Annotated in this window: 105 protein-coding genes, 1 tRNA gene and 2 pseudogenes; 59 read left to right on the top strand and 49 right to left on the bottom strand. The window is 54.5% G+C overall.

Features of this window, described 5'->3' with window-relative positions; genetic code table 11:
- Positions 1–85 precede the first annotated feature (85 nt).
- From ACNKH6_RS07550 to ACNKH6_RS07535, 4 genes are read right to left on the bottom strand one after another with little or no spacing between them, the layout of a single operon-like run.
- Entirely contained in the window at positions 86–694 is a 609-nt protein-coding gene (locus ACNKH6_RS07550; RefSeq protein ID WP_417914939.1) for a zonular occludens toxin domain-containing protein, read from the bottom strand.
- Positions 695–752: 58 nt separating this feature from the next.
- A complete protein-coding gene (locus ACNKH6_RS07545) occupies positions 753–1022 on the bottom strand; it encodes a hypothetical protein (RefSeq protein WP_417914938.1) in 270 nt (89 codons plus the stop codon).
- Positions 1023–1038: 16 nt separating this feature from the next.
- A complete protein-coding gene (locus ACNKH6_RS07540; RefSeq protein WP_417914937.1) occupies positions 1039–1422 on the bottom strand; it encodes a hypothetical protein in 384 nt (127 codons plus the stop codon).
- A gap of 2 nt (positions 1423–1424) precedes the next feature.
- Positions 1425–1616 carry a hypothetical protein gene (locus tag ACNKH6_RS07535; protein WP_417914936.1) on the bottom strand — a complete coding sequence of 64 codons (192 nt, stop codon included), beginning with the start codon at positions 1614–1616 and terminating at the stop codon, positions 1425–1427.
- A gap of 17 nt (positions 1617–1633) precedes the next feature.
- Between ACNKH6_RS07535 and ACNKH6_RS07530 the strand changes: the two genes are divergently transcribed.
- A complete protein-coding gene (locus tag ACNKH6_RS07530; RefSeq protein WP_417914935.1) occupies positions 1634–1855 on the top strand; it encodes a hypothetical protein in 222 nt (73 codons plus the stop codon).
- On the opposite strand, the gene ACNKH6_RS07525 is transcribed toward ACNKH6_RS07530, so the two are convergent.
- Both ACNKH6_RS07525 and ACNKH6_RS07520 read right to left on the bottom strand, forming a co-directional pair.
- Positions 1826–2200: a hypothetical protein gene (locus ACNKH6_RS07525; RefSeq protein ID WP_417914934.1), complete on the bottom strand. Its 375-nt coding sequence runs from the start codon at positions 2198–2200 to the stop codon at positions 1826–1828. The genes ACNKH6_RS07530 and ACNKH6_RS07525 overlap by 30 nt on opposite strands.
- Before the next feature lie 2 nt (positions 2201–2202).
- Complete coding sequence (locus ACNKH6_RS07520) at positions 2203–2532, bottom strand: hypothetical protein (protein ID WP_417914933.1); 330 nt, start codon at positions 2530–2532, stop codon at positions 2203–2205.
- Positions 2533–2670: 138 nt separating this feature from the next.
- On the opposite strand from ACNKH6_RS07520, the gene ACNKH6_RS07515 reads away from it, so the two are divergent.
- The 4 genes from ACNKH6_RS07515 to ACNKH6_RS07500 are packed head-to-tail and all read left to right on the top strand — an operon-like array spanning position 2671 to position 4616.
- Positions 2671–3075, top strand: a complete 405-nt coding sequence (locus tag ACNKH6_RS07515) for a helix-turn-helix domain-containing protein (RefSeq protein WP_417914932.1) — start codon at positions 2671–2673, stop codon at positions 3073–3075.
- Positions 3076–3087: 12 nt separating this feature from the next.
- Positions 3088–4002 (top strand): hypothetical protein, encoded by a 915-nt coding sequence (locus tag ACNKH6_RS07510; RefSeq protein WP_417914931.1) that lies wholly within the window; start codon positions 3088–3090, stop codon positions 4000–4002.
- A 13-nt stretch (positions 4003–4015) separates the two neighbouring features.
- Complete coding sequence (locus tag ACNKH6_RS07505; protein WP_417914930.1) at positions 4016–4192, top strand: hypothetical protein; 177 nt, start codon at positions 4016–4018, stop codon at positions 4190–4192.
- Positions 4185–4616 (top strand): type II toxin-antitoxin system VapC family toxin, encoded by a 432-nt coding sequence (locus tag ACNKH6_RS07500; protein WP_417914929.1) that lies wholly within the window; start codon positions 4185–4187, stop codon positions 4614–4616. Before ACNKH6_RS07505 ends, ACNKH6_RS07500 begins: the two co-directional genes overlap by 8 nt.
- Positions 4617–5223: 607 nt before the next feature.
- On the opposite strand, the gene alr is transcribed toward ACNKH6_RS07500, so the two are convergent.
- Both alr and ACNKH6_RS07490 read right to left on the bottom strand, forming a co-directional pair.
- The gene (gene alr / locus ACNKH6_RS07495; RefSeq protein ID WP_417914928.1) at positions 5224–6384 is read right to left on the bottom strand and encodes an alanine racemase; all 1161 of its coding nucleotides are present in this window, start codon (positions 6382–6384) and stop codon (positions 5224–5226) included.
- A gap of 22 nt (positions 6385–6406) precedes the next feature.
- Positions 6407–6853 carry a hypothetical protein gene (locus tag ACNKH6_RS07490; RefSeq protein WP_417914927.1) on the bottom strand — a complete coding sequence of 149 codons (447 nt, stop codon included), beginning with the start codon at positions 6851–6853 and terminating at the stop codon, positions 6407–6409.
- A 157-nt stretch (positions 6854–7010) separates the two neighbouring features.
- On the opposite strand from ACNKH6_RS07490, the gene ACNKH6_RS07485 reads away from it, so the two are divergent.
- Positions 7011–7352, top strand: a complete 342-nt coding sequence (locus ACNKH6_RS07485; RefSeq protein WP_417914926.1) for a hypothetical protein — start codon at positions 7011–7013, stop codon at positions 7350–7352.
- Between the two features lie 90 nt (positions 7353–7442).
- Here ACNKH6_RS07485 and ACNKH6_RS07480 read toward each other — a convergent pair whose 3' ends face one another.
- From ACNKH6_RS07480 to ACNKH6_RS07445, 8 genes are all read right to left on the bottom strand, one after another.
- Positions 7443–8000, bottom strand: coding sequence for a DUF1566 domain-containing protein (locus ACNKH6_RS07480; protein WP_417914925.1), 558 nt, complete (start codon positions 7998–8000; stop codon positions 7443–7445).
- A 46-nt stretch (positions 8001–8046) separates the two neighbouring features.
- Positions 8047–9135: a DUF1566 domain-containing protein gene (locus ACNKH6_RS07475; protein WP_417914924.1), complete on the bottom strand. Its 1089-nt coding sequence runs from the start codon at positions 9133–9135 to the stop codon at positions 8047–8049.
- A gap of 98 nt (positions 9136–9233) precedes the next feature.
- Positions 9234–10580 (bottom strand): 3-dehydroquinate synthase, encoded by a 1347-nt coding sequence (gene aroB / locus ACNKH6_RS07470; RefSeq protein ID WP_417914923.1) that lies wholly within the window; start codon positions 10578–10580, stop codon positions 9234–9236.
- Positions 10580–10834 (bottom strand): DUF4160 domain-containing protein, encoded by a 255-nt coding sequence (locus tag ACNKH6_RS07465; RefSeq protein WP_417914922.1) that lies wholly within the window; start codon positions 10832–10834, stop codon positions 10580–10582. The genes aroB and ACNKH6_RS07465 overlap by 1 nt, the downstream gene beginning before the upstream one ends.
- A 2-nt stretch (positions 10835–10836) precedes the next feature.
- On the bottom strand, positions 10837–11496 hold the full coding sequence (locus tag ACNKH6_RS07460; protein WP_417914921.1) for a hypothetical protein: 660 nt from the start codon (positions 11494–11496) through the stop codon (positions 10837–10839).
- Complete coding sequence (locus ACNKH6_RS07455) at positions 11497–11709, bottom strand: hypothetical protein (RefSeq protein ID WP_417914920.1); 213 nt, start codon at positions 11707–11709, stop codon at positions 11497–11499.
- On the bottom strand, positions 11696–11968 hold the full coding sequence (locus ACNKH6_RS07450) for a BrnT family toxin (protein ID WP_417914919.1): 273 nt from the start codon (positions 11966–11968) through the stop codon (positions 11696–11698). The genes ACNKH6_RS07455 and ACNKH6_RS07450 overlap by 14 nt, the downstream gene beginning before the upstream one ends.
- 98 nt (positions 11969–12066) lie before the next feature.
- Positions 12067–12993 (bottom strand): manganese-dependent inorganic pyrophosphatase, encoded by a 927-nt coding sequence (locus tag ACNKH6_RS07445; protein ID WP_417914944.1) that lies wholly within the window; start codon positions 12991–12993, stop codon positions 12067–12069.
- A 247-nt stretch (positions 12994–13240) separates the two neighbouring features.
- Between ACNKH6_RS07445 and ACNKH6_RS07440 the strand changes: the two genes are divergently transcribed.
- The 11 genes from ACNKH6_RS07440 to coaE all read left to right on the top strand — a co-directional run bounded on the left by ACNKH6_RS07440 (position 13241) and on the right by coaE (position 21992).
- Positions 13241–14224 (top strand): hypothetical protein, encoded by a 984-nt coding sequence (locus ACNKH6_RS07440; protein ID WP_417914918.1) that lies wholly within the window; start codon positions 13241–13243, stop codon positions 14222–14224.
- Between the two features lie 88 nt (positions 14225–14312).
- Positions 14313–14636 (top strand): two-CW domain-containing protein, encoded by a 324-nt coding sequence (locus ACNKH6_RS07435; RefSeq protein ID WP_417914917.1) that lies wholly within the window; start codon positions 14313–14315, stop codon positions 14634–14636.
- Positions 14636–16519, top strand: coding sequence for a protein-disulfide reductase DsbD family protein (locus ACNKH6_RS07430; protein ID WP_417914916.1), 1884 nt, complete (start codon positions 14636–14638; stop codon positions 16517–16519). The genes ACNKH6_RS07435 and ACNKH6_RS07430 overlap by 1 nt, the downstream gene beginning before the upstream one ends.
- Positions 16516–17409: a 4-(cytidine 5'-diphospho)-2-C-methyl-D-erythritol kinase gene (gene ispE, locus ACNKH6_RS07425; protein WP_417914915.1), complete on the top strand. Its 894-nt coding sequence runs from the start codon at positions 16516–16518 to the stop codon at positions 17407–17409. The genes ACNKH6_RS07430 and ispE overlap by 4 nt, the downstream gene beginning before the upstream one ends.
- A gap of 51 nt (positions 17410–17460) precedes the next feature.
- Positions 17461–17535 (top strand) — tRNA-Gln (locus ACNKH6_RS07420).
- A gap of 30 nt (positions 17536–17565) precedes the next feature.
- Entirely contained in the window at positions 17566–18507 is a 942-nt protein-coding gene (locus tag ACNKH6_RS07415; protein WP_417914914.1) for a ribose-phosphate pyrophosphokinase, read from the top strand.
- Between the two features lie 94 nt (positions 18508–18601).
- Positions 18602–19159 carry a 50S ribosomal protein L25 gene (locus tag ACNKH6_RS07410; RefSeq protein ID WP_417914913.1) on the top strand — a complete coding sequence of 186 codons (558 nt, stop codon included), beginning with the start codon at positions 18602–18604 and terminating at the stop codon, positions 19157–19159.
- Between the two features lie 88 nt (positions 19160–19247).
- Complete coding sequence (pth, locus tag ACNKH6_RS07405; protein ID WP_417914912.1) at positions 19248–19856, top strand: aminoacyl-tRNA hydrolase; 609 nt, start codon at positions 19248–19250, stop codon at positions 19854–19856.
- Positions 19857–19961: 105 nt separating this feature from the next.
- Complete coding sequence (locus ACNKH6_RS07400) at positions 19962–20465, top strand: CarD family transcriptional regulator (protein ID WP_417914911.1); 504 nt, start codon at positions 19962–19964, stop codon at positions 20463–20465.
- Positions 20466–20470: 5 nt separating this feature from the next.
- A complete protein-coding gene (locus ACNKH6_RS07395) occupies positions 20471–21406 on the top strand; it encodes an RluA family pseudouridine synthase (RefSeq protein ID WP_417914910.1) in 936 nt (311 codons plus the stop codon).
- Positions 21399–21992, top strand: coding sequence for a dephospho-CoA kinase (coaE, locus tag ACNKH6_RS07390; RefSeq protein WP_417914909.1), 594 nt, complete (start codon positions 21399–21401; stop codon positions 21990–21992). Before ACNKH6_RS07395 ends, coaE begins: the two co-directional genes overlap by 8 nt.
- A gap of 22 nt (positions 21993–22014) precedes the next feature.
- On the opposite strand, the gene ACNKH6_RS07385 is transcribed toward coaE, so the two are convergent.
- The 3 genes from ACNKH6_RS07385 to ACNKH6_RS07375 are packed head-to-tail and all read right to left on the bottom strand — an operon-like array spanning position 22015 to position 24489.
- The gene (locus tag ACNKH6_RS07385; protein WP_417914908.1) at positions 22015–22860 is read right to left on the bottom strand and encodes a metal ABC transporter permease; all 846 of its coding nucleotides are present in this window, start codon (positions 22858–22860) and stop codon (positions 22015–22017) included.
- A complete protein-coding gene (locus ACNKH6_RS07380) occupies positions 22853–23611 on the bottom strand; it encodes a metal ABC transporter ATP-binding protein (RefSeq protein WP_417914907.1) in 759 nt (252 codons plus the stop codon). Before ACNKH6_RS07380 ends, ACNKH6_RS07385 begins: the two co-directional genes overlap by 8 nt.
- Positions 23608–24489, bottom strand: a complete 882-nt coding sequence (locus ACNKH6_RS07375; RefSeq protein WP_417914906.1) for a metal ABC transporter solute-binding protein, Zn/Mn family — start codon at positions 24487–24489, stop codon at positions 23608–23610. The genes ACNKH6_RS07380 and ACNKH6_RS07375 overlap by 4 nt, the downstream gene beginning before the upstream one ends.
- A 390-nt stretch (positions 24490–24879) precedes the next feature.
- On the opposite strand from ACNKH6_RS07375, the gene ACNKH6_RS07370 reads away from it, so the two are divergent.
- Both ACNKH6_RS07370 and ACNKH6_RS07365 read left to right on the top strand, forming a co-directional pair.
- Complete coding sequence (locus ACNKH6_RS07370; RefSeq protein ID WP_417914905.1) at positions 24880–25041, top strand: hypothetical protein; 162 nt, start codon at positions 24880–24882, stop codon at positions 25039–25041.
- Positions 25035–28388, top strand: coding sequence for a response regulator (locus ACNKH6_RS07365; protein ID WP_417914904.1), 3354 nt, complete (start codon positions 25035–25037; stop codon positions 28386–28388). The genes ACNKH6_RS07370 and ACNKH6_RS07365 overlap by 7 nt, the downstream gene beginning before the upstream one ends.
- A gap of 9 nt (positions 28389–28397) precedes the next feature.
- Here the strand turns inward: ACNKH6_RS07365 and ACNKH6_RS07360 are convergent, their stop codons facing one another.
- The gene (locus ACNKH6_RS07360) at positions 28398–28637 is read right to left on the bottom strand and encodes a two-CW domain-containing protein (protein ID WP_417914903.1); all 240 of its coding nucleotides are present in this window, start codon (positions 28635–28637) and stop codon (positions 28398–28400) included.
- A 316-nt stretch (positions 28638–28953) separates the two neighbouring features.
- Here ACNKH6_RS07360 and ACNKH6_RS07355 point away from each other — a divergent pair, with 316 nt between their 5' ends.
- The 22 genes and pseudogenes from ACNKH6_RS07355 (at position 28954) to rimO (ending at position 48134) form a co-directional block, all read left to right on the top strand.
- Entirely contained in the window at positions 28954–29790 is an 837-nt protein-coding gene (locus ACNKH6_RS07355) for an LpxI family protein (protein ID WP_417914902.1), read from the top strand.
- Between the two features lie 359 nt (positions 29791–30149).
- Positions 30150–31490, top strand: a complete 1341-nt coding sequence (gene dnaA / locus ACNKH6_RS07350) for a chromosomal replication initiator protein DnaA (protein ID WP_417914901.1) — start codon at positions 30150–30152, stop codon at positions 31488–31490.
- Positions 31491–31806: 316 nt separating this feature from the next.
- Positions 31807–32190: an NADH-quinone oxidoreductase subunit A gene (locus ACNKH6_RS07345; protein WP_417914900.1), complete on the top strand. Its 384-nt coding sequence runs from the start codon at positions 31807–31809 to the stop codon at positions 32188–32190.
- Positions 32181–33437, top strand: coding sequence for an NADH-quinone oxidoreductase subunit NuoB (nuoB, locus tag ACNKH6_RS07340; RefSeq protein ID WP_417914899.1), 1257 nt, complete (start codon positions 32181–32183; stop codon positions 33435–33437). The genes ACNKH6_RS07345 and nuoB overlap by 10 nt, the downstream gene beginning before the upstream one ends.
- A 16-nt stretch (positions 33438–33453) precedes the next feature.
- Entirely contained in the window at positions 33454–33870 is a 417-nt protein-coding gene (arfB, locus tag ACNKH6_RS07335) for an alternative ribosome rescue aminoacyl-tRNA hydrolase ArfB (RefSeq protein WP_417914898.1), read from the top strand.
- A 66-nt stretch (positions 33871–33936) separates the two neighbouring features.
- Positions 33937–35106: an NADH-quinone oxidoreductase subunit D gene (locus tag ACNKH6_RS07330; protein WP_417914897.1), complete on the top strand. Its 1170-nt coding sequence runs from the start codon at positions 33937–33939 to the stop codon at positions 35104–35106.
- 18 nt (positions 35107–35124) lie between these two features.
- The gene (gene nuoH / locus ACNKH6_RS07325; protein ID WP_417914896.1) at positions 35125–36216 is read left to right on the top strand and encodes an NADH-quinone oxidoreductase subunit NuoH; all 1092 of its coding nucleotides are present in this window, start codon (positions 35125–35127) and stop codon (positions 36214–36216) included.
- A gap of 3 nt (positions 36217–36219) precedes the next feature.
- Positions 36220–36825, top strand: a complete 606-nt coding sequence (locus ACNKH6_RS07320; protein ID WP_417914895.1) for a hypothetical protein — start codon at positions 36220–36222, stop codon at positions 36823–36825.
- 3 nt (positions 36826–36828) lie between these two features.
- Positions 36829–37653 carry a PD-(D/E)XK nuclease family transposase gene (locus ACNKH6_RS07315; protein ID WP_417914894.1) on the top strand — a complete coding sequence of 275 codons (825 nt, stop codon included), beginning with the start codon at positions 36829–36831 and terminating at the stop codon, positions 37651–37653.
- The gene (locus ACNKH6_RS07310; protein WP_417914893.1) at positions 37650–38144 is read left to right on the top strand and encodes a 4Fe-4S binding protein; all 495 of its coding nucleotides are present in this window, start codon (positions 37650–37652) and stop codon (positions 38142–38144) included. Before ACNKH6_RS07315 ends, ACNKH6_RS07310 begins: the two co-directional genes overlap by 4 nt.
- Positions 38144–38677, top strand: a complete 534-nt coding sequence (locus ACNKH6_RS07305) for an NADH-quinone oxidoreductase subunit J (RefSeq protein WP_417914892.1) — start codon at positions 38144–38146, stop codon at positions 38675–38677. The genes ACNKH6_RS07310 and ACNKH6_RS07305 overlap by 1 nt, the downstream gene beginning before the upstream one ends.
- Positions 38674–38979, top strand: coding sequence for an NADH-quinone oxidoreductase subunit NuoK (gene nuoK, locus ACNKH6_RS07300; protein WP_417914891.1), 306 nt, complete (start codon positions 38674–38676; stop codon positions 38977–38979). The genes ACNKH6_RS07305 and nuoK overlap by 4 nt, the downstream gene beginning before the upstream one ends.
- Entirely contained in the window at positions 38972–40882 is a 1911-nt protein-coding gene (gene nuoL / locus ACNKH6_RS07295) for an NADH-quinone oxidoreductase subunit L (protein WP_417914890.1), read from the top strand. The genes nuoK and nuoL overlap by 8 nt, the downstream gene beginning before the upstream one ends.
- 142 nt (positions 40883–41024) lie before the next feature.
- Positions 41025–42083 carry a hypothetical protein gene (locus tag ACNKH6_RS07290; RefSeq protein WP_417914889.1) on the top strand — a complete coding sequence of 353 codons (1059 nt, stop codon included), beginning with the start codon at positions 41025–41027 and terminating at the stop codon, positions 42081–42083.
- Positions 42073–42362, top strand: a pseudogene (locus ACNKH6_RS07285) (DUF2442 domain-containing protein). Before ACNKH6_RS07290 ends, ACNKH6_RS07285 begins: the two are co-directional and overlap by 11 nt.
- A 16-nt stretch (positions 42363–42378) precedes the next feature.
- Positions 42379–42681: a type II toxin-antitoxin system HicB family antitoxin gene (locus tag ACNKH6_RS07280; RefSeq protein WP_417914943.1), complete on the top strand. Its 303-nt coding sequence runs from the start codon at positions 42379–42381 to the stop codon at positions 42679–42681.
- 27 nt (positions 42682–42708) lie between these two features.
- Positions 42709–43182 (top strand): type II toxin-antitoxin system VapC family toxin, encoded by a 474-nt coding sequence (locus ACNKH6_RS07275; protein WP_417914888.1) that lies wholly within the window; start codon positions 42709–42711, stop codon positions 43180–43182.
- Positions 43183–43189: 7 nt separating this feature from the next.
- A complete protein-coding gene (locus ACNKH6_RS07270) occupies positions 43190–43339 on the top strand; it encodes a hypothetical protein (protein WP_417914887.1) in 150 nt (49 codons plus the stop codon).
- Between the two features lie 66 nt (positions 43340–43405).
- Positions 43406–44917: a complex I subunit 4 family protein gene (locus ACNKH6_RS07265; RefSeq protein ID WP_417914886.1), complete on the top strand. Its 1512-nt coding sequence runs from the start codon at positions 43406–43408 to the stop codon at positions 44915–44917.
- Positions 44918–44920: 3 nt separating this feature from the next.
- Positions 44921–46348 carry an NADH-quinone oxidoreductase subunit N gene (locus ACNKH6_RS07260; protein WP_417914885.1) on the top strand — a complete coding sequence of 476 codons (1428 nt, stop codon included), beginning with the start codon at positions 44921–44923 and terminating at the stop codon, positions 46346–46348.
- Position 46349: 1 nt separating this feature from the next.
- Positions 46350–46793 carry a cupin domain-containing protein gene (locus ACNKH6_RS07255; RefSeq protein ID WP_417914884.1) on the top strand — a complete coding sequence of 148 codons (444 nt, stop codon included), beginning with the start codon at positions 46350–46352 and terminating at the stop codon, positions 46791–46793.
- A gap of 18 nt (positions 46794–46811) precedes the next feature.
- Positions 46812–48134 carry a 30S ribosomal protein S12 methylthiotransferase RimO gene (rimO, locus tag ACNKH6_RS07250; RefSeq protein WP_417914883.1) on the top strand — a complete coding sequence of 441 codons (1323 nt, stop codon included), beginning with the start codon at positions 46812–46814 and terminating at the stop codon, positions 48132–48134.
- Positions 48135–48155: 21 nt separating this feature from the next.
- Here rimO and ACNKH6_RS07245 read toward each other — a convergent pair whose 3' ends face one another.
- The 8 genes from ACNKH6_RS07245 to ACNKH6_RS07210 form a co-directional block, all read right to left on the bottom strand.
- On the bottom strand, positions 48156–48455 hold the full coding sequence (locus tag ACNKH6_RS07245) for an HU family DNA-binding protein (RefSeq protein ID WP_417914882.1): 300 nt from the start codon (positions 48453–48455) through the stop codon (positions 48156–48158).
- A gap of 144 nt (positions 48456–48599) precedes the next feature.
- Entirely contained in the window at positions 48600–49313 is a 714-nt protein-coding gene (locus tag ACNKH6_RS07240; RefSeq protein WP_417914881.1) for a pseudouridine synthase, read from the bottom strand.
- Positions 49314–49394: 81 nt separating this feature from the next.
- Positions 49395–50438, bottom strand: coding sequence for a hypothetical protein (locus tag ACNKH6_RS07235; RefSeq protein ID WP_417914880.1), 1044 nt, complete (start codon positions 50436–50438; stop codon positions 49395–49397).
- Positions 50439–50812: 374 nt separating this feature from the next.
- Positions 50813–51301 (bottom strand): deoxycytidylate deaminase, encoded by a 489-nt coding sequence (locus ACNKH6_RS07230; RefSeq protein ID WP_417914879.1) that lies wholly within the window; start codon positions 51299–51301, stop codon positions 50813–50815.
- Between the two features lie 39 nt (positions 51302–51340).
- Positions 51341–52627 (bottom strand): MFS transporter, encoded by a 1287-nt coding sequence (locus tag ACNKH6_RS07225; protein ID WP_417914878.1) that lies wholly within the window; start codon positions 52625–52627, stop codon positions 51341–51343.
- A 68-nt stretch (positions 52628–52695) separates the two neighbouring features.
- Positions 52696–53631: an FAD-dependent thymidylate synthase gene (locus ACNKH6_RS07220; RefSeq protein WP_417914877.1), complete on the bottom strand. Its 936-nt coding sequence runs from the start codon at positions 53629–53631 to the stop codon at positions 52696–52698.
- Between the two features lie 48 nt (positions 53632–53679).
- Positions 53680–54840 carry an efflux RND transporter periplasmic adaptor subunit gene (locus ACNKH6_RS07215; RefSeq protein WP_417914876.1) on the bottom strand — a complete coding sequence of 387 codons (1161 nt, stop codon included), beginning with the start codon at positions 54838–54840 and terminating at the stop codon, positions 53680–53682.
- Positions 54837–55463, bottom strand: coding sequence for a TetR/AcrR family transcriptional regulator (locus tag ACNKH6_RS07210; RefSeq protein ID WP_417914875.1), 627 nt, complete (start codon positions 55461–55463; stop codon positions 54837–54839). Before ACNKH6_RS07210 ends, ACNKH6_RS07215 begins: the two co-directional genes overlap by 4 nt.
- A 193-nt stretch (positions 55464–55656) precedes the next feature.
- On the opposite strand from ACNKH6_RS07210, the gene ACNKH6_RS07205 reads away from it, so the two are divergent.
- Positions 55657–56124 (top strand): Uma2 family endonuclease, encoded by a 468-nt coding sequence (locus tag ACNKH6_RS07205; RefSeq protein ID WP_417914874.1) that lies wholly within the window; start codon positions 55657–55659, stop codon positions 56122–56124.
- Positions 56125–56130: 6 nt separating this feature from the next.
- On the opposite strand, the gene mqnC is transcribed toward ACNKH6_RS07205, so the two are convergent.
- From mqnC to ACNKH6_RS07180, 5 genes are all read right to left on the bottom strand, one after another.
- Positions 56131–57192, bottom strand: coding sequence for a cyclic dehypoxanthinyl futalosine synthase (gene mqnC / locus ACNKH6_RS07200; RefSeq protein WP_417914873.1), 1062 nt, complete (start codon positions 57190–57192; stop codon positions 56131–56133).
- A gap of 143 nt (positions 57193–57335) precedes the next feature.
- Positions 57336–57641, bottom strand: a complete 306-nt coding sequence (locus tag ACNKH6_RS07195; RefSeq protein ID WP_417914942.1) for a CHAT domain-containing protein — start codon at positions 57639–57641, stop codon at positions 57336–57338.
- Between the two features lie 26 nt (positions 57642–57667).
- Positions 57668–58687 (bottom strand): hypothetical protein, encoded by a 1020-nt coding sequence (locus ACNKH6_RS07190; protein WP_417914872.1) that lies wholly within the window; start codon positions 58685–58687, stop codon positions 57668–57670.
- Between the two features lie 370 nt (positions 58688–59057).
- Positions 59058–59192, bottom strand: coding sequence for a hypothetical protein (locus ACNKH6_RS07185; RefSeq protein ID WP_417914871.1), 135 nt, complete (start codon positions 59190–59192; stop codon positions 59058–59060).
- Positions 59193–59296: 104 nt separating this feature from the next.
- Positions 59297–59704, bottom strand: a complete 408-nt coding sequence (locus tag ACNKH6_RS07180; protein WP_417914870.1) for a hypothetical protein — start codon at positions 59702–59704, stop codon at positions 59297–59299.
- 337 nt (positions 59705–60041) lie between these two features.
- On the opposite strand from ACNKH6_RS07180, the gene ACNKH6_RS07175 reads away from it, so the two are divergent.
- From ACNKH6_RS07175 to ACNKH6_RS07095, 17 genes and pseudogenes are all read left to right on the top strand, one after another.
- A complete protein-coding gene (locus ACNKH6_RS07175) occupies positions 60042–60992 on the top strand; it encodes an HlyD family secretion protein (protein WP_417914869.1) in 951 nt (316 codons plus the stop codon).
- Entirely contained in the window at positions 60989–61918 is a 930-nt protein-coding gene (locus ACNKH6_RS07170; protein WP_417914868.1) for an ATP-binding cassette domain-containing protein, read from the top strand. The genes ACNKH6_RS07175 and ACNKH6_RS07170 overlap by 4 nt, the downstream gene beginning before the upstream one ends.
- 122 nt (positions 61919–62040) lie before the next feature.
- Entirely contained in the window at positions 62041–62721 is a 681-nt protein-coding gene (modB, locus tag ACNKH6_RS07165; protein WP_417914867.1) for a molybdate ABC transporter permease subunit, read from the top strand.
- 107 nt (positions 62722–62828) lie between these two features.
- Complete coding sequence (locus ACNKH6_RS07160) at positions 62829–63335, top strand: TPM domain-containing protein (RefSeq protein ID WP_417914866.1); 507 nt, start codon at positions 62829–62831, stop codon at positions 63333–63335.
- An 80-nt stretch (positions 63336–63415) separates the two neighbouring features.
- A complete protein-coding gene (locus ACNKH6_RS07155) occupies positions 63416–64099 on the top strand; it encodes a LemA family protein (RefSeq protein WP_417914865.1) in 684 nt (227 codons plus the stop codon).
- Positions 64100–64193: 94 nt separating this feature from the next.
- Entirely contained in the window at positions 64194–64583 is a 390-nt protein-coding gene (locus ACNKH6_RS07150; protein ID WP_417914864.1) for a hypothetical protein, read from the top strand.
- A gap of 37 nt (positions 64584–64620) precedes the next feature.
- The gene (modC, locus tag ACNKH6_RS07145; RefSeq protein ID WP_417914863.1) at positions 64621–65679 is read left to right on the top strand and encodes a molybdenum ABC transporter ATP-binding protein; all 1059 of its coding nucleotides are present in this window, start codon (positions 64621–64623) and stop codon (positions 65677–65679) included.
- A gap of 85 nt (positions 65680–65764) precedes the next feature.
- Positions 65765–66559, top strand: a complete 795-nt coding sequence (locus ACNKH6_RS07140) for a glycosyltransferase family 2 protein (RefSeq protein WP_417914862.1) — start codon at positions 65765–65767, stop codon at positions 66557–66559.
- A gap of 218 nt (positions 66560–66777) precedes the next feature.
- Positions 66778–67002, top strand: a complete 225-nt coding sequence (locus ACNKH6_RS07135; RefSeq protein WP_417914861.1) for a hypothetical protein — start codon at positions 66778–66780, stop codon at positions 67000–67002.
- A 236-nt stretch (positions 67003–67238) separates the two neighbouring features.
- Entirely contained in the window at positions 67239–68498 is a 1260-nt protein-coding gene (cbiE, locus tag ACNKH6_RS07130; RefSeq protein WP_417914860.1) for a precorrin-6y C5,15-methyltransferase (decarboxylating) subunit CbiE, read from the top strand.
- Positions 68495–69250, top strand: a pseudogene (locus tag ACNKH6_RS07125) (right-handed parallel beta-helix repeat-containing protein); the annotation flags it as partial. The gene cbiE and the pseudogene ACNKH6_RS07125, both read left to right, overlap by 4 nt.
- 189 nt (positions 69251–69439) lie before the next feature.
- Positions 69440–70420 (top strand): lectin-like protein, encoded by a 981-nt coding sequence (locus ACNKH6_RS07120; protein WP_417914941.1) that lies wholly within the window; start codon positions 69440–69442, stop codon positions 70418–70420.
- Positions 70421–70537: 117 nt separating this feature from the next.
- Positions 70538–70765: a hypothetical protein gene (locus ACNKH6_RS07115; protein WP_417914859.1), complete on the top strand. Its 228-nt coding sequence runs from the start codon at positions 70538–70540 to the stop codon at positions 70763–70765.
- Positions 70762–71148 (top strand): toxin-antitoxin system TumE family protein, encoded by a 387-nt coding sequence (locus tag ACNKH6_RS07110; protein ID WP_417914858.1) that lies wholly within the window; start codon positions 70762–70764, stop codon positions 71146–71148. Before ACNKH6_RS07115 ends, ACNKH6_RS07110 begins: the two co-directional genes overlap by 4 nt.
- A complete protein-coding gene (cobI, locus tag ACNKH6_RS07105) occupies positions 71145–71903 on the top strand; it encodes a precorrin-2 C(20)-methyltransferase (protein WP_417914857.1) in 759 nt (252 codons plus the stop codon). The genes ACNKH6_RS07110 and cobI overlap by 4 nt, the downstream gene beginning before the upstream one ends.
- Positions 71900–72658 (top strand): precorrin-4 C(11)-methyltransferase, encoded by a 759-nt coding sequence (gene cobM, locus ACNKH6_RS07100; protein WP_417914856.1) that lies wholly within the window; start codon positions 71900–71902, stop codon positions 72656–72658. The genes cobI and cobM overlap by 4 nt, the downstream gene beginning before the upstream one ends.
- Complete coding sequence (locus tag ACNKH6_RS07095; RefSeq protein WP_417914855.1) at positions 72636–72782, top strand: hypothetical protein; 147 nt, start codon at positions 72636–72638, stop codon at positions 72780–72782. Before cobM ends, ACNKH6_RS07095 begins: the two co-directional genes overlap by 23 nt.
- Here the strand turns inward: ACNKH6_RS07095 and ACNKH6_RS07090 are convergent.
- The 16 genes from ACNKH6_RS07090 to ACNKH6_RS07015 form a co-directional block, all read right to left on the bottom strand.
- Positions 72769–73674 carry a sirohydrochlorin cobaltochelatase gene (locus tag ACNKH6_RS07090; protein ID WP_417914854.1) on the bottom strand — a complete coding sequence of 302 codons (906 nt, stop codon included), beginning with the start codon at positions 73672–73674 and terminating at the stop codon, positions 72769–72771. The two genes, ACNKH6_RS07095 and ACNKH6_RS07090, sit on opposite strands and share 14 nt — an antisense overlap.
- Positions 73675–73762: 88 nt before the next feature.
- The gene (locus ACNKH6_RS07085; protein ID WP_417914853.1) at positions 73763–74764 is read right to left on the bottom strand and encodes a hypothetical protein; all 1002 of its coding nucleotides are present in this window, start codon (positions 74762–74764) and stop codon (positions 73763–73765) included.
- A gap of 231 nt (positions 74765–74995) precedes the next feature.
- The gene (locus ACNKH6_RS07080) at positions 74996–75691 is read right to left on the bottom strand and encodes a hypothetical protein (protein WP_417914852.1); all 696 of its coding nucleotides are present in this window, start codon (positions 75689–75691) and stop codon (positions 74996–74998) included.
- 233 nt (positions 75692–75924) lie between these two features.
- Entirely contained in the window at positions 75925–76401 is a 477-nt protein-coding gene (locus ACNKH6_RS07075; RefSeq protein ID WP_417914851.1) for a hypothetical protein, read from the bottom strand.
- A 158-nt stretch (positions 76402–76559) separates the two neighbouring features.
- The gene (locus ACNKH6_RS07070) at positions 76560–76895 is read right to left on the bottom strand and encodes a hypothetical protein (RefSeq protein ID WP_417914850.1); all 336 of its coding nucleotides are present in this window, start codon (positions 76893–76895) and stop codon (positions 76560–76562) included.
- A gap of 17 nt (positions 76896–76912) precedes the next feature.
- Positions 76913–77263 carry a hypothetical protein gene (locus ACNKH6_RS07065; RefSeq protein ID WP_417914849.1) on the bottom strand — a complete coding sequence of 117 codons (351 nt, stop codon included), beginning with the start codon at positions 77261–77263 and terminating at the stop codon, positions 76913–76915.
- A 204-nt stretch (positions 77264–77467) separates the two neighbouring features.
- Positions 77468–80284, bottom strand: a complete 2817-nt coding sequence (locus ACNKH6_RS07060; protein ID WP_417914848.1) for a right-handed parallel beta-helix repeat-containing protein — start codon at positions 80282–80284, stop codon at positions 77468–77470.
- Between the two features lie 20 nt (positions 80285–80304).
- Positions 80305–80436, bottom strand: coding sequence for a hypothetical protein (locus ACNKH6_RS07055; RefSeq protein ID WP_417914847.1), 132 nt, complete (start codon positions 80434–80436; stop codon positions 80305–80307).
- 129 nt (positions 80437–80565) lie between these two features.
- Complete coding sequence (locus ACNKH6_RS07050) at positions 80566–80982, bottom strand: secondary thiamine-phosphate synthase enzyme YjbQ (protein ID WP_417914846.1); 417 nt, start codon at positions 80980–80982, stop codon at positions 80566–80568.
- Between the two features lie 82 nt (positions 80983–81064).
- A complete protein-coding gene (locus ACNKH6_RS07045; RefSeq protein ID WP_417914845.1) occupies positions 81065–82504 on the bottom strand; it encodes an MSCRAMM family protein in 1440 nt (479 codons plus the stop codon).
- An 84-nt stretch (positions 82505–82588) separates the two neighbouring features.
- Complete coding sequence (locus ACNKH6_RS07040) at positions 82589–82978, bottom strand: hypothetical protein (protein ID WP_417914844.1); 390 nt, start codon at positions 82976–82978, stop codon at positions 82589–82591.
- A 123-nt stretch (positions 82979–83101) separates the two neighbouring features.
- On the bottom strand, positions 83102–83992 hold the full coding sequence (locus ACNKH6_RS07035; RefSeq protein ID WP_417914843.1) for a hypothetical protein: 891 nt from the start codon (positions 83990–83992) through the stop codon (positions 83102–83104).
- A gap of 12 nt (positions 83993–84004) precedes the next feature.
- Entirely contained in the window at positions 84005–84172 is a 168-nt protein-coding gene (locus tag ACNKH6_RS07030) for a hypothetical protein (protein ID WP_417914842.1), read from the bottom strand.
- Positions 84173–84181: 9 nt separating this feature from the next.
- Positions 84182–85198 carry a radical SAM protein gene (locus ACNKH6_RS07025; protein ID WP_417914940.1) on the bottom strand — a complete coding sequence of 339 codons (1017 nt, stop codon included), beginning with the start codon at positions 85196–85198 and terminating at the stop codon, positions 84182–84184.
- Between the two features lie 299 nt (positions 85199–85497).
- On the bottom strand, positions 85498–85830 hold the full coding sequence (locus ACNKH6_RS07020) for a PqqD family protein (RefSeq protein WP_417914841.1): 333 nt from the start codon (positions 85828–85830) through the stop codon (positions 85498–85500).
- A gap of 32 nt (positions 85831–85862) precedes the next feature.
- A partial coding sequence (locus ACNKH6_RS07015; protein ID WP_417914840.1) for a C25 family cysteine peptidase occupies positions 85863–88552 on the bottom strand: 2690 nt, incomplete at its 5' end.

Here is an 88552-nt window from a genome sequence, read left to right as displayed (position 1 = left end):
TCTTCTGCATTGGAGATCAGCGCGGCGCAGAGTACAATGCCGATTCAGGCAGAGGATGTCAGGGAGCAATTGAGATTATGTTATTTCATGATTTATTCTGTAAAAAGGAACTGATTTGTTTTATCGTCCGATAAATGGAGTATATGGAAACATCAAGAGAATCTAATCTGAAGTTGCGACTTTGAGATTCAAGACCAAACTCGAGATAAACTGTATCAACAGCATATTTTCTTATTCTGTAAACCTTTCCAATGAATGGAAATGAAAAAAGTGAAAACCGAAAAAGAAAAATCGGATTCACTGACTTATGAATTGCGCTATCAACGGCGGAGTGATGGAAGAAACTGGCTATGCGAGTTTGACTTTGTCCGATCAGGATCAATTCTGTCCCGGAAAAAAGATGCTGGTGAAACCAGATATCAAAAAAAGCATCTCTGTCTATTTCGCTGACAAGGTGGTCAAACTCATCTATCACAACGAAAGAGCCTGGCTTTATATGACGATAGAATTCGGAAAGATTCGGCAGGCTATTTGCTTCTGGAGATGATTCACCAGGAACAAATGAAAACACATCGTTAGAAGTGTCGCGGATATTGGTGAAAGTTTCTCTGCCTTTTTGATGTTTGCTAATAAGGAGAGAATACGCATGAAGTGTTTTGCCAGTACCGGCGCGACCGGTGAAGATTGTGATCATTTACCTGTCTCCTTTGTCTCTTGCATGGCGGCGTTGGGCTGGTGTTGGGTTGGCATGGTCATTTTCCTTCTTTAGGAGAAACCACACATTCAGTCTGAAACGATCCAGACGAGAGTACAGAACGCAAATTAACATCAACACTGACTTTGAAAGAGCCACCGTTTCTAAGACATTCAGCCCGTGCTCTATCAATAGAACGTGAAAGTTCTAATCTTTTTTGCTCACGTACATGTTCATCATATTCTGGATCGCAACCAGCAAGCAGCAGGACGGCGAGAGCAGCGACGGCGATTTTCATGGCGGCGTTGGGATGGTGTTGGGTTGGCATGGTCATTTCTTATTTATTAAAAAAAATCTATTATTCCTAATATTCCACAAGTCATACAAATAAACGCAAGAGTCAAATGAAATATTAAAATACGATTAAAAAATTCTTTATATTTTCTTTGAAATCCTGAAACTTTCCAGCACCAAGCCTTTTTCGCGTCTTCAAAAGTAGAAAACACGTCAGAGCGAAGTTCAAAATTACAGAAACTACATGGCTTATGAAGACCAACTGATATATCGCCCTGAACGAGCCAACCATTTAATTGACCATCGAAAACCCGAGAAACCGTTGGATTTGTTCCACAGATCGGACACCGCCCAAAATAGCGGCATTCAGGGGCGGTGCTGGGCGCAGGCGTTGTCTCTTGCATGGCGGCGTTGGGCTGGTGTTGGGTTGGCATGGTCATTTTCCTGAAATGCAAGGCCGATGATTCCATGCTAATATACCGACATCATCAAAATTATTATCCTTGCAGGAAAAGCCAATTTCGCATTCAGGGCATCCAACAAACTCACCACTGATAACAGCAGGAGAGGCACAGAAGGGGCAAGGCTCCAAATGCACAACGGCAGTGCGCTTGCCATAATCAAGCATACGGCGTTGAGCTGGCGTTGGATATGGCGCAGGCGTTGTCTCTTTCATCGCAATATTTGGATTCTAAAGACCAAGATGCCGAAGTTTGCAATAACTCTGGTCATCAACCGTTGACCAGCCACAGCGCGGGCAATAATGATCAGGGGCGGCACTGGGCGCAGGCGTTGTCTCTTTCATGGCGGCGTTGGGATGGTGTTGAGTTGGCATGGTCATTTCTTCTCAAGGAGCAGATACGATGAAGGAAATTCAGCAGGATTTTTGGTGTAAGGCTCCTCAGCGTGGACTGGAGTAAAAGAAACAACACGCCATCCAAGGGAAAGCAGTGCTGGAAGAACCCGAGGCTTTCCTTTTAATTGCCCAAATTCATCCTTCTCGGTTCTCGTTTCCGGGCATTCGTCGCCGAGAAGGCAAGATGAAGAAATCCTCTCAAGCAAAATCACTTTCTGCTGAGGCTGGGCAGCCTCTTTTGGCTGAATAGCTCTTGCGAATATCTCTGAGCTATGGCCGGGAGAGGCGGTGAGCAGGACGGCGAGAACGGCGACGGCGATTTTCATGGCGGCGTTGGGCTGGTGTTGGGTTGGCATGGTCATTTTCCACCATCAAACTGATCGTATTTATTGCAGCGGTCAACAGGGACGAACTTGGTGTCCTTTGTGTAATCAGGATGAACAGAATCCGGGCCTTTCTGGCGGAAGCAAAGTTCACCGTCCTCTTTGTTGCAATAATCGGCAGGAGCGATGGCTGGCTGACCTGCTTTCTGTTCTTCCTCTGTGGTGATGTGGAAGCAGTTGCCAGTGGTCTGACTATGGCCGGGAGAGGCGGTGAGCAGGACGGCGAGAGCGGTGACGGCGATTTTCATGGCGGCGTTGGGCTGGGTGTTGGGTTGGCATGGTCGGCAGCTCAGGTGGCAATCCATTTGATTCTTTGACCTATGTCTGGTATGCTGGTCGGTTGGGAATGAAAATATTTAAGGTCCATATGTTTTTCATATATTATGTATATAAACTATATGAAAAACATATGTCAAGAGGAAAAGTATACAATTATAGTATAGATGATTTTTGAAGAAATACTCAGCCGCGTGAAACGTGAAACGGGTATAAAAAATATTAGCGAGCTTGCAAATTTCTTAGGAACAACACAACCTTACGTGTCCAAGAAGAAAAGCCAAGATGATTTTTCCGTCAAATGGGCTTACCAGATAGCCATCGAATACGGCCTTTCGACCGAATGGATTATGACCGGGAAAGGCCCGAAGAAGCTGGGAGCGACGATTTCTCTAAGCAACGAATATCTGCTGCTGCTGGAGGAATGGCTGAATGAGCTGAAGCTAAATGATCCGAGAAAGGAATACTGGTTTCAATGCACGATTGAAGAGGCTTTTCCAGTATTTAAGGAGTGGATGCGGCGCAAAAAATCCGCCGATCAATATCGAAGAATACCTGAAACAGTTGCGTGAAAGAAACGGACTATGAAGAAAATAATTGGTATTATTTCTGTAACAATTCTTACTTTCAATACGTCTTTGGCAAACGCTTTCAAGTTTGATATCTGGGAATCCGGCATGGATATAAAACAAATAATAATGATAGCAGAAAATAATAATATAAAAATTTCAGGTGGAGAAACTTTGTATAGCTATAATGATAATCTTTTAAATAAAAAGGCAAGTATATCGCTGGAACTAACAAGAGGTGACTACAAATTAATGAGAATTAAAATAAAATGGCAAAATGATTATGAAAACTTTAATGAATTCTATAAAATTTTGATAAAAATTATAGAAGATAAAAATCCTGTCTCAAAAATAAAAAATATAATGCCTATTTTTACACTTATGAATTACAACTGTTTGTATATGCTTGATAAAAACAATTCTGTAGAAATACGTGATCCCGCAACACACCCGTATGTAGAAATGATATACACAGATATACCCCTTGAAAATACAGATAAAAAAAGGAAAGAATGGGACAAAAAGGAATCGCAGAGAAAAGCTGTGCTGCAAGATATCAATAAATTCAACCCTGAAAAAGAAAGCTCTTACAGAGAGCAAGATGCTGATAGCGGAAAAATTCGCAAATGGACTGATGATAGAGGCGTAAATCATTACAGCAACATAGAAAGTGGCGAAAATTCCACTGTGGTGACTATGAAACCTGTCGAGACAGTTCCGCTCAAAGAAATTTTGTGGTATGAAGTGCGTCTAAAAAATGGCAGCAAAATAAAGGCTAAGAAAATAGATCGTGTTTCTAAAGGCGTACTCGCTATTGTGGAAAGAGGAATTAAAACAGAAGTCGCGGATAACAAAATCAGCCAAGTGGAAGAGACCAGCAAAGTTGGAGGTAAAATCCATACTGAGCTGCGTTCACTTGATTCTTTTTAAAGAGGAACGGGCTATGACAGTGAAAGAGAGAATAATGAGCGAGATTGACTCGCTCCCGGATGAGTTGCTGGAACAGGTGCGGAAATACATCGAAGCGGTCAAAGCTGAGGCGGCAGGAAGGCGGCACCGCACGATGCGCCTGCGGGGTCAGTTCGACAAGATGGACATGAGGCAGACCGCCTATGAATAGGATACTGGTTGATACGAACATCCTCGTCTATGCCGTGGACGAGGACTCCATCTTTCATTCTGCGGCGGAGCAGGTGGTGCGGAATTCGGAATATTCCCTCTTCACGACCTCAAAGAATCTTTCTGAATTCCTTGTGGTGCTGACACGCGGCGCGGTTGCGCCTGTGCCTGTTGAGGATGCGCTGCTGCTTCTTGAAGACCTGCTGGAAAACTTCACGGTGCTGTATCCGAGCGGCAGTTCAAGAAAGGTGCTGGAGCAGCTGCTGAAAAAATACAGGCCGAGGGGGCTGAAGATTCATGACTTTGAAATCATGAGCATTGGCTTGGATAATGGTATCCGTAGAGTGGCTACAGTCAATAAGGATGATTTCAAGGCGGTAAAGGAAATTGAGCTGATTGAACTGCCGAAGCGTAATGATTCGTGATCTGAGCAGGCATGGGGCTGCCGCCCCAAACCCTGCTTTCTTTTTTTACAAAAAAAAGAAACAAAAAAAATGGCTCTGGTCTGCGGCAGTCATCCAAAGAAGTCTCAGGTGACGAGGGGAGCAAGACAAGTGCGCTACGCTGTACCATGACGCTGCGGTCAACTGTAAAGACAGCCCCAAAAAAAATGACAAACAGCCGTCATTTTTTTGAGGCACCCAGTCTTGACAGTCGCCCTTGGTCATGGTGGAAAGAGCCTGTGAGAAAAAGGAAGAAAAAGCTCTTCCTTTTTCTCACTTTGAATTAAAACAGGCGGTTGTGCTGTTGGGTTTTCCGTTGGGTCAGCAGCCCAACAACACCCCTCAAAAACAACGGAAAATCAATAGGGTTGTCGGCCTTTCACGCCGACAACACCGGTTCGAATCCGGTTGGGGACGCGATGCAATATCAGGGAGTTAGCTCAAGCGAGCTGACTCCCTTTCTGTTTTTTGCCGCGTTGGGCTTTTTACGCAAAACCCGTCATTACACGTTCTGAGAAAATGAAACCATTCACATAGCTTATCGGTGACCCCAAATTCAAGTTCTTCACGGAACTTACACCTTACGAATTCACGGCCAGATTCGCTCATCCAGCCGCTCATTAATGTAAATCCTCGGCACCCGCTGACTGATGCTGGTCAGCACCTCGTAGCTGATGGTGCCGAGCTGCGCGGCGAGATCGTCCGCAGTGATGATTTCATCGCCCTGCTTGCCGATCAGCACCGCCTCATCACCGTTGTAGGCCTCGCCGCCGCCGATATTGACCACCAGTTGATCCATGCAGATCGTGCCGACCACCGGATATTTTCTGCCGCGCAGCAGCACCTGCCCTTTGTTCGACAGGCCACGTGAATAGCCGTCGGCGTAACCCACCGGCAATGTGACCGCCCGGCAGTTTTCCGGTGCAGTCCACGTTCTGCTGTAGCCGACCGTGCTTCCTTTCAAAATCACCTTGAAATACATCACCTTGGCCCGCAACGACAGGGCGGGCCGCAGCTGCGCCTCTGCCGCAGTGTGCGGTGAAGGATGACATCCGTACAGCATGATGCCCGGCCTGACCATGTCCAATTGACTGTCAGGCAGGCGCAGGATGGCGGCGGAATTGGCGATTTGCAGCAGCGGCTTGGGCGCGTTGTGCCGTTCATAAAACCGAACCGCTTCTGCAAAGCGTTCGAGCTGAAGGCGGGCGAAGCTGAGGTCGTCGCTGTCGGCATTGGCGAAGTGCGAGAACACAGACACCACATTGACTAATTTCTCCGCCTGCAAGGCTGCCAGAAAGAGCTTGTCGGCATTAGAATGCCTGATGCCGATTCGCATCATGCCGGTGTCAATCTTCAGATGAAGATTGACCCGTTTTTTATAAAACGCTGCGGACTCAATGATGAGCTGGAGCGCGTCAACTGAGCCAACTGTGAAATCAATCTGGTTTTCAATGAAGAGGCCGATCTGGAATTTGGAGAACGGCCCGGAGGTGATGATGGGCGTGGTGATGCCCGCCTTGCGCAGCTCCAAGGCTTCTTCAACAAAGGCGGTGCCGAGATAGTCAACGCCTTCTGCCGCCAGATGCGCTCCAATCCGCGTCAATCCGTGACCGTAGGCATTGGCCTTGATCATGGCGATAATCTTGCGGCCCGGAGCTTTTTCCCGCACCACATGCAGGTTGTGGCTGATGCAGGCGAGGTCAACCACTGCGGCGGCGCGGTGGTACAATTCGGCGACAGACAGGGACATTGCGCGGAGAAAAAAGGAAAAATCAGCGGCGGCGCAGCCAGTTCAGCCACTGCGCCCAGCCGTGGCGGCTGGACAGCAGCAAGGCCCAGCCGATGGCGAAATAGACCGCGCCGAGGAGCGGGCCGGGCTTGAAAAAAACGCGCAGCAGGATGCCGCAGCTCATCATCAGGACGACGAGCAGCCACGTTTTCCACGGATAAACCGCGCCAAGGCAGGTGTTGTCGCTGAAGCCCATGATACGGCGCAACGTTTTTTTTGCAGTTTTATCCAGCACCGTCAGCGACTTGGCCGTGCCGATCAGCAGCGCGATGAGCAGCAGGCGCAAGGTCACATGCAGCCCCATCCAGCCGAGGCCGCGTTCCATCAGCATGATGCCAACCGCCGTCCAGATCAACGGCGCGGCAAAAAAATGAATGGAGCGGCTCACCCCCGGCTTCAATTTGTCAGTGATGTTCGGCATGGCGGCCATGAAATTTTTTCGTCAACGTTCTATTTGCCGAAGCAAACTTGCTTTGTCAAGGCTTCATAGTAGCGGCAAATTTTCTTTTGCAAAGATATCAGCTTGCTAGTATAATAAAAAAGGCAGGAAATTTTTTCCAAACAATCAGCCGCAGGAGGATGAAGAAATGGTTCGCAATATACTAATTGTGGTGGTTCTGGCCATAATCTGTGTGCCGTCATGGCAGATCGGCTCGATTATGATTCAGAAAAAATCAATCAGGCAGACACTGCACGAGCACGCCAATAAAATCAAGAAGTACGAAGTTGACATGGTCAAGGATCAGCTCAAGAAAAAGCTGACCGAAATGCAGGTGCCTGCTGAATTCAAGCTGGAGCAAAAAGAACAGTGGAAGATCAAACTCACCTATGTTTACAAGGCATCAGCTGCTGTTTTCGGCCACACCTATTATCAGGTGAATGAGCAGATAGTGGAAGAAACTGAAGACAGCAATTTCTCAAGGGAATAGAAGCCGCAGTTTCCCTTTGTTGGTGTCCGGCATAAAAAAAGCAGCCTCCGAATGGACAGGCTGCTTTTTCTTTCTCATGCTCCAGAAAACTCAGTTACACTCAGGACAGTCGCGGACAAGACGCACACCAGATTTGTTCAGTCGTCCATTGACCATTGTGTTACCATACTGTGTACTAAAATCTATATACCATGAAGAATTAGCTAGAAGCGCATCAACTGCCGGAGAATTAGACCATGCAGTTGCAATTGCGGCTGGAAATGCTGACAGATTGAGAGCTGGAAGCTGGCATTTCTCTTCCACAATGGACTGCAACTCCTTGATATTCGGCAGCCGCCAGCCAGTTTTGTTTGCAAATCCAGAACCGTTGTTTAATGCGTTTTGCGCCGGCGGCAGAGTCAGTGCATCACTCCACGCATAAGAAGTTGTTCCTGACGCTGTACAGGCACCATTGGAATAGGTGAATCCTTCCGGGCAGGATTTCCACATCAGCTTGGTTTTATTATCAGAAACAGTGCCATTTGTTGTATCAACCGTCTTCAGATGACCAGTTGTTGCCGTTATGTTTGCATTACACTGTTGTTGGGCGAAAGAAGGAGCTGCCGCCGCAAACGTGATCATAGCCAGAAACAATACTCGGATATACATTATATTCCTCCAGAATAAGGAAGCATCATGCAACGATTGACGGAGATCAGTTAGCCTTGCGAACCAGCATCACGCTGTTAATATTCACTTTGCCGTACCGGACAGTGCTGCCACTAAGAAAGTTTACCGCCCAAGCATCTAAAGAATTTGAAGCAGCTGGGGTTGAACTCCAGAAAACGGCATTGTTTGTTTTGTCTGAGTTCGCGTTGGTCAGGTTAATATTTGGGAAATAATTCCCTTCAGTCGCAGTATTACTTTTACTGCTGTTGACAAGCCCGGCCAGCTCCTTGATCGTCGGCAGCCGCCAGTCTGCCTTGCCGCACCATGCTGGAGGTGGAGTAGGATTGTTTTCCTCTTGGCCTCTGGCGATCTTAACATAAGCTTGCGTGTTGCTTCCACCATTGTATTCGCCAATATTGCCGCCGTTATTCATTGTTTCTATATCATTATACCACGGACGTTCTTTCGGGTCTGGTATTACTGATGAATTAGGCGGAGTCAGTGGATCAGGGTTGACTTGCCAAATCAGACCAGTGACATTGTCTTTAACAAAAGACCACGGCAATTGAGAATACGGCAAACTTTGATTAGCCAGAGGAGTGCAGTTGTTATCCAGCTTAATGAAGCTGAAGCCTTTATAGCCATCGCTGTCGCTGTTGGTGGCAGCATTAGCATCTCTGCCGAAATCTGCATCCTCCTGACCAGAACTGCCTACTTTGCTGATGATGCCAGTATCATTCAATGTGCCTGAAGCTGAAGGGCACGACATGTTGCTACAGGTGCCAGTGCAGCAATAATTGCCATAACTGCTGCCAGTGCAATTTGCATCTGTAGTACAGGTGTTGACGCACGGATGATTGCTGGTGCATAATCCGCCGCAGCAGTAATTGCCATAGCTGCTGCCAGTGCAATTTGCATCTGTAGTACACGTGTTGACGCACGGGTGATTTGCAGTGCATATCCCGCTACAGCAGTACGCGCCATAGACGCTGCTTGCGCAGTCCGCATTTTGAGAACATTTATCCCTTTTCGCCGCCAGAATCGGTGGCATCTCCAAAGCCAAATTTGCAGCAAAGCTCGCTGACGGCTCGGCGGCAACCACCGCCAGTCCCAGCAGGAACAATACCTTTTTCATAACACATCCTCCTTGATGAAATTTATTTTCATTCATTATAGCACAGAATGAAGGGCTGCTTCAATTTTTTCTTTACCCAAAAAACAGCCGCGTGGCGTTCAGCCAGCTCTCAGCACCGCCGCCACATCCTCTTCCCGCACCTGATCGGTGATTTTCACCGCGCCGACGCGCTCCGGCAGGACATAGAAGACCCTGCCGCCCACCGTTTTTTTGTCGGTGAGCAGATATTTTTTGATCGCCTCGCGGTCAAGATCGGCAGGCATTGCGGTTGGCAGGCCGTAGGCGGCGATCAGGCGGCGGATGCGCTCCGCCTCCGCTGCGGCCAAGCAGCCCGTGCGCACCGCCAAATCCGCTGCCGCGCACATGCCAATTGCCACCGCATAGCCGTGAATCAGCTGGAAGCCGGAAGCCGCCTCCACCGCATGGCCGATGGTGTGGCCGAAATTGAGTATCCGGCGCAGGCCGCCTTCGCGTTCGTCCTGCTCGACCACCCACGCTTTGATTTCGCAGCAGCGGGCGATGAGCTTGGTCAGCACGTCCTGCTGGAGAGCAAAGACAGCTCCTCGGTTTTGCTCCAAAAAAGAAAAAAACTCAGCGTCGTTGATTACGCCATACTTGATGACTTCAGCTAAACCGCCGCGCAGCTCTGCAACGGGCAAGGTCTTGAGCACGTCAGTGTCAATATAGACGGCCTTGGGCTGATAGAAGGTGCCGACGAGATTTTTGCCTTCCGGGATGTCCACGCCAGTTTTGCCGCCGACGGAGCTGTCCACTTGCGAAAGCAAGGTGGTCGGCACTTGGACAAACGGAATACCGCGCAGATAGATTGAGGCGAGAAAGCCGGTGATGTCGCCGGTCACGCCGCCGCCAAGGGCAATGAGGGCGGTTTTGCGGTCAAAGCCGCGCTGGGCCAGTTCGCTGGAGAGCGCGGCGACCGTCTGAAGATGCTTGCTCGCCTCACCTGCCGGAAAGGTGAGCAGCTCGGCTTGCAGGCCCGCTGCGGCCAGTGATTGCATGAAGCGGCTGCCGTACAAGGCCGCCACCCGGTCGTCGCTGATCACGCCGTATTTGCTGCCGATTTTGCGCGTGCGCAAATCAGTGCCGATTTTGTCCAGCAGGCCGGAGCTGATCCGAATCGGATAGCTGCGCTCGCCAAGGCCGACGGTCACTAAGGTTTCTGTCATATTTTGCCCTTCATGCACAAAGTGTCCGTGCTCCCACAGCTCATTGCAGGACAGGTCTATCTCATCATTCCAAGAAACACCGAAGCCGCCTGGATCAACACGCACTTGCTGAAACAGCACCTCGTCGGTCAAAGCACGGAATACTTCGTGCCGTTCTATCATCGGGTTAAGATCATACCGCTTCATCTCGCCGCTCATGAAACGCGCCAGCAGCCGCAGACCGGGCAGAGGAATGATTTCCGCAACTTTGTGGAACAGCATTATTCTAGCGGCGGCAATGCGCTGAACTGCTGAGAATTCCACATTTTCAGCAACGTGCCCTGATGCGTTTTTGTCCACTCCTGCACCAATGCCAGAGCCTTGGGCGGAAGATCGCCTTCCAGCATAGTCAGCGTTTTGATGTCCACTGCCCCCATATATTCACCGTAAACAGCATGGATATGCGGCGGGCTATGCTCTCTTTGCTGAAAATACATCTTAATGACCATTCCATAAAATTTTGCTATCACTGGCATGATTATTTTTCGCAATGTTTAAAATCAGAGAGAACACCTGCAAAGCTGCTGATAATCGCTTTAAGAACTTTCAATATCCTGAAAATATCCTGCAAATCAGCCTGCCGGGTTGCCAAATATCCTTCGCTGATTGAATAGGCGCGTTGCTGAAGTGTCATGAAATGCCAGACCTCGCCTTTCACGTAACAGCCATAAACCGGCAGGCGATGTTGATTGATTTCCTGCGCAACCAGCATGGCCGCAAGCACTTGTCCCGCAGGATCACCTTCCGGGTCTTTTTCTTTTTTATATTCCTGAAGGCAGAAATACGGCTGCTGCGGCTCACGGAAACCAGAAGCAATGATGCCGTCCGGCCTGCCGCCCATTTCAATGCCGTCAACTGTGCCGCTTAAAGGACGTTCCGCAAAAAAATTAAATTCTTTGGTGCTGAATCTGACAAGCGCCATCACCGGGCCGATAAAATTATAAGCCAGCTCGGTTTCATTCCAGTCATACACATGCGCTGCAAGCAGGCTGCGGAATGAATGCAATGCCTCTTGCTCAAAAGGAGAAATTCCAGCCTGACCAGCCAGCCAGCTTTTGAGAACAGGATTGTCATCCGTGAAAGTAAGACTGAAGGTGCGGTCTAATTCAGCTAACGTCCATTCTTTGAAGCTGCGCATTTATGATGCAGAAAAAGATGAACGTCTTGCTATTGCAATCAAAGCATGCAGTGCCTCATTTACTGCCTTTGCATCAGGGAAAACCTGCATGACATCAGGGTCAAGACGGACTAAATCACCAAAGCCATTACGTTCATAGCCAACCCTTCTAACTCTCAATGTTTTCAGATCATATTCCGGCCTCAGCTCATCTTTTTCTTCAACCTTTTTCATAGCCTCTCCTCTCTGCTGGTGTCGCCTCTCTTGCACTGATCAAGCGAATGGAATTGCTGCGTTCCGCATATGAGACAAACAGCAAACGTTTTCGGCAAGATTCTCCGATTATGATATAACGGTTTTCATCATACGAATGATCTGGATCGTAGAAATCCACATATAACGGATCGTTAAAAACCGTTTTAGCTTCTTCAAAACTGACTCCGTGCTTCTCGATATTCGAAACTGCTTTTATCTCATCCCACTCGTAATCCACTTTTTTCTCGTCGCCTGTCGAAGAAACACAAAAGGATCGACGCAGCCGCCGATCCCTTTCATATCACTGCCGGAATGCAGCCCCCGGTTCAGCCTGCATCAGCAGCCGAATGCCTTTTGGAGGTTGGGGATGGTCTGCTTCTTGCGGCTCATCATGCCGGGAATCCACATGGAGTTGCCGCTCATCTTGGTGTTGAATGCGCCCTCGATGATGGAAGCGTCATCAGACAGCACCATCAGCTCGGTGCCCTCTTTGACAACATCGGTCAGCATCAGCAGCACGGTGTGCTGTCCGCCTGCGGCCTTCTTCTCTTTCATCGCATTGTATAGAGCCTCGCGGATGGCCGGGGTGGCCTGATCCAAGGCAGCAAGCTCCAGCTGACCGCAGCCAACAGTCTTGCCCTTCATGTCGAAGTCTTTGTAATCGCGGTTCAGCAAATCCATGGCCGGAACGCCCTCGATGGAGCTTTTCGCCTTCAGCATCTCCATGAACAGCGCGTCAGTGTCCTGCACAGCAGCAATGGTCTTCAGCTCGGCAACGGCCTTCTTGTCCTCGTCGGTGCAGGTCGGGGACTTGAAGTTGACAGTGTCGCTGAGGATGGCGGACATCATCAGACCGGCGATCTTCGGCTGAATAGCCACGCCTTCAACATCATAGAGCTGCTTCAGCACAGTGCCGGTGCAGCCAACTGGCTTGACGTAGCAGAAAATCGGGCTGTTGGTGGTCACATCGCCGATTTTGTGATGGTCAACAATGGCGACGACGTTGTCTGCGCTCAGATTGTCCGGGGCCTGCTTCAGGTCGCTGTGATCAACCAAAGCAACGGTCTTGCCGGTTGCATCTTTCATGATCTCCGGCGCAGGCACGTTGAAGCGGCGCAGCACTGCCTGGGTCTCCGGGTTCAGCTCGCCCTGCATGGATGCAATCGCGTCAGTGCCCTTGGCCTTCAGCAGCTCGGCGTAAGCAATCGCGGCGGTGACGGAATCGGTGTCCGGGTTTTTGTGACCAGTTACATAAACAGCCATCATGTTTTCCTCCTTGAAGGAATGAAAGTATGCAGCAATGTATTGAGGGTGCAGGCACCGCTGAAAACGGCCCCGGTGTGGACTGAAGCAAAATGTTTCTGTACTATTTAGCCCTTTCGGCAGGCAGCGTCAAGGGGAATTCTCCCGCCCCTGTGGCGACCGACGAGTTTTTCTTTGCCGACTTCCGCAGCAATCTGATAGAGTAGAGTTGACCATTCAAAAAAATCCATAAAACAGCAGGAAAGCCATGGCAAGCAGGAAACGCGGGAAGGCGGAGAAAACGGAAAAGAAGCTGACGTTCCAGTCTGTCGCTTTGGGCTGCACCGTGCTGGCGGCGGTGCTGGCCGGAGCCTGGGTTCTTTTTCCTCAAGAAATGAAAGAGGCGGTCAAGCTGGCGGGCAAGGCCGCCGGTCTTCAGCCGCCGGATGAGCCGAAAAAGCCGGAAGCCTCGCCGTTTCCCATTTTGAAGCCGGAGCAAGGCGGAGCCGTGACGGCGCAGACAACGCAAGCGGAGCCGCCGCCGGTGAGCGTCAAGCTGCCTTCAACACAGCCGGAGCTGCCTGCGCTTGTCCCGGCTGGCACCGGACAGCCCGCGCCTTCCTCTCCGCCGATGAGCTGCTCACAGGCGGCAGAAAAGCTGCGCGGTTTTATAGATGGACTGGAGAAAAAGGAATATCTCAAGCAGTTCAATCTCAAGCAGCCGCTGCGCAAACAGTTGGACAGTCTGAAGGACAAGCTGGCCGCCAAACCGCCTGCGGTGGTGCGCGAGACCGATGACCTCTACACGGTGATTTCCAACACTGCCCATTTCTTCCGCGTCATTGGCAAGGACAACATCCAGCTGTTGAAAACGCTGCTGGAGCAGGAGCAGGGAAAAATCGAAGAAATGGTCGCCGCGCTTCATGCCGCCAGCATCGGCCCGGACTGCCCGGCGGACACCATTCAGGTTCCCTTCAGCACGGCCTACGAGTATTCCGTCTTCTTTCTCAACACCATCGGCGGGCGTTCCTATCTCTTCCGGCGCGAGGCTAAGGTGCGTCTGCTGATCAACTATTATGCCCTGCTGCTGATTGACGAGGCGGACAGCAAAAATCTCAATACCCACGGGACCGATATCAGCAGCCTGATTCAGCCGCTGATTCGAGAAATTGAGGCTACTAATCAGCTCGCCCGCAAAGAGGAATATTTGGCCAAGCTGCGCGGTTTGGCGGAACGGCATCCGCTGCGCTGATGCTTGATCTTTGCCCTGACTCCGTTTAGAATGACATCTTCGGAACCAAGCCTGCTTGCCAAACTTCACTTAACCAAAAGAACGGGACATGGACGAGAAAAAGAAACTGAACTGCTGGGAGTTCAAGAAGTGCGGTCGGGAGCCGGGAGGCGCGAAAGTCCATGAGCTGGGAGTTTGTCCAGTGGCTGTCGAGCAGGGAGCGGACGGCGTTCACGACGGCAGCAACGGCGGACGCTGCTGCTGGGTGGTGGCAGGTTCGCTCTGCAAAGGAGAACGGCAGGGCTGCTATGTGGAAAAATTCGGCGACTGCCACAAATGTGATTTCTACGAAGCGGTACGGCGGGAAGAAATGCCGAATTTCAAGTTGGGCATCACCATCCTGAATGAAATCAAGCAGCGGAAGAAAGGCTGATGACCTGTCTTTTTTTCGTTGCGCGGTTCAGGCGGCGCAGCAGTTCGGCATATTTTTTCATAGCGGCTGTTCTGTTTTTAGCGGCGTTCTTCGGCAGGCTGCCGTCCGCCGCCGCTGCGGATGCGGTCAAGACAGCAGTTTATTGGGCTGCTGACCATGCCCGGCCCGGCGAGACAGTCCCGCTGGCCGTTGTGGTTGAGATTGGCGAAGGTTTTCATATCAATGCCGATGCCAGCCAAATCAAACCGTCTGGCTCCTTCCGTCCCTATCCCACCGCGCTGACGGTAAGCCGGGCGGACGAAGGGCTGCGCCCCGAAGCTCCAATTTATCCATCTGCGCAGCCGATGAAAGCCCAATATGCCAAAGACGGGCTGCTGTCCTTCGTCGGGCAGGCGATACTTTATCTGCCGGTGCATTTTACCCAGCAGCTGCAGCCCGATTCGCAGTCCAGCCTGACGCTGGAGTTGAAATACCAAGCCTGCACCGAGAGCCAGTGCCTGCTGCCGCAGACAGCCGTTTTGACGGCTTCTCTCCCTGTTGCCGCTGCCGGGACGGATGTGGCCGCCCGCAATCAGCAGTTTTTCGCGGCCTACGGGCAACAGCGGAAAACTGCGGGCGATGCTGTGCGCTTCAATTTTTTCGGCTGGCATTTTTTCGTCAACGGCTCCTCATGGGCAGGAATACTCGTGCTGCTCGGCACAGCGGCCTTTGGCGGAATGCTGCTCAATTTCACGCCCTGCGTTTTGCCGCTGATTCCGATCAAAATTATCAGCCTGTCCTATGCCGCAAAAAACCGGCGGCAATGCTTCTTTCTCGGCTCGGCCATGTCCTTGGGCGTGCTGACCTTCTGGCTGGCCTTGGGCGGAATGATCGCACTGGCAAGCGGTTTCAGCACCACGAATCAGCTCTTTCAGTATCCGGCCTTCACCATCGGCATCGGGCTGATTATCGGCATCATGTCCTTGGGCATGTTTGATTTTTTTTCTGTCCGCCTGCCGGAATGGCTGTATCTGCTCCATCCTGAGCAGGACACCCTGCACGGCTCTTTCGGACTGGGCATCTTGGCTGCCGTGCTTTCCACTCCTTGCACCGCTCCGTTCATGGGCGCAGCGGCAGCATGGGCCGCAACCCAGCCGCCTGCGGCCACGCTGAGTGTTTTCGCCGCCATCGGCAGCGGCATGGCCTTTCCGTACTTGGCCCTTTCCGCCGCGCCGCATCTGGTGCGCAAAATGCCCCGCAGCGGCCCGGCCAGTGTGCTGATCAAGCAGGTGATGGGCCTGCTGATGCTGTCTGCCGCCGTATATTTTATCGGAGTCGGCGCGGCGACACTGCTTGCCTCGCCGCCGGAGCCGACCAGCAGGCTGTACTGGTGGCCGGTGATGGCATTGTCGTTGACTGCGGGCGGCTGGCTGGCATGGCGTACCTTTCATATTTCCCCCGGACGGCCCTTGAAAGTTTTCTTCATGGCTGTCGGTGTGTTGCTGATAGTGCTTTCCGGGTATGGCGCGATTCATCTCACGGACAGAGGGCCTGTCAGCTGGGTCTATTACACCCCGGAACGGTTCAAAAAAAGCCTTGATGAGGGCAAGGCGGTGCTGCTGCTTTTCACCGCTGAATGGTGCCTGAACTGCAAAGCTTTAGAGCAGGGCGTGCTGGACAGCCCGAAGATTGTCCGCCTGCTGGGCCGCGACGAGATCGTGCCGATGAAGGTGGACATCACTGGCAGCAATCCGCCGGGCAGGGACATGCTGCGGCAGGCAGGCAGCCTGAGCATTCCGCTGCTGGTGGTTTTTTCCCGCAGCGGCCAGCAGATATACAAAAGCGATTTTTACACGACAGAGGAGCTGCACGGTGTGATAACTCGTGCGCTGCGCAAGCAATGACGCTTACTTTCCGCGCTCCGGCCAAGATCAATCTCTATCTGAAGATACTTGGCAGGCGGCCTGACGGCTACCATGAGTTAGACACGCTCATGCAGAAAATCGCGCTGTATGACGAGCTGGAGCTGTCGCTGCCCGACACACCCGGCATCCAGCTCATCTGCCAACATGCTGATTTGCCGGAAGATGAGGGCAACATAGTTTTCCGGGCCGCACGGCTTTTTTTAGAACAAACCGGCAAAGCAGACTTCGGCGTGCGGATCGTTCTGCGCAAGCGCATTCCGCTGGCCGCAGGCTTGGGCGGCGGCTCCAGCGACGCGGCGGCGGTGCTGCGCGGGCTGAATCAGCTCACTGGCGCAGGCTGCACGACCGAAGAGCTGGCGGTGATGGGCCTGCGGCTCGGCGCGGATGTGCCCTTTTTCGTGCAGGAGCATCCTGCGGCGTGGGCGGGCGGCATTGGCGAGCGGCTGGAGCCTGCCGAACCGCTGCGCGGCTGCACCGTGCTCTTGGTCAATCCCGGCATCGCGGTCTCGACCAAATGGGCCTACGAAACTTTTTCGCAAACCGCCGGGAGAATTGCATTGACAGCGGCGGGGAAAAAGTTTAATCTCTCCAATTTTTCAAACGAATCCGGCCTCCCTCTGCGGCGGCGGGCTTTTTTGCCGTCCGACCTGCTGAACGACCTTGAACGGGTCACAGCAGAAAAGCACAGGGTGATCGGCAGGCTGAAGGCGCGGCTTTTAGCTGCGGGCGCGGCAGGAGCGATGATGTCCGGCTCTGGCTCGACCGTCTTCGGTCTCTTCATCGCCGGAACAGAAGCGCAGGCGGAATCCTGCCTGCGGGAATTGCAACAAGAATACGGACAGGCGTACTTGGTCGCTCCGCTGACCTGAAAGCCAACGGCTGTCCACAGCAAATTTGCTGCGCAGGAATTGATGCAGGACTGGGGTGTCGTCAAGCGGTAAGACACAAGGTTTTGATCCTTGCATTCGGGGGTTCGAATCCTCCCGCCCCAGCCATTCTCTGCCAGAACTATGTGAGATTCTGAAATGCCCAACGTAATGAAGATTTTCACCGGCAACGCCAACCCGGAAATCGCGCGGGAAATCTGCAACTATCTCGACATTCCGCTCTCCAGCGCGGAAGTGAAGAAGTTCAGCGACGGCGAGATTTCGGTGGAGATCGGCGAGAACGTGCGCGGCACAGATGTTTTTGTCATTCAGCCGACCTGCACGCCGGTCAACGACAACCTGATGGAGCTGCTGATCATGGTTGACGCGCTGCGCCGGGCCTCGGCGCGGCGGATCACGGCGGTCATGCCCTATTACGGCTACGCCCGGCAGGACCGCAAGACCAAGCCGCGTGTGCCGATCACGGCCAAGGCGGTGGCGGAAATGCTGATGGCCGTGGGCACGCGGCGCGCCCTGTGCATGGACCTTCATGCGGGTCAGATTCAGGGATTCTTCAACATCCCGGTGGATCATCTGTATTCCGCGCCGGTGATGCTGGAGTACATCCGCAAGAATATTGACGACGACGTGGTCATGGTCTCGCCGGACGCAGGCGGCGTGGAGCGCACCCGCGCCTTTGCTAAGCGTCTCAACGCGGATTTAGCCATCATTGACAAGCGGCGCGAGCGGGCCAACGAGTGCGAGGCGATGAACGTCATCGGCAACGTGCAGGGCAGAACCGCCATTCTGCTTGACGACATGGTGGACACTGCCGGCACGCTCTGCGGCGCGGCGGCGAAGCTGAAGGAATGCGGGGCAAAAGAAGTGCACGCCTGCTGCTCGCACGCCGTGCTCTCCGGCCCGGCCATCGACCGGCTCAACGCTTCGGAAATCAAGTCGCTGGTGGTGACGAACTCCATCCCCATGCGCGACAAGGCCGAACGCTGCGACCGCATTGTGGTGCTGTCTGTCGGCGAGCTGCTGGGCGAGGCGATCAGCCGCATCCATTCCGAAGATTCGGTCAGCTACCTTTTTGTGTGATATTTCTGAATTCTGCTGAAAAACGTCGGCAGGAGCTGATTACCCGCTCTGCCGCCTTTTTTCTTGATACTTTCTGGATGAAAGGGAGAACATTATGCTGCAAGTGAACATGTCAGCCGCCAAACGGACGGCTTTTGGCAAAGGCGAATGCGGGCGGATGCGGGCAGCCAAGAAGACTCCGGCAGTGGTCTATGGCAAGGGTCAGGCGGCCATGCCGCTGGAATTTGACGCAGCGGCTCTGTATAAAGATCTGCTCTTCATTCATAGCCGCAACGCTGTGGTCACCTTGAAAATTGAGGGCGACGAGAAGGCCGAGCGTCATGCTGTGGTGCAGGAAATCCAGAAAGCACCGAATGTCGAGCAGGTGCTGCATGTCGATTTTCTGGAGATCGAACTGGATAAGCCGGTGAACCGCCCTGTGCCGCTGCGCCTGACCGGTGTGGCCAAAGGCGTGGAGTTCGGCGGCGAGCTGTCGGTGCTGAAACAAAGCGTGGTGCTGCGCGGCTGCCCGTTGGACATTCCCGACGAGATCGTTGCTGACATCACTGAGCTGGATAAAGGCGGCAAAGGCCTGACCTGCGCTGACCTCAGCCTGCCTGCCAAGGTGGAGCTGATGGATGCGCCGTCGCAGGTCTACGCACTGGTGCTGTAAGCCAAGTTTTGTAGGGGCGGTTCGCGAACCGCCCCTACCTCGTTATTGAACCGGAAGATTTTCTTCCGGTTTTTTTATTTATGGACAAATGACAGACGGATATCTGATCGTCGGCTTAGGCAATCCCGGCCCGGAATACGAACTGACCCGGCACAACGCAGGCTTTCTCGCCTTGGATTATCTTGCCGATCAGCGCGGCTGGCCGCTGAACAGCGAGAAATGGCAGGGTATCTGCGGCAGCGGGCGGCTGGGCGCGGCGCGGATATTTTTGGTCAAGCCGCAGACCTACATGAACCGTTCCGGCGACTGCGTGGCCCGCTTTGCTGACTTCCACCGCATTGAAGCCGGACGCATTTTGGTCATTCACGATGACCTTGATCTGCCCGCCGGAAAAATCAAAGTCGCGGCCAAAGGCGGCGCAGGCGGCCACAACGGCATCCGCTCGCTCATCCAGCAGCTTGGCAGCCCGGATTTCGTCCGCCTGAAAATTGGCATAGGCCGTCCGCCGCGCAATGAAGACGGCCAAGGAATCCCGATTGAACGCTACGTGCTCTCCGCCTTCAGCGGCGATGAGCTGGAGCTGTTCAACAGCCGTCTGCCGCTGATTCAAGAGGCGGCGGAGCTGTTCATCAGCCAAGGCGTGGAACGCTGCATGAGCCAGATCAACGGTCGGACTGCCGAGCAGCAGCGGCCTTGAACATACATTTCAAATTCCTTGATTTGCCAGAACCGCAAAAATATGTTACTCTTGTGACCCTGAGCAGTTCAATGTGTCTGCACAATGCGGTCAGCCGGAGGAATCATGAGCGAAGTCAAGGAACAAGTCCGATTCGCAGCAGGCGACATGGCCGTGTACCCCACCCACGGGGTCGGCCAGATTGAAACCATCAAAGTGCAGAAGGTCGGCGGCATAGATCAGACCTTCTACGTCCTGAAATTGCTGGAAAGCGGCACAACCATCATGGTGCCGACCTCCAGCAGCCGCACCGCCGGTCTGAGGCCGGTGATCTCGCAGAACGAGGTCAGGCAGGTCGAGGATATCCTCAAAGACCGGGACAGCAAGATCAGCACCCAGACATGGAACCGACGTTACCGTGATTACATGGATAAAATCAAGACCGGCTCGGCCTTTGAGGTGGCGACCGTGGTGCGCGACCTCTTGGTGCTCAAGGGCGACAAGGAGCTGTCCTACGGCGAACGGAAGATGATGGACACCGCCAAGGGTCTGCTGATCCGCGAGCTGTCTGTAGCCCGGCAAATGGATGAGGAGCAGGTCGAGCAGCAGTTGGAGGAGATTTTCGCCTGACCAGCATGGACGAGGCCCGGTCTTTTTTGGTGCAGCCGCAGGAGGCCGGGCTGCGGCTGGATCATTATTTAGTCCGGCAGCTGCCGGAGCAGAGCCGCTCCAGTCTTGACCGGCTGATCCGCACTGGTTCTGTGCTGGTCAACGGCGCAGCGGTCAAACCGGGCTGCAAGCTGCGGGCTGGCGACAGTGTCAGTCTTGTCTTGCCGCCGCCGTCCGCTGCGGACAGCCGCCCGCAGCCGCAGCAGGTTGATTTTCACGTCATTTACGAGGACGAGTATCTGGCGGTGATCAGCAAGCCGCCCGGTTTGGTCGTCCATCCTGCCGCCGGGCACAGCGGCGGCACCTTGGTCAACGGCCTGCTCCACCGCTACAGCGAGCTGGAGCTGCTTGACGGCGAGCGGCCTGGCCTTGTCCACCGTCTCGACAAGGACACATCTGGCATCATGCTCGCCGCCCGCACCGAGACCATGCACCGCCTGCTCTCCGCCGCTTTCAAGGAGCGGCATATCCGCAAAACCTACCACGCCCTCTTGCTGCGCAGCCCTGCTGCCGACGCTGGCCGCATTGACGCGCCTATCGCCAGGCATCCAGTCAACCGGCAGAAAATGGCGGTGCGGCAGCGCGATGGCCGTCATGCAGTGACTAACTGGCGCATTCTCGAACGCTTCCGCAACGGCTGCTGCTTCGCTGAAATTGCCATTGAAACCGGGCGCACGCATCAAATCCGGGTGCACATGTCATCCATCGGCGCGCCGGTGCTCGGCGACACGCTCTACGGCGGCAAAAGTCAAACTATTCAGGCCGAACGCCAGCTGCTCCATGCCTCCGAGCTGGCCTTCATCCATCCAGCGACCGACCAAGCCTGTCGCTTCACCGCCCCGCTCTGGCCGGACATGCAGGCTGTGCTCGATCAACTGCGGGAGCAATTCCACCTTGCCTGAGCTGATCGGCATCACTGGCGGGATTGGTTCTGGGAAAAGCCGTGTCTGCCGTTTTCTCGCTGATCTATGCGGCTGGCCGCTGCTCAATCTTGATCAAATCTGCCGCGAGCTGCTCCTGCCGGAGATGCTAGGCTGGCTGGCTTTGCGGCAGGCACTTGGGCGCGGTTTCTTCACTGCTGCTGGCGAGCTGAACCGGCCCAAGCTGCGCGAGGCCATCTTTGCCGATGCCGCCTTGCGCCAGCAGGTGGACAGTCTGCTGCATCCCTTGGCCAAGCAGGCAATGCTCCAGCAGGCCGCGCAGCAAATCACACCGCTGGTGCTGGCGGAAATTCCCCTGCTCTTCGAGGCGGGCTGGCAGGACAGCGTCAGTCGGATCGTGGTTGTTTATGCTGATGAAGCCGTGCGCTTGCGGCGGATTATGGAGCGCGATCAGGTCAGCGAAGAGCAGGCCCGGCGAGCCATTGCCGCGCAGATGCCGCTGGAGGATAAAGCGCAGCTCGCTGATTATCTTGTGGATAATTCAGGGGATTGGGAGGAAACTTGTGGGCAGCTAAGACAAGTGGCAGAAAGCATGACACCCTGCTGAACTGTAGTTTTCCTCACAAGCCTTATTCTTTCGCCGCGCGGCGGTCCAAAAATAAACTGAGCAGATACGCCCCGGTCGCAATGAGGATAATCACCGAGCCGCTGGGCAGGTTAAGATAGAAGCTCGCGCTCAGTCCGGCGGTGATGAAGACCGCGCAGACAGCGGTGGCGATGAGCATCATCTGGCGGATGCTGGCCGCGAAGCCGCCCGCAATGGCCGCTGGCAGGGTGAGCAGGGCAATGACCATGATGATGCCGACTATGCGGATCAGCAGGACGATGGTCAGGGCGGTAAGACAGAGCAGAAGCAGGTGCAGCCACTGCGTCCGCACGCCCCGGAGCTGGGCGTATTCCTCGTCAAAGCAGAGGGCGAGCAGCTTGTTGTAGAAGATGCCGACCACAGCGAGGATGACGATGTCTAATCCGGCGACAAAAAAGATGTCCTGCTTGGTGATCAAGAGGATGTTGCCGAACAGATAGGAGTTCGGATCAAAATAGCCCGGCGTTTTGGCGATGAAGAGATAGCCGATGGACATGCCGCCTGACCAGAGCGCGCCGATGATGGAGTCTTCGCGCTGTCCGGCGTGGCGGCTGACTTGGGCGAGAATCACGGCGGACAGCAAAGCGACGATCACCGCGCCCTGCATCGGCGTGATCCATGGAATGCCCGCCACAGTCTGGAGATACAGCCCGCCGCCGATGCCTGCTAAAATGCAGTGCGAGATCGCTCCGGCCAAATAGCTGATCCGCCGCACCACGACAAAGGTGCCGATAATACCGAAGGAAATCGAGGCTAAAAGGCCGGTGAGCAGGCCGTAGCGGAGGAAGGGCAGGTCGGGATCGGTCAGGGCGGCTAACAGCTCAGTCATGCTCATGCCCTCCGGGGCAGCAGCGGTGGTCGTGGCGGATCATGCGCAGGTCGCCGCCGTACATCTCGCGGATCAGCTCGCCGGTCAGTGCGCTGGTCGGGTGGACGTAAACCCGGTTGTTGACGCAAATAATCCGCTTGAAAAAGGTCGAGGAAAAGCCCACTTCGTGCGTCACCATCAGGACGATGCGCTCCTTGTTCAGCTCGGCCAGCAGGGCGAGCAGATGCTGCTCCGACTCACGGTCAAGGCTGGCTGTGGGTTCATCAAGAATGAGGATGTCGCCGCCGGAAGCCAAGGCGCGGGCGATCAGCACCCGCTGCCGCTGCCCGCCGGAGAGGGCGGAAAAAGGCCGCCGCGCCAAGTCGGCAAGTTGCACTGCGGCCAGCGCGTCCAAGGCAAGCTGCTTGTCTTGCTTTGTGTAGCTGCCGCTGAAATTGCCGCCGAGCCGGGCCATGCAAACCACCTCGATGGCGGAGATGGGAAAGCAGGCATCGTAGCGGGCGTATTGCGGCACATAGCCGATCCGCGTCCGCGCTTCAGCCGGAGGCAGGCCGCCGATGCGGATGCTGCCGCTGTCCGGCTCCAGCAGTCCGAGAATCAGCTTGACCAAGGTGGTCTTGCCGCCGCCGTTCGGCCCGACGATGCAGGCCGAGTCCTGCGGCCAGATGTCCAAGCTCACGCCGGACAGCACTGGAATATCGTGGCTGTAGGCAAAGCTCAGTTCCCGAATTTCGATGGCGGCTGCGGTCATTCTTTTCCGCCAAGTGCCGCGCTGATTTCCTTGGCCATGAAGTGCAGGTTTTCCGGCACATTTTCAGCCATCGGGTCAAGAACAGCAACTCGCCCGCCAATGGCCTTGGCCACGGTTTCCCCGTTCTTGCGGTCAAATTGCGGCTGGACAAAAATCACCTTGGCTTTTTCGTTCTTGGCCCTGCTGATCAAATCATAAAGTTGTTTAGGCGCAGGCGACTTTCCTTCAATTTCCACCGCCGCTTGGCGCAGACCGTAGGCTTTGGCAAAATAGCCGAAGGCCGGATGATACACAAGAAATGTTTGGCCCTTGAACGGCGCGAGCACTGTCTTCAAGTCCGCATCTAAAGTGGTCAGTGCAGCAGTCACGGTCTGCAAATTTTTTTCGTAGGCAGCCGCATTGGCCGCATCAGCCTCTTTCAAGGCGGCGGCTATTGTTGCCGCCATGCGTTGCAAATTCTGCGGATTAAGCCAGATGTGCGGATCAAGGCCGCCGAAATGCGCCTCTTCCTGCTCAAAATGACCGTGCTCGTGCTCGGTCATGGCAATCTTCTGCACACCGGCAGAGATGTCCGCCACCCGCACCTTGGCCTCGGATTGCTTGATTTTAGCCAGCAGCTCGCGCTCGAACTCTAGGCCAACGGAAAAATACACCTTGGAGCGGAAGAGAGTTGTCACCTGCTCCGGGGTTGGCTGCATCCCGTGCGGGTCCTGCCCTTTGTCGAGCAGCACGCTGACCTTGACCAGCTCGCCGCCGACCTGCTCGGCCAGCCATTTCTGAGGCATGATTGAAACCAGCACCGGCAGAGGTTCAGCCAAGGCGGAAGAAACAAAGAATAAAAGACAGCAGCACAGCGCGGAACACAGATTTTTGAGCATTTTTCGTTCAAATCTTCAAATTGGAGTTGCGGCAAGACTGCCTTCATCCTAAGAAGCCTTGAACTGTTTGTCAAGAACAGCCGCGTTCAGGCCAATTTCAAGCCGCTAGCCGCGCCGAGCTGCTCCACCAGCCTGCATGTGCTGAAATTACAGCTTCGCTTCTTATATTCATCAAACTATTCCAAGAAGTTGCGCTCACATTCCTCGCTGTGCAGGAGTTTGACCCCATGACCGCGCATAAGCCGCGCCCGAAAGAAACCCTGCTTGCTACAGAACTGGGCATATAGCTGGTCGCAACGGAATTCGTGCAGCATCGCCGCCGCTTCTGGGGAAATCGGGTCAAAACTCCAGCCCAAGACTATAGGCTTGCAAATTTCTATTAGAAATAATATGATGTTGTGCAAACCATCAGGCCTTATTTTTTTGCCAATGCCTGAAGCTAAATTTGAAATTATGCAGCGAGCAAGTTATTTTTATAACTGTGTCGGCAAAACAGCACTTATGCAAAATATCTCTTGGGGTGCAGAGGCGGCGATGAAGGCATTATGCTGAAAAAAAAGATCGGCGCGGCCAAAAAACATCTGTTCTGCTGCCTGCTGGCCGGAATGCTGGTGCTTGGGGCCGCTTATGTTCTTTCTGTGCTTTGGATGTATCAGCAGCAGGACGCAGTGCGCCAGAATGACTGGCGGGCTATGCTGACGGATGTGCATCAGCAGCGTCTGGCTGAGGGCGAAGAGCTGCTCCGCTCCCTCCTGTTAACCCTCAGCGGCAACAAAGAGCTGGCGAAATTCTTCGCCGACCGCGACCGCCCCGGCCTGCTTTTGGCGGCCCTCGCTTTTGAGCAGCCTTTGCGCCAGCACTCCACTATCACGCATTTTTATTTTCATCTCCCGGACAAAAGCTGCTTTCTCCGGGTGCATCAGCCAGAACAATTCGGCGATCAGATCAGCCGCATCACGCTGGAGCAGGCTGCCGCGCATGACGAGCTGGCGACCGGACTGGAGCTGGGGCCGCTGGGCACCATAACCCTGAGGGCGGTCATGCCGTGGCATGACGAAAACGGCACGTTGATCGGCTATTTGGAGCTGGGGCGGGAGCTGGCGACCTTTCTGCACGTTTTCGAGGAGCTGAAAGCTGTTGACGGCTATCTGCTCACCGTCGGCAAAGCGCATCTTGACCGGCAAGGCTGGGAGCAGGGCATGGCCATGCTTGGCCGCCCGGCGAATTGGGACCTTTTTCCCGACCGGGTGGTGCTTGTTGACCGTCTGCCGAAAGGTAGCACAAATTGCGGGCCGCCTGACCGCAACCAAGGTCTGCTGCGGAAAATTCTGCCCAGCAGCATGTTCTGCATGACCTGCCAACTCCCGTTGCGTGACGCAGCAGGCCGCGAGATCGGCAGCCTGCTCTTTGTCCGCGACGAGCTGGACAAGTTGCTGACAGTGCGCCGGATCAACACCTTTTTTCTGCTCACCCTGCTGACGCTGGCTTCAGGACTGCTGCTGTTTTATTATATTTTTCTGCACAAGCTGACCGACCGGCTGGCCGAGTCTGATGCCGTGCTGGAAGAAAGCCGCCGCCAGCTCGCCTTGGCCTTGGAAGTGGCCGGATTGGGCATGTGGGACTGGTCGCCGCAAAGCGGTGAGCTGCGCACCAACGACATTTTTTTCACCATGCTTGGCTATGCCCCCGATGCCTTTCCGCGCAACGGCCAGCTCTGGCGGGAGCTGATGCACCCGGAGGATTTCGCCGCTGTCAGCGAGACGGTGCGGAGCTTTCTTGACCGCGATGACGGCAGATGCAGGGTGGAATACCGCCTGCGGGCCGCTGACGGGCAGTGGCGGTGGATTCAGGCTTTAGGCCGGGTGCTGGCCCGGGACAGTGCAGGCCGGGCGGTCCGCTTCATGGGTGTGCATATTGACATCACCCGCAGCAAAGAGGCGGAAGCCGAGCTGACAGAGCACTACCAGCGTCTGACCACGTTCATGGAAACTTTGCCAGATGCCGCCTTTCTCAAAGACGGCGCAGGCCGTTGGCTGCTGACCAACGCGGTGGCGAGAAAACTTTTTCAAGTGGAGCAGCTACCTTGGCAGGGCAGAACCGACGCGGAAATCGGGCAAACGAGTCCTGCGCTGGAATCTGTCCTTGCCTCCTGCATCGCCAGTGACGAGCGGGCCTGGCAGAAACAGGCCATGCTGATTGAGGACGAATCCGCTCTTGATCAAACGGGCCAGCTCCGCCTTTTTGAAGTGCGCAAGATGCCGCTTTTTTTTCCAAACGGCAGGCGCAAGGCATTGGTGGTCATCGGGCGGGATGTCACGGAACGGCGGAAAATGGAGCAGCAGCTTATTGAGGCCAGACATGCGGCGGAAGCGGCGAGCCAAGCTAAGTCCAATTTTCTCGCCAACATGAGCCATGAAATCCGCACACCGATGAACGCGGTGATCGGCATGGCCCGGCTGGCTCTGGAAACGCCGCTCACCTCAGTGCAGCGGAATTATATCCAAACAATCAGCACATCGGCTGAACTGCTGCTCGGCATCCTCAACGATCTCCTTGATTTTTCTAAAATTGAAGCAGGAAAAATGGAGCTTGAGCAGATTGATTTCAGTCTGCGCTCCATTTTGGACGGCCTGCGCAGCCTGCTTGCCTTCAAAGCTGCGGAACAAGGATTGAACCTGCTGATTGAGGCTGACAGCGAGGTGCCGGACAGCCTCCGGGGCGACCCGCTCCGTCTCAGCCAAATTTTGATCAATCTCGGCAACAACGCCGTTAAATTCACTCAGCAGGGCAGTGTGTGCATCCGGGTTGAACTGGTTGATTTGAGCAGGCGCAGGGCGGTGCTGCATTTCTCGGTCAGCGACACCGGCATCGGCATGACGCAAGAGGAGCAGCAGCAGCTTTTCCAGCTCTTCAGCCAAGCGGACAACTCCATCACCCGGCGTTACGGCGGCACCGGCCTTGGGCTGGCGATCTGCAAAAAATTAGTCGAGCTGCTGGGCGGAGCCATCGGGGTTGAAAGCGTCTATGGCCAAGGCTCTGTTTTTTCGTTCACTGTGCCGCTGGAGCTGGGCGAGGCCGCTGGCGCGCAGGAGCAGCCGCCTGCTGCTGACACCGCCGAGCAACTGCGCGGCGCACGGATTCTGCTGGCGGAAGACAACGAGATCAATCAGGAACTGACAGTCGCCCTGCTCCGGCGCAAAGGCGTGGAAGTGACAGTCGCGAACAACGGCGCAGAAGCCTTGGAGCTGCTGCGTCACGCCAAATTTGACTGCGTGCTGATGGATATCCAGATGCCGGTCATGGACGGCTACACCGCCTGCCGGGAAATCCGGCGGCAGCCGCAGCACAAAAATTTGCCGGTGATCGCCTTGACCGCCAATGTCATGGCTGGAGATCAAGAAAAAAGCCGTGAGGCAGGCATGAACGGCCATGTCGGCAAGCCGTTCAAAGAGGAGGAGCTGCTGGCAACTTTAGGCCGGGTCATCGGAACAGACCGCCGTTTTGCAGCCCAGCCGCCAGTTCAGCCTCAGCCGCTGCCGGACAGCGCGTTCGCCGCCTTGGTCGGCATTGATGTGGACAAAGGTTTGGCCAACACCATGCACGATCAGGACTTTTACCGCCGGATACTCTGCCTTTTTCAGCAGGATCAGGCCGATTTTGCTGAGAAGTTCGCGACCGCCCTGCGCGGCGGCGACTTGTCCGCTGCTGCCCGGCTTGCGCATACCCTGAAGGGCGTGGCGGGCACTGTCGGCGCATCTGCCCTTCAAGAGGCGGCAGCGCAGCTTGAAATCTGCTGCCATCAAAGCGATACGGCGGAGCTGCTTTCCCCGCTCCAGCAGACTACAACCGAATTAGACCGGGTGTTGACCGGAATCAGAACACTTGCAGAACGTGACTGAACGCTATCTTCAGGCGGCTGCGTTCTTCTTGCCGTAGGTTTTGTCGTAATGCTCGCTTTGGTAAAAATCGCATTTCATGCAGCTCAAGAGTTTCATGACAAATTCGCCCTGCACTTTGCCGCCGCAGAACGTCCCGGCCACACGGGCGCATTGCTGGCCGTGATCAGGCCACGCAGGACATACGCCGTGCAATTTTGCCTTCAGACCGCCTGGTTCACGACCGCATTGCTTATATTCCCAGCAGTTCATAACTTTTCTCCCACATGGTGTTTGTGATCAGATTGAACGACTGATAATTGCCTGTCAGATGACATGCAAAAAATATGCCGAAATTCTGGGAAAATGCGGCGGGCGTTCTTGGCGGCCAATTTTGAGATTGATTTTCATTCCGATTAACAGGCGGCCATGCCAGCGGCACAGGTCGTGGTGAATATTTTTTACTCGCAGGATAAAAAAAGCGAGTATTTTCTACTCAGCCGAGCAAATTGATTCGGATTCTCCGGCGGAAATTTTTCTGGTATATACGCTGTTCTTTCCACCGCAACCCTACAAAACAAACAACAACATGACCTCACCAATCGGCCTGATCGCCGGAGGCGGCCAATTTCCCCTGCTCTTCGCGGAAGCGGCCAGCCAGCAGGGCCGCGCTGTGGCCGCCGTCTGCCATGTGAACGAGACCGCACCGGAACTTGAACAGCGCACCGCCTCTTGCTGCTGGGTGAAACTTGGCCAGCTCGGCAAAATTATCCGCTTCTTTCATGAGCAGGGCGTGACCGAAACGGTCTTCTGCGGCACCATTACAAAAACTCGCATTTTCCGCGATGTTCTGCCTGATATCAAAGGACTGCTGCTGTGGAATAAAATAGATGCCAAACTTGATGACGGCATCCTGCGGGCCGTGGCTGGCGCTTTGGAAGAGGAGGGCATCCGGGTGCTGGCCTCAACCTGCTATCTTGAACATTTGCTCTTTCCAAAAGGTGTTCTCAGCAAAAAAACACCCAGCCAAGAGCAGTGGGAGGACATCCGCTTCGGCTGGAATATTGCCCGGGAAATAGGGCGGTTGGATATCGGGCAGTGCGTGGTGGTGCGCGGCGGCTCTGTGCTGGCAGTGGAGGCGATTGAGGGCACAGACGCGGCCATCCGGCGCGGCGGAGAGCTGGCCGGTTCTGGCGCGGTGGCAATCAAGCTGAAGAAGCCGGGACAGGATTTTCGTTTTGATCTTCCGGCCACTGGTGCCAAGACCATCGAAACACTGGCCGCAGTCAACGGCATGGTGCTGGCGGCGGAAGCCGGGCAATCTCTGATTTTTGACCGCAACGCCATGCTGGCTGCCGCAGATAAAGCAGGCATCGTGGTCGTCGGAATTGAGGAAGGGGAAAACGGCGAGCTGCGCTGGCGATAGCTCCTGCTGGAGACAGGCCTCCACAACGAAAAATGTCGCTTTTCAGAGCAAAGTTAAGCGTGGATGAGCATGGCGGAGATTTTTACCAACAGCGATGGATGGAATCGGCTGCCCGCCCGCTGGCAAGATTCTGAAATCAGAGCAGATAAGCAATTCGTTTGCAAAAATACAGCATTTCAGCGAGTTCCGCCGCAGGCCGCCGCGCAAGGCGGTGATAATCCGGCGGCGTTTTTTCTGTCGCCGGAAGGGCCGACAGGGGGAAAAATCGGCCTGTATCGTTTTTGACGGCATCGGCAGTTTTCAGTAAAAAGGAGCGCAGCCTTGCCTCAGTCTCATTCTTGCCGTCGGAACCGCATTCTATGCTTTGGGAAACTGTCAAACAAACGCTGTCCTCTGCCCTGCCTGCCAGCGAATACAGCCTCTGGATCACGCCGATCACCTGTGTGCGCGAAACCAAGCAGGTGCTGGAAATTGCCTGCCCGGACCGTTTCTTCTGCGCCTGGGTGCGGGACCGCTACCTGAAGCTGATTGAGGCCAGCCTGAGCAGTCTGACCGGCAGCCCGCCTGCGGTTTCACTGACCGTCGCCGCCACGCCTGCACCGCAGCAGGAGGCGAACGGCTCCGGTCAGCTCCGCCTGCCCGGCATGAGCAAGTTCAAGGCCACAGTGCGCTCGCTCCATCCCGGCTACACCTTCGAGCAGTTCATGGTCGGCCAGTCCAACCTGATGGCCCGCGCCGCCTGCCGGGCCATCGCCGACGCGGATTTGTCTTTCGGCAGCAGCCTCTTCCTCACCTCCGGCACCGGCTTGGGCAAGAGCCACCTCACCCAGGCGGTGGTGCATCAGGTCATGCGCAGCGCGCCGCAGACCCGCCTGCATTACCTCACCGCCCAGCAGTTCTCCGCCGAGATGGTCAAGTGCATCCGCGAAAACAGCATGGAGCAGTTCTCCGGCAAGTTCATTCAGGGTTGCGACCTGCTCCTGATTGAGGATGTGCATACCCTGAGCGGCAAAACCAAGACGCAGGAAGAGCTGAATAATATTCTTGATTATTTGATTAAAGCTGGCAAGCGGGTCATCCTCACTTCAGCGGTGGCCCCGCGTGCGCTCAAAGGCGTGGACGAGGATTTCCGTTCGCGCATGACCTCTGGCTTGGTCACGGACATCAAGGCCCCGGAGTACAGCACCAGGGCGGCGATAATTCGTTCCAAGGCCGGTGCCGCCAGCCTGCCGCTGGGCGACGAACATATTCATCTTTTGGCCGAGCATTTGCAGGGCGACATCCGCCGGATTGAAAGCGCATTGCTCGGCCTGCGGGCCAAGGCCAGCCTCTGCAACATCCAGCCGGACACCGACATGGTGCGCGAGGTGCTGGAGGGCTTGGTCAGCATAGAGCAGGAGAAGAGCAAACGTCTCAGCGGCGAGTCCATCCGCGAGGTGGTCAGCAGCCAGTTCCGCGTTTCTGTTGACGAGCTGCTGTCCCGCTCGCGCAAGCAGACAGTCTCTTTCCCCCGCCAGATCGGCATGTACCTGACCCGTAAATACACCGAGGAATCGCTCTCCAGCATCGGCAGCCTCTACAACCGGGACCACTCCACCGTGCTCTACGCCATCAAGACGGTCAGCCGCGACATCGCCCAGAAAAGCAGCGTCCGCCAGCAGGTGGAGATGCTGACCGACAAGCTGGGCGGAGAGCAGTGAAGCATTTTCAGGAGTTGCGCAGTTAAAACAAGAAGCTGAACTAGTTGTTTTTGCCACTTGAGTTCTTAATTGAATAAAATCAACTTATTGGCGGTCAAACCGTGTGATTCCTAATTTAGTTCGGTTTATACTTATTATCTATTTGACTGATGCGAAAGCTTCAGGTATACTTTTTCCCTTTCCTAAAAAAGTAACGCTCTTGCTCAGCCGCCGCTGCTGTGCGATTGTTCAGATTTTTTCTTGACATGTCGGCATTTTTAGTCTTCACTGTTGATGGCTGCAGCAAGGGAATTTTTCATCAGCGCAGACAGATATCATGGAACAATATATACTGATCGGTTTCACGGCCTTTCTCGGCACGCTCTTCGCGGGCGGCGCAATCGTCCTCGCCAAGCTGCTCTCGTTCCGTTCACCGGACAGTCTGCACAAACGGCAGGCCTATGAGTGCTCGGAAACCCCAATAGGTGACGCGCGAATTCGCTTCAAAGTCGCCTTTTACATCTTCGCCCTGCTGTTCCTTCTGTTTGACATCGAGTCGCTTTTCCTCTTTCCCTGCATGAAAATTTTCCGGGCAGTGGCCAGCGGCGCGGCAGGCGCAGTCACCATCAATTTGCTCTATCTTGAATTGTTCGGCTTTATTTTTGTGCTTTTCTCCGGCCTGCTCTATGCGTGGCGCAAGGGGGTTCTGGTATGGGAGTAAATAACGGCGCATCGGCTTTAGTCAGGCAGTCCGGCCAGCTGATTGAACAATTGCCCGGCGGTGTCAAATTAGTTGATGCCGTCGAGCTGCTCGTCGCGTGGGGCAGGGCCAATTCTGTCTGGCCGCTGGTTTATGCCACGTCCTGCTGCGCGATTGAAATGATGTCCACCATCGCTGCTCGGCATGACATGGCCCGTTTCGGTTATGAAGTCATGCGCGCCAGCGTTCGTCAAGCGGATATGATTATTCTTGCCGGCACTATCAGCGAAAAAATGGCCAAAAACGTGGTCACGCTGTATGAGCAGATGCCTGCGCCGAAATATATCATCGCGATGGGTTCCTGTGCCATCTCTGGCGGACCGTTTTATTATGACTCCTATTCAGTAATCAAAGGCGGCGACCGGATAGTGCCGGTGGATGTGTATATTCCCGGCTGTCCGCCCCGGCCTGAAGCTCTGCTGCAAGGCGTGCTGAAGCTGCAAGAAAAAATCAAGCAGGAAGGCCGTCGCCGCCCGTGGCGGGTTGGCTGCACCTTGACCACGCCGTTTGAAGACCTGTTCAGCAAGGCGCAGGAGGAATGGGCCACACGGGAGAAACAGCGCGACGAGGAACTGCGCGAGGCCCGCGAGCAGTTCAAACGCGAGAATCCAACCGCTCCTGCCTCGCCCAAGCCTGCCCGCCTGAAAAAGGAAGAATTCCCGAATGTTCCCCGGAGAAAACCAGCGGCGCAAGGCATCAGCAACTGGACGCTGCTGCAAATAATTCAGAAAAAATTCCCCGCAATTGAGGTGTATGGCCATCCAGGCATCAGCGCAAAGCAGGTCGCCGAACTTGGCTCTGATTATATTCTTGATCTGGTTGTGCCGCCGGAGCAGTATCGGGAACTTGCCGAATATTTGAAAAATGAGCAAAGCCTTGGCTTGGACATGCTCATTCAGCTCACCTGCGTGGATTGGAAAGAGCATTTTGATGTCGTTGTTCAGCTGCTGTCTTGCCGTGACGGTCACAAGCTCTTCTTCCGCAGCAAAGCGGCAAAGCAGCCTGAAACCGGTGATGCGGAAATTGAGACCATTTCTGATCTCTATCGCGGTGCGGAATGGCATGAGCGCGAGGTGTATGATTTCTTCGGTGTCCGTTTCCGCAATCATCCTGACCTGCGCCGGATTTTCTTAGAGAATGATTTTCCCGGCTACCCGCTGCGCAAGGATTATGACGACCCGACGCGGGTGGTGAAGAGGCCGTATTAACGGCAGGTATAGAGTCGTGCTCCACATCTGCCAAAATATCGCTGTTCCCAATCATGAGATTGAGATGACAGCCATTCGGTCGCAAGGGGCTGGCGGGCAAAATGTGAACAAAGTGGCTTCGGCAATTCATCTTCGTTTTGACATTGTCAAGTCTTCTTTATCTGATATCTGCAAGCAACGGTTGTTTGCTCTGAACGATGTACGGATCAGCAAAGAAGGTGTGATCATCATCAAGGCCCAGCAATACCGCACCCAAGAGCAAAATCGGCAGGATGCGATAGAGCGTTTGCAGGAATTGATCAAACAGGCTTTCGTTATTCAGAAAACAAGAAAGCCAACCAAAGCAAGCAAAGCCGCACAGGAAAGGCGGCTGGACAGTAAAATGCAGCAAAGTAGAATTAAAATGCTGCGCAGCAAAATTTCAGAATATTAGCGCAAAGTGGTTCCGCAATCGGCAGAAAAAATCGACTGATTGCGAAAACGGAGAAAAAATCAGGTCATGACCACGCAAACATTAAGCAATCCTGCTGACACCAAGCTGCCCGAAGGCTTCAGGCTGCCGATGTCAGATGACAATGAAGCCGAAGAGTTCTTCGTCAACATCGGGCCGCAGCATCCCAGCACCCACGGCGTGCTGCGCGTGGTGGTGCGGCTGAACGGCGAGACGGTGGTGGAAGTGGTGCCGCATCTTGGTTACATTCACCGCAGCATCGAGAAAATGGCGGAGAATCAGACCTATATCCAGAATATCCATCTTTCCGACCGCCTCGATTACCTCTCCGCCTTTTCCAACAACCTCTGCCTCTGCATGGCGGTGGAGAAGGCACTTGACATCGGTGTGCCGGAGCGCGGCGAATACATTCGGGTGATGATCAGCGAGCTGCAACGGCTTCAGTCGCACCTGCTCTGGTGGGGTGTGCTCGGCATGGATATGGGCGGTTTCAGCACCTTTTTCTATGGCTTCCGCGAGCGCGAGCTGATCAACGACATTTTTGAGGAACTCTGCGGCGCACGCCTGACCGTGAACTACTTCCGGCCCGGCGGCTCGTCGGCGGATGTGCCGGACACCTTCATTCCACGGGTCAAGCATGTGATCAGTGCCGTGCGCCATGTGCTGGATGAATACAACAACCTGCTGAATAAAAACATCATTTTCCTTGAACGCACCAAAGGCATCGGCATATTGAGCAAAGAGATGGCCCTGTCCTACGGCTGCACAGGCGGAGTGCTGCGCGGCTCCGGTGTCAGCTACGATATTCGCAAGAACGATCCTTATTCGATTTACGAGCAGTTTGATTTTGATGTGCCGCTCGGCAGCACTGGCGACAGCTACGACCGTTGCCAAGTCAGAATGGAGGAAATGGAACAGTCTCTGCGCATACTGGAGCAGGCTGTGGCCCGTTTCCCCGGCGGCCCGCACCGCAGCCAGCCCAAGCAGAATTACAAGCTGCCTAAAGGCAGTTATTACAGCCACGTAGAGACCCCGCGCGGTCTGCTTGGCGTGTATATCGTCTCCGACGGCGACACCAAACCCTACCGGCTGAAATACCGCTCGCCAAACTTCTCCAACCTGAGTGTGCTGAATGAACTCGCTGCCGGACACAAGGTGGCTGACCTGATCACTATCATGTCCACGCTCGACCTTGTCATCCCGGACATTGACCGCTAATTCAAAGGTAAACATGCCATGATGCCTGCCGCAGAACTGTATCCGGTCAACAATCCCATCGGCGACTTTATCCGTAGTATTTTCCCGGCGCATGTCGCCCTGCTGCTCAACGGGCTGCTTGCGCTGCTCAGTTTGATGGCCTTGGTCGGCTCCTTAGGCGCGGTGCTGATTTACTTGGAGCGCAAGGTTTCCGCCCATTTTCAGCTCCGCCTCGGCCCGATGCGCGTTGGGCCGCACGGTCTGCTGCAACCTTTGGCTGACGGCATCAAGGCGATTTTCAAAGAAATACTCAAGCCGGAAGGCGCGGACACCTTCATCTTTTTCCTCGCTCCGCTTTTGCCGGTCAGCGCAGCCTTCCTCATTCTGGCGATTATTCCTTTTGACCACCACCTGCAAGTGGCTGATCCGGCTGGCGGCGTGCTGTATGTGCTGGGCGTGTCTGGTTTAAGCATCTTCGGCATCTTACTCGCGGGCTGGGCTTCGAACAACAAATACTCGCTGCTCGGCGCGATGCGCTCCGGCGCACAGATGGTCTCCTTTGAGATTTCACTTGCGTTGCTCATGCTGCTGATCGTCATGGTTTCCGGCTCCGCCTCGCTGCGCGACATCGTCCTGTCGCAGCAAGGCACCATCTTCGACTGGTGGATTTTCAAGCTGCCCTTCCTCGGCATTCTGGCCTTCATTATGTATTTGATCGCCTCCACTGCTGAACTCAACCGCACGCCGTTTGACATCGCCGAAGCAGAATCCGAGCTGACCGGCGGTTTCGCCACTGAATATTCCGGCATCGGTTTTGCCATGTTTTTCTTGGGCGAATTCGTCAATATGTTCGTCTCGGCCAGTCTGATCACCACGTTTTTTCTCGGCGGCTTCCATGCGCCCCTGTTTGGCCTGCCGGTGATTGATCCGCTGTTGAATATGATTCCGGGCTTCATCTGGTTTTTCGCTAAGGCATTTTTTATCATTTTCATCTATATGTGGTTCCGCTGGACCTTCCCCAGGGTCCGGGTTGATCAGCTCATGTATCTGGAATGGCGGATCATGCTGCCTGCCAATCTGCTCCTGCTAATGCTGGCGGGCCTGTTTGTCGCGCAAGGCTGGGCGGGTTGAGCTGTGCTCTACAGCGATTTCACCTTGCAGCGGGTGAAAAAAGAGCTGCATTTAGAGCTGATTGAGGAAAAAGGGCTGTTTGCTCACATTGAGCCGGTGCCGCCGAGTGAACTGCTGACAAAAAATCTCGAAGACAATGTGCCGCTGGCTCTGGCAATCAACACGGAAAAAGCGCGGTCAGAGCTGATTATCGCCACGGTCTTAGTTGAACTGAAGCGGCTATTCAAAAAAGAGGTAAGTTTTTTCTCCGGCATTGAGTTCAATGTTGATAAAGAAAAAGGGCTGGCTGGATTCTGTGATTTCATACTCAGTGCCTCTGCTGAACAGCTTGTGCTTGCAGCATCGGTGATTGCCGTGGTTGAAGCAAAGAATGAAAACATCATCGGCGGATTAGGGCAGTGTATTGCGGAAATGGCGGCAGCGCAGCTTTTCAATCAGCAAGAGAACAATGTGCTGAAGACAATTTACGGCGTGGTGACATCCGGCAATGTCTGGAGATTTTTAAAGATGGCGCAGCAGAACGTGCAGATTGATCTCCAAGATTATTATATTGAGAATGTCAGCCGAATACTCGGCATTCTTTCTGCTATGGTCAGACAAACGGCGTAAGTTATGAAACAGGTCGCATCCTTAAAATATGGTGTTGTTTTCAAGAAGGCTTTTTGCGACCCGGAAATTTTTACCGCCTTTGCTCAAGATGTTATTGGCCTGCCGGTGGAGGTTGATCATGTCGAGACAGAAAAGGAGTTCGATCCGCCGGTTGGCTACATCAAGCCGCGCTTTGATCTTTTTGCCGAAGACCGAAGGCATCGGGTGATTGTTGATATTCAACATGCCCGCACAACGGATCATTACGACCGTTTTTTGTATTATCATTGCGCCGCATTAATCGAGCAAATTGTCAAGGCGCAGGATTATCATCCCAATCTGAAGGTCTTCACGGTCGTGGTGCTGACTTCAGGAGATCGGCACCAGCGAGATATTTCGCTGATCAATTTTGATCCGCATGATTTGCAGGGCAGACCGCTGCACGAGATTGCGCATAAAGTGATTTATCTCTGTCCAAAATACGTCAGCGAAAAGACCCCGGAGCCGTGCCGAGACTGGCTGCGGGCCATCAATGACACCTTGGATGAGGAAGTTGATGAGACGCAATATCAGCAATCTGCCATTCAGAAGCTCTTTGATGCCATCCGCCGTGATCAGATGTCGCCGGACGAGCGGGCGCGGATGATTGATGAATTTCATCTGGAAGAATTGCAGCAGACCAAGTTTGCAGAAGGCCAAGAAGCAGGGAAAAATGTCCGTCAGCGGGAGATTGCTGCTGCGCTGCTGCGAGAAGGCATTGCTGTAGATATTGTCATGAAAACAACTGGATTGTCTCAGCAAGAAATCGTCTTGCTGCTTGATCAGCAACATTCAGGAAAAAATCTATGAAAGAACCAGCAGCCAAAGAAAACGTGCTGGAATTCGCCAGCCGTTACGTGCATAAGACGATCACCGGATTCTTCACCTTGATGAAGGGGATGGATATCACTGCGAAGTATTTTTTCAATCCGAAGACTGTCATCACCCAGCAATACCCGGAAAATCGGGACACGCTGAAAATGTTTGACCGCTTCCGGGGGCATCTGCACATGCCGCATGACGAAAACGGCAAGAATGCCTGCACCGCCTGCGGCATCTGCGAGAAAGCCTGCCCGAACGGCACCATTTCGGTTTTGGCGACCAAAGACCTTGCCGGAAAAAAGGTGCTGGGTAAATACATCTACCGCTTGTCGCAATGCACGTTCTGTGGCCTTTGCGTGGAATCCTGTCAGTTTGGCGCAATCACGCTGGAGAAAAATTTTGAGCTGGCAGTTTATGACCGTAATGAACTGACTTGGGTTCTCAATAAAACGGAAAACTCTGCTCCAGGAGCCTGCTGATGACTGACACGCTTTTTTATCTCTTGGCCACTGGAATGCTCATCCTGTCGGTGCTGACTGTGATGCTGCCCAACCTGCTGCACGGTGCCATCGCCCTGATCGGTTCTTTCTTCTTGACTGCCTCGCTCTACATCCTTCTTCAACTGGAGTTTGTGGCCTTGGCGCAGATTGCCCTGTATGTCGGCGGCATCGTCGTCTTCATGCTGATGATCATTTTGCTCACCAACGATCTCGGTGTGGACGACAGTCTAAGCCGGGTCAGCGCGGGCCGTCAGGTCAGCAAGGTGCTGATTGCCTTTGGCTTGCTCGGCGCACTGTTTATTTTCTTTAAAAGCAATGCGTCGCCGCTGCTGAACACGGCAACACAGAAGGCCGCGCCGGTGAGCATTGATGCCATCGGCATCCGCCTGCTTTCAACCAGCAACGGCTTCATCGTGCCGTTCGAGGTTGTTTCACTGCTGCTCTTAGCCGCTCTGATCGGCGCAGTGGTGCTGTCGCGCCGGGATCCGAAAAATGAGGAGAAAAAGCAATGACTCTTGCCCACTGCATCGCCCTGTCGCTGATGCTCTGCGCGATCGGCATCTTCGGTATGCTGACCCGGCGCAACCTGCTCGGCATCCTGCTTTCGGTTGAGATCATCCTCAACGGCGCGAACATCAACTTCGCCGCCTTCGCCCATTTCCGGGCCGCCGATCCGGTCGCCGGAGCGGTTTTCCCAATTTTTGTCATGGCAGTTTCCGCCTGCGAAATCGCCGTGGCCTTGGCTATCATCATCTCCATGTACCGCCGCAAAAAACGGCTGGATGTGTACCGGCTGGAGGAACTTCATGGCTGATTTCATCTTTTTCCACAGCTACCTGATCCTGCTCTTTCCGCTCTTCAGCTTTGCGGTCATCGGACTGGGCCATCTGAATTCGGACAACAAGTTTGTCGCCAAGTTCGCCATCATGATGTCGAGTCTGTCGCTGGGCTATGCCCTGCTGACAGTGCTGGCTTATCTGTCCCAGCCCAAGCACACCCTGCTGGCCTATGATGCCGCCTGGCTGAACTTCGCGCCCGGCCTGACCGCCAATCTGGGCATGTATTTAGACCCGATTTCGGTGATGATGCTGGTGGTGGTGACGGTGATTTCCCTGCTGGTCAACATCTACTCAGTCGGCTATATGAAGGGCGACCGCTCGTTCAACCGCTTCTTCGCCCTGCTTGCCCTGTTCACCTTCTCAATGCTCGGCTTGGTCACGTCCGGCAACATCTTTCAGATGTTTGTTTTCTGGGAACTGGTCGGCGTGTCCTCATATTCGCTCATCGGTTTCTGGTACGAGAAGCCCTCGGCAGTGGCCGCCTCAAAAAAAGCATTTATCATCACCCGTTTTGCCGATGCTTTCTTTCTCATGGGCATTTTGCTGGTCAGCTTCCACAGCCAAGCCTTTGGCTTCCAAGCCTTGAACAGCCCGGAAACCGCCAATCTGCTCAAAGAGGCTGGCGTGCTCACTATCGGCACTTTGCTAATTTTTTGCGGCGGCTGGGGCAAGTCGGCGATGTTTCCGCTTCATGTCTGGCTGCCGGACGCAATGGAAGGCCCTACCCCGGTTTCATCGATCATCCACTCCGCGACGATGGTTGTGGCGGGTGTCTATCTGACCGCCCGCATGTTCCCGCTTTTTGCCGCGTCTGAAACCACGCTTTTCGTCATCCAGTGCATCGGTGCGTTCACAGCTCTGTTTGCGGCGGTGATCGCTGTCACCCAGATGGACATCAAGCGCATCCTCGCCTTCTCGACACTGTCGCAGCTTGGCTACATGATTTTTTCGCTTGGCGTGGCCAAGGTCTGCGCGGAAGGCGGTCATCACGGCGCAGATGTCAATGCGCTCGGCTTTTCCGCCTCGATGTACCACGTTTTCACCCACGCTTTCTTCAAGTGCATGTTGTTCCTCGGCGCAGGCGCGGTGATTCATGCTGTCCACAGCAACGACATCCTGAAAATGGGCGGCCTGAAGCGGCTCATGCCGAAAACCTACTGGTCGCTGTTGGCCGCCTGCCTTGCCATTGCGGGCGTGTTCCCCTTGAGCGGCTTTTGGTCAAAGGACGCGATCCTGCTTGCCGCCTTGCAGTCGGGGCATTATGTCGCCTTCTTGGTCGGCCTGATCACCGGCGGCCTGACCGCGTTTTACATGTTCCGCTTCTTCTTCCTGATTTTCCACGGCGAGGCCCGCTCACATCTGCATCATGTCCATGAAGATCCGTGGATGACGTGGCCGATTGTCGCCCTAACTGTGCCGACGATATTCGCCGGGCTGCTGGAGCATTCCTTTGTCGCCAAGGTGCTGCCGCCGCATCTGGGCGAAACCGGCCATTTCGCGCATCCGGCTTGGCTGCCGTATCTGGCGACACTGGCCGCTGCAATCGGCATCGGCACTGCGTGGCTGCTTTATGGCGAAGGCAAAACCGAAAAAGCCGCCGCCTTGCGCAAGGCATTCGGCCCGGCATATACGGTTGTGCAGAAAAAGTTCTACATTGACGAAGTGTATCTCTTCATCACCCACAAGATCATCTTCAACTGTGTCGCCGCGCCGATCAAATGGTTTGACCGCAATGTCGTTGACGGCGCAATGAATCTCTGCGGCTGGCTGTTGCAAATGGGCGGCAAAGGCGTGCGGCTGGTGCAGAATGGCGAGTTGCATCTCTATCTCGGCGCAACCGTGATTGGCTTGATTGCTTTGCTGTTCATGGGGCGGTGAGAAAAGGAGCGCGCGGTCAACAAGACTGGCGAAGGCGTGCCGAGCAACAGCGTGTCGGTGGTGTTGTAAGGCGGGGGAGGTTGGGCGGCTGAGTGGTTAGGCGGTCGCCCTCCGTGCATATTGGTTTGAGGGTGATAAATCAATGGATTTAGCAAGTAAGTATAGGATTGACGATTTGATTGGCGCGTCAATTCCGGGAAGCCGTATCTCCAATATACTCAAAGAGTTGGAGCTAAATAAAAAACTTTCTGATATGACTCAAGGTTTCTTGCAAGAGAGAGGTTTCTTTGCACTATTGAGTTATGCACGAAATGAAGTTTCCTATGCTGATTTTGTAAAACTGGCAGAATTAGAGCAATCTGCACGAGTTAGAACGGCAGAGATAGAAAAAGAGGCGTTTCTTGCTAAACAAGAGACAATGTTTGCTAAACAAAAATCAAACGAAAAAGCTCTTTTTGCCAAGATAAATAATGATCCAAGAAACAGAGCAAAGGAAAGGCAATTCAAGTTAAGGGAACAATATGGATTAACTCGCTATATTGAAAAAGAAGACTTTGCAAAGCTCATGGATATCTTGCGCCGAGCTGATAAAGGTGAACGTTTATCAGATGAAGAGGTCGTTTGGCTCTCGGAAAAACGTTATAGGAATGACGACTATTATTACGATGACAGCGACAATTATTTTACAGAAGAACTGAGAAGAAAATATCACGAGAACGAAGCGAAATTTTACCACGAAGAATTCAAAAAAAATAAAGACCCGTGGTTCGCAGTTAATGCAAGCGGCCATTATCGCAAGTGCGATGAAGCGAGAACAGCGGAAACTATTTTAAAGACGATTGATGTGATTGATTTAAAAAATCAAAAATTAAAATCAGCACTTTGCACAACGCATGGCGGAGTTAAACGGGATTTGGCGAAGTGGGATGAAGCGTTAGGTCTTGGAACGCAAGCTCACGAATACACACCTCAAGATTTTCGGCCATGCACTCTTCTTGGCGCAGTGTATATGGAAACTGGGCAATACAATTTAGGCCATTCTTGGTATGAAAAAGCTGTCGAACGAGGTTACAGTAAAGATTCTGTCGATTCTGAATTAAAGGGCATTTTTCGGCGTTTAGAGAAATCAAAACAAGAAGCTATGCGAGCTGACCTTCTCAGTAGAGATCAAGAGCGTTACAGATGGGCGCATGGAAGATGAGATCGCTGGTCGCATCCGACAGGTATATAAGCAAAATCTCGAAGCTAAAGCATTAAAAGTTTGGTTTGATCAAGAAAATTTGTGTATAGCGTTTTATGACGGGCGGCAGCTATTCGTCCCGTTAGCTTATTTCCACCGCTTGCTCAATGCCACTGCAATCAGTATGAGTTAAGCGACGGCGGCAGGGGAATTCATTGGGATGCAATTGATGAAGACATCAGCGTGCCGGGCTTATTGATGGGCGATCGAGACATCACCAATTGTCAGAATGTCATTTGATGATGAGAAGATAAAAATGTTCTATAAGGTTCCATTGCTCCTGACACCGCAACCGGAAGGCGGCTTCACAGTCACCTCACCTGTTCTGCCGGAATTAGTCACTGAAGGCGACAGCGTTGAAGAAGTGATGATCAACGTGCAAGATGCTCTTCAGGGCGTTGTCGAGGCATATCAAGATATGGGACAGGAGTTGATTCCGCAGTCTCATCCACAACGCAGCCTGCTTGAGCTTGAAGGACTGGGAGCTGAAACATGGCAAGGAATTGATGCTCAAAAATATGTTGACGACCTCAGAAATGAATGGAATCACCGATTATGAGTGATGTATTTGCTGGATGATTCTCTGATGAAATCAGTTTATATCGAATCCTCAGTGATCAGTTACATGACTGCCCGGCCAAGCAGAGATGTCATAACATCTGCTCGACAAGCTATCACTTTTGAATGGTGGGATGCGTATAAAGATAGATTTGAGATATTCATTTCAGAGCTGGTGATAGAAGAAATAAGTTCGGGTGACATGGCCGCAGCACAGAAAAGGTTGCTGACCGTTGAAGATGTTCCGGTGCTTGAAACAACAGGACAAGCTGTACAACTTGCAAAGCTGCTCATCGCAGAAAATGCTGTTCCTGAATCGTGTTCAGAAGATGCTATGCATATCAGCATCGCTGCTGTGCATGGCATGGATTTTCTGCTCACATGGAATTTCAAACACATTAATAACGCAAATACGAGAGAAAAAATAGCTAAAATCATCACGAAGGTGCAGCTTAAGAGTCCTGTGTTATGTTCACCAGAGGAATTAGTCAATGAAAGATGACCCCATTGTGGAAGAAATCAGAAAAATCAGAGCTGCCCATGCCGCTAAATACGGCAATGATATTGACCGAATTTTTGCCGCAATAAAAGAATGCGAGAAAAAACATGCTGGCAGATTGGTGAACCGTGAAACAACGTTCCGGCAGCAAAAAAAATAACTGCAATCTGACCATGACCACCTCCAGCCGCAACTGCAACCCCCGCAACGGAGCATCGCTATCATTATGAACGGATCATTTCTGCTGACCATGATCTGGGTTGTCCCCTTCATCACTGCGCTGGCTTTGCTGCCAGTCTGCCGCGACGACCACCGGCGCATCAAGATGATTTCTTTGACAGGGAACGCGCTCAACCTGCTGCTGGTGATCGGCCTGACCTTCGCCTTTATCAGCGCGTCGTCGAGCGACCCGGCAGCGGCAGGGGCGAAGATGAGCCAGTTCCATTTCACCGCCAAGGTGCCGTGGCTGACGATGCTGAACATCGAGTACAACATCGGCGTGGATGCCATTTCCGTCCTGATGATGCTGCTCACGGCCATCGTCATCTTCTGCGGGGTGCTGGCGAGCTGGGGCGTGGAGAATCAGCCCAAGGAGTTCTTCGTCCTCCTCAACGTGCTGGTGGCCGGGGTCTATGGCGTGTTCGTCTCAATAGACCTCTTCACCTTCTTCGTCTTCTACGAGATCGCCGTTCTGCCGATGTACCTGCTCATCGGCCTCTGGGGCACGGGCCGGAAGGAATACTCAGCCATGAAGTTGACCCTGATGCTGGTGGCTGGCTCGGCCTTCATTCTCGCAGGCATCTTGGCCCTGTATTTTGCCTCCGGCCTGAACACCTTTGATCTCCAGCGGCTTTCGCAACATGCGTTCCCGAAGGACTTCCAATACTGGGCCTTCCCGGTGATCTTCCTTGGCTTCGGCGTACTGGGCGCACTCTATCCCTTCCATACTTGGTCGCCAGACGGCCACGCCTCCGCGCCGACAGCGGTGTCCATGCTCCACGCTGGCGTGCTGATGAAGCTCGGCGGCTACGGCTGCCTGCGCGTCGGCATGTACCTGCTGCCGGAAGGGGCGAACATGTGGATGTCCTTCTTCCTCGTGTTCGTCACCATCAACGTGCTCTACGGCGCGTTGGGCGCAATCAAGCAGACCGATCTGAAATACATCACCGCCTATTCCTCAGTCTCGCACTGCGGCATGGTGCTCTTCGGCTTCACCGCCATGACCTTTGCCGGCATCAAGGGCGGGGTTTTACAGATGATCTCCCACGGCCTGATGACCGCCCTCTTCTTCTGCCTGATCGGCATGATCTACGGCAGAACCCACACCCGCATTGTCAGCGAGATGGGCGGCCTGATGAAGATCATGCCCTTCCTCTCCACCGCCTATGTGATCGTCGGCATGGCAGGTTTAGGACTGCCGGGCTTGTCAGGCTTTGTCGCCGAGGCCAACGTCTTTGTCGGAGCCTTTGCCAATCCCGCCCCGCTCTACCGCTTCTGCACCGTGCTGGCCGTGCTTTCCATCGTGGTGACAGCGGTCTATGTCCTGCGGGCGGTCAACGGCCTGGTCAACGGGCCGGTGTCTGAGCATTACAAAACCCTGACCGACGCATCGCTGCTGGAAAAGGTTCCGGTGACGATCCTGCTCTTCTGCCTCTTCGGCATGGGCATCCTGCCCGGCTGGATAGTTGACCTGGTCAACGAGGCGGTGCATCCCATTTACAACAACCTGATGCGTTAAGCCATGAAGCTCATTCTGCCGGATATCCTGCTCGTCCTGCTGGCCGCCTTGGTCATGGGCTATGACCTGTACAAGGGCAAGGTCAACCTGACTTCATCCACGCCTTTTCATCTGGCCTGGCTGGGCTTGGCTGCCATCTTCGTTGTCCTGCTCCGCCTGCCGCATGATCAAACTGTCGTGTATCCGGGCGGCTATCAGGTCACGGGCGCATCACTGCTCTTCAAAGCGGTCTTTGTCCTTTCTGCCTTCTTCACGGTGCTGCTGTCGCGCTCGTATTTCGTGCCGGGCGGCAACAAGCGGGGGGCGATGAAACACCGGAGCGAGTTCATAGTCATCATCCTGCTCTGCACCTGCGGCATGTTCACAGTGGTTTCGGCCACCGACCTGCTGACCCTCTTTGTCGGCATGGAGCTGTCCGCCATCCCGCTCTACATCCTCAGCGGCTATTACAAGGACGACGAGCTGTCGCTGGAAGCCTCGACTAAGTACATGATGATGGGCGCGGTCTCCACCGGCCTGATGCTCTTCGGCATGTCCTTTCTCTACGGCGCGGCTGGCTCCGTCACCTTCGAGGCCTTGGCCAAAGCCTGCGCTGTCAATCCCAGCGAGCCGCTGCTCCGCTTGGGCATCCTCTTTGTGCTGGCAGCGGTCGGCTTCAAGCTGACTATCTTCCCCTTCCACATGTGGGCACCGGATGTCTATGAAGGCGCGCCCAGCCCGGTCACCGCCTTTATTTCCGTGTCCTCCAAGGCCGTGGCTGTCGCCTTTCTGCTGATTCTGCTCTACGGGCCGCTGGCCGCGCTGCACAGCTCGCTTCAGCCGATCATCCTGATTCTCGCCGCCGCGACCATGACTGTCGGCAACCTCGGCGCGATGAAGCAGGAGAAGCTGCGCCGCTTCATGGCCTACTCGTCCATCGCGCAGGCCGGATACATCATCATGGCCATGACCGGCGACGCAGCCAGCGCACGTTCTTCGGTCATCTTCTATCTCTTTGTTTACGCAGCAGCCAACTACGCAATTTTCTTCATCATGGCGGCCATCGGACGCGACGGCGAAGAGCAGCGGAGCAGCTTGCAAGGCATGGGCAAGAACAACCCCGGCCTTGCCGCTGTCCTCATGCTCACCGCCTTCTCGCTCGCGGGCATCCCGCCGCTGGCTGGCTTCATGGGCAAGTTTTTCCTCTTCGCCGCCGCCGCCAAACAGGGCTATTATGCGATGGTGATTTTTGCGGCCCTCAACTCCACTATCTCCCTGTATTACTATCTGCTCTTGGTCAAGGATGCCTACATCATCCAGCCTGCGGGCAGAACCAAATCGCTGGAGCTGGACGCGGTGCAGCTCATCAGCCTCTTCCTGCTGACTTTGGCAATGCTGCTCGCAGGCATCCTGCCGTCCATCAGCGGCAATATTCTGGCCGTGGCGGGGTGAGATGAAACAAGTTGTCTTCGGCGTGGCAGCTATTCTGCTCCTCCTGCCCCGTTCTGTCCTGGCTGATGAAATTGCTGCCGCTATCTTGCAAAGCGGATCGGCAAGCTGGGACGGCGGGGCATTTGCTTATCCGCAGGGACAGCCGGAAATATCGGTGCAAAAAATCACCGCTCACCCGAACGGCAAGCAAGTTGAGCTGCCAGTGCATTGTCATCCCGTGCCGTTGTCTGGTTATGTGCTGAAAGGAAGCGTTACTGTGGTCACTGCGGCAGGAAAAAGCAGGCTGTTCAAGACCGGGGAAGCGTTTATTGAAGTGTCAAACACCTGGCACAAAGGCATCTTCAATGAAGACACCGAGCTGCTTGTCTTTTACGCCGGAAAAAAAGGTGTGCCGCTTGTGGTGAAGCAGGGCGACAGCTCGCCTTTTGCTAAGGAATGCAAATAATCTGGCTCATCCGCCATAATGAAAACACTCCATCTGACCAGCCTTGGCTGCGCAAAAAATCTGGTTGATTCCGAGATGATGCTGGGCAGCCTCGAACTCAGCGGCTGGCAGGCGGTTGAGGAACCGGCGGCAGCGGAGCTGCTCTTGGTCAACACCTGCGGTTTCATCCGTCCGGCAGTGGAGGAAGCCGTTGATGAAATCCTCCGGCTGGCTGAATACAAGCAGGCTGATCCGGCCAAAAAATTAGTTGTGACCGGCTGTCTTGTCCAGCGTTACGGAAAAGATTTGCAGGCCGAGCTGCCGGAAGTTGATCTTTTTGTCGGCATTGACGATCAGCAGCGGCTGCCTGAGCTGCTTAACGTGTTGCCCGGCAACGGCGGACTGGTGCTGCGGCAGCCGTGCCGTTCGCTGCTGAACAGCGCGATGCCCCGCCGTCTCTCCACACCACCCTTCCGCAGCTGGCTGAAAATCACTGATGGCTGTAACAACCGCTGCACCTACTGCATGATTCCGTCTATTCGGGGCGATTTGCGCAGTCGGCCTGCGGCTGACCTTGCTGCTGAAGCCCGCGCTTTGGAGCAGGCCGGGGTGAAGGAGCTGTCCTTGATTGCCCAAGATTTGACTGCATACGGCAGCGATTTGGGCACGGATTTGCCCGCGCTGCTCCGCCTGCTGCTGGCGGAAACCAGCATTCCGTGGCTGCGGCTGCTCTATCTGTATCCAGCCTCAGTCACAGACGAGCTGCTGGAGCTGATGGCTGCCCAGCCCCGTATTGCACCCTATCTCGATATTCCCTTTCAGCATGTCAGCAGCAGTGTGCTGCGGCGGATGAACCGCCGGTACGGGCTGGAAGATTTGGAACAACTCATTAGCCGCATCCGCAGCGCAGTCCCGGATTGCGCCCTGCGCACCACACTGATGGTTGGTTTTCCTGGAGAAACCGAGGCGGATGTGAAGGAACTGCTGGATTGTCTCCAACGCTGGCAGCTTGATCATGTCGGCGTGTTCCCGTATGAGGATGAAGACGGTTCTGCGGCGGCGGACTTGCTGCCCAAAGTGCCTGACGAGGAAAAGCAGAAGCGTTTTGACCGGGTGATGGAATTGCAGGCCGCAGTCAGCCAAGAACGGCTGCAACGTTATGTGGGCAAAGAAGTGGACGTGCTGGTGGAAGGTCTGAGCCAAGAGACCGATCTGCTGCTGGAAGGAAGGACGCGCTTTCAGGCACCGGAAATTGACGGCTGCGTCTATATCAACGAAGGAACAGCCAGCCCCGGCGACATTGTCAACGTCCGTATCGCCGAGGCTCATATCTACGATCTGGTGGGCGGAATCAGCAGCTAAGACCCGCTCGCGCCACCGACCTTACTGCTGCTGGGCAAGCTCTGCGGCAGCATCAACCCGCTCGCGCAGGTCTTTTCCCACTTTGAAGAAGGGCAGCTTCTTCGGCGCGACATCAATCTTTTCCCCGGATTTGGGATTGCGGCCGGTGTAGGAACCGTATTTTTTCACGGTGAAGCTCCCAAATCCCCGGATTTCAATGGAATCACCCTTGACCAGAGCTTCGCTCATGGTGTCAATGATGGTTTTGGCAACCGCAGCGGTCTCGCGCACCGGCAAGTTGACTTTTTCGGCCAAGGTTTCAATCAGTTCTGATTTGTTCATCTGTCAGCTCTCTTTTTCCCGGAACTGGGCCGCGCAGGCCGACCGGTCTTCTCTGGTTGCACCCGCCATACCGGGCAACTGTTCATTGCATCAATCCTATTATTGCAGGTATCGTTCTGATTGTAAAGGGGTTTTCAGGACGATTCAGGAAAATATATTTGCAATATCATTTTCTCCTAAAAAACGGCACTGGCCTGACCGCAGATTGCCCAGCCGCAGGCTGCCGTAGGCTGTCCGTTTCAGGCGCAGCACTGGATGGCCGAGGGCCTGAAACATCTTGCGCACCTGCCGTTTTCTGCCCTCATGAATAATGATTTCGACCACCGTCCGGCTTGGCTCGCGGCGGAGCACACGGGCCTGCGCAGGCCACGTTTTCTGCCCGTCGATGACGATTCCCTCTTCCAGCCGCCGCAGGCTGCTTGCATCTGGCAGGCCGCGCACTGTGGCTTCATAGGTTTTCCGCACTTCAAATTTTGGGTGCAGAATCCGGTTGGCCAGCTCGCCGTCATTGGTCAGCAGCAGTGCGCCCTCGCTGTCTAAATCAAGGCGGCCAACAGGAAAAAGCCGCGTCCTGATCTCCGGCGGCAGGAGGTCGCTGACAATCGGACGGCCTTGCGGGTCGGACAAGGTGGTGACATAGCCGCAGGGTTTGTGCAGCAGAACAGCAATGCGCTCTTCTTTCGGGCGGAGCGGCAGCCCGTCAACTGTGATGACTGCCTGCTCCGCGTCCGCTTTCATGCCAAGTTCGGTGATGATCTGGCCATTCACCGTCACCCGGCCCTCGGCGATGAGCTGCTCGGCCCGGCGGCGCGAGCAAAGACCGGCGCGGGCGAGAATTTTTTGCAGACGTTCTTCCATGCTGATCAAAAAATGGATGAAAAAAAGGCGCGGGCCAAAGCCCTGCGCCTTTCTGCGAAACGGCCTTGTCTAAGGCGCGAATCAGAACTTGCAGCGGATGCCGGCACCGAAACGTCCGTACTCGGCCAAACCGTCAAATTCGTCAACCGCGCTCCGCACTTCCAAGAAGAGGGAAACGTTGAAGGCCTTTGGATCGCCATACACCCGTGCGCCCGCATTGGCAATCAGGTCAAGGTCTGAATCACCGGAATCGTCCTCCACATCGCCGGAGGTGATCCAGCCGCCGAGACCTAAACCGAACCAGCCATTGACATCACCAGCCTTCCAGTTGTAGTTGGCAAAAACATCCAGCAGCAGCGCGTCATCGCCGTCATCCCCTTTGACCTGCGGCGCAACGCCGATCATGCCCAAGAAAGAGATGTTCTCAAACTGGCTGCCTGGGGCAAAAGGACTCCATTCCGCGCCAAAACGCCCGAAGACATAATCGGCGGGATCTGTTTGCTTGAAATAGCCGAGATCAGCGACAAAACGGACTGGTGCTTCCGGCTTCTCCTCCTCAATGACTTTCGGCTCTTCCTTCGGCAGCAGGCACTTCTCAGGAACGTTCTTGCACTCAGGCCGACATTTTTGCGGATCGTTCGGAGTGTCTTTGCAGTCTGCCGGGCAGTCTTTAGGGAATTTGTCGCAGATATTGCAATTCAGATCAGCGCAGACCGCTGGGCAGCCTTGGCCCTGCGGATTGATAATGCAGTCTGCCGAACAGTCCTCGCAGGTGAAGCATTTGATGTCCTTGCAAATATCCGGGCAGGTCGCATCAGCAGGATTCTTTTTGCACTCTGGGGTGCAGTCAGTGCAGGTCTGGCATTTCAGTTCTTTGCATATTTCCGGGCAGCCTGGCGCACCAGGATGCTGCTTGCATTCTGGGGTGCACTTATCGCAGGACATTTGGCATTCCGGCGACTTGCAAATATCCGGGCAGCCTTTGGCGTAAGGATTTTTTAAGCACTCTGCGGAGCAATCATTGCAGGTCCAGTGTTTTTTGCCGTGCTTGGGGCCTCCTGCATACACAACGCCCGCCGATAAAAGCAGCAAGGCCGCAGTTTGCAGCAGCATTTTCGTCTTCATCTTCTAACTCTCCTGTTCTGTTCTTTTTTTCTCGCGCCGCCATCGTTCAAACGGAACGAGCCGTCAGCTTTTATTCTACAAATAATATAGGTTCCGCCGCTGTCTGGCAAGATAAAAAAGAAAGCGGTTTTTCATTGAGATGCGGCGCAGCGGCATAGGCTGCCGCTATTTTGCCGGAGCTGACCGGCAATCCAGCAGTTTGCCCTCGTCGGGACAATAATCTGGCTGACGAGCGCATTCCGGTGGACAGCAATAGACCTCTTGCGTAACTGCCCTGCGTTAAGTGGCTGCATCAAGCATGTACTTGATGTAGGGGCGAAAAATTTTTCGCCCCTACTGCTTATGCAAGAGGTCTAATCTTGTTGACCGTCTGTTCAACAAAACGGGATAAGCAGCGAGTCCCGCTCCGGCACGAACTGCCTGCACCGCACCTCAGCTTTTGCAAACATGATTTTTGCCGCTTTGACAGAGTCAGTATCCTGATATTTATCCGAAAGATAAATGATTTCGCGGATGCCGGACTGGATGATCACCTTGCCGCATTCGTTGCAGGGGAAGAGGGCCACATAGATGCGGCAGCCGTGCAGGTCGCGCACAGTGGAGTTGAGCACCGCGTTCAGCTCGGCGTGGCAGACATAGGGATATTTGGTGTCCAAGTAGCTGCCTTCGCGGCTCCAGGGCAGCTCGTCGTCCGAACAGCCCCAAGGAAAGCCGTTGTAGCCCACGCCGATGATTTTGTTGGCCGCGCTGGCCACGCAGGCCCCGACTTGAGTGTTCGGGTCCTTGGAGCGCAGCCCGGAGAGCAGAGCCACGGCCATGAAATACTCATCCCATGAGAGATAATCGGTTCGTTTTTCGGTCATTGTCTTGTTAACTCGTGCATAATGATCTGACCGAGAAGCCTACTGCTCCATCTCCCGTGCCATGCGCATCCCTTCATTCACATCCACACGGGAAAGCAGCACTGCGCCTGCCACAAAGAGCAAAACAAGGGAAAGGATGCCCATGCGCGGGTCGCCTGAAATCACACCGACCCAGCCCATCAGCAGCGGGCCGATGACAGCGGCAAATTTGCCGAGCATGTTGTAGAAGCCGAAGAACTCGGCAGATTTGTTCTGCGGGATGATGCGGGTGTAGAGGGAGCGGCTGAGAGATTGCACACCGCCTTGCACAAGGCCGATGCCAACTGCCAGAATGTAGAATTCTGTCTGCTGGCGCATGAAATATGCCCAGACGGTGATCACCAAATACACCCCGATGCCGATCAAAATGCCGGTTTTCGCGCCGAGCTTCTCGCCAATTCTGCCAAAAGCAATGGCTGCTGGAAAGCCGACAAACTGAGTGATCAGCAGGGCAATCATCAGGCCGTCCGTCTTAAAACCGATCGCCAAGCCGTAATCAACCGCCATGCGGACTATGGTGTCCAGCGCGTCAATATACAGCCAGTAGCCGAGCAAAAAGAGGACAACCACCTTCAGTTTGCGGATTTCAACGAAAGTCTGCTTGAGCTGCAGGAAGCCCTCGGCTGCGGTTTTCAGAGTGAGCCGCCCGCTGTTTTCCTCCTGCTGTTCAGTGACAACAAGCATGATCGGCAGCGAAAAAAGCAGCCACCACACCGCCACGGTCAGATACGACCAGCGCACGGCCTCGGCAGCATTGGCAAGACCGAAAAGCTGTGGTTTCAAGGTCATGAAGACATTGAAGGCAAAGAGGAGTCCGCCGCCTAAATAGCCAAGGGAAAAACCGAGGGCGGAAACGAAATCCACCTTTTTCGGCCCGGCAACCGAGACAAGAAGCGCATCATAGAAAATATTGCCGCCGGAGAAGCCGATGGTGCCAAGGACGTAGAGGCAGGCTGCGGTCATCCAGTCGCCTTTGCTGACAAAGTACAGGCCGCCGGTCATCAGGATGCCGAGAAAGGAGAAAAAGAGGAGAAAACGTTTCTTCGCGCTGCCTCGGTCAGCGATTGCCCCCAGCACCGGCGCAGCGGCGACGATGACCAAGCTGGCGACAGAATTCGCCGCGCCCAGCCGGAAGGTGCTTTCCACAGCACTGCCCGCGCTCCAATACTTCTTGAAAAAAACCGGGAAAAAACCGGCCATCACCGTGGTGGCGAACGCGGAGTTGGCCCAGTCGTACAAGGCCCAAGAGATAACTTTTTTTATGTCATGAGCAGGCTGGTTGTTCATGGTCGCTGAAAAGGGAGGAGGAATAGGTTGCGCAACTCATGCCAGCGTAGAACGGCGGCGGTGTTTTGTCAAGAGAATGCGAACACTGCCGGAAACCGCCGTGCAAACTCCTCCCGCAGCGGCACCATCACCTCGCGCATGGACGGCTCCGCCGCCTTGGAGCAGCGCAGCTTAAAGATGTGCCGCCATTCCTCCAAGTTGGCATAAACAATGATCTCGGTCTTGCAGGAATTGGGCAGCACGGTGCGGGCGGCCTGCGCAGTTGAGGTTTCCAGCAGCTTGAAATACAGCCGCTCCGTCTCCTCCATCGCCTGCTGCCAGACCGCATATTCTTCGCTCTCTTCCGGCCAAAACATCGGTTTGATAAACGTCACCTCGCTGCCGAACTTGTCCTCGCTGTAGCGGCAATAGCGCTGTGATTCCTGAAGAAAGCTGCATGGGCGGTGACGCACCAGCTCATGCGTCACCGCCCGGTTGACGATGAACTTCACCGCAATGTGCCGGTGCTTGGCCAGCTTGTCCGCAGGCAGCCGCTCGACTTCCGCCAGCGGCACTTTGCGCACACTGATGCCCGGCACAGTCTTCAACCCGCCTTCCGGCAGCAGCGTGCTGAAAAAATACGGATGCCGCTCGTGCAGGAAGGCGCAGGCCGCATGAACAAGCGTACAGTCTGGGTGATTAACCAGTAGTTCCCGCCAGGCGCGGATGCTGGCAGTGATCAGCAGGAGGTTTTCTTCGCGGCTGATGTGCAGATATTTCGGCTGGCGCAGAAAAAGATCAGCAAGCGCTTTGTGATCCGCGCACAGTTCGAGCGTGACCACGCCCATCTCCAACACCGAATTGTGGCCATGCTCGGCCATTTTCTCAACAAAGGGCAGGGCCGATTCCTGCGTGATGCGGTCTTCGCTCTTGTAGCAGATGCGCCCGCAGTATTCGATGCGGACAGCGAGGTTCTGCTGGTCAAACTGATCAAGAATTTGGAAGGATGGAGCGATAATTCTCATGAATTCAGATGAAATTGATTTTTCTTGCTATCTCTGCGGCAGCCATGCTCACAGCACCAGTCCATTGAGGCTGTCCACCGCCTTGACCACTTTCACGGCTTGGCCGTCCTCCACGCTGCGGTGCCCCTCAATGATCACCTTGTCGCCAGCTTTCAGTCCTTCGGTGATCAGCACCTGCCAGTCTTCAAGGAAGCCGGTGCGCACGTTTCTGCGTTGAGCCGCGCCGTTTTTTTCCACATAGACGAACTGCTCGTTGTTACGGGAAATAACCGAAAACAGCGGCACCGCCAGAGCCTGTGCCTGCTCGTTTTTGACAATATTGGCGCGGAGAAACATGCCCGGCAGAATACGGTGGCCGGGATTGTCGAGCCGCAGCTCCAAGCGGTAGGCGCGGGCCTGCGAAGACGGCGCGGCGGCAAGATAATGCACCGGTGCGGTCATCTTTTCACTGCCAAGGGCTTGAATTTCCACCTCGACCTTGTTCAATTTGCGCACTGCCGCCACATCCGCCTCCGGCACCGCCACCACCGCTTTGACCTGATCTATGGCGATGATTTCAGCTAATGCGGTCGGCATCAAGGTGCCGGTCATCAGGCCGACTTTCGCGTCCAAACGGTTGATCAGTCCAGCCATTGGCGCGGTGATCTGGCAACGCGAGAGTTTCAGTTCGGCATCGTCTAAAGCCGCCTTGGTCTGCCGCACTTGGTTCTGCTGTTCTTCCAAATTGGCCTGCGTGGAAATGCCTTTGCTGCGCAGATTTTCATTCCGGGCCAGATTGGCCTTGGCCAGCTCGTAGGCCGCCTGCGCCGAGGCCAAGGCTATTTGGTAGTCTTTGGCATCTATCTTGGCGACAAGCTGGCCTTTCTGCACCGAATCACCTTCTTTGACCAGCACGTCCTCAATGCTGCCGCCGACCTTGGGCATGAGCTGGAGGCTGTCCCATGCCTCGACCGCACCGGGCAGACTGATTTTGTCGCGCAGCACGCTGGGCTGGAGCTGGAGTGTGACCACATTGACCGGCGGAGTTTCGGTCTTGGCAGCGGCTTTCAGCTCGGCGGCAATCTGCTCCTTTTTTGCCGAAACCTTCTGGCCGATAAGGAAGACAGCACCTGTCATCAGCAGGATAACGATCAGGCCCGGCAGGCTGCTGAGAAAAAACCAGACAATCTTGCCCCGCATGGTTTTCGGTTCAGGATGATGATGCGTCATGGCTGATTTGATGAAGATTTCTGCGGCTGCAACCCGCTCAAGGCTTGGCGGAACATCACCTGCAAGGCGGCACGGACATCCTCTTCGCCCGGCAGGCGGCCCGAATACCACGCAGACAGGGACATCAGGTAAAGGGCATAGAAATGGCCGCAGGTCAAGGTCAGGTCAATATCGCGCCGAAGCTGACCACGTTCCTGCGCCTCAGTGAACATAATGACAAAAAACTGGATGAACTGCTCCTCAATTTGGCGCGATTTTTCTGTGGTCAGTTCTTTGGGAAAAATCAGCTCCCGCATCAAGGTGCGGCCAAATCCCTTGTTTTTGGTCACATAGCGGAACTCATACATGAAAATATGCAGCAGCTTCTCTTCCAGCGGCGCATCCGTCGGAACAGTGCGTTGCAGCTCCAAGTGAAGACAAGTCAGCTCATCCTCGCAGAAGGCCAGCAATATCTCTCCCTTAGAGCGGAAATACGAATACACGGTGCCTTTGCCGATGCCAGCAGTTGCGGCCAAATCGGCAACGCTGGTGTTTTCATAGCCGCGTTCGCCAAAAAGAACGAAGGCCGCCTCCATGATGGCGGCTCTATTCTGCTTTTTCTTCTGTTCCCGCAATCCAGACATAAGTTCCTTCATAAAATTAAAAATAACGGTCTTGGTCAAATTTGACCTTGGTCAAATTTTATTCAATGCCGAACAGGCTGTCAAACAGAAAAAATGACTGAGGTCGGGTTGCGGGGGCAATGAATGCGAGCAGTCGGAAGCCTGTCATGCTACAATGGAGGCATGACAGGCAAATCAACCGTGGAGAATTCTCATGGAATGGGCTGAAGTTCTCAGCAATCCTCTGCTTCAGAATCTGCCCTTCAAGATCGAGCTGAACCGCTTTGGCTCCATCTTGATGAGTCCGGCATCCAACCGGCACGGGCGCATTCAAGGGCGCATGGCCGCCAATTTGATCAACAAGCAGCCCGGCGGCGAAGTCATCACCGAATGCTCCATTCTGACATTAGACGGCGTGAAAGTGGCGGATGTGGTCTGGGCATCAGATGCGTTCATCAGCCAGTTCGCTTATGAAACGCCGTATCCCAAGGCCCCGGAACTTTGCATTGAGATCGTCTCTCCCTCCAATGCCAAGGCGGAGATCAGGGGCAAGGTTGATCTTTATTTAGCCAAAGGGGCGCAGGAAGTTTGGGTGATTTCCGAGGACGGCACGACTGCGGTGTACAGCCATACCGGCAAAATTGGCAGAAGCAGCATTGCTCCCGGCGCAGAGCAACTCTGAGAAAAGTCATGGCATTCTGCTGGCAGGCTGGTAATCCATCAGCCGCTGCTGCGGCGTGAACCCAGCATCGCTGATCAGCCGCCTGATCTCCTGCTCGGAGAGGCGGAAGCTGACTCCGGCAGCGGCGACCACATTTTCCTCAATCATGGTCGAGCCGAAGTCATTCGCCCCGAAGAAGAGCGAGACCTGCGCGATTTTCGGCCCCTGCGTCACCCAAGAAGCCTGGATGTTGGCGAAGTTGTCCAAGTAGATGCGGCAGAGCGCAAGCATCCGCAGGTAAGCGTAGCCGGACGTTTTCTCGACATCGGCCAGCGCGGTGTTGTCCGGCTGGAACGGCCAGGGGATGAAAGCGGTGAAGCCGCCGGTGCGGTCTTGCAGGCTGCGCAGCCGCTCCAGATGCTCCAGCCGCTCCTCCCAGGTTTCGATGTGGCCGAACATCATCGTCGCGGTGGTGCGCATTCCCAGATGGTGCGCCTCCTCCATCACTGCAATCCATTCATCTGCCGAGCACTTGCGCGGCGCGATTTGCCGCCGCACCCGGTCGGCAAGGATTTCCGCGCCGCCGCCGGGCATGGAGTCCAGCCCTGCCGCCATCAGCCGCTCCAGCACCGTCCGCGTCGGCAGGCCGGAGAGCTGGCTGAAGTGGCATATCTCCGGCGGCGAAAAACCGTGAATGTGGATGCCGGTCGCCTTCATTGTCCGCAGCATGTCCTCGTAGAAATCCAGCGGCAAACTCGGATGCAGCCCGCCTTGCAGGAGTATCTGCGTGCCGCCCAGCTCCTGCGTCTCCCTGATCTTCTGGAGCAGCTCCTCCTTGCTGAGGACATAGCCCTGCGGGTCGTCCGGCGCCTTGAAGAAGGCGCAGAACTTGCAGGCGGAAACGCAGATGTCGGTGTAGTTGATGTTGCGGTCAATCACGTAGGTGACGACGCGCTCCGGGTGGAGCCTTTTCCGCACTGCGTCGGCAAGAAAGCCGAGCTGGTGGAGGTCAGCCTCCGCTGCGAGACGGAGAAAATCTGCCCCGCTGAGGCGTGCTCCGGCAAGTGTCTGCTCAATGACAGCGTGCATGGTATGGTAATTCCTCTTTGTATTTTACCTTTTTTAGAAGTTACGCAGTTGAAACAAAAAATTCAACTTGTTGCAATCTATCAGCGTAACTCCTATGCAAGTAACGACGAAAATTTTTCGCCCTTACTTACGCCCTCAGGCGGTCACTTCCCCACCAGCACATACGGCGCCCAATCCTGCACCGGCTTTTTGTCGCGGATGAATTGCAAGCGGGTTTGATGCAGGGCCTCCGCCGGGCTGATATTTTTTTCTGAACTCAGCCACTTGTCGTAGAAAGTTTCCATGAATTGCCGCGACGACACATCGCCGACCGGCGTGAGCGTCATCAGCACGTTCTTGGCTCCGGCGGTGCGGAAGGCGCGGACTAAGCCGTACACGCCTTCGGAGTAATCCAGCACGCCTTTGCCGGTGTTGCAGGCGGAGAGCGAAACCAGCTCGGTGCCGTGCAGCCCGTTGTTGGCGGCAGACGCAGTCTCTACTTAGCCACGACGCTGAGAATGCAGTTCTTCAGCCACTCCAGAGCGTCCTCATCAATATCCTGTCCGATGGTGTAGTCGCCAGCAGCCGTCTCTACTACAACGGCACGCGAAATCTGACTTTGGCCTGTCATATCTTCTCGTGTCTTGCCAACACGCACATTCTCAATGGTATCAGCACGAATACGTTTTCCCTGCGTTTCTCCCCAAGGAGTGCGGCTTAGAATGTGAAGACCTTCCCGCTTGATCCGCACTAAGGTTGTCGTAATTGATGCCCAGATAAGTGCCCCTGCAAAGAATGCGACAATAAGTACGCCGACAATGGTAACGTAACCTCCGATCCAAATAAAAATGGCAGGGAGGCCTAAGGGCATCAGTATCGCGAGTGGCAGCATTTTAAGCGGTATCTTAAAATTGGATATCTCGACTTCCAATTGGTCGCCTTGGATGTTAAGTTGCAGGCTCTCAGGCACAGTCGCTACAGGATTGAATGAGATATCTAACTTGCCTTCAGCCGCAAGTTCACGCACAGACTTACCGAGGTCCTTGGTATCGTACTGCGTATATTCTTCTTTTTCCGCATCCTGCCATAGAGCAGGCAGTGCGAGCTGACGGCTGTATGCTTTCCAGATTGCGCGATGGCTGCACGACCAACGGCTCTGATACAGTCTGATCCGGCGTTGCTTATCAGGATGCAGCAGCTCGACGATATAGAGGGTATAAGATGAACAGTTTTTGCTGCCTGAGTGGTATTCACTGCGCGCTAAGACCCCTTTATACTTGGACAGAGGCTCATCCCATGCCTTGCTGCCAAAGAGCGATTTGTGCCGATAATAGAATCTGTTGCCGTCGAACTCCGTTACTGTGCGCGTGAAGAACTGATTAAGGCCCTGTAGAAAGAGATAAGTGATAATTACTGTAAACACGAACGTCTCAAAATTGATATCTCCGTTATTAAGGATGGATTTTATTAACAAGAGAGTCGGCTGGCCACCAAAGACGACAGCGATGAGCATCATACATATCCCTGAGTACTTACTGCCACGTTTTTCATACCTGCACGGCAACTTCCCTATATCCAACGTGATCGACTCACTGTTGTCTTCGTTCGCTGATATCATCTCTTAAGTCATTTTTCTGATGGCATTTTTTCGTCAACAATACTACATCTCATCCTATCAAAGATAGCCTGTTGGCGACAAGTGTAATGAAATACATCATCAGTAACACCCTTCGTCTCTTCTTATATCCGTGAAACTAACTTTCCCTCGTAGCTTGGCTTCAAGCACCAAGCTTCACATTTCCAATATCTTATTTGAATCATAAATAAGGTATTCAACGCTTTAAACGCACACATCAAGGCCTATCCAGAAGCACTAAACACATAGTTCACGTTTCTAACGCCTCACTGCAAGCATAAAACGAGGCGTTTTGCACTTCAAACGTCTCATTCGCGGCTTCAAACGCAGCGCGTTCAAACATTGAATAAACCATTTCACGTTTTAAACGGATAATTTTAAACATCGAAGATGTTCTTGCAGTTTCAAATTCGGTATTCCCAGTCAGGGATAGCACGTTTTTTTCTACAATTATCAGCACTCATTCGTCGTTTGATACAATGTCATCAGTCACCAGATGTTGTCACTGCCAGATAATATCTTCCAATCTTTTCCCGGCGTGAAAGGAAACTGATTCCTTTTCTTGTCAACGCAGGCATAGCTTTTCTTGCCGCCACCGTTCATCTTGCTGAGTTCATAGCAAGTCCATATTCTGCCGTCTTGATGCTGGAAGCAGACTTTTTCTGCTTTGATCTCCTCCCACTCCGCACCGGGAACGATATCATGGGAATCGTTCTTCTTGTCATAGCAGAAATATTTCGGAACATCATGCGGATTTCCTTCTGTTTTTCCGCATTGTTCTATACAGAGCATTCCGTTTTTCGTGTTGCGGAACGAAAGGTCTTCCGCGTTCACCTGCGCTGCAACCGCCAGCAAGAAGAAAGCAGTGAAAGGGATGGACAGACTGATCAGGCGCATTGTTTTCCTCCTATGATGTTGTTTTCTGCCATCTTACACAGCTTCACCCGCTGTCGCCATAAAGAAATTCTCCCGATTGACTGAAACTGAAAAAGTAAATTTATGTCGTATGTTACGAATTTCAGGATACATGCACCACGAAACCGCTATGTTTTATACCGCGTTGGCTAGAACAGCAGCACAAGCGAACGTGCTTGCAAAGAACGACCGTGACTGCAGAACGAAATATGTAGCATATTATCATAAATAAAAGGTATTCTTAGTTAGCTGCCTGTCCGTTAGATAGACAATATCTGCCGCAAGAGCGGCAGCAGAATGCTGCAAGGCTTAGTCTTTTATGATTACAAAGTTTTTTTCACGCTGCATCCTCGTCCTGCTCCTTCTCGCTTCCTGTGATTCCCCCCGGCAGAATGCCGCCCTTGGCACCTTGGAGCGCGACCGCGTCGCTCACGCCGCCGCTGTCAGCGAGATGATTGCCGAGCAGCCTGTGCCGCAGGGCAGCATGGTGAAAAAAGGCACTTTGCTGGTGCGCTTGGACGACACCCTGCAAAAGGCGCAGGTCAGCAAGGCGGCGGCGGATTTGGCGCAAGCTGCCGCCAGTCTCGACAAGCTGCGCAACGGGGCGCAGGCGGAGGAGATTGCGGCGGCCAAGGCCAAGGTGACGGCGGCTCAGGCTGTGCTGGCGGAGAGCGAAGTGCAGCACGAACGCTTGAGCGGCTTGGTGCGGCAGAACATCACCAGCAAGGGTGATTTGGACAAAGCGTTGGCAGCGCGTGATGTGGCCCGCGCCAATCTGCAAGCCGTGCAGGAGGAACTGCGCCTGCTGCTCAAGGGCAGCCGCGAGGAGGACTTGCGGGCAGCGACCGCCAAGCTGGAGGCAGCAGCCTCTGTGCTGGCGATGGAGCGGAAACGGCTGGCTGATCTGCGCATCGTCGCGGCGGCGGACGGCATCCTTGACGAGCTGCCGTGGCAGGCAGGTGAGCGGCCTGCCGCCGGAACGCCGCTCGCCGTGGTGCTGGCGGGCAACGCGCCGTATGCCCGCGTTTATGTGCCAGAGCCGTACCGGGCCAAGATTAAAACCGGCGACAAGTTGACCGTGCATGTGGACGGCTTGGACGTGCCAATCACTGGCCAAGTGCGCTGGATTAGCACTGAACCCGCCTTCAGTCCATATTATGCTCTCAACCAGACAGAACGCGCCCGTCTGATGTTCCTTGCCGAAGTGCAGCTGCCGGAGAGTCAGGCGCAGCTGCCTGTCGGCGTGCCTGCCCAAGTTGATCTGCCATGAGCGGGCCGGTCATCAAGGCGGAGCAGCTTTGCCGCAATTTCGGCAGCCTGAAGGCCGTGCAGGACTTGGATTTGGAAATCCAGAAAGGGCAGATATACGGCTTCCTTGGCCCGAACGGAAGCGGCAAGACCACCGCCATCCGCATGTTGACTGGCCTGCTCGCGCCCAGTTCCGGCAGTGTGCGGGTGCTGGACTCGGACTTGCCCCAAGATGCCGAGCTGCTGCGCCTGCGCATCGGCTACATGACCCAGAAGTTCTCGCTCTACGATGACCTGACCGTGCAGGAGAACCTTCAGTTCATCGCCCGCATTTATGGCTTGTCAGGCCGGGCGCAGAAGCGGCGCATCGAGGAGCTGCTGGCGGTGTACAAGCTCGAAGACCGGCGCAAGCAGATGGCTGGACGGATGAGCGGCGGCCAGCGGCAGCGGCTCAGTCTGGCCGCAGCGGTGCTGCACAAGCCTGACCTGCTTTTTCTCGATGAGCCGACCTCGGCTGTTGACCCGGAGAACCGCCGCGAGTTCTGGGAGCAGCTCTTTGATCTCAGCCACGAAGGCACCAGCATCCTCGTGTCCACGCACTACATGGACGAGGCCGAACGCTGCCATTGTCTCGCAATTCTGGAAAACGGCATTAAGCGGGCGGAAGGGCCGCCAGATGAACTGATGCGGCAGATGGGCGCGCATGTAGTGGAGATCGCCTCAAACAATCTGCGCCAGCTCAAGCAGGAGCTGCTCAAACTGCCGGAAGTGCTGGCAGCGGCCCAGCTTGGCGCACGCCTGCGGGTGCTGGTGCGCAACGCCGTGGCCGAGCCGCTGGACTTCCTTGCCCGTCAGCCCTGCGCAGGGCCGCAGGACAGCATGTCCCTTGTCCGGCCCAATCTGGAAGATGTTTTTGTCTCCTGCACAGGGCGAAACAGGGCGGGATGAGAGTGGTCGCATCAAACATCTGCTTGATGCAGGAGCGAAAAATTTTTCGTCCCTGCTGCGTTATGCAAGAGGTATAGCAATTATTTTTTCGCGCATCCTTCTAAAATCAGATAGCAAACACCATGTTCCCTCTCTCCCCTGACGACCTCCTCGCGGTCAAGCTCTCCCTGCAAGTGGCCGCTGCGGCCACGCTGCTTTCGCTGCCCGCAGGCTTTGCCGCCGCCTACATCCTCGCCCTGACCAACCTGCGCGGCAAGGCAGTCTTGGAGGGCCTGATCAACCTGCCGCTGGTGCTGCCGCCAGTCGTGACCGGCTATTTCCTCCTCCTGCTCTTTGGCCGCAACGGCTGGCTGGGCAGCCTGCTCGGCATCTTCGACATCCGCATCATTTTCACCCTGCGCGGCGCGGTCATCGCCTCAGCAGTGGTCGGCTTTCCGCTGCTGGTGCGGGCGATCCGCGTCGGCATGGAGAGCATAGACCGGCAGTACATGCAGGCGGCGCGGACGCTCGGCGCGGGCTGGTGGGACACGCTCTTCACGGTCACAGTCCCGCTCTGCGGCAGGGCGGTCTTGGCGGGCATGACCCTGATGTTCGCCCGCAGTCTCGGCGAGTTCGGCGCGACCATCGTTCTCGCGGGCAACATCCCCGGCATCACCCGCACCATCCCGCTGGCCATCTACGACTACACCAGCTCGCCGGGCGGCGACAGCATGGCCCTGCGCCTCTGCCTCGTCTCAGTCGCCTTGTCCTTCGCCGTCCTGCTGATCGGCGAGGCGGCCAACCGCAGCCTTGCCCGGAGATAGCCCACTCCGCCGATTTTTTTCCAGTTCCTTTCCTCTTGCTGTCCTTGCTCTGCCGCTGTAGTATTGAGCGCATCATGACACAAAGGCACTTGCCAAGGGAGGAAATCATGGTTCTGCGATCCGGTTTGAGATGCGCGGCGTTGTTTCTGCTGATGATGGTTCCAGCCATGCTGCGGGCAGCAACGCCGCCGGTGCCGTCCAGCCCGCCTGAGCGGGTTATTGATCTCGCCAATATTATTGAGCCTGCCTTGGAGGCGCAGCTTGTCTCCGCGCTGCGCGAGCTGGAAACGAAGACGACTGCGCAGATAGTTGTTCTCACCGTCAGCTCGCTGGATGGAGAAACCATCGAAGCGGTTTCGCTTCATACCTTCGGGCAGTGGAAGCTGGGGCAGAAAGGCAAGGACAACGGCCTGCTGCTCACCGTCGCGCTGAAGGAGCGGAAATACCGCTTTGAAACCGGCTACGGCTTGGAGAGTGTGCTGCCGGACAGCCTGCTCGGCAGCATCGGCAGAGAAAAGCTGGTGCCGTTTTTCAAAGAGGGAAAATATGGCGAGGGCATTGCTGCGGCAACCAAGGAAGTGCTTGCTGTTCTTGCAAAAAATTATCAAATTTAGTTTGACAGTATAAAAGTAAAAATTATATAAATAATTTTTAAAATTACTAGTTATTGGTATAACGGAAGGAGATATCGAAGATGGCCGATGAAGACAGAAAGAAATCATTTTTGGAGATACTCGCTATCGTCATCACAGCAATAGCTGCTGTTCTTGGTGGCCTCAACGGTGTTGCAGCTTTAATTACCGCCATGAACACCAAAGGAGAAGTGCAAAACGGCGCAGCGAAAAAATCAGAGGAGACAGCTATGGTTCTCTGGGGTGCTGACCACTACAACAAAATGGTTGCGATGGATGAGGAAGTGCATAGCCGTTGGGCGCAGGTGGAAAATCAGCTCAAGCGGCGGTTTGATTTGATTCCCAACCTTGTCGAGACGGTCAAAGGTTATGCGAAGCACGAGAAGGAGATTTTCGAGAATTTGGCCAAGGCCCGCACCAGCTATTTTCAGGCCAGCTCAATGCAGGAAAAGGCCGCAGCAGCAGGCGGATTGGAAAACGCCTTGTCCCGGCTGCTCATGCTGCAAGAAACGTATCCTGACTTGAAGGCCAATCAGTCGTACCTGAAGCTGATGGACAGCTTGGAGGGCACGGAAAACCGGATTGCCGTGGAGCGGATGCGGTACAATAACGCTGTGCAGGCGGTCAATACCTACCGCCGCACTGTGGTTGGGCGTTTTGCCGCCGCGCTGGCCGGAGTGGAGGCAGCGCAGTATTTTAATCTGCCGGAAGGCGAGCAGCAAACGCCGAAGGTGAAGTTTGATTGAGTGCTGCAACCGCAGATAACCAAGTAATTGACTATATGGTATGTTGTATCCCCCCTTAATCCAATGATAGACTAAAACCAACCGAGAGAATGAAATGTCTTCCTATGAACTTATTACAGTTGGAGAATTCACCGAGAAACTCAGTGGTTACGCGCCAGAAACTGAGGTTACTTTCGGTTCGTCAACTTACAGCCATTGCCCCCTCATATTTGAACGCTTTAAGCGTTACGGTAAAGATGTTTTACTTATTGAACTATCTGAAATTGATGAAGATCACGGATCAACCCCTGAACACCTTCACAGGATAACCGTAGGAGAAATTCGTGAGCATCTTTCAGGATACCAGTCTTCAGACAAAATAGACTTCGGTTGCACCATTGATGGAATTTCGCTGGAACTAACAAGCATTACCAATGTAGTCTCTCTAAATTTTCAGCAATCTGAACCACCAGAAGGGAGGTATGTTTGGACAAAGTCTGCTTGAGTAAAACGAAAGAGGAGCAGGAAGGGTATTGACAATTATGCTGCTTGAAGTCAATGTCGAGAAACGCTTCGGCGAATTCAGCGTCCGGGCGGCGTTCACGCTGCGCTCGGCGAAATGCGGAGTCTTCGGGCCGTCGGGCAGCGGCAAGTCAACGCTGATGCACATGCTCGCCGGGCTGCTGGAGCCGGACAGCGGCTTCATCCGCCTGAACGGGCAGACGCTGTTTGACAAGGCGGGCAAAATCAGCCTGCCGCCGGAGCAGCGGCGGATCGGCGTGGTCTTCCAGAACGCCTGCCTCTTCCCGCATCTGAGCGTGCGCAAGAACCTGCTCTACGGCCTCAGCCGCCTGCCTGCGCAGCAGCGGAGCATTGACTTTGACCAGCTCGTGCGCGTCCTCAAGATTGAAGAGCTACTCGACCGCAGCGTGACCCGGCTCTCCGGCGGCGAAAAGCAGCGGGTCGCGCTGGGACGGACGGTGCTCGCCTGCCCGCAGCTTATTCTGCTCGACGAGCCGCTCTCCGGGCTGGATGGTCAGCTCAAATATCAGATCATTCCTTACCTGCGCCAAGTCTTCGCCGAATTTTCCATTCCCATGCTCTTCATCAGCCACAGCTTGGAGGAACTGCGCCTGATGACGGACGAGGCACTGGTGCTGGAGCGCGGCCAGGCGGCGCGGCAGATGACGACTGAGGAGCTGGCCCGCAGCCGCAGTCTTGGCGGCGGAGAACGCGGCTACATCAACCTGCTTCAGTTGGACGAGCCAGAGGATTTAGGCAAGCTACTGTCGTATCGCTGGGGCAAGACGCGGCTGATGCTGCTCAAGAGCGGCAGCGCGGCAGCCGGGCAGTTCGCCCTTGGCGCGCGAGACATCGTGCTCTTCAAGAAGCACCCGGAGGCGACCAGCGCGCGCAACATGCTCGCCTGCACCGTGCGGCGGATGTATGAGACAGAGTGGCTGACCGGCATTGAGCTGGACTGCGGCGGCGGCACGCTGATCGCCGAGATTGTGCCGCAGTCAGTGGAGGAGATGGAGCTTCACCCCGGCAGCGAGGTCGTGGCCGTGTTCAAGGCTTCGGCGTTCCGGCGGCTGTATTGAGGTGGAACGAACGGCGGGAATTCCTTTGGATGTGCATCCAAAGTTTGGATGCGGAGCAATGAGGCCCTCTTGACAGCATAGCTCAATGCTTTTTTCAATTATCACCCCAAATTACAACGGCGGCAGGTTTCTTGAGGAAACCGTGCGCAGCGTCATCAGCCAAGCGGATGATGCTGTTGCGCTGGAATATATCGTGGTGGATGGCGGCAGCACTGACTGCTCGCATGAGATTCTGGCAAAATATGCGGACAAAATCGCCAGAATTATTGTGGAACGGGACAGCGGCCCGGCCAATGCCATCAACAAGGGGCTGGCGGCGGCGAGCGGCGAGGCGCTGGCGTGGCTGAATGCCGATGACCTGTATTATCCCGGCACGTTGCGGCGGATACGGGAGGTGCTGGAGCACAGGCCGGAGGCGGCAATCTGCTTCGGAAGCTGCCCGATCCTTGATGCGCAGGGCCAAGAAATTCGTTCCGGCATCACCCGCTGCAAAGAATTTTTCTACCCCTTCTCCTCCCGCTTCACCTATCAGTGCATCAATTATCTCTCCCAGCCCGCGCTGTTTTTCCGCAGAGCAGCTTTTGCGCAGGCCGGGCCGCTGCGGGAAGACATGACCGCAGCTTGGGATTATGAATTCATTCTCCGGCTGTGGCGGAACGGCGGGGCGGCGCAGGTGCCGGGCGCACCGCTGGCCGCCTTCCGCTGGCATGAGCAGTCCATCAGCGGCCAGCACTTCGCAACTCAGTTCCGTGAGGAATACGAGGTGGCGCGGGCGGACGCAGGCCGCTTCAGCCCGCAGACCTTCCTGCATTTTTTCGTCCGCTGGGGTATAGTCGGCATTTATTCGCTGATGGCGCAGAGAAGACGGGCAGCCCGGTGACAGCTGCCCGTGTCCCGCCCAGAAAAATGAGCTTTCCGCCTCATTGAACGGGCAGCCCGAATATGGTTTGATGGCAGAGACAGACGAAGCTCGGCTCTCTCCTCCTCTGACAGCCCGGTCGCCGCCTGTTCAGCCCATCTCTCTCCTGAGCTGAACAGGCGGCTGTCCTCTGCTTCCTCCGGCGCACCTCAAACACCCAGGAAAAGGAACGGCACCCGATGAACACGCAACGCACGGTCAGTCAAGCCTCTTACAGATGCGCCGCCGCCAACAGGCATGTCCAAGTTCAGATCAAGCCAGGCAGCCGGACGACGCGGCATGTTCCTCAAGCCTGCTCAGGCATCGGCGATTGTCAGCGCGGCGTGGTGCGCCTTGTTTCCGGCATCACCTATGAGGTGGATTGGCAACGCTGCCGTTTTTGCTCCGACACAGAAAATCAGTAACAAAGCCCCCAGCAGTTTGGCAGCCGCAGCAGAAACTCTCTCCTCCCTGCTGCGGCTGCTGTTTTTTTCTGTTCCCGCCTTTTCCGCCGCCAAAACCATCATTGCGGCAGCGCAGCCCGTTTTTCCTCCCGCTCACTTGCGTCTGTATCGCCAGAACTTAATGACAAAATCGCGCTCTTCCTCTATACTGTCCCGTTGAGTTTTCTGACACGCTCACGTGAACAGGGAGAACGGGATTGCTGACCACCTTTAAGATACTGCTCTTCGGCATCAGCGGCGGCAGGCTGGAGCCGGAGCATCGGCAGCGGATCGAGCAGTGCAGCGCGGTTGCGGCCTCGCAGCGGCACCATGAGCTGCTGGCCGGGCTGGACATCCGCCGCATCGCCATCACGCCGGTGGAGGAGATGATTTTTGAGGCGGCTGTCTCCCTTCAGAACAACGACGTGGCGGTGCTGGCTTCCGGCGATCCGCTTTTCTTCGGCATCGGGCGAACGCTGCTGGAGCGCTTCGGCCCGGAGCGGGTGGAGATTGTTCCCGCCATTTCCGCTGTCCAGCTTGCCTGCGCCCGTTTCAAACTGCCGTGGGACGATTTGACGCTGATCAGCCTGCATGGCCGTGCGCCGGGCCTGCTGGCAGGCAAAGTTTTGAGTCAGCCCAGAGTGATGCTCTTCACCGACCACCGTCACAGCCCGGACCGCATCGCCGCCGATCTGCTCGCACTGCTGAAGGAGCACGGCGACACCGACCGCATTCAAGGATTGAATATCCGGGTGGCGGAGAATCTCGGCCTGCCGGAAGAACGGCTTTGGCAGGGCAGCCTTGAAGAGACAGCGCAGGCGAAATTCGCTGATCTCAATCTGATGCTGATTGAGCACGCCTCGGCAGGCCCGGCTGACGACGAAAACGAGGCTGGCGCGGACTGCGTCTTCGGTTTGCAGGAGGATGAAATCAAGCACTCGCGCGGCCTGATCACCAAGGATGAGGTGCGGGCGGTGATTCTGCATCGGCTGCGTCTGCCAAGCAGCGGGGTGTTCTGGGATGTGGGCGGCGGCTCTGGTTCGGTCTCCATTGAAGCGGCCCGGCTCTGCCCGGAGCTGGCCATTTATGTCATTGAGCAGAAAGAGGAAGGCTGGCGCAACATCCGCGCCAACATCGCCCGCTACGGCCTTTACAACATCACGCTGGTGCGCGGCCAAGCCCCGGAGGCTTTGCGCGACCTGCCCGATCCAGACCGGATATTCATTGGCGGCAGCCGGGGGCTTTTGGCGGAAATCATTGCCCCTTGCGCCCAGCGGCTGATCAAAGGCGGCAGGCTGGCAGTCAGCGCGGTGCTGCAAAACACGGCGGAGCAGGCACCGCTGCTGATGACCGCCAACGGTTTGGAGGCTGATTCCCGCACCATCGCGGTGACGCGGGAGCTGAAGGACTTTGACGAGGACGGGCAGCCATCCGGCCTGCGCCTGAATCCGATCACGATCATCACCGGGAAGAAATGACCCGGCATCATCAGGAAGACAACAAGAGGAGACCTACGGCAATGGCGAAAATCAGTTTTGTTTTGGCGATGATGCTGTCTGTTATGGCTGCTTCCGCGCAGGCAGCCACGTATTATGTTGACGGCGAAAACCCAGCGGCGAGCGACGATTATACCAAGGCGCAGGCGCAGAACGAGGCAACTCCGTATAAAACGCTTTGTTATGCTGGCTGGGTGGCGAAACCCGGCGACACGGTGTTAGTTAAGGGCGGCAATTACCCAGATCCACAGTGCGGAGACAAGACGCAAGTCGCAATGCTCATGCAGGATGGTGAAACAGCAAGGCTGCAAGGTAAACCATACTGGACAACATTCAAGGCGTATCCAGGTCATCGTCCCCACATTCGTTTCCGACCTCCAACAAACGGAATTCATATCGAAGGATCGTATATTATTATTGACGGTTTTGAAGTGTCACCCGAAGATATTATGGAGGGTGACTACAGGAATGGCACCGGTATTTATTCTACAGACTGGGAAACTACATATTCACATCACATTATCATACGCAATTGCAATGTGCATGACTGTCCTGGTGGTGGAATTTCCAGCATGTGGACTGATTATCTGACCATAGAAAACAACATTGTCAGAAACAATAACTACTGGTCATGCGGAGGTCCGAGCGGAATCCATATCTACCAGCCACATGACAGCGGCATCAACTTCGGAGCAACCACAGTGAACGGCACTGACTACAGAATTGTCATCGCAAACAACCGCAGCTATGGCAATGAGAATAAACTGCCACCAACTCCTGCCTGTTTTGCTCCGGGATGGCCTTCGCTGCCAAATTATCCTCCTGACGGAAATGGAATAGCTCTTGATGATTTCGCGTGTAGCCAGCCAAGTGGTCAGGAACAGAAATATCAAAATGTTCTTTATCCTCATCGGACACTTATCATGAACAATCTGACCTACGGCAACGGCGGACGGGGCATTCTTGCGGGCGGCGCAGCTCATGTTGACATCCTCCACAACACGGCGTATGGCAACATGCGAAGCAAAGGATTGCGCGATAGCTGCGGTGGCAGCCAAGATTGCAACATGTTCGGAGAAATTGCTGCGGAAGGGCCAGACATGAGTATATTCAACAACATTGCTGTTGCTGAATATACTCATACATTGTCAATAAAAACATACCCCTATTGGTCAGACGTAATTGGTGCTGATCTCTCGCAGAAAGTTGTTTATGGCAACAATCTCAACTACGGCGGCTGGGGCATTGAAGACAACGGCACCATCGGTTCCAATGCAGGCAACAACATCTCCCAAGACCCTTTGCTTGCAGCTCCCGGCCTGAACGCCGATTCAGACTTCCATCTGACGCAGGACAGCCCTGCAATCAACAAAGGCTCTGCGGAAAACTCCGTGCCGCTTGATTTCGACGGCTTCGCCCGGCCCATCGGCATTCTGCCGGACATCGGGGCGTATGAGGCGATGTCCGACACAGCCAAAACGGTGAACCCGGCCAACGGTCATTCCTACCAGCGGTTCAGTTCGCCGCTGACGTGGAGCGAAGCCAAGACCGCCTGCGCCGCTTTGGGCGGCTATTTGGCCACTGTCACCAGCCCGGAGGAGCAGAAATACGTCACCTCCAAAGGCGCGAATGCGTGGCTCGGCGCGACAGACGAGGTTCAGGAAGGAGCATGGAAGTGGATAACTGGTGAAACATGGAATTACGCCAACTGGTCTGCCGGCGAGCCGAACGACGGCTGTGGCGGGCAGGACTATTTGCAAATTTACCCTGGCGGCACTTGGGATGATCACGGCGGGCCGGGCTGTTTCAAAGACATCACTTTGCCTTACATCTGCGAATGGAACGGCAGCTCATCCGCGCCTTGGCTGCCTGCGATGTATCAATTTTTGCTGAAAGGGAAATGAGGGATAAAGAGGCTGACTATGGCGGCGCAGACGGAAACACTGAGCAGGATACATATCCTGCAAGAAGTTTATCAGATGAATTATCATTCTGATTTCGCTGATCGGGTTCTTGATAAATTGATCGAGCTGGAACGGGATAAGGCGCAGCGCGAGCTGCTGGAGCAGCAAGAAATTCTACGATTATTTGAAGAACGGCACCATATGCCCTCTGAGTTATTCTACGAGCGTTTTCAGAATGGAGTGCTTGGCGACGATGCAGATTTTTTTGAATGGAGCGCGACGTATGACATGTGCCGCTCTGTTCAGGAAAGGCTGGCCAAATTTTCTGCTCTTCCCTTGCAATGACCGCGCAAGAATGCCTTGAGAAAATAAAGGCCAAGCTCATCATCTCGGATGCTGTCTGCTCCATCACCATTATTGCCGAACGCGCTTTAAGCAATCGAGGTTATTTCCGCGCCCGCCTGACTCTTGCCAATGGAGATTTTCTTGAAGTGTCCGAGTATTTTCTTACAGAAAATAACGGATGCTCAACGATAGAATATCGCCATCAATGGATGGACCCCGCAAGAACAAAGCTCATCAAACGCTGGGACAATGCCCCTCATTTTCCTCAACTGGCAAATTTTCCGCATCATATCCATATTGCCAGTGAAACAGATGCGGTGCCCGGAACGGTTATGGGTATCATCCACTTGATAGAGCTTTTTGAAACCGAATTATTGACATGACACCACCTCAGACAGGCCGCCTCTACTTGGTCGGCATCGGTCCCGGCGACCCGGAGCTGCTCACCTGCAAGGCTATGCGGATACTGACGCAGACCAGCGTCTGGGCTGCGCCCAAGGCGCGGGAGAACAGCAGCAGCGCCTTGCAGATCGCGGCGGCAATGGTCAGCCCTGAAGGCAAGACCATCTTGGAGCTGTGCTTCTCGATGAAGAAAATCCGCCTTGGCTGCGAGCCGGATCAGGAAGCGGCGCAGAGCTGGCGGCAGGCGGCGGAGACCGTCCTTGCCCAGCTTGATCAGGGCCGCGACGTGGCCTTTCCCACGCTCGGCGACCCCGGCCTGTACTCCACCGGCTTTTATCTGCTCCACACCCTGCGCGAGCTACAGCCCGATCTGCCAGTGACGGTGGTGCCGGGCATCACGGCCATGTCCGCCTGCTCGGCGCAGGTCATCAGCCCGCTTGGGCTTGGCGACGACGTGTTGACTGTGGTGCCAGCGGCCTTTGACGACGGGCGGCTGCGCGACATCCTCATGCAGTCAGACGCGGTGGTGCTGATGAAAATCTTCCGCCAGCTCCCGCGCCTCATCCCTTTGCTTGATGAGCTGGGCCTGACCGACAAGGCGGTGATTGTCGAGCGCGGCAGCATGGACGAGCAGCGCATTCATTACGACATCCGCGCCGCAGCGGGCCGCGAGCTGCACTACTTCTCGACCATGCTGGTGCGGAAAAAACAACTGATCAGCAAGACAGCATCATGACACATCCTGTGATTTTCCTTGGAGCAGGGCCAGGCGACCCGGAGCTGCTCACCCTCAAAGGCCGCCGTCTGTTGGATGAGGCGGATGTGATAGTCTATGCGGGCAGTTTGGTCAATCCGGCCTTGCTGGCAGGCGTGCAGGCGGAGATTCATGATTCCGCTGGCATGACGCTGGACGAGGTGCTGGCCGTGCTGATTGCGGCGCAGCGGGGCGGGAAAAAAGCGGTGCGCCTGCACACCGGCGATCCGGCCTTGTACGGGGCCATCCGCGAGCAAATGCAGCGGCTTGACCTCGAAGGCATTGGCTATGAGGTGGTGCCGGGAGTCAGCTCGGCCTTTGCCGCCGCCGCCGCGCTCAAGGCGGAACTGACTGTGCCGGAGATCACGCAGACCGTGATTTTCACCCGCATCGGCGGGCGCACAGCCGTGCCGGAAGCGGAATCGCTGCGCAGGCTGGCGGCAGTCCGGGCCTCGATGTGCATTTTTCTCTCCGCAGGCATGATGGAGCAAGTGGCCGCCGAGCTGATGGCGGGCGGCTGTCCGCCGGAAACACCGGCGGCAGTGGTGGAGAAGGCTTCGTGGCCGGAGCAGCGCGTTGTCCGGGGCACGTTGGCGGATATTGCCGGGAAGGCGCAGGCGGCGGGCATCCGCAAGACAGCGATGATAGTGGTCGGGCAGGCCTTGTCGGATGAGGAGACTGCGGCATCAAGGCTGTATGATGCGGGGTTCAGTCATGAATACAGAAGCAAAACATGAATCTGAAGTTAATTTTCGTAACGACATGGTGCTGGTTAAGCAGCAAGTTGTGCTGCTTAACGCCAACCTGAACGAGCTGTTTGCGAGAATATCCGCTGCAAGGAAACGTATCACCGCAATGTGATGCCCGCATCAGCGGCGGCTTCGCCTGCATTGCGGACGAACAGCTCGGCAAAGGCATCAATTTCGCCCAAGCCGCGTTCGGCGGTCAGCACCTCGAAGCCTTTTCTCTCCAGCACATTTTTCCACGAGTCTTCTTCCGGCCCAGCCATGTCGTTGACCGAATGATCACCGGCGACGATCATGAATGGCTTGAGCAGCACCTTGCGCACGCCGAAGCGTTGCAGCTCCTCGGCCACATCGGCCAGCACAGGAAAACCTTCCACATTGCCGATCACGGTCAGCAGGCCGGGATAAAGCTGGCGCATCCGGTGCGCCAGTTCAACGTAGGCACCTGCCGAGGGAAAATGCTCATTGCCGTGGCCCATATACACCAACGCGGCTTCCGCCGAGCGGGCCAGTTCCGCATCTGCGGCCAAGGCGGCGGCGACCGCCAGAATGTCGTCGCCGTAGGGATGGGCGATGCCGAAGGTGCCGAGCGCGGGCCGTCCTAAGACGACTTTGTGAAACGGCTTGTATTTCGCTTTCTTGACGGTTCCCATCCGCAGCAGTCCGTCCACATAGGTGCCGAGATCAAGATATTCCTCGCCCATTGCGATGTGCGTCGGCTGGAGAACTATATCGTCAAATCCTTGATCTTGCAGATCGGCGATGGTCGCCAGCACTGTTCTGACCTCGAAAATTTCTGCGGGAATTTCAGGATGGGCCTGGCGGTAGGCGGCATCTGCTGCCCGCTTGCGCCATTTTTTGCGAATGATGTTCGAGGTGAAGGCGATCCGCACCGGCGTTTCCGGGTAGCGGGCCGTCATTTTCCTCCAGATGTTGAGCAGCCCTTGCAAGGCCGACTCAACTGTGGTGCCAAACATGGCGATGACAATTGCGCTTTTATGCTCCATCCTTTCAATTCCTTTGCTGAAAAACAACAAAGCCGGAGACGCTTCCCGCGCCTCCGGCCTGACAGCCGTGGTCAGCAGCAGTCGCTGATCAGTAGCCGTAACCGGAGCCGTATGGCATATTCTGCTGCATCATGCTCGGCATCATATTTTGCATCATCATGTTCTGCATATTCGGCATCATCATGTTCTGCATGTTGGACATCATGCCCTGAACACCCGGCATCATGCCTTGATTATAGAACATACCTTGATTGCCTGGCATCATGCCTTGATTATAGATCATGCCTTGATTGCCGGGCATTCCAGTGCCATAATCAAGATAAGGATATCCGCCGCTGCTGGAAGAACCAAAAATCGGCATCGGCAACGGCACATTGGGGAAGTTGGAATTCATGATCCCCTGCTGCATATAGGACATTTGCCGCTGCTTGATCGGTGCGCTGACCATTGGAATCATCGCAGGCATCATCGCGCTCTGGAAACGGTAGGGGAAATTCCACGGCTGAATCTGGCTGATCATGCTCTGCACTGCGCCGGGCTGAATCATCGGCCTGAACGTGGCCTGACCCATCGGGGAAATCTCCCGGACCCGGTTGGTCATGATTGAATCCCGGACGCTGTTTCTGATCTGATTGATCGGCGACGACATGCCGCTGCTCATGCTCTGCTGCAGCATGGACAAGTTTTGATTAGCCATCCCTATCGCGCCGTTTTGCCGCTGCTGCTGCGGCAATGACTGAATCCCCTGCTGCACCACCTGCCGCATATCCAGCATTGGCATACTCACACTTCCGCTTGAGCTTGGATACCCGCCGCTGCTCGGGTACCCTCCTCCCATGCTGCTGCTGCCGTACATATTGGCCAGAGAACCGGGATTGACCGGCATGGCGAACTGCTGCTGAACCATACCGCCGTTCGGCACCACACCCGGCATTCCGCCAGCTCCTGGCAGCGGTTCAGCACTGCTGCCCGACATGCTGCCTGCGCCTGGCAACGGCGCGGGGCCGCCTCCCAATTGCGCAAAACCGGACGCTGCGCTCAGGCAAACAAACGTTACTCCCAATGCTGCGACATGAAATGTTTTTTTCATCTCTGCTCTCCTTGCTGTTGATCTCTGCTCCTGCCCTTTTTCTTCATCTGCCGCAGGCGGAGATGAAGTGTCATCTGTAAGGTAGCAGCTTCCGTTGTGTTTGTAAATTTTTTTCTGGGAATGTCCATCTTGCTGCTGCGGCAAAACAAAAGCCGAAGATGCGCCAGCACCTCCGGCTTCGCTGTTTTCTCTGTCAGATGCCTGCCAGAAAAATAACGACGGCGCAGCGCGTTACTTCACCTGAAACATCGAACCGCCACCAACATTAGGCCCGGAAGAAGAAGAACCCGCGCCAGGCAGGCCGGGCACGTTCGGGAAGCCGGAGCTTTGGATGCCTTCCTGCATATAACCAATCTGCGGGGTTTTGATCTGAGTGCTGACTTGGCCGACGATCATCGGCATCATCTTGCTCTTGAAGCGGTTCGGCAGCTCCCACGGTTTGATGTTGCCGATAATGGTCTGCACCATTTGCGGCTGAATGTTGCTCCGGTACAGATTCGGCGCCATTGCAGAGATGTTTCTGTAGCGGTCTTGCAGAATGGTCTGACGCACCTGCTCTCTGATCTTGGCAGCGGCAGCCTGCGGCATCATGCCGATGTTCTGCTGGGTCAGCTGCTGGGCCAAGGAATCACGCTGCTGCTGGGGCATGTTCTGCACAGCCTGCTCAATCATCTGGCGGATGTCAAGCACGGTCGGCTGAGACGACAAGGCAGCCTGATCGGCCTCAGATGAGAACAGAGTATCCATTTTCACGTTGCCGCTGACCTGCTGATTCACACCCTGCATCATGCCACTGGCCATGCTTGCAGCGATGCTGCTGGCCATGTTTGCTGCCGGGCCGCCTACCGGGGCACCCATTTGGGCCATCGCTGAACCAGCCAGCGCCAAACCGAGTCCTAAGGTGAATCCAATGACTGCTTTTCTCACTTTCGCTCCTCCTCTTGGTTAAATCCATCCGCACCACGCGGACAGACATCTCTCCAGATCAAATTGTAATATTTGGCTATAGATAACGCGTTGCGTGTCTTTTTGCAAGAACTTTTTGAAAAAGACGTACAATTTTTTGAATCCGGTTTTAAAAATTCCATGTTGAGGACAAAAAAAAGCCGCGCCATCTCCAAATGGCACGGCCTTGCTGAACAGGGATGGCGGAAAAAATATCACTTGCCCTGCCCTGCTCCATTCTGCTGGCCCATCGGTAGCTGCGCCGCCGGGAAGGATGCATCCATGATTCCCTGCTGCATCTGCTGAAGCTGGATACCTTTGATCTGGCCGCTCACTTGCGCGACGATTTGCGGCATCATCTGCTGCTGGAATTGATTTGGAAAATTCCACGGACGCATCTGCCCGATCACCGCCTGCACCATCTGCGGCTGCAAGACAGGCCGGTAGGCGTTTTGCCCATACTGAAACATGTTGTTGTAGATGGAATTCATCATCCTGTTCGGCAGCTCATTTTTGACCGGCATGGCCGCATACTGCTGCTGCATGGTCTCCTGCTGCATTTTGCGCACCATCTCGTCAACAGTCTTGAGCATTTCTGGATTCAGCTCGACTGAACGCGCAGGCGCAGCTAATAGCAGCAGGCCAGCCGCAATCATTCCTGGCAGCAGACTTGCGCCGTTTTTTCTGAGCATCTTCATTTCCGCCCCCTTTTTTTTCATAGTGAAGAAATATGCCGCACATCATACCGTAGCACACAGCAAGCTATCCAGTCAAGCGCGGCTGCGGAAACGACAACGCCGGTGAAGCGCAGGCTTCTCCGGCGGCAGGAAAAAAAACGTGCAAATTCAGCTCACGAACCCGGCACAGGAATCGGACGGGAAAGAATATCCTGCATGAATCCTGCCTTCAGGATATTGATATTCTTCTGCATCATCACCGGCTGGATCACGCTTTGCAATTGCAGCTTGGAGGAAAAATCCTGCATCTTCTGGCCACGCATTTGATCTTTGGGCGGCATTTTCTGATACAGATCAACCATGGTCTGTTGCTGCATCTGCATAATCATGCTGTTGATCATCTGCATGCTGGCATCATCAACCGGCGCGGCGGCTGATGCCGAAGCTGCCCAACCGAATGCTGCTGCTCCAAGAATAAACCCTATGGCTGTTTTCTTCATAGCCTTCATTTGTGGTCTCCTTGCTGTCACTTCTGAGTGGTCACGCTGCCGCCGACATTCTGCGCCATCATCTGCATCTGGAGCGGTTTGATCTGCTCGCGCATTTTGATCAGCATTTCCGGCTGAATCTTGCTCTGCATAAAGTTCTGTGAAGCGCGCTCCTGCATGTATTTGCTCATCATCTGCGGTTTGAACAGCATCGCACGGTAGTTCTGATCAACCATCTGCTTTTGCAAAGCAAGAATCGCCTGCATAGCTTGCTGATCAAATCCGCCGTTTTGCTGTTGCTGTTGTTGCTGCGCCTGCTGCGCGGATGCGGCCCCGGCGATCAAGAGACCGGCAACTGCTATCCCCAGCGCGAGCTTTATACCTTTCATTTTCCTACCTCCTCCTCATAATGAAAAACTATGGACAAAAAGCAATCCTTTGTCCGCTGCCGCCGGACACCGCGCCCGACTGTCTGCCTATTATACTGCATCCCCAGCCGCTTGTAAATTCTCTCCGCAGCTTCATATCTATGAGATACGGCAAGCAGAGGCATTTGTCAAGAAGACTTGCAGGGGAAAATTGCCGGTGACCACTTATTTGATCTGAAACGGCTTGCGCCCGGCAGAGCTGCCGACCATCCCTGCTGACGGGCCAAGTTCCGTGTAAAGCTGGACATCTCTGCCGCCGTTGCCGCTGACCGTGTTGCCATCCATGAAGATTTTTGCCAAGGCTTCATGCGGATAGCCAGTGACGATCCCGCCGATCCGGCTGGCGTTGACATCTGTGCTGTTGCCGCTGACCGTGTTGCCCTGCACAAACAGATCGCTCCGGTTCAGCGAAGAAATAAAAATGCCGGAACGGCGGTTGCCGCTGACCGTGTTGCCGCGCACGCTCAACTTGCTGCCGGGAGCGGCCAGCGCGGCGGCGGCATCGCCGGGATTGACCGCAATGCCGACAACATTATCGCGCACTTCATTCCCTTCAATCACTGGATAGGCTTCCTCACGCACGCCGATGCCGATGTAATTGCCGGTGATGGAGTTCAATTTCACGGTCGGCGTGGCCAAACCGCGCACACCGATGCCAGTGACTTTGTTGTTGGAGATGTTGTTGTTGTAGATCGTCCCGCCTGCGCCAAGGCCGTTGCTCACGCCGACAGCATTGTCATAGATGTAGTTGTTGTGGATTTTTGCGTTCTCGGTGAATTTTTTCTGCCCGTGAATGCCCACGCCCACATGCTTGTTGCCGGTGATGCGGTTGTCAACGATCTCCGGTGAGCAGTTAAGAATCTGGATGCCGTGGCCAAATTGGCCTGCGCCGCCGCCGGTTACGGTGAAGCCCTGCACCCGTCCGGTCGCTTTATTGTCGAGATAGACAATCAGCACCGTCGCTTGATCGCCAGTTTTGCCGCCGCCGTCAATCACCGGATTGCCCACGCCAATCAGATTGACCGCCTTGTCAATCACGATATTCTCTTTGTAGGTTCCGGCTTGAACAATAATATCCTCACCGTCCTCTGCTGCGTCAATCGCAGTTTGGATGGTAGGATATTCGTCCGGCACTGATCTTTTGCCTGGGACTCGGCTTTGCTTCGTGCAGAAATACGCGCTGTCCGGCTCGCTGATTTTTTTGCCATTGCCGACAGACAGCTGGACGGTGTAGCAGCCCGGCGCATCGGCAACAAAGGCAGGCCGCTCTGCGGCAGGGGCGGAGAGCGTCGCTTGGCTGGCCGCAGGTTTGCGGGCCAATGTCCAACGATAGGTCAGCTCGCTGCCATTCTGCTTGTTTTTGTCATACGCTGTCAGCGTGACGGTTTCGCCGACACTGACCGGCTCTTCCGCTTTGGTGATTTTCGCCTCTGGCGGTTTATCCGGGTCTGCCGTGATGTTCAACGTGATCGGTGCGCTGCGCAGCCCCCAGCGATCTGCGACGGTAAGCTGGACAGCATATTGCCCGCCTTTATCCGCTGTGAAAGTGCAGGTGCCGTCTTTCTGCGGCTGCAATGAGGCGGCGCTCTGCGGCGGCCTGCCAGTCAGCCGCCAATCCCAGCGAAGTTCATCGCCATTCGGATCAAGACTGACCGCGCCATTCAGCGTCACCTTGTCTCCGGCATAAACCGGAGTTTTGAGTGCCTCAATCTGCGCTTTCGGCGGCTGATTGGGCGGCCTGTTCTCCGCTGTCGCCTCTGGCCCGCCATAGGCTCCCATGTCGTTGATGTCCGCGCCAAGAGACGGCCCGAAATGCCGGTCGTTGAATTGTGCCGCCGGATCGCCGTGGTCAATGGCGGGCGAACCAGGCCGCAGGTGATAATCGTGCTGGGACGGATTGACAAAAAGCGGATCGCCAAGCATATTTTTGCTTTTCTCCAGCGTGGCCTGATCTTCGTAGCCGCCGAATTGCAAACGGATATACCACAAATAGTCAGGATAGAAACCATCGGCCCGGTTGTTGGCGTACAGCAGATTGTAACTGTAGCCGCTGCCGAACGATTTGATGCCTGCCTCGCCGTTGCCCGCGACAATGTTGTTTTTAATTTCCGGCTGAGGCCGCTCTTTGCCAGCCTGCGGAGCTGTTCCTGATGACTCAGCCACAGAAATTCCGGCCAAGCCGTTGTTGGCGATGGTGTTGTTGACAAGCTGCATTGCGGTCTGACCGCAGCGCACTCCGGCCTCGCCGTTGCTGTAGATCAGGTTGTTGACAACCCGGCCTGTGCCTAATGCCGCGTTGACACCAGCTTTTTTATTCGTGTGGATGGCATTGCCGACCACTTCCACCTGCGAAGGCCGCTCGCCGCCAATATTGATGCCAGCCCAGTTGTTGCGGGTGATCAAATTGCCCCGGATCACTGCTGAACTGTTGTCTTCCAAAAAAATTCCCGCCTTGCCATTAAGAGCGAGAATGTTGGCGGTGACAGTGAGTTTGCAATTTCGGGCATAAATTCCAGCGGCATTGTTGCCAGTGATCAGGCAGCCGCTGATTGAAAGAGCGGCGGAATCGCAATACACGCCCGGCCCGACATCAGCATCAGGCATAATGAACGGCGGACTGCCGCCGGTGATGGTGAAGCCGTCTATGGAGGCGTTGTCGGCAGCAAAGATCACATAGCCGCCGCGAGTGCTACCATTGATGATCGAGCCGTATTTGCTGGAATCACGCTCAGTGAAGCTGGTATTCCAGCCGCCTTCCAATTTCATGCCGGGCCGGAGCATGATATTTTCAGCATACATGCCTTCAGCAACCCGCACAGTATCACCAGACGCGGCTGCGGCAATCGCTGCGCTGATGCTGGGATACTGATTTGGCACCAGCAGCAGATTTGCCTCAGCAGCATATGGCAAGCTCAAGCTACAGAGAAAAAATACAGACAGCAGCGCGGGCAGGCCGCGCCAAACAACCTTTTCAGTCCTCATGATGGCGTGATAGATGCGGTTCAGAAAGAAAACAACTCAGAGTTCTCTAAAGCTGGAGAACGCTGAACCCGCAGTTTTAGCCACATCAGCACCATCAAGCCGCTATCCAGGCAGGTCGGCATTTGATCGCCCGCCTTGCTTTTCACAAACATTACTCTCCCCCTCCTGATTTTTTTGTCCCAGAAAAAGCCGAATCTCCTTATTCGCGCTTCTTCCTTGCTCTCCCGCCTATACAATAAAACAACGCGGCGCAGATGGACAGAAAAAACAGAAGCAGGCGGTCATTCGCCGATGATTTTCACCAGCACGCGTTTTTTGCGCCGTCCGTCAAATTCACCGTAGAATATCTGCTCCCACGGCCCGAAGTGCAGCTTGCCCGCAGTGACCGCAATCACGGCTTCCCGGCCCATGACCTGCCGTTTCAGATGGGCATCGGCATTATCTTCATAGCCATTGTGGCGATATTGATTAGTCGGGGCATGAGGGGCGAGCTTCTCCAGCCATACTTCATAATCATGATGCAGGCCAGATTCATTATCATTGATGAAAACAGAGGCGGTGATGTGCATGGCGTTGACCAAACATAAGCCTTCTTTGATGTCAGATTCAGCCAAACATTTCTCAACTTTCGGTGTGATATTGATGAACGCACGCCGCTCTTGGATGTCAAACCAAAGTTCTTTATGGTAACTCTTCATAACTCTTTTCAAGATAGATGAAAAAACAAGTGCGGACAAAATTTATTTTGTCCGCACTTATTGTGCTTAACAGCTTTCTCGACTATTGTCCAGGACAATACGCTGGTGTTCCGTCGGCCTCAAAACAGTTGCATGGCATAGAAGTGCCATTTGCATCTGAACACCGTTTTTTCAACAGCAGCACATTGTAAATATGGGCGAAGTTGAACGGTTTGAATATACCGTTTACGCCGGAAGATCCCGCAGGAACGGAAGTCGCCTCAGTGAAGTTAGTTTTGTTGGCGTACCATGAGAGAGGAGAAAATTGTACCTTGTAGTCCCCTGCTTGAAGTTCTCCTGTACTATATTGACCTTGTGCGTCAGTCACAACAGAGGTCACTGTTTGCTTACTGCTGTCATATATTGTAACGGATACTCCTGAAAGAGGCAGGCCTGTACTGTCACTGACTTTACCAGAAATAGGCCCGCGATCAAGCACAGCATCAATGCCAGAGGAACCCGTTGTGATATCAACAGATTTTATTTTCGAATCACTAATATTGGAAGCATCTTGATACCATTCAGTCAAACCAGTTCCAATATTATTGATAAATTTTTCGTAAAACTGCACGAAATACGTCCCAGGAACCGGAAGCCCTTGAACCTGATATATTCCTCCATTGCCAGAAGTCGTGAATCCTCTGAAAGTATAAGAAGAGTCATATACAGAGATCAATGCGCCGACAACTGGCACATTACCTGCCTTATATACTGTACCGGAAATGCTGCCGCCAGTGGCAAGTTGACCGTTGGTGGTGCCAGTTCCCCCCGCTGCAACGGAAGTCGCCTGATCTGCACTATAGACGGTGTTCGTCGGGGCGGCCGACACAGCATTAGAATACCATACGGTAGTATATTCAGTTTGATAGGCCCAAAAACGCACCTTGTAGTTGCCTGCTCTTAATCCGCTGATTGTGTAGTCGCCTCCAGTTGTAGTCGCTGCGTCTGAAGTCCTCACCCATGTTATGCCGTCTTCAAGATATGCCTGTACATAAACTCCTGGAATGCCGGTGGCAGGTGCAGGGGCTTGGGTCACTTTACCTGTAATTGTCAGACCAACATTGAGCTGCGTCTCGCCTAAATTTGCTCCAGCTGATGAAGTCAAGGTGATGACATCGCCATTGCCAAATTCCTCGACCACAGAAGCGGGCGAGGAAGTATTGCTTTTGTACCATCCACCGATATAATTAATCCCGATGGGGAAAAAACGCACTTTATAATTTCCTGTAGTCAAGCCTGTCAGCGTAAAGACACCAACCGTGTTTGTCCGTACGGCTTTCACAAGGGTAGTTGCATTGTCAGCACGATATACGCCTACTGCCAAATTCTGTAGCAAAGCTTGCGTATCCGCTGCCTTTACGGTGCCTGTTATTGTGCCCGCCGCTGTTTGGGCCGTCGCAATGGTAGGGCGAAAAAAAAATAAAAAGGCAAACAACAACATGGCTGCCTTTCGTAACAGGATGTGCTCCGCTTGAGGTCTCATGTTAGATTCTCCGTAAAAAATTCACAAAAAATTATAACTGGCTGTTCTCAATATAAGATAGAAAACACAAAAACTGCAAAGAAATTATCTCGTTGGCGGGCATAAGCCTTTTCCCCTTTGAGAACTTATTTTTTTTCCAAGACAGGAGAACAGAATTCGGCTGACCATCAGCACTGCGCGCAGCCGCATGACAGGAGCAAGAAGGGATATCACCTCATTGTTTTTATCGGGAAAAAAAATACGCTCAACACGGCCTAACACCTGTAACGCAGGAATAAAACCGTCAAATCCAGCGCAGGCATCACCTTTGGTCAGCAGCTGCGGCACGCCGTTTCGGCTGCGCCGCCAAATCAGCCGGTGAATGAGCGGCGTGTTTCGGCTGCTGCGGATAAAAAGGATGTCACCGAGACGGGGACTTGCCTGTCTCAAAGGGGCTACCTCCACCAGTTCGCCGCCTTGAAGCAACGGGCGCATGGAGCTGCCGGAAACCCGGATGTGCACGGTCAGGCCTTGCCGCAGCAAGGTGTGCACAAGGTCAAGGGCACCCGGCTCACGAATGCCGATGACAGGCGTGGCGGCGAGAGGCTTCATGCTCGCTCAGTCGAGCGAAGCGGCCAGCTCTGCGACGGCCTGCACCGCAGTCTGATCTGGACGAAACGCCAATTCATACGCTGGAATGGCCCGCAGCAGGGATTCGCAGACAGCAAGCCCCTTGTCAGTCCATTCTTGGCTGTACCACGGAATGGAGACAGTCTCCAGCAGGCGGCGAAGGGCAGCAGAGGGCGGCAGTTTTGAAATTTTTGTTTCTTGGGCTTGGCTGAGAAAAACTAAAGCGGACAGGGGCGCCGACTCATTGCGGGCAATCACTCCTGAGCCTTTCCATGGAGTGCCCCAGAGATGCCAACTATCATCCAATCGCCGCATAATGATCCGCTCTTCGCTGAAAAGCTGATTTTCAGGATGCGGCAACAGCAAATGGCTGAGGGTTGACTTGCCAGTGCCAGAGACAGCGGGAAAGACCATGCCTTTGCCGTTGATGGAACCGCCTGCTGCGTGAATGATCAGACCGTGGTGATTGATGAAGGTGTGCTGAAGGAGGAAACGGTTGAAGACCAGCTCGTACAGTTCGCTGTCTACAGAGGTTGCTTTTTGTGACAGCTTGTAATTAAAGCTACTGAACTCAGCATCAATATCAAGACACCATAGAAGGCTATTTCCATCTTCAGTAAAATGAAGCAACTGAAAAGTACTGTCTGATGTTTTTAAAAAAAAAGAACGACGATTAAAAAATATAATCTTGTCTGTTTGACAAGAAAATTCTTTTCGCAATAAACTGAAAGTAATATAGACTTCACCATGAAGTGGTAAAAAATGCTCAGTTGAAAAGTAATCAAAAGAATGCTGCCAGTCTTCTTTTGCAGATAATTGATGTAAACTGCAATATTCTACAGTCCTAACCGATAATCCGCCAATTATAATGGATAGCACGTATTCTTTTATTCAGGCGTTTTTAGACGGATCGGAATCACTACAACCAGAACTAATGCCAATTAGACACCCCCCCAACACTTGATCCGCAAATAATGCTACTGCGCTGAACTCAGGTTTTTCATACGACTTTTTTTGCGGAATACTATCTTCTTTTAATTCAAATTTCTGTTCTTTCATGATTGCACGTTATACTGTTATCTGTTGTTTACGATTGGCGGCATATTGACAATAAAAATCTGCTGCCTGTTCCGCATTACCTGTTTCTGCTGCACAATTACTCGGACAAGCTGTGCACAGCGGCCTGTCTTTGCAGCGGTTGCAGAAAAATTCAGCTCCCGCTTCTTGCTCAGAAATCAGTCTGCTAATGCTCTGCCATGCCGCCTGAAACGCCTCTTTGCCTTCAGTAATGTCAAAAGACGGCTGAAGCGTGATCAAGCAGGGCTGCATTTTTCCATACGGCGTGATGTGGCAGGATGACTTGCCTGCGCCGCAGCGATAGAGCTTGGTGGACGGCTCTGCTGGTGCAGTTATGCACATCCGCTCCCGTAATTTTTCAGCCACCTTGCTAATGCTCAAATCCGCCGCCGCCGCCTGTTCCGGCGCAAGGCGGAAACGCAAGGTGTCACGCAACGTTGCACCAGCATTACTGCGATTGCCGTTATCGCCGTTAGCTACCGCCGGAATGATTGAGCAATCATGCCGGAACTGCACACCCATTTCATCTGCCTGCTGCCAGAGCGCGGCCAAGTCCGCCTGATTCACGGTCAGCACCATTGTTTTCAGCCGCAGCCGCACATTGGCCTGACGCAGCCGCTCAACACCTTTCATGCAGGCGGCATAAGAACCTGCTGTCTGTGTCACAGCCTCAAAAGTATCTTGGCTGGCACCGTACAGCGTCACTTCCACCGCACGTGGCGGATATTCGACAAAGACACTGACAATCTCATCCGTCACTAACGAACCGTTACAGAACACTGTCACCAACAGGCCGCTGCGGACAGCGTAACGGTAAATCTCTACAAAGTCTGGGCGGATCATCGGATCACCACCGGTGATCGTCAGGAAAAGTACCCCTGAAGCAACCAGCACATCGAACAGGTTAATGACTGCTGCTGTGTCCAGCTCTTGATGCTTATCTTTGCGGATATACTCCTGATCTCCTAGATAACAATGAACACAACAGAAACTGCACCGTCGGGTCAACTCAAACGAAACAGCCAACGGAACACGAGCCTCAGCCGCCTTGGCAAGATAGCGGGCTATGTCATTTGATTCACGACCGAGGCAATCTAAAGATTCAATATCCAATTTTCTTGAAAAGAATTAACCTATTGAGCTGTAACTAGCATCAGGTATATTGCATGTATTAGAACTGCAATCGTTTAAAACCATATCCGCAAACAACTGAACCGCAACTATTGCTGGCTTTTCGTAAAGCCGCTTTTCTTGCCTCGTCTCCGACGGCTGAATCTCCTCTTGCATGGTCTCCCTCTCCTGTTTTTTCATAGATTGATATCAGCCGCCGCAATCAACCCCGCCTCCGCCAAACCGTCAGCTATTTCCAGTAAATCCGACGCAATCACATCAGCAGGGGCATCGTACTGCTGTTCCAGCATATCGCTAATTTCAGCCAAGCTGCGGGTGCCGTCCAACGCCTGCCAAATGAACGCCCCGGTCTCGTTCAAAGTGTAAAGATTGTCCATTGAGGCCAGCTCGCCAGATGTCGGCACCAGCAGGGTTTCATCCATCACCTTGCGGGTGACGATATTGTCAGCCTGACGAAACACATCATTCAACTGCACGCCCATTCCACGCTCCTCTAATCTGCGCCGCACCTTGCTGCTGCTTGGAGCGGCGGCACTTGAACTCACTGTTGCTGTGTCGGCATCCGCACTGCTGGATCACCAAGCAGGTTATAGATATCAAGGATATAAACATCTGCGCCTTTTTTCTCCTTCACATATGCCTGCTTGCCTTGCACCACCGCCTCGCCGACCGTCGGCTGCTCCTCGCTGAACAAACTGCGGTAGAAACCTTCTGCCATAATGTCGGCAAGATAATTCCGTGACAGCCCTGTTGCGCCGAAGAAAACCGCTGCTCCTCCATCTGCCCGCAGCACTGCGCTCTCACCAAGACTGTTCAAGAGCGGATAGCCAAAGCTGGCCGACGAACAGCTCATGCTGACCATCAAGGCGGGCGGGCCAACCGGGTCTGACATCTTTTTGATGTCATCTGCGGTCAGAAGGGCATTGCTCCTGCCCCAGCCGATCAACGAACTGTGGCCAATATAATGCACGATGCCAGTCCCTTGCCGCATGGACGTTTTAAGCTGACTGCTCGCCGTCGTGTTGCCGAGAGTGTCAACATCAAGACGTTTAACCGTAATCTGTTCCGGCATCAAGCCGACCACCTGATCGGCACTGGCTTTGAAATCGCCTGCCGCCGGATCAGACTTGTCATTCATGATGGTCAGCGTCTTGCTGCCAGCATGAGGAGACTGCTCGTATCTGATCACTTTATCTATATACCGCTCCAGCGCAGTTTTGTCAAACACTGGAATTCTGCCTACGGCAAATTCTGGCACACCGTCATTGCCGACCACATCAGCCAATGCGCTGTCGCTGGGGAAGAAGCCATCCGGGGTCTGCACCAATACGCTGGGCACCAGCGGCCAGCCATTATTGGGATACCCCTCTCCTTTGACGAGATAATTCTTGTAGTCATAAGAGCCATCGCCGATCAAGACGACGAATTTTGGCGCACGTTCCCACTTGGCGTAAACATAGGCCAAGAAATCATGCACCGCTTCCGGGGCTGCCAGACCGCTGCTGAACTCATCCTGCACATCTTCGATGTCAACCGCCATCGCGGTCAGCCCTTGGCCTTTGCGGTACTCAGCCAGCCGTTTGGCCGAATCAAGGAGATGCAGCGGGCTGATGATCAGATAATCCGCCTTGTTCGCAGTGCTGCGCAAGCTGGACGCTCTGTCAACGGTCAATGCTCCAGCAGCCGGACTGATGTTTTCGGTCACAAAATATCGGTGATCAGGCTTAGTTGCCACAACCGCTGTCTGTCCGCCATTCTGATCTTGGCGTAATTCCGTCCGCACTCGCACCGGATTATCTGGATGCGTGATATCCAGAGCCAGCACTGTGCTGCCGCTGAATCCACCCACGTTCACACGATTGGACTGACCACTGCCGAACATCAGCTCTCCCTGCTGCGCCTGATAGTTACGTTGATACGCCACCTCAATGGAGTCGAGATAAATCAGAGAATACGCTACACCGCTGTTGAGCTGAGAAACAATCTTTACTTCATTGCTGGCCTTGAGTAGATTGGCCGGAACTGCTTTACGAATCTGCCAATCGCCGGTTTCAGCTATTTCAGCTCCGCCAAGAGCGGTGCCATTAAAGACGAGAGAAACCTTGTACGGTGCCTTATCGCCAGTTTTGCGGCTGGAAATATTGACCAGATTAACTGTCAACTCCGCGTCACCGCTGCCGGTGAAATCAGGGGTAGTGACAAAATGGGTCGTCGTCGCCTCTTTTCTTGAGGCAAAGAGATATTCCCATGCCCAGAAATCTCTCACTGGTTTGTTGATATAGAGATGGAATGGCATGTGATTTTCTTCCGCTCTTGCCCGATCAGCAAAAGACGGCTCGGTGACAGCCCGGCCTTCACCGACAGCCTGCGGCGCAACATCCATCGTGAGACCTTTTTTGCCCAGCTCGATCCAATAGACCATCTGTCCGATGTCATTCCGTTTCGGAGCTTGGCCGTAGAACCAGAGCGCGGCTCCATTGGCGGAGAACAGCACTGGCACGGGTTTGCCCTGCGCCGTCACCAAGCATTTTTTCGCCTTCAGATGCTGCACTGCCTGCTGTTTTTTCATGCCTGCGGCAGCAGCCAGCTCGTCAGCAGTCAGCCGCACCAAGCCGTCTTTGGCGACAGCCAGCTTGAGCAGATTGCCGGTCTTGCTTTTCTTCTGCACAGCCAGCGTCTGCTCCACCTGCGCCATCGCCGCAAACTTTTCTAGCTGCTTATCCGCAACTTCCTTTCGGGCAAGACTGTATCCGGCAACTGAGCTATCCGCAGCCATCGCTTTGCTGACTGGCAGCCGCTGCTCAGGTTTGACCGTGAATGGCCCAGCGACAGTACCTTGCGCATTCACTGCCTCTTCAATCACACGGTAGGTGTGTTGTTTTCCCGGAACCGCGCTGGCATCCACATAGCGGTAGGTGCCGCCCATTGGCGGATTCAGCGTACCTGGCAGCAGTTCAGAAACAGCCTCGTAACCGCCAGTTTTCTCATTCAGACGTTCCAGCACGAAACCGATGGTTCCGGTTTCGCTATCGGTCGTCCACTCCAGCACCACACGGTTCTGCTCATCAAGGTATGCCTTGAAGGAGCTAATCAGGGCGTAGGTGGGATTGGAAGGAACAGTTATCGTCACCGTGGCCGTGTCGCAGACGCTCTGGTTGGGATTAGCCAGGCAGACCTGATAAGTGTAGCTGTCCGTGCCCGTGTAGCCCGCGTTCGGCGTGTAGGCGCAGC

Origin of the sequence: Candidatus Electronema sp. JM, assembly GCF_048287415.1 — a bacterium.
Lineage (GTDB): Bacteria > Desulfobacterota > Desulfobulbia > Desulfobulbales > Desulfobulbaceae > Electronema.
This window is presented reverse-complemented; position numbering and strand designations above follow the sequence as displayed.

Coding starts and splice junctions, on each gene's coding strand:
- ACNKH6_RS07260 (WP_417914885.1), top strand. CDS start 44,921: ATGAAGCTCATTCTGCCGGATATCCTGCTCGTCCTGCTGGCCGCCTTG.
- ACNKH6_RS07535 (WP_417914936.1), bottom strand. CDS start 1,616: ATGCTTGATTATGGCAAGCGCACTGCCGTTGTGCATTTGGAGCCTTGC.
- ACNKH6_RS07355 (WP_417914902.1), top strand. CDS start 28,954: ATGACCTCACCAATCGGCCTGATCGCCGGAGGCGGCCAATTTCCCCTG.
- ACNKH6_RS07245 (WP_417914882.1), bottom strand. CDS start 48,455: ATGAACAAATCAGAACTGATTGAAACCTTGGCCGAAAAAGTCAACTTG.
- ACNKH6_RS07095 (WP_417914855.1), top strand. CDS start 72,636: ATGAATACAGAAGCAAAACATGAATCTGAAGTTAATTTTCGTAACGAC.
- ACNKH6_RS07485 (WP_417914926.1), top strand. CDS start 7,011: ATGGTTCGCAATATACTAATTGTGGTGGTTCTGGCCATAATCTGTGTG.
- ACNKH6_RS07415 (WP_417914914.1), top strand. CDS start 17,566: ATGCCCAACGTAATGAAGATTTTCACCGGCAACGCCAACCCGGAAATC.
- ACNKH6_RS07480 (WP_417914925.1), bottom strand. CDS start 8,000: ATGTATATCCGAGTATTGTTTCTGGCTATGATCACGTTTGCGGCGGCA.
- ACNKH6_RS07185 (WP_417914871.1), bottom strand. CDS start 59,192: ATGTTTAAAATTATCCGTTTAAAACGTGAAATGGTTTATTCAATGTTT.
- ACNKH6_RS07135 (WP_417914861.1), top strand. CDS start 66,778: ATGAACACGCAACGCACGGTCAGTCAAGCCTCTTACAGATGCGCCGCC.
- ACNKH6_RS07520 (WP_417914933.1), bottom strand. CDS start 2,532: ATGGATTGCCACCTGAGCTGCCGACCATGCCAACCCAACACCCAGCCC.
- ACNKH6_RS07255 (WP_417914884.1), top strand. CDS start 46,350: ATGAAACAAGTTGTCTTCGGCGTGGCAGCTATTCTGCTCCTCCTGCCC.
- ACNKH6_RS07400 (WP_417914911.1), top strand. CDS start 19,962: ATGAGCGAAGTCAAGGAACAAGTCCGATTCGCAGCAGGCGACATGGCC.
- ACNKH6_RS07345 (WP_417914900.1), top strand. CDS start 31,807: ATGGAACAATATATACTGATCGGTTTCACGGCCTTTCTCGGCACGCTC.
- ACNKH6_RS07380 (WP_417914907.1), bottom strand. CDS start 23,611: ATGACCGCAGCCGCCATCGAAATTCGGGAACTGAGCTTTGCCTACAGC.
- ACNKH6_RS07205 (WP_417914874.1), top strand. CDS start 55,657: ATGGAATGGGCTGAAGTTCTCAGCAATCCTCTGCTTCAGAATCTGCCC.
- nuoB (WP_417914899.1), top strand. CDS start 32,181: ATGGGAGTAAATAACGGCGCATCGGCTTTAGTCAGGCAGTCCGGCCAG.
- ACNKH6_RS07150 (WP_417914864.1), top strand. CDS start 64,194: ATGTCTTCCTATGAACTTATTACAGTTGGAGAATTCACCGAGAAACTC.
- ACNKH6_RS07235 (WP_417914880.1), bottom strand. CDS start 50,438: ATGAAGACGAAAATGCTGCTGCAAACTGCGGCCTTGCTGCTTTTATCG.
- ACNKH6_RS07070 (WP_417914850.1), bottom strand. CDS start 76,895: ATGAAGGCTATGAAGAAAACAGCCATAGGGTTTATTCTTGGAGCAGCA.
- ACNKH6_RS07440 (WP_417914918.1), top strand. CDS start 13,241: ATGGCAAGCAGGAAACGCGGGAAGGCGGAGAAAACGGAAAAGAAGCTG.
- ACNKH6_RS07305 (WP_417914892.1), top strand. CDS start 38,144: ATGACTGACACGCTTTTTTATCTCTTGGCCACTGGAATGCTCATCCTG.
- ACNKH6_RS07525 (WP_417914934.1), bottom strand. CDS start 2,200: ATGCCAACCCAACACCAGCCCAACGCCGCCATGAAAATCGCCGTCGCC.
- ACNKH6_RS07210 (WP_417914875.1), bottom strand. CDS start 55,463: ATGTCTGGATTGCGGGAACAGAAGAAAAAGCAGAATAGAGCCGCCATC.
- dnaA (WP_417914901.1), top strand. CDS start 30,150: ATGCTTTGGGAAACTGTCAAACAAACGCTGTCCTCTGCCCTGCCTGCC.
- ACNKH6_RS07365 (WP_417914904.1), top strand. CDS start 25,035: ATGCTGAAAAAAAAGATCGGCGCGGCCAAAAAACATCTGTTCTGCTGC.
- ACNKH6_RS07310 (WP_417914893.1), top strand. CDS start 37,650: ATGAAAGAACCAGCAGCCAAAGAAAACGTGCTGGAATTCGCCAGCCGT.
- ACNKH6_RS07475 (WP_417914924.1), bottom strand. CDS start 9,135: ATGAAAAAGGTATTGTTCCTGCTGGGACTGGCGGTGGTTGCCGCCGAG.
- ACNKH6_RS07155 (WP_417914865.1), top strand. CDS start 63,416: ATGGCCGATGAAGACAGAAAGAAATCATTTTTGGAGATACTCGCTATC.
- ACNKH6_RS07230 (WP_417914879.1), bottom strand. CDS start 51,301: ATGACCGAAAAACGAACCGATTATCTCTCATGGGATGAGTATTTCATG.
- ACNKH6_RS07455 (WP_417914920.1), bottom strand. CDS start 11,709: ATGAAAAAGGTTGAAGAAAAAGATGAGCTGAGGCCGGAATATGATCTG.
- ACNKH6_RS07175 (WP_417914869.1), top strand. CDS start 60,042: ATGATTACAAAGTTTTTTTCACGCTGCATCCTCGTCCTGCTCCTTCTC.
- ACNKH6_RS07275 (WP_417914888.1), top strand. CDS start 42,709: ATGAAATCAGTTTATATCGAATCCTCAGTGATCAGTTACATGACTGCC.
- ACNKH6_RS07220 (WP_417914877.1), bottom strand. CDS start 53,631: ATGAGAATTATCGCTCCATCCTTCCAAATTCTTGATCAGTTTGACCAG.
- ACNKH6_RS07490 (WP_417914927.1), bottom strand. CDS start 6,853: ATGGCCGCCATGCCGAACATCACTGACAAATTGAAGCCGGGGGTGAGC.
- ACNKH6_RS07315 (WP_417914894.1), top strand. CDS start 36,829: ATGAAACAGGTCGCATCCTTAAAATATGGTGTTGTTTTCAAGAAGGCT.
- ACNKH6_RS07085 (WP_417914853.1), bottom strand. CDS start 74,764: ATGAAAAAAACATTTCATGTCGCAGCATTGGGAGTAACGTTTGTTTGC.
- ACNKH6_RS07170 (WP_417914868.1), top strand. CDS start 60,989: ATGAGCGGGCCGGTCATCAAGGCGGAGCAGCTTTGCCGCAATTTCGGC.
- ACNKH6_RS07430 (WP_417914916.1), top strand. CDS start 14,636: ATGACCTGTCTTTTTTTCGTTGCGCGGTTCAGGCGGCGCAGCAGTTCG.
- ACNKH6_RS07410 (WP_417914913.1), top strand. CDS start 18,602: ATGCTGCAAGTGAACATGTCAGCCGCCAAACGGACGGCTTTTGGCAAA.
- ACNKH6_RS07360 (WP_417914903.1), bottom strand. CDS start 28,637: ATGAACTGCTGGGAATATAAGCAATGCGGTCGTGAACCAGGCGGTCTG.
- modC (WP_417914863.1), top strand. CDS start 64,621: ATGCTGCTTGAAGTCAATGTCGAGAAACGCTTCGGCGAATTCAGCGTC.
- cobI (WP_417914857.1), top strand. CDS start 71,145: ATGACACCACCTCAGACAGGCCGCCTCTACTTGGTCGGCATCGGTCCC.
- nuoK (WP_417914891.1), top strand. CDS start 38,674: ATGACTCTTGCCCACTGCATCGCCCTGTCGCTGATGCTCTGCGCGATC.
- ACNKH6_RS07280 (WP_417914943.1), top strand. CDS start 42,379: ATGTTCTATAAGGTTCCATTGCTCCTGACACCGCAACCGGAAGGCGGC.
- ACNKH6_RS07460 (WP_417914921.1), bottom strand. CDS start 11,496: ATGCGCAGCTTCAAAGAATGGACGTTAGCTGAATTAGACCGCACCTTC.
- ACNKH6_RS07435 (WP_417914917.1), top strand. CDS start 14,313: ATGGACGAGAAAAAGAAACTGAACTGCTGGGAGTTCAAGAAGTGCGGT.
- ACNKH6_RS07050 (WP_417914846.1), bottom strand. CDS start 80,982: ATGAAGAGTTACCATAAAGAACTTTGGTTTGACATCCAAGAGCGGCGT.
- ACNKH6_RS07190 (WP_417914872.1), bottom strand. CDS start 58,687: ATGATGCTCATCGCTGTCGTCTTTGGTGGCCAGCCGACTCTCTTGTTA.
- modB (WP_417914867.1), top strand. CDS start 62,041: ATGTTCCCTCTCTCCCCTGACGACCTCCTCGCGGTCAAGCTCTCCCTG.
- ACNKH6_RS07395 (WP_417914910.1), top strand. CDS start 20,471: ATGGACGAGGCCCGGTCTTTTTTGGTGCAGCCGCAGGAGGCCGGGCTG.
- pth (WP_417914912.1), top strand. CDS start 19,248: ATGACAGACGGATATCTGATCGTCGGCTTAGGCAATCCCGGCCCGGAA.
- ACNKH6_RS07225 (WP_417914878.1), bottom strand. CDS start 52,627: ATGAACAACCAGCCTGCTCATGACATAAAAAAAGTTATCTCTTGGGCC.
- rimO (WP_417914883.1), top strand. CDS start 46,812: ATGAAAACACTCCATCTGACCAGCCTTGGCTGCGCAAAAAATCTGGTT.
- ACNKH6_RS07545 (WP_417914938.1), bottom strand. CDS start 1,022: ATGCCAACCCAACACCATCCCAACGCCGCCATGAAAATCGCCGTCGCT.
- ACNKH6_RS07055 (WP_417914847.1), bottom strand. CDS start 80,436: ATGTTTGTGAAAAGCAAGGCGGGCGATCAAATGCCGACCTGCCTGGAT.
- mqnC (WP_417914873.1), bottom strand. CDS start 57,192: ATGCACGCTGTCATTGAGCAGACACTTGCCGGAGCACGCCTCAGCGGG.
- ACNKH6_RS07290 (WP_417914889.1), top strand. CDS start 41,025: ATGGATTTAGCAAGTAAGTATAGGATTGACGATTTGATTGGCGCGTCA.
- ACNKH6_RS07120 (WP_417914941.1), top strand. CDS start 69,440: ATGAACAATCTGACCTACGGCAACGGCGGACGGGGCATTCTTGCGGGC.
- ACNKH6_RS07505 (WP_417914930.1), top strand. CDS start 4,016: ATGACAGTGAAAGAGAGAATAATGAGCGAGATTGACTCGCTCCCGGAT.
- ACNKH6_RS07045 (WP_417914845.1), bottom strand. CDS start 82,504: ATGAGACCTCAAGCGGAGCACATCCTGTTACGAAAGGCAGCCATGTTG.
- ACNKH6_RS07445 (WP_417914944.1), bottom strand. CDS start 12,993: ATGGCTGTTTATGTAACTGGTCACAAAAACCCGGACACCGATTCCGTC.
- nuoL (WP_417914890.1), top strand. CDS start 38,972: ATGGCTGATTTCATCTTTTTCCACAGCTACCTGATCCTGCTCTTTCCG.
- ACNKH6_RS07040 (WP_417914844.1), bottom strand. CDS start 82,978: ATGCGCCCGTTGCTTCAAGGCGGCGAACTGGTGGAGGTAGCCCCTTTG.
- ACNKH6_RS07375 (WP_417914906.1), bottom strand. CDS start 24,489: ATGCTCAAAAATCTGTGTTCCGCGCTGTGCTGCTGTCTTTTATTCTTT.
- ACNKH6_RS07510 (WP_417914931.1), top strand. CDS start 3,088: ATGAAGAAAATAATTGGTATTATTTCTGTAACAATTCTTACTTTCAAT.
- ACNKH6_RS07385 (WP_417914908.1), bottom strand. CDS start 22,860: ATGACTGAGCTGTTAGCCGCCCTGACCGATCCCGACCTGCCCTTCCTC.
- alr (WP_417914928.1), bottom strand. CDS start 6,384: ATGTCCCTGTCTGTCGCCGAATTGTACCACCGCGCCGCCGCAGTGGTT.
- ACNKH6_RS07265 (WP_417914886.1), top strand. CDS start 43,406: ATGAACGGATCATTTCTGCTGACCATGATCTGGGTTGTCCCCTTCATC.
- ACNKH6_RS07075 (WP_417914851.1), bottom strand. CDS start 76,401: ATGCTCAGAAAAAACGGCGCAAGTCTGCTGCCAGGAATGATTGCGGCT.
- ACNKH6_RS07110 (WP_417914858.1), top strand. CDS start 70,762: ATGACCGCGCAAGAATGCCTTGAGAAAATAAAGGCCAAGCTCATCATC.
- ACNKH6_RS07540 (WP_417914937.1), bottom strand. CDS start 1,422: ATGCCAACCCAACACCAGCCCAACGCCGCCATGCAAGAGACAACGCCT.
- ACNKH6_RS07180 (WP_417914870.1), bottom strand. CDS start 59,704: ATGCGCCTGATCAGTCTGTCCATCCCTTTCACTGCTTTCTTCTTGCTG.
- ACNKH6_RS07500 (WP_417914929.1), top strand. CDS start 4,185: ATGAATAGGATACTGGTTGATACGAACATCCTCGTCTATGCCGTGGAC.
- ACNKH6_RS07240 (WP_417914881.1), bottom strand. CDS start 49,313: ATGGAAGAACGTCTGCAAAAAATTCTCGCCCGCGCCGGTCTTTGCTCG.
- ispE (WP_417914915.1), top strand. CDS start 16,516: ATGACGCTTACTTTCCGCGCTCCGGCCAAGATCAATCTCTATCTGAAG.
- ACNKH6_RS07550 (WP_417914939.1), bottom strand. CDS start 694: ATGATCACAATCTTCACCGGTCGCGCCGGTACTGGCAAAACACTTCAT.
- ACNKH6_RS07090 (WP_417914854.1), bottom strand. CDS start 73,674: ATGGAGCATAAAAGCGCAATTGTCATCGCCATGTTTGGCACCACAGTT.
- ACNKH6_RS07370 (WP_417914905.1), top strand. CDS start 24,880: ATGATGTTGTGCAAACCATCAGGCCTTATTTTTTTGCCAATGCCTGAA.
- cobM (WP_417914856.1), top strand. CDS start 71,900: ATGACACATCCTGTGATTTTCCTTGGAGCAGGGCCAGGCGACCCGGAG.
- ACNKH6_RS07065 (WP_417914849.1), bottom strand. CDS start 77,263: ATGAAAGGTATAAAGCTCGCGCTGGGGATAGCAGTTGCCGGTCTCTTG.
- ACNKH6_RS07060 (WP_417914848.1), bottom strand. CDS start 80,284: ATGAGGACTGAAAAGGTTGTTTGGCGCGGCCTGCCCGCGCTGCTGTCT.
- ACNKH6_RS07030 (WP_417914842.1), bottom strand. CDS start 84,172: ATGAAAGAACAGAAATTTGAATTAAAAGAAGATAGTATTCCGCAAAAA.
- aroB (WP_417914923.1), bottom strand. CDS start 10,580: ATGCTGTTCCACAAAGTTGCGGAAATCATTCCTCTGCCCGGTCTGCGG.
- ACNKH6_RS07515 (WP_417914932.1), top strand. CDS start 2,671: ATGATTTTTGAAGAAATACTCAGCCGCGTGAAACGTGAAACGGGTATA.
- ACNKH6_RS07330 (WP_417914897.1), top strand. CDS start 33,937: ATGACCACGCAAACATTAAGCAATCCTGCTGACACCAAGCTGCCCGAA.
- nuoH (WP_417914896.1), top strand. CDS start 35,125: ATGATGCCTGCCGCAGAACTGTATCCGGTCAACAATCCCATCGGCGAC.
- ACNKH6_RS07160 (WP_417914866.1), top strand. CDS start 62,829: ATGGTTCTGCGATCCGGTTTGAGATGCGCGGCGTTGTTTCTGCTGATG.
- ACNKH6_RS07140 (WP_417914862.1), top strand. CDS start 65,765: ATGCTTTTTTCAATTATCACCCCAAATTACAACGGCGGCAGGTTTCTT.
- ACNKH6_RS07465 (WP_417914922.1), bottom strand. CDS start 10,834: ATGCCAGTGATAGCAAAATTTTATGGAATGGTCATTAAGATGTATTTT.
- ACNKH6_RS07215 (WP_417914876.1), bottom strand. CDS start 54,840: ATGACGCATCATCATCCTGAACCGAAAACCATGCGGGGCAAGATTGTC.